Genomic DNA, 115,343 nt, shown 5'->3' with positions numbered 1-115,343 from the left:
GAAAGCGCGTGTTATCTGGGATGTTGTGTAAAAGGGAACGCTCAGTATCAATGAACTCTCGTTGTATCCGATAATGAACCGCATCATCAGTTTCAAAGGAAACGTATTCCCGTTTGGTATATGGTTTACTTTTTAATTTCACATACACAATGTATTGCACCGTACTGAATGTCAGTCCAGTTTTTGCAGCAATCTCTTTCAGATTTAGTGGTTCAGAAGACGTATAGAGTGTTTGTACCTGTTCAATACGTTTTTGATTGTAGGCGGATACCCGCAGGCTGAGTTTCAGTCGATACGCCATATTGCGCACAACCGTAATATTAGTGTGAAGCATCCCCGCAATCTGCTCCGTCGTGAGAACGCCTGCGTTTTCACGCAGGACGGCCAGACTCTCTTTATTCCACCTGAATGCCATATAGTGTTTCTCTTTGTATCGCGTTCATCGGGCGGCCAGTCGCGCAAACGTTGCATCTAACTCAGGCGGTTTCCGCATCCCCTGGTGTAATTCCAGTACACGACCATCCCTGTCAATTAACACAGAGGTTGGCGTGCCGATGACCTGATAGCGTTCCTGGGAAATCTTAAGCTGATCGCGGAGTACCGGGTAAGAAACCTGATGTTTCGCCAGTAAGTCATCTATGTTAACCGTTGCCGGATCGGTATTCACAGCCACGACCACAACGTTATCGCCCCACTTTTTACTTAGCGCTTCCAGCGCGTCCATTTCGGCAAGACAGCCACCGCATCCCGCCGACCAAAAGTTTAGATAAATAGCCTTTCCACGCCAGCGCTCAAGCCCAGCCTTCCCCCCCTGCAGGTCGAATGTTGCCAGCGCCGGGGCTTGCTGCCCAACCACCAACTTCTCTTCTTTACATCCACTAATCAGAACCAAAATGGCGAAAGTTAATACGTTAATCCAGCGCATGTTGATTAGCCTCCTCACCGTGATATTTGCCATGCTGCAAACGGATAATACGATCGGCAAATAACCCCAGCGCCGGATTATGCGTCACCATCACAATCGTGCGCCCCTGCCGATGCAGGTCAGTGAGTAGATCCAACACCCGCTGTTCATTCTCTTCATCGAGGTTACCCGTAGGTTCATCGGCAAAAATCACCGGCGGCTCATTGACCAGCGCCCGGGCAATGCACACCCGTTGCTGCTCTCCCCCAGAAAGTTGACTCGGCAGGTGCGTTACTCGATGCCCAAGACCGACTTGTTCCAGAACCTTCCTGGCCGCCGCTTCATCTACCACGCTATGGTAGTGTTGCGCCAGCATGATATTCTCCAGCGCGGTTAAAAACGGGATCAGATGAAACTGCTGGAATACCAACCCTATTTTCTCAGCGCGAAAACGGCGACGCCCCTCTTCATCCAGTGCGGCAGCATCAATCCCATCTAAAAACACCTGACCTTCTGTCGCGGTGTCCAGGCAGGTCAGAATATTCATCAGTGTCGTTTTACCCGAACCAGAAGCGCCCATAATCGCGACAAACTCCCCCTGCACTATTTGCAGGTTGATGTCATCTAAGGCGGTAACATCGCCGAACCGTTTATATAAATGGCGGGTTTCAATCGCCATTGATGGGGTCTGCACAACGGACATGGCGTTACTCTCCTTTCAACACTTTTGCGGGTTCGATGCTAACCGCGCGACGGACCGGAACAATCGCCGCCAGAATGGCGACCAGTAAAGATAATGTCAGGGTGATGGGCAGCACTGGCCAGCGTAGCGATATTGCGGCATTGAATACAGTCAGTCCCAGTAGTTGGGCCAACATGTACCCTAAGATCCACCCACAAACCACTGCAGCCAGCGCGATAATGCAGGTTTCAAGGAGAATTTGCCGGACAATATCACCGTTGCTGGCCCCCAACGCTTTTTGCAGCGCAAATTCCCTTGCCCGCTCACCCACAATGGCCATCAACGTGGTATTCACACACAAAGATGACAGCGCAAGGATCACAACCGATACCAGCCCCATTAACCCTTTTATTTTATCCAGTACCTGTCCTTCTGATGCGGAGACTTTCCGTATTGGACGGATCTCCAGTTCCGGGTATTGAGCCTGCAATCGGCTGGCATAGTTTTCCACCTGACCGACATCGTTACTGACACTCAGCAGCCCATGGCTGATTTTATCGGGCTGATGCAACCACGCCTGCGCCACTTCAAGACTCACAATTAGCATGTTATCTGTCGCATCACCGGCTTCAACAATGCCTTTTATCTGTAAGTTTTTGCGCTGATTGTGATCCACCAGGATGATGTTATCGCCCGGTTGGACGTTAAGACGCTCAGCCAATTTGATGCCAATCATCGCATTGCGATCGTCAAAGCTGACACCAATCCAATTCCCCTGAACCTGCCAGTACGGCACCAGCTTTTGCAAGGATTCAAACCACACGCCGACAATCACCACCTTCTCCAGCTCGGTACGCGCCATACCGTAAAGCCAAGGACTGGCTCCGTGAACCAGGCCTTGCGGTGCCTGATCTAAAATAGTCTGCAACGCTTGCTGCGGCATGCCGGAGCCATGGCCTGGCCCGATGTAGAAATTTGCGCCAAAGGTCCGCAATTCTTCACTCATTTTGGTATTGATGTCGAACCACACCGCAGATAGCGCGGTCACAATGGTCGCCCCGACCATCAATGCGGCAAATACTACGCTAACTCGCTGAAAACGCAGACGCAGTGCCCGCCATACCAGCAACCAGAGCATCGTACGTTTAGCGGCCATACAGCACCTCCACAGGATACAGGCGGGCAATACGGCGGGCCGGGAACCAGGTGCCAATCAGGGCAATCAGGACCGCAATAACCAATACACATGGCACCACAATCCAGGCAAAATTCAATGGCGCATCAAATAGCATCAGGCCAATCGCTTTCGCCATTCCCCATCCAGCAACACATCCCAATGCCCCTCCGGCCAGTCCACTGGACGCGGCTTCAAGATAGAACAACAGCATGATTTGCCACTGATGCGCGCCAAGCGCCTTCATCAGGCCGATCTCTTTAGCGCGTTCCATAATGGTGCTGGTCATAAGTGACGCAATTCCCATAGCCGAAGCTGCCAGTGCTGCGACGGTCACTACGGCCATCAGCAACTGAATTTTATCGATTACAACCCCCTCAGATGCAGCAACCTGCCACACAGGGCGAACTTCTGCACCGGAAATAGCCTCCTCCAGTTGATGAGCAATGGACGAGACATAGGCAGTGCAGTACCAAAGGTCGTACTCTTCAGCATTCAGTGCATCGAGATTTTCACGCGCCCGACGCGACAATTCATTTTCCGGCACCGTCAGCGCTGAGACACGAATGGCCTGTACTTTGCCGGGTAAATCCAGCAACGTTTGCGCCGTGCTCAACGGCATAACCAGTTGGTTATCCTCGTCCCCGCCGCTGGAGAGAATGCCGCTGACGGCCACATTCAACGTTGTATTGCTGGTACGGATCACCAGTTTATCGCCTGGCTTCCAGCCCGTTTGTCGTGCCAACGCATGCCCTACCAGTGTTTGAGGAGCATCACCAGCAGGCTCTTGCGGCCAGTGGCCTGTCACTTGCCAGAACGGGCTTACCGTTTTTTGCCCCGTCTCAAACCCTTCTTCATCTGGAATATCTACCGGTTGGCTGAAGAAGGTGCCGAGAATACGTACTTCTTTGCCGTTAACGTCGACATCACCGCCAAGCATAGGGGCAAAGCCGACAATGTTGTTGCGCCAGAAGATATCCTTAATGTTGGGGAGTTCCGCTTCATCAAGGAAATCCTGTCCTGATAGTGGATTACTGTTTTCACTGAAAAGTGCAGGAAGCGCCGCCTGTCCGGCAGGTTCAATCAAAATATTGGCACCATAGGACTTCAATTCTCTGGACATTTTATCGCCAATATCAATCGACACCGCCAGCAGGGCGGAGATAAGGCTGGACGCAAGAAAGACGGTCATAATAGCCAGCCCCTTGCGTCGGAGATTACGCCCCCAGGATTGTCGTAACATTCTCCACAGCATTGTTACTCCTCCCTCAATTCAGCAGGGACGAACTGTTCCGGGGTTTTACGGAAGCGATCGTAATTGGCCTCGGACGAGAAAAACCAGGTTTTGCCACCATAGCTGTATTTGTAGTCAGCAGAAGTATTGGTCAATGTGGAACCATCAACCGGGTCGGTCACCTTGATGGTCATGACCGTCGAGAAGTAATTCACGCCAGCAGCCAGCTCTTTACCTGGGATCACCAGCTCTTTCTCATCATTACGCCAGTTTTCAATTGGCACAGGATTGCAACCACCAGGTTTACCAATCGAAGGAATGAAAATGTGTACCCCGCATGCCACGCAGATAACCTGATTACCTTCCATCACGTAACCCTGATCGCCGCACAGTAGACAGGCATCAAAAACTACCCCCAAACGCAACTTGTCGGGATAACGGTTAATCACGAAAAAACGTACCGCTTTACCATCATCAGCCACCCAAACAAAGCGGTGCAGCTTGCCATCACGGAGTCGTTCTATTGGCAGATGAACCATGCCATCACTGGCAAGTTGTACCGGAATGGCTTCTGACAACTGCGGCGGTTGAGAGGCGACTTTTTCCCACCACAGTTGTCCGGCGATCACCACCACCGCACAACCTAGCGTGACCAGCCAAAGACGAAACGCATTTCGACGATGCGCCAGCGCCAGTCGATAAGCAATCGGCTCATCGGCTTTACGCGTCTGGCGGAACGCGCATAACAACGCCGGTACCCAGCACAGTGCCAGAGCAAGTAATAGGGCGGCCCCCAACCAGTTATACATCGCCGCGTTGTTTGTCACTTTGGCCACGAAACTCAATAGCGATTTCGCCAGCGGTAGCACCTGCAGTTTCATTAGCAGTAGCAACAAATTACCGCTTAATGGCAGCCAAATCATGACCATCAGAATCAGCGTCAACGGCCAGTAGAGTCCACGAATACGACGCAACAGCATGGCGCTCAGTACCCCAACCAGGCAGAGGATCGCAAATGCCAATAGCATTGCCGTCAGATTCAACAGCAGATCGGTATTTAGCACATGGGTGCTGGTTAATCCGCCGAGATTGGGATCCAAAGCCCAATGTCGGGCTGCGCCAAACACCAAAATCCCCTGCCACAGGTAGCGAATGCGCTTTGATACCCACCAGAAGCTCAACACAAACAGCAGCGTAATCATCACTTCTGTGCCAACCAGCAACAATTGCACTGGCTGCGAGCCACGGAGGGTAAGTCCCACCAGCACGCCAACGATTAAACCTGTGAGTAAGGTCCAGACGAGTGGGCGCAAAGAAGGGGGATCGATGCGACTCCAGAGAACCCCGGAGAGCAGCGCAATGCAGAAAAAAACCTGTAGCGTCGTGACAAAAAAATAACTCATAACATCGACTCTGTACGGCGGATTGAATGATGTAACTATCCAGGTACATCGATAATTTAGAGCCAGCCCATCAGGGGGATAAGTTCGCGGTCAGTTAAGACATGAGCAGCGCAAAACAAATCGTGGGTACACTTCGTACGTAAGATTGTGAGCACTGCCCGGTCCAAAATGGCAAATCAAGCAGCCTGATGGAAAAGCGCTTAGTTCAGGCCGACGTATTTAAATTCATAACTCACGTCAAATGGTTTCCACCAACGACCAACGCCGGTCTCACTGTCTGTATGACGGTGCATACCTGCTTTTGACGGCGGTTCGATGTGATAGGTCACTTTATAGTTACCCACCCCCATCATTTTGATGTTCGCACCGTAATGAGGGCCATCGCTGGCAACCATCGGCATGAACGTACCTTCTTGTTTTTCACCCGTATCACTGTTAATCAAGGTGTAACTGATAGTCAGATAAGGGATCCACTCGCCTGCGCCAAAACCATTTTTACTGCCTTCCACGGCATGAATATCCGCCTCAAGGTGAATATCGGCTTTTGCTGCCGGTAATCCCATGCCACGCGGTTCCATATCGATTGGCTGCAGGTAAACAGCGGCCAGTTCCATCTCATTCATGGTGACAGGCTCACCTGCCGGATACTCCTTAAAGGCAAACGCTGCCGGAGCAGTGAAAATACCGGCCATCACTGCACTGGCAATCAGGGTTTTCTTCATGGTCATCAGACATATCCTCTCGTCTCAAATAACAGCTATAGATTAGTTTTTATCGTTTCCCCAGGAACAGTGCTTTTCCTCCGCATCACCCACAGCGCCGCCAGCGCCGCAAGTAGCAATATGGCCTGCGGTAATAACGTTTCCACGTAGGGATAAATTCCCAACCAACTGATTTCGGGGAAGCCGTTAATCAACGTTGGCTGGAACAGCTTACCTTCCACCAGTTCCAGAACCCCTTTGCCCGCAAATACAAAGGCCATCAGGTACATAAAACTGCCGGTAAACATAAAGAACGGCTTCAAAGGCAGGCGTACAACCGAGTAGCGCATAATGAGCCAGGCGACCAGCAGAACAACACAGCCGATAACAAAACCTGCCGCAATCGCCATATGCCCAGAAATATCATTCGCATCCCCGATCAGGGCGTAGTAAAACAGCACGGTCTCCGCCCCTTCGCGGTAAACCGCCAGGAAACTGGTAAGCCACAGTCCAACCAGTGAACCACGGGAAAGTGAGTGGGACAGTTTCCCTTCCAGCCATGCTTTCCAGTGGCGAGCCTCGACTTTAGACAGTAACCAGTAGCTCATGAAGAACAGCATGACGACGGCAATCAGCATCGTTACGCCTTCCAGCAGTTCTCGGCTGGCGCCGGAATTCGTGAACAGGAGTTGGAATATCACAGCGGTAATGACGCTGGCGAATAATGCAACAATCACCGACTGGCGAATTAACGGAAGCTTATCCTGGTGATTGTTTTTCACCATATAAGCCACGATGGCCGCCACAATAAGCAGGGCCTCCAGTCCTTCGCGGACAATGATCATCAGGCTGTAGAGCAGCAGGCTCCACTGGGTTTCTACTCCTTCTCCCAACATCACCACCGCTTTTTGTAAATCCTGCTCCAGTGCGCTGGCTTCGGCGTTGAGTCTTTCCACTGGCTGACCCGCTTTCATCAGACTAACCAGACGCGTGAAGTAAGCCTCCAGCGAGGTTTTAAACGCCGAATCGCGAGAACCGATTTTGTTTTCCATACCGCTAGCTTCAAAGCGGTCAAAATAACTGTCTTGCACATCCAGAATGGCATTCTTCGCATCGCCCTCCTGGTAACGGGCAATCGCTTTCTGAATACTTTGATGGATACCCAACGAGACGGCAGCCCAGTCTGCGCGGGCTATATCATCCTGTGCCGTGGGCGTATTCCCCGTATTTTGCACCGCCGTGACCTGCTGTTCGTCACGGGTAGTAGGCAAACCAGGCAGAAGATCCTCAATATCCTGTAACAACGTAGTGACCTGATAAGAGACATCATTAAGGCGATCTGGCTCTGCGGTGAGCGCAATCAACGCAGAAAATTGCTGGTTAATCGCAGCAGCGTCTTTTGCCGATCGATTCTGTCTGACCGACATTTCCATCTCTGAGTTTTTAAAACCCTGATAGTGCGCTTGTTGAACGTTTTGGCTGGCTACGCTTAAATTCCCGGCCTGATAGTTATTTACTGCCTGGGCCAACAAATCGTCGATAACACGAAAACTCTCTTGCCAGTGTACGGCGATATCTGTCCTGGAAAACGCATTGTGCTGCTCTTCGGCAACCAGGCGATGTCCGCCATCTAACACAGGTTCAACTTCGCGCAGCGAGGCTTTGAGCCAGTCGATTTTAGACTGCACGTCAGAGAGCGATTTTTTTGCGCCAATCATGCGACGGATCTCACCAAAAGCGCTTTCCATCTCATAACTTTTGCTGGCGGAAATGTTGATTCGAATAGGACCTTCAAGGTTTTCAAATACCTCAAAGTAGGCCATTTGCACCGTTCGCCGCGCTTCATCAGTTTGTTGCTGAGAGTAAAGTTCTGCTGTTTTATCAAGACGTTGCTCAATATCCTCAATGAATGGAGCATAGTTTGTTGCGGCCCATACATGAAGGCTTACAAGCAAGCTACACAAAGTGGTCAGCAGGAAAACACAGAACTTACGCACGGTACGCATCCCGTAAAATACAAATGATAATTATTATCATTATCGATTTTAGCTTGCGTTGTACATGACCTGGATCATAAAAATGTCAACGGGTAACAAGTTATGTAAATTTATCTCATGAAAATGTGATGAATACGAAACTGAGACATTTGGGATTGATTAGTGATGCCGTCAATACAGGAGAATTTATCGGTGATATGGAATAGAGTTGCCCCATACTCACTGACGCAAATGAGGCCAACAGTGAGTATGAAGATAAACGTTATTTAAGACAAAAGTGATCAGGGAACTACTATATCAGGACCACGAGTAATCCGTTGCAAAAAACGGCCGTAACCCTGTTCGCCTGTCCAGTAGTTGATGCTTCTCTCAACCCCATTCGATGTCAGGGTCGCGCCAGAAATACCATCCACTGTATATTCATCGATATTCTCTGGTTTCTCCTGAGTTATTCTTAGCGCTGGCATCAAGTTATTATCAACCACTTTTTTACCCGGCCATTGCTTGCGCCAACTTTCATCTTCCACTCTGGCTCCCAAAAAAGGAGTTTCCCGCTGCTGATAGTAATACAGGTTTTTAACCGTACGTCCGTCTGGGTCAAGAGCCAGAAAGGCATACATCATTGACTTCGCACCCTCACCGAAAACAGGGAGTATAATTTGTTGAATTTTATTACTTTTATCTTTTACAAGATATACATCTGCAATAGTACAGCGCTGATGGATCTTCGCGGGATCATGTTCCGGAGCGAGTTTTTTACATCCCTGCGTCTGGACGTCATCAGCTACCCATTCACCGGAATCCAGATTAACCTTACGCGCTAAAATATAACGTTGATACAAATTTTTAATTGTTTTTTTATCGTGCTCATCTGATTTCAACAGGCCTGAAGCATGCAGAATGGCGGCATATTTCTCTTCACTGGTAGGTTCAGTGAGTTCCCCCTGATACATCATAAACCAGACAATAGCAGCAATAAAAATAAGGATACAAAAAAACATCATTGATATAACAATAACTTTACCCTTGCGCATTATTCTATAATCCCTGCGAGAAATAAGATATTTAAAACATCATCAGATATGCCATTATCCTTGTGAATTTGCAACTACAGAAAAAAATCAAAAATATATAACTATTAGTGTGTAGCTTTAGGATCAAATATCAGAACAACATGTTTTTCTTACCTTTTTATCGTAAAAAAATGCCGGGTTCCCCCGGCACAAATATCAGAATATTTTCGCCCACCACAGCCGAAGTTTCATGCCCCAGTAGCTGGTCCAGCCGCTGGTGGTTGATACCACCCGACCTTCTGACATCACCACCAACGTGGGCGTGACGCTAATCGCCCAACTGTGGGAAATAGCCCCATTCGCATCATTGATGACCGGAAATTCCACGCCTTTACGCAACAGCCAGCGAGATACCTCAGCTTCATTTCCGGAGCGTAACGCAATGGTCATCACATTTTCCCCTTCCGAGCGCAGCCTGGCGACTTCCGGCGTTGTGAAGCGGCATACGCCGCACCAGCTCGCCCAGAAATAAAGCAACACTGGCTCGTCTTTGCTGAGCGCCGCCAGCGTGACGGTTTCACCATCCAACGTTTGTAAAGGCGTACTGTCAAAAGAGGCAGGGAGCTGCGGCGCGCGCCAGGCATCCATCAGCAGCATCGCCCCCGCCAACAGAGCCAGTAAGATCAGCCCTTCGCGCAGCCAGCGGCGCAGTTTACTGAGCATTGGCCGCCGCCAGTTTTTCTTTTACCACTTCCTCAAGCGTTTCCCACGGCACCGCACCGGGAATAAGTTCATCGCCAATGATCGTTGCGGGGGTTCCCTGTACACCCACCAGTCGCGCCAGTTGCAGGTTAGTGCTCAGCGTTTCAGCACTTTGGGCGTCCAGCGTCACCGGACTGGCCCCCGCTTTTTCCTGCGCCTGTTTGATACTGACATCGGTATGGTAGCCCTTCTTCTGCATCAGTTTTTCATGTAGCGCCAGAAACTGCTGCGGATGCTGATGCCATGTCGTCAGCACGGTCCGCGCCGCCAGTTCCGAGCTTTCACCTTTAAACGGCAACGGTTTGATCACTACCGCCACGTCAGGATATTTCTGCACAATTTTTTCCAGCATTGGATCCAACTGCTTGCAGTATGGGCAGTTGTAATCGGTGAAGTTTATCAGGGTCAGTTTTGCCTGCTTTGCGCCAATCCGCGGGCTGTTGGGATCGTTAAACAGGGCTTCCTGAATTAATGCTTCAATTTGCTTTTCCTGTTCCGGGGTAAACGGCGCAGGTTCTTTCGCGATACTGACGGCAGAAAACAGGGTTAACAGCAGAACAATCATCATCTTCATGGGGTAACTCCTTTGGCATCGTTCAACGTTTGCAGTACCGCATCGCGGGTTAACAACGTGGGTAACACCTGGCCTTCCGGCAGACCGGGGCCATAAATTTGGTTATACGGCACAGCAACCTGGCCGCGTTTTTTTAGAAATTCGGTAATGACTTCAGAAGGGAGTGTCCAGTCGCCGCGCAGCGCCACCACATCCGGCTGTTGCAATGCGGCCTGTACGTCATCTTTATGCAAGACGTTGAACTTGTTTACCTTACAGGTGATGCACCAGTCTGCTGTGACGTCAATGAACACGCGCTTATGTTGCGCCAGCGCATCCTCAATAGCTTGCTCGCTTAGCGGTTGCCAGTTCACGCTCTCTTTGCCGGTGCTTTGCCCTACGAACCCGAAATGCGGGAGCAGCAACGTCGCAAGCCAGATAGCGGAACCCAGCATCATCACGCCGAGCAGACGCCGCAACATATTCATCCAGCGTCCTGGCCGCGGCAAACGCAGCGCCAGACCGGGACGCAGAGCCACCAGCAGCCACGGTAAGCTCATTCCCAGCCCAAGTGCGATAAACAATCCCCACAATGTCGGCAGCGAAGCGGTCAATGCCACCGCCACCGCCGTTCCAAGGAACGGGGCACTGCACGGCGTAGCAAGCAGCGTCGCAAATGCACCTTGCCAGAAATGTCCCGACAGACCGTTGCCGCCGTGAGTCGCCAGCGTGGTAGTCATCGCAGAAGGGAGTCGGAATTCAAACCACCCGAACAGGCTGGCGCTGAACGTCAGCATCACCAGTACCATCACGCCAATGAACCATGGATTCTGAAACTGGATCCCCCAGCCAAGCGCCTGATTGGTTAAACGCAGCACCGTCATCAATAGAGCCAGAGCCATAAATGAGACAAGTATTCCGGCTACCGATGCGAGGAACTGACGACGGACCTGGCGACGACTTTTTTCCTCGACCAGCAAAATCGAGCCCAGCTTCATGCCCAGAACCGGTAACACACAGGGCATCAGATTGAGGATCAAACCGCCCAGCAGCGCCATTAGCACCACTTGCCACAGTGGGAGTGAGGCGTTCTCAACAACCGGGGCTTCGCCAATCGCAAGACGACTTTCCTGGGCAACACCGTTATCTGCCAGCACCAGGGTGACTGACTTACCACGCAGATCCGGCGCGCCTTCTCCCCAACCGTCATGTACAGGTACCGTGGCGCGTAATGTCTCCCCCTCAACATGGATTTGCGGCATGCCAAAATCCGCATCATCAACAGCATCCAGATACAGCCCTGGTGCAGTCCAGCCTCCCGCACGGTGAGCCTCGACGACTAACTCTCCCGCCCGTGCGCCGGCGCTCAGAGCATCGGTCAGGCCGCTGGCAAGTGGGATCTGTCCCATCGCCTGAGCATAGTCATGTGCAAAAGTCGGGTCCTGGGCTGTGGGCGTTACGGAAAAAGGAAAATCCGTCAACAGGCAAACGTTGCTACAGGTGGATAGCGTCAAAACGCCGCTGAGCGTGGCGGGCGCTCTACCTCGCACCACCATCGGGAACGTCACCTTATCGTGATACCCCTGGGTAGTGATATTGGCGACCTCAAAACGAGCTGGGGTTGGCCAGAACCAGTCGACCGCAGGCATTTCCTCTTTCCAGGCGATAGCAGGCGCAACGCCCCCCTCGCCCGGAGAACGCCAGTAGGTTTTCCAGCCGTCCTCCAGTTTGACATCCAACAACAGACGGGTTTCACCGCCAGCGGACGTATCAGCGCGTAACCGCACGCTGGCGTGATCGTTATCGGGTGAACGCAGCCAGCCGGGTTCAGCCGCCCAGGATACGGGCAGCCATAGCAATAACAGACAGAGCAGTGTCTGCCTGAAAACAGTCATCATAGTTTTTCTCCGTGAATAATTATCTAACAGTCAGCAACGGCTGTTCTGTCATTCACGGAAGACGCAAAATCGGAGATGCACCCGGAGAGTGGGCGGCGAGATGGCTCGCGGTGGGAAAAAAGGTAGACGAAACGCCCGCACTGGCGCCAGCAACGACAGCAGCAGGCACAGCACCAGAATAGCACCTTCAAACAGTACGGGTGGCGCAGCCAGTAATGACTTCGCGCTCAGTTCACAAGGGGTAACGGGTGAGGCCTCATCGGCCTGCACTTGTGCGCTGGCGACAACGCTTGTAACGGCGGTATCCATCTGCAACGCGTGCAGACCCGCCATGCGTTGTGCGGTGCAAACCATCACCACAACACATGCCAGACAGAGGAACCACCATCCCATCCGTTGACGTTTCGCCATTATACCCTCACTCATTGATGCGAGTTATCTTAACCACTCGCCGGTTTTTGGCAACCTTTGCGCTGTAAAGTTATGTCCTGGCATCTGCTGGATATACCGCGATTTCAATCAGATTGAGATCGGGATCCCTGACATAAACCGAGCGAATTGGTCCTGTCGCACCGGTTCGTGCAACGGGCCCTTCAATAATCTCGACTCCATGGGTTTGAAACGTCTCTGTCACCTCTTCCAGTGTACGCGTGGTGATAAAACACAAATCCAGCGCCCCCGGCGTTGGCGCGTAGGCTTTAGGTTCAAACTCTTTTCCCCGAATATGGAGATTGATTTTCTGATTGCCAAAGACGAAGGCTTTCCGACCTTGTGCGAAAGTTTCCAACCTCATGCCTAAAAGCTCGACATAAAAACGAACGCAAGCCTCTTCATGATTGGTGGTTAGTACCAGGTGATCCAGGTGGTCGATCATAGTGATATCCATTTGGGTTGCTCGTCTCTGACACTTACCCTATTCATTCGCGCGCGACAAGAAAAAGACAATCTACAGGGGTATTTGCAGAACTTAGCGAAATACCTTGCCATTCACGCTTTAAAGGCGAAATGATAATTAATCATATTTTCGTCTTTGTTTATTACACTATAACATTGCTAAAAACACCCCTGAAAATATCACGGAAGTTATCATTCACTATTTACGAAGAATGCCAGAGAATATTTCAATGCCAGCACACAAATAATGCCCGCTACGTACTGATGCGTAAATGAAAGTAAGGGTCAGCGCATTTTCAGGGGATTTCCTTATTATATCCATACGCAATGAATAACGTATTCATTAGCAGATAATTTGTTTATCAAATGTTATTTAGAGTATATGGAAATGAAAAAATATTTATTACCCCTGATTGGGTTACTTTTTACAGTTAGCGCTCAGGCAGCATCATTTACCGACGGTAAAGAGTATATCACCCTGGAAAAACCCGTCGCTTCCGCCCCAGCTGCGCTGAAGTTTTTCTCATTTTACTGTCCTTCCTGTTATCAGTACGATGAAGTTTTTGAAATCACGGATAACGTGAAAAAAGTACTGCCTGCTGATGTCAAACTCACCGAATACCACGTCGACTTTTTAGGTCCGCTGGGGCAAGACATGACGCACGCCTGGTCCGTCGCCATGCTGTTAAACGTACAAGATAAAGTTAAACCGTTGCTTTTTGATGCCGTTCAGAAAAAACAAACCGTTAAAACAGCGGATGATATTCGTAACGTATTTATCAGCGCGGGCGTCAGCGCCAGTGATTATGATGCCGCCTGGAACAGTTTTGCCGTGAAATCCCTGACCGCAAAACAACAAGAAATGGCTAAAGCGGTAGATTTAACCGGTGTGCCCGCCATTTTTATCAACGGTAAATATATGATCAATCCAAAAGGACTGAAATCTGACGACCTAAACTCTTTTGTGAAGAGCTACGCGGATACGGTTCGCTATCTGATCACCAAATCCTGACGTTTCGCTAATCTCACTTTTCGCACCACACAACAGTCAAAAGCGCTGTTGGTGGTGCGCAATCACATCATTTAGACCAATATCCTTTCTTCCCGGTTGGCATTCGCCGTTATCAGGATTACCCTAAACTTAGCGGTGTTACCTGTTGTCGGGGTACACCTTCTTCAAGTGTTGATTTACACGAGAGAACGCTATGGAATTAAAGGATTATTACGCCATTATGGGCGTGAAACCGACAGACGATCTCAAGACAATCAAGACCGCCTATCGTCGACTCGCCCGTAAATACCATCCTGATGTCAGCAAAGAGACTGACGCTGAGGCCCGGTTTAAAGAGGTTGCTGAAGCCTGGGAAGTCCTGAGTGATGAACAGCGACGTGCCGAGTACGACCAACTGTGGCAGCATCGCAACGACCCTCAGTTCAGCCGTCAATTCCAGCAAGGAGAGGGGCAAAGCTACAGCGCCGAAGATTTCGACGATATCTTCTCCTCCATTTTTGGTCAGCGTGCGCACCAGTCGCGCCAGCGCCCTGCCAGCCGCGGGCACGACATCGAAATAGAAGTTGCCGTCTTCCTCGAAGAAACGCTTACTGAGCATAGCCGCACTATCAGTTACAACCTGCCGGTCTACAACGCATTCGGCATGGTAGAACGTGAAATTCCCAAAACACTGAACGTGAAAATTCCGGCTGGCGTCGGTAACGGTCAGCGTATCCGCCTGAAAGGTCAGGGCACGCCCGGCGAAAACGGTGGGCCGAACGGTGATTTGTGGCTGGTGATTCATATTGCGCCGCATCCGCTGTTCGATATCGTTAATCAGGATCTGGAAGTTGTCGTTCCTCTGGCACCGTGGGAAGCTGCGCTAGGTGCGAAAGTAACCGTTCCGACGCTGAAAGAGAGCATCCTGCTGACCATACCTGCAGGCAGCCAGGCCGGTCAGCGGCTACGCATTAAAGGCAAGGGTCTGGTAAGTAAAAAACATACCGGAGATTTGTATGCGGTGATCAAGATCGTCATGCCACCGAAACCTGACGACACCAGTGCCGCCCTGTGGCAACAACTGGCAGATGCACAAAAGACCTTTGATCCGCGCAAAGAGTGGGGGAAAGCATAATGGCTAACGTTACCGTCACTTTTACCATTACCGAATTTTGTCTGTACACCGGTGTGTCAGAAGAAGAACTGCATGAGGTTGTCGGCTTAGGGGTGATAGAACCCCATGAAGACGAGACGTTTGACGATCATGCGCTGACCGTAATGCGTCGCGCGATGCGCCTGCGTCAGGAGCTGGAACTTGACTGGCCAGGGATTGCCGTTGCATTGACGTTGCTGGAAGAGAACGCTCAGTTACGTCAGGAAAATCGCCTGCTGCGCCAGCGATTGTCTCGTTTTATCAGCCATCCTTAGTGTGTCAGGGCCAGCATGGTGCTGGCCCTTTTATTGTCCGCCCCGCGCTCTTAATGACATTAAGCAGTAGATAGCATACAGTCAGAGATAAGAATTATCTCAAACAATAAGACGTTGAGCCATGCAGCTTAAGCCCCTCACAAAAGGTCGTTTTCACAATATCTGGCAGCAAGATGATGCCTTAATTGAGAAGATATTCCAGGAACTGCTCTCTGAAACGCAGATGATCCACGAAGATGAGTATCTCTATCGCCAGGGACAGGTAGTCGATCGACTTATCATGGTGCAATCAGGCAGAATTTCCCTGCGTTACAGTGCGGAAAATGGTCGCCGTTTTCAGTTGGGCGCAATGGAATGTGATGAGCAACTATTTGGTGAAATGGAGTTTTTTACCGGGTATCGCTGCCAGCTTGATATCGTGGCCGAAGAGCCGTTGACCGTGGCGGTGTGCAGCTGTGATCGTCTGGAAGAAGCGCTAAACCAGCACCCGAGACTGGCGATATTTTTTGCCAGTGCGATGGCGATTGATTATCAGGATATGCTGGAAATCTTCCTGCACCGGATGCTCTACCCTATCGTTCATAACGTGGCGTATGATCTGTATCGCCAACATCAGAACAAACAGCCGATGGATGGTTTCCATAAAAAATACCAGGAAGCAGAACGGTTCGGCACCACCGATCGGGTCTATCGGCGGGCGGTTAAAGCCCTGACGGATGCCGGACTGGTAACCCGCACGAAGCAAGGACTGGAAATTAAGGATCTGGATGGGCTGCGTAAATTCCTCGGCAATGACATCATTGACTGACACACCATCTCCGTAGAGAAGGTTGGTGTGTCAGTTCAGCGCAATCAGAATTTATAGGTAAGGTTGAAGTAGTGACCGAGTCCGGTGGTGCGCCCTGCTCCGCCGTGATTTTCCATCAATGCCATATTGCGGAAATACTTCAGGCCATAACCCACCGCATAATGCTCTGAATGCCAGTAGATACCGTTATACCATTCAATCGCGTTATTGCTGTATAACGGTTGATTAGCAATCTTGTTAGCGGCGAACTGATAGTCAAAGTAACCCTGATAGTTCAGGTAGCTGCCGTTGGCAAAGGTATAGAACGGCGTCGACCAGTTGGTCGAGAACATGTAGCCATCCCACTTGCCTTCGTTATCCGCACCGTAGTTTTCACGCACATAATGCGCATAGATGTTCATTCCCACCAGACCAAACCACGGAACCTTAACATCTGTGCCCAGACCGACATAATGTTCAAATAATTCCCGGTCGCCAATGTTATTTACCGTTGCGATATAGAATTCGTTAAATGGCCCAACGGATAAATCTTTATTTAAAATAGCATCCAGGGAAAAACGTGGGGATATCTTGGCGAAAAAGTTATCGCCACCATGGCGGTCATCCTGCTTGCGGTCAAAAATATCAAAGAAATCGACATAACCATACAGATCGATAACTCCGGAACGCGCCCCAAACTCCAGTTCCAGATAAGTGTCATTACGAATACCATAAGGCACTTTCGCATCCACACTTTGCATTAAGTTCATCTGCATCCAGTTAAAATCATTTTTACGGACGTTGCCATCGGTATAATCAGCAGCAAGCGCTTGCGTACAGCTCATTGCAACGATTGCGCCCAGAACTGTTTTTTTAATCATTGATTTATTCTTCATCATTTTCAATTCCTTTGAGCAAGGTTGAGTGTCGCCCCACCAAATAAATGGTGTGGCGACTGACTATCTAATTAGAGAGGTAAGTGTTATTACTGTGCTTTGTTACGTTTAAGTTTTAATGTACCCATCAACATGATAAAGATTATTAAATATAATACTGGTATTGCGTACATAATTTTCTGCAAGCCCATTGTTTTTTCCATTAGCGCACTGATCGCTGGACTAAACATAGCCCCGGCGCTACCGCTAATTAAAATATATGAAACATTCTGACTACTTGCGCGCTTCACAAATGAAACTCCGTAGGCAATAAAGGAGTTATACAGCGCCGCACAGACGAATCCGTAACTATAAGCCAGATAATCAAGCCCCGAGATGTTTTCTTTCGTTACAATAATGGTCGTAATAACGCAAGCGAGCAAAATAATACTCAACAGGAAATAATGTATCCTCACTCGAGAAACAATGACAGTTGATACTAGCGCCCCAACCAACGCCGCTCCCCAGTATTGCGTAATAATATTACCGGCTTCTTCAAAAGGAATGCCAAATTTGTTCTTCACAAATAATGGTGCCCAGGTCAGGAAGGTATACAGCGCCAGCATACCTAAGAACAGACCAATACCTCCGCTAATAATCCCTGGGTTCCACTCAGACTTCACCGCGTCTGTCCGATCCTCCGCAGACGCAGTTTCACAGGCAGTAAAACGAGTGAGCGCCACCACACCTAACGTAAGTAAGGCCACCATGCCAACACTTAGATAGCTGTAACTCCATGACATATTGTGCGTCAGGGCGTAGGTGGTGATCAGCGGGAAAACCACGCCTGCGACGTTAAAGGTGGCGTCTTGTACCACCAACATTGTACTTTGAATGCGATCCTGCCATACCGAAACGACAATCGTTCCTGCCACACACAGGCCAATCCCACCGCAAAAGCCCACCAAAGTCATGGCAACCATCACTGGCCATAAGCCGGGGCTTAAGTGCATTGCCAGCGAACAAAGGAACACTATCGAATAGATAATAAACGTCATTCGCTTGACGCCAATTTTTTCTATCAGGAAAAAGGCGGCGATGGTCCCCGCTAATGCCCCACCGTTAAGCAGCGAAAATATCGAGGCAACGGTATTCACATCAGCACTGTAACGTACCGCAATCGGTTCAATCAGCATTCCAAACTGACTGGCAAACCCCGCCATAATAAAATTTGCCAGAAAACTAATCAGTGTAAGTGCTATTTTATTCTTCATATAATGACATCCCTGATTGGTTCAATTAAAAGCCAATGCTAAGCCGTAACAGCTGTATTTAGCGCCAGCTCAATCATATTTTTAAAAGTTAATTGTCGTTCCTCTGCCGTGGTTTCTTCGCCTGTCAGGCAATGATCGGACACCGTTAAAATAGCCAGTGCTTCAATATTAAATTGGTGTGCTAAGGCGTATAAGCCGGCCACCTCCATATCCACACCCAGTACACCAAACTTTTCCAGTGCAGGAATGAGGTTTTCGTCAGGATCGTAATAAAGATCGCCACTGAAAACATTACCGACCTTAATGTCGATTCCGGCCTTCTGTGCCAGCATCCACGCCTGTTGTAGTAATGGGAAGTGAGCGGACGTCGCCATCGTGTAGCCCGCGCTACGTTTTAAATTTGTGACAGAGTCAGTACCGGCAGCGAGAGCCAGAATAATGTCGCGCATTTTGACATGCGGTTGTGTTGCCCCCAGACTACCGACGCGAATAATTCTCTTCACATTAAAATCATGTACCAGCTCATGGGCGTATAGCGTCATAGACGGAATACCCATACCGTGTCCCATCACCGAAACAGGTTGACCAAAATAAAGACCGGTATAGCCCAGCATATTACGCACGTTGGTAACTTCACGGTAATCCATGAGATAATTGTCGGCAATAAATTTTGCGCGCAGCGGATCGCCCGGCATAATCACAGTTGGCGCAAAATCACCCGCTTTAGCATTAATATGTGCAGTCATAACAATTCCTGAATTATGGGTATTGGAGATATGCAGGGATTGTAACCAGACGTTTGCAGAGGATTGAGGACAAAAGTCCTGCTCAAAGGATCGGCCTCTCATTTCTGAGAGTTAGAGTTGCAGGCTTAGGATGCAGAGGAAAACTATGCCTCGGCAACAGTTAGGAAAAGCAAGACCCAGAACAATAAAAGAACAGATTAGCCCCCAAATCGCTGGTGACTACCGCGTTGGCGCGAGTAGCCATAGCAGCGTCAATATTGTTTTGAAAGTGGTCTTATTGTTATTATCGTATTCCACTCTAAGCTTGGATGCCTGCCATGACCCGATTAAGGTTTAGTGAGATGACTCACGCCGATATACCTGCTGTTCAGTCGTTCCTTATTAAGCATCTTAATTTGTTCTTCAATGCCGGGAGAGTCATGCCTGCTGCTGAAGAAGATATCTTCGATCTCAAGCAGCAGTATATTTTGCAAGAAAGAAATCTATTACTTTGCGCATGGAGTGAAAAACAAGAGCTCATCGCTACACTTGCGGTATGTCAATATGATGATCGTATCACTGAGCTACGTGGGCACTATAATTTGCCTGAAACGGCAGAAATTTGTCGTTGCTACGTGGATGCGCGCTACCGCAGACAGGGAATCGGAAGCCGGTTGTTTGCTTTAGCTCAAATGTTCTGCCAGCAGCAAAAATATAAAACCTTATATCTTCATACTCATCATTTCTTGCCTGGAGGGTATCATTTTTGGTTGCGTAAAGATTTTAGCGTCGTTATGGATATGCAGGATGAATGGCAATTGGTACATATGCAGAGATCACATTATTAAATTAACCCAACGCTAATTAACTGCGTTATTGATAACGATCAATATGATTAAATTGAAAAAATAAAACCGCGTTTATAGCTTGATCAATATCAATCAATTCTCATTTAGCTTTTTATTGTTATTTTCATGTATACATCCGAGATAAAGGATTTAAGCATAACCAACTGTAAAACATAACAATTTTACCAGAGGTATGAGGTTTTCCCTGTTTATTCATACGGTTGACCTCGTTAACAATTGCCGTTAGAGTCGCTTTTGACAGCATTTCATTACATTTTTGTATATGAATAGGAATATGGTGAGAATTATTCAATTCAATTCCATAACTGCCCCCGCAACTGTAGGCGGATGCAGAATATCCTTGTGTGGTTAATAAGCCACAGGTCACTGTAAAGCTCGTCTTTATGGGAAGGCCGATATTCTGATTACCGTGAGTCAGGAGACCTGCTGTCAACGATGTATACCATTAAGTGGACGGGATGGTCCATGGGATGAATTATTTGACGCAAGCAGTAGTGTATTTATGAATAAGATTTTGGCTAAGTAAGGCTTATTTGCATTTGTTGCATATCTTCATTCTTAAAATTCACGATTCAATGTCATCTATCTTCATGTCTCCTCCCGATATATGGAATGAAATGAGCCATGACCAGACTTTAAGATTCTGGCATCAACGGGACGATGATAATGCACGCTAATTCTACATTTTTCTCTTCTAAAAAAACGCTTCTGGCTATTGTTGGAACCACTGTACTGTTGACTTCCGGTTTTTCTAACGCGGCAAAAACCGAATATCCTCTGACGATTAAAAACTGTGGCCGCGATATTACCTTTAATCAGGCACCAACGCGTGTGGCAACGGTGGGTCAGAACAGTACCGAGATTCTCTATTCATTGGAACTGGCCGATCGTGTCGTGGGTACTTCGTTGTGGTTTGGCCCAGTACTGGATGCTTACAAAGCAGCAAATGAAAAAGTTGCCGTTATTGCGCAAAATATTCCCAGCTTTGAAGGAATTGTGGCTAAAAAACCAGATCTGGTTGCCAGCCAATTTGAGTGGCAAATCGGCCCTGCTGGCACAGTTGCCTCATACGAACAGTTTAGTGAACTGAAGGTGCCCGTTTACACTGCACCAGCTGACTGTGCTAAGGATAACGAAGATGGGGGTGATGGTGTTCGTAAGGGCATGTTTGATATTGCTATGGTGTATCAGGAAGTCGCCGATCTGGCAAAAATTTTTGATGTTCAGGATAAAGGCGAAGCGCTGATTGCCAGCCTTAAAGCGCGTGAATCAGCAGCAAAAAATAAAATTACCGGCATGGATAAGAATGTTTCTGCCGTGTTCTGGTTCTCAAGCGCCGATTTACAGCTCGATCCTTACGTTGCCGGGAAGTTTGGCCCAGCAGCATGGATAGCCCAAACGCTGGGTGTGAAAAATGTCATTGATTCTGCTGAAGAGTGGCCAACGGTGGGCTGGGAAACCATCGCTAAAGCAAATCCTTCCGTCATTGTGCTCGGTGAGATGAGCCGCCGACGCTTCCCGGCAGATGACTGGAAGATCAAGATGGAATACCTCCAGTCCGATCCTGTCACCAAACTGATTCCTGCCGTCAAAGAAAACCATCTGCCGGCCATTGACGTACAGACAATGAATGCCGGGATCAGAACTATTGATGGGGTGGAAAAACTGGCTGACGCTCTGGTTGAATATGGCTTAGCGCATCCGCAGGCTGCTCATTAATCTACATTTTGCGCTATATCACGGCACGGTATAGCGCATCTCCGTTACTCAGGAACGCAGATAATCATGAGTGATTCTCGCAGGATGCGTCGCGCTGTTGGTCAGCTTGCGGTGAGAGTCGGTGGTCATGCCGTTTGGGTCAGTGCGCTGATGTGTTGCGTACTGCTGGCGGGGATTTCCATCGGCGAAACGTTTATCCCCTGGCGGCACGTACTCAGCACGTTGGCAAATCATCTTTTCGATACCCACTATCCTGTCGATGCACTGGATGCCGGGATCGTCTGGAACTACCGCCTGACCCGAGCACTGGTCTCAGCCAGCTGCGGCGCCTGTCTGGCTGTTTCCGGCGTAGTGTTGCAGTCGTTGCTACGCAATGCGCTCGCCGAACCTTATCTACTGGGGATTTCTGCCGGAGCATCTACCGGTGCGGTGCTGATTGCGCTCACGGGACTGGGGGCTGGCATCATCAGTATGTCTTTAGGGGCGTTCATTGGTGCGCTGACGGCATTTCTGTTCGTTGCGCTATTGGCGATGGCCGCTGGCGGTAAACAAGGCGGCGGGATTACAACCCAAATCATTCTTGCCGGGATCGCCAGTTCGCAACTGTTCAATGCGATTACGTCGCTTATCATCACCCGCTCAGCAAACGCCGAGCAAGCACGCGGAATTATGTTCTGGTTGTTAGGCAATTTGAGCGGTGTACGCTGGCCCGATGTTGTCTTAGCTATTCCTACCGCTCTGGTCGGTATTGCGCTGTGCTTCTGTTATGTCCGCCACCTTGATGCGTTCTCCTTTGGCGCTGAATCCGCGGCATCGTTGGGCATTCCAGTCAAACGTACTCGCGCAGTACTAATTGCTGCTGTCACCGGTATGACAGCGATTATGGTCTCCATTGTTGGTGCGATCGGCTTTGTCGGTCTGGTGATCCCTCATGCCGCTCGTTTGCTGGTCGGCAACCAGCATCATCGACTGCTGCCGGTTAGTGCGCTTACCGGCGCCATTTTCCTCATTGTCGCCGATGTTATTTCCCGCACGTTACTACCCGGCCAGGTACTGCCCATTGGGGTAATCACGGCTTTGGTCGGCGCGCCTGCGTTTTCAATCATTCTGATAAGAGGAAACCAGAACAAATGACGGTAAACCTCGTACAGCCACTTGTTACCTCTGCGCAAGCCGTTATTGAAGCCTGCAATCTGCGTTGGAAGGTAAAGGGTAAGACGATTGTTGATGATATTTCTCTCCGCGTAACTCCCGGCGAGTTTGTCGGTATCATCGGTCCCAACGGCTCGGGCAAAACGTCACTGATTTCACTGCTGGCCGGTTTGCTGAAGCCGACTTCCGGGCACATCACTCTGCGGCAAAAAGGGCTCCAGCACTATTCGCGGCGTCATCTTGCGCAACATGTGGCGCTGGTCGAACAACAGGCTGAAACCAGCGAGCGGCTTACCGCTTTACAAGCCGTTTCTCTGGGACGGACCCCCTGGCTTAGCCTGCTCACCCCCTGGTCTGCCAAAGATGACGATATCGTACAAACGATGCTGGAGAAGGTCGATCTCAGTGAATTACAGCACCGCTGCTGGCATACCTTTTCCGGGGGAGAAAAACAGCGCCTGCATATTGCACGGGCGCTGGCGCAGCAGCCGCAATTGTTGCTGATGGACGAACCCACCAACCATCTCGACATTCAACATCAGATTGGCCTGCTGAGTCTGGTTAAACGTGAAAAGCTCACGGTGATTGCTGCTCTGCACGACCTTAATCATGCCGCAATGTTCTGCGATCGCATAATCGTAATGACCTCCGGACAAATGGCGATGCAGGGTAAACCTTGCACCGTTTTTACCCGCGAAAATCTCCATGCCTGGTTTGGTATCGACGCCGTTGTCGAACATGAAGCGGGTAGTGAAAACTGTTTTATTCGTTATCAAAGACCTGATGAATTTTAAGGAAGAATCGATGAAATACCTCAAACAGAGTCTGAAAGTTTTGTGTTTACTCGCCCTCGCCTCTTCAGCCTTCGCGCAAACTCACGAAGTGTTGATGAAGAATCGTGGGTCTGCGGGGCCGATGGTCTACGAGCCGGATTATCTGGAGATCCAACCCGGTGATACGGTGAAGTTTATCCGTAAGCATAAGAGCCACAACGCGGCTTCAATTGCTGAATTGTCTCCAGCTGACTATCCCGGTTTCATGGGAAAAATAGATGAAGAGATCGAGGTGACTTATGACAATCCCGGATTTTACGGCATCAAATGTTCACCGCATTACGCTCAGGGCATGGTGATGATGATTAAGGTTGGCGATACCACGTTACCGAACAGCTATCGGGCATTCAAAGCGCCAGGTATTGCTGATAAGCGCTTTCAGGAAATTTACGCGCGTATCGACAAACAATAATCCGCATTACTCTGGGAGAAATACAAGGTGGCAGATAAAAAACTTGCAGATGGCGAAATCCTGGAACAGCGTCGGGAATGCCTGTGTAAACTGACGAAATTCGTCGGCGCGGCGGGCGTCGCGGCTGCCGTGTGGCCGCTGGTTTCGGCCTTAAGCCCGGATGAGAAAACGCTAGGGGAAAATGAACCGATTGATGTTTCTCTTGCGGGTGTTGCTGCTGGACAAACCATCAGGCGCATATGGCAGGGAAAGCTGATTCTTATTCACCACCGCACGCAGGAAGAGATTGTCGCCGCCAGAAATACCAACTGGCATACGCTTATTGACCCACAGTCTGACAGCGAGAGGGTCTCTGCGGTTCATCCCCAATGGCTGGTGGTTCAAGGGTACTGTCCACATGCCGGATGTGTCCCCAACGCCCAGCCGGGAGGGCTGGGCTGGATTTGTCCGTGCCACGGCTCGGAATTTGATACCTCCGGGCGCGTGACGCGCGGCCCCGCAACGGCCAACCTGGCAATCCCGGATTACGCCTTTCATTCTGATGGTCAGATCGTGCGTATCGGCACTAAGGAAGCCTGACATGATGAGTGAGCGCGTCTATTCGCTTCGCTGGCGAATTCCTTTTCCTCGTTCGATTGCCGGACTCTGGCTGTTCGCTATCGGCGCAATCCTGCTGGTTATGCTCGGCGTGCAGATCCTGACAGGTATCGTACTGGCGATGTTTTACGTGCCGACAGCCGGGCTGGCATTTGACTCCATTATTCATATTATGCGTGCGGTTCGCCACGGAGAACTGATACGCAATATGCATGCTATTGGCGCATCGCTCTTTTTCTTTGCCTGTTATCTGCATATTTTTCGCGGTATGTACTACAACGTGTACCGCAAGCCCTGGACAACAATGTGGTTGATTAGCGTCACGCTGTATATCCTCCTGATGATAACCGCATTTCTTGGTTATAGTCTTATCTGGGGGCAAAAAAGCTACTGGGCGGCAACGGTCATTACTCGCTTTGCCCAGGCCATTCCGCTAGTGGGTGATACGTTATACGCATATTTAGTCGGTAGCCATACGCCGGGAACACCGATGCTTGGCCGCTTTTTTGTTATCCACTTTATTCTTCCTTTTATGATTGTCGTGGCAACGGTTTTTCATATACGAACCGTACAGTCAGCGTTTGCCCAAGCGATGAAAAAGAAGTTCAGCGAGAAAGAGTCCAGGAGCCTGTTGTTCGATTACAAAATTACCGATCTCGATGCCATAAAAATCACCCTTTTTTTGATGCTCTTCGCCTGGTTTTTATTCTTTGCTCCGCACTATCTGAGCAGCGCCGATAACTTTATTCCTGCAGACCCAACGATTACACCGGCAATTGTTGCGCCAGAATGGTATTTCCTTCCCTTCTTCTCCATCTTGCGCTGCTTCCCGAATGAATTCGTAGGACTAGCCGCGATGTGCGGTTCGATACTGATTTTCTATTTTCTTCCCTGGCTTGATACCTCCCGGGCTCGTTTTCGCCATTACAGCAAGCTGGTCAAATGCGGATTCTGGCTGTGGGTCATCAATGCCTGCTTTTTAGGCTGGTTAGGATCGAAAGCGCTGGTTGGCCCCGACCTTCTTGACGGTTTTCGTAACGAAGAAGGTTGGATACGTGCCGCGTCCCAGCTTTCGACGCTGATTTGGTTTGCCTGGTTTTTAATCGTATTACCTTGCCGTCGTTTTCTGGAAAAACAGGACTGATAATGAAACGACTATTGAAATTCAGTGTTCTGTGTTTTTCTCTATTGGGACTGGGCTCCACCTATGCGCAAGAAGCCACGCCTGAACGACAGGAATGGAGTTTCAGCGGCATCAATGGCCAGTATGATAAAGAGCAGCTTCGGCGTGGTCTGCAGGTTTATGAAGAGAAGTGTCGCGCTTGTCACGGCATGAAGCACCTTACCTTTCGAACCTTGACCAGATCCGGCGGCCCGGAACTCACAGAAGAAGAAGCAAGAAGTATCGCTAACGGCTATCAGTTTCCTGAGATTCAGGATGACGGCCAGATGGGTGAGCGGGACGGGACGCTAAATGATAGCTTTATATCGCCATATTTAAACGAGCGGGAAGCTCGATACCTTAATAATGGCGCAGAACCTGTTGACCTGAGCTATATCGTCCGCGCCCGCTCATACGATCGTGGATTTCCGCAATTCCTGTTAGATGCTTTTCTGCCCTACACGGACCAGGGAGCTGATTACGTCTACGCGTTACTCACCGGCTATCTGCCTGACGATCCCGAACTGAAGGCTAACCGCTATTTTCCGGGCGGCGTGATTAACATGCCGAAACCGCTGAATAGCGGAGAGATCCAATGGAGTCCGGCGTCACAGAAAGCTGAAACTGAGGAGCAATACGCCAGGGATGTTACCGCCTTTCTGGCATGGGCAGCCGATCCGGCGCTCTCTGAACGAAAACAGCAAGGGAATTACGTTATGGGCTATCTGGCTATTATGCTGGGGCTGCTATGGATATTACGACGAATGAAGAGACGTTCGCTCATGTAGCTTTTGCGAGGCGGGGTGATTACTCAGTTCACCAGCATTCAACCGGTCAGCAGCACTGTTGCTCTTGCGCGACTAAGACGAGTAAAGGAAGACAAAATATAAACCGAGCAAAACGAAAAAACCCCAAGCTATTTGATAGCTTGGGGTTTATGTTTGGCGGAAGCGTAGAGATTCGAACTCTAGAACCCTTTCGGGTCGCCGGTTTTCAAGACCGGTGCCTTCAACCGCTCGGCCACGCTTCCAATGAGGCGCACTATAAACATCCCGAACGGACCTGTAAAGCACCAATGTGTTCGTTTGCCTGAAAAACAGCCAAAATGTTGTTAATCGACTGAAATAACAACAGATTGACCATTTAATCAGCACAAATACCGGCTACAACGCTTAATGTTTTTTGATGTACATATCTTTGGTGAAGTAATTTCCCCGGTTATCCGGCGCAAATCCCCCCACCCACGGCTTCACCAGATGCGTGCGGACATAGTGGTAAACCGGAATCGCAGGGACATCATCACCTAAAAGATCTTCAGCCTGCTGATAGTATTTGCCTCGTTCTTCCAGTGAATTTGCTTTCGCCGCATTACGCATCGCTTCATCAAAGGCGGGGTTGCTGTACTTGGTAGTATTCTCGCTATCACCGGTACGGAAAATATTGAGGAAACTTGAAGCATCATCATAATCGGCTATCCACGCATAGCGCACGACGTCAAAATTACCGGTGTGCATAGTGTCAAGCATGGTTTTCCATTCCTGGTTTTGCAGCTTCGCCTCGACACCAAGGTTTTTCTTCCACATCGACGATGCGGCAATCGCAATACGCTGGTGCGTTTCGAAGGTGTTGTAGAGCAAATTCAAGCTAAGCGGATGCTCAGGACCAAAACCGGCTTCAGCAAGCAGTTTTTTGGCTTCAGCAATACGTTTTTCGAGCGGCCATGACGCATACTCCGGTGCATGCAGTTTCACCCCACCTATTTCCAGCTGGCTGATAACCCACGCTGCTCGCTGCCCCTGCCCCATCACCTTTTGCGCAATGATGTCTTTATCCAGCGCCATATTCAGCGCCCGGCGCACGCGCGGATCATTAAACGGCGCGCGGGTTGTATTGAACTGATAGTAATACGTTGAAAGCTGGGGAGAGACATGCAGTTCATCGCCCATCGTTTTTTTCAGTTGGGCGAACTGATTGACCGGTACGCTATAAACAATGTCGATTTCACCGGCCTTATAGCGGTTTACGTCAGCCGACTCTGAGCTGATGGGCAAATAAGTAACTTTATTAATAACCGTATGCCGATCGTCCCAGTAATGTGGGTTACGCTCGGCAACGATGCGCTCATTGACCACCCATTGCGATAGTTTGTACGGCCCACTGCTGACAAAATGTTCTGGTCGGGTCCACTTGTCGCCAAAACGCCCAATCAGAACTTTATCCAGCGGCACCAGCGATGGATGCGCCAGCATCGCCAGAAACGCCGCCGTCGGTTGCGTCAGGGTAATTTGCAGCGTGGTATCATCCAGGGCTTTTACCCCTAGTGTAGCGGGATCTTTATTCCCTTGGGCAATATCAACCGCGTTCGCAACATGCATATTGCCCAGATACGAAGCATAAGGTGAAGCCGTTTGCGGCGAGACCAGACGCTGCCAGCTCCAGACAACATCCGGTGCGGTAATCGCAGAGCCATCAGACCAGGTAATGCCCGGACGTAAATGAAAGGTCCAGATAGTATTGTCTTTATTCTCCCAGGATGCCGCAAGGCGGGGCTCGATAGACCCATCCTGATTAACAGCAACCAGACCGTCGAACATATCGCTGATTAAATTAAACTCAACGTTGCTTTCTACTTTATGCGGATCCAGCGATGCCGGCTCACTGCCGTTATTTCTCACCAGTTCCTGCTTTTCAGCCAATGCTGTTCCTGCGGGAACATGAGCTGCCCATGCCGCGCCGTTTATTGATATCATACAGGCGGCCAACAGCGTAAACGTAAATACCTTCGATTTGTGTTGAGTCATTCCCTGCACCTTATTGTTCTGTTTTATGTAGACACCGCTGTCACTGTCAGAGAGATTCAGGAATAACGCAATATTTTTCAGTAACCTATAAGATGTCGATCTGACATTTTCAAACAATAAGTGGTAACATCTAATTTAGGCACTTTTGCTGAAATAAAATGCTTAAGTCTGGCGGGTTAAAATGCGTAAAGATGGGTAAAACCGCTGTGTCATTACCCGTGATTTCATTATCCTCCGTCATTAATTACATCTGTCATAAGAGAGTGACTCATGGATCGTATTATTAGTTCTTCGCGCGACCGTACATCGCTACTCAGCACGCATAAAGTGCTGCGCAATACCTATTTTTTGCTCAGCCTGACGCTGGCGTTTTCTGCCATCACCGCAACGGCAAGCACCGTGCTGATGCTGCCATCCCCGGGTCTAATCCTGACGCTGGTGGGTATGTATGGTCTGATGTTCCTGACATATAAAACTGCGGATAAGCCGGTCGGAATTCTGTCTGCTTTCGCATTCACCGGCTTCCTGGGCTACATTCTGGGACCGATTCTGAACACCTACCTGTCTGCGGGCATGGGTGATGTTATCGGTATGGCGCTGGGCGGCACTGCTCTGGTCTTCTTCAGCTGTTCTGCCTATGTGCTGACCACCCGTAAAGACATGTCCTTCCTCGGCGGTATGCTGATGGCAGGTATCGTGGTGGTGCTGATTGGTATGGTTGCGAATATCTTCCTGCAACTGCCAGCTCTGCATCTGGCCATCAGCGCGGTGTTTATTCTGATTTCTTCAGGCGCTATCCTGTTTGAAACCAGCAATATCATCCGTGGCGGTGAAACCAACTACATCCGTGCAACGGTCAGCCTGTATGTTTCGCTGTACAACATCTTCGTCAGCCTGCTGAGCATTCTGGGCTTCGCCAGCCGCGACTAAGTTGTCAACTCGCACTATCCAGCCCCGCTTATGCGGGGCTTTCTTTTTTGGTAAACTGCCGCCAGTTTGACTAACGTAGTGACGAATTATGTTGATCTTTGAAGGTAAAGAAATCAGTACCGATAGCGAAGGCTATCTGAAAGATACCACGCTGTGGAGCGAGCCGCTGGCGGAGAAAATCGCCGAAAACGAAGGCATTACGCTCTCCGCAGAACATTGGGAAGTGGTGCGTTTTGTCCGCGATTTTTATCTGGAATTTAATACCTCCCCCGCTATCCGCATGCTGGTAAAAGCGATGGCCAACAAGTTTGGCGAAGAGAAAGGCAACAGCCGTTATCTCTACCGCCTGTTCCCGAAAGGTCCGGCCAAGCAGGCGACTAAAATTGCCGGCCTGCCGAAACCGGTGAAATGTATTTAATAACGGATACTAAATCCCTTTAGCTCGTCGCCAGGACGATGGGGTTCGCTGAGAACTCTGTCTACCCTGGCGCTTCGCGGCCCCCCGGCTTTCAACCACTTCATCAGTTGTTCCACCCGGTCACTTTCACCGCAGGCGACAACCTCTACGCTGCCGTCATCCATATTCTTCGCGTATCCGGTCAATCCCAGCCGTTGTGCTTCATGCTGGGTGGTGTAGCGAAATCCTACTCCCTGAACCCGGCCATAGACCCAGGCGATTATGCAGACTTTCGACATTGCGGTTCTCCTTATCATCACAGCGCGCGTTGCAAATATGCGTAAAACTCAGGACAATGGCGCCCATTTCTTTGAATTGACAGAATAGTAAATTATGAGTGTACGTTTAGTGTTAGCCAAAGGGCGCGAAAAATCATTACTGCGCCGCCATCCGTGGGTATTTTCCGGTGCTGTCGCACGTATGGAAGGTAAAGCCAACCTCGGTGAAACCATCGATATTGTTGACCATCAGGGTAAATGGCTGGCACGCGGTGCCTTCTCGCCCGCGTCGCAGATCCGTGCACGCGTCTGGACATTTGACAAGTCTGAGTCCATCGATATTGATTTCTTCACCCGTCGTCTGCAGCAGGCGCAGACATGGCGTGACTGGCTGGCGAAAAAAGACGGTCTGGACAGCTACCGTCTGATCGCCGGAGAATCCGATGGTCTGCCGGGTGTCACCATTGACCGCTTCGGCAACTTCCTGGTGTTGCAGTTGCTCAGTGCGGGGGCTGAATACCAACGCGCCGCGCTGATTAGCGCTCTGCAAATTGTTTTCCCGGACTGCGCCATTTATGACCGTAGCGACGTAGCGGTGCGAAAAAAAGAAGGTATGGAGCTGACTCAAGGGCCAGTAACGGGCGAGCTTCCGCCAGCACTGCTGCCAATTGAAGAGCACGGCATGAAGCTGCTGGTTGATATTCAGCATGGTCACAAAACCGGCTACTACCTCGATCAACGCGATAGCCGCCTGGCCACGCGTCGTTATGTGGAAAATCAGCGTGTGCTGAACTGTTTCTCTTATACCGGTGGATTTGCGGTTTCAGCATTAATGGGTGGATGCCGTCAGGTCGTCAGCGTTGACACCTCTCAGGAAGCGCTCGATATTGCCCGCCAGAACGTGGAACTGAACAAGCTGGATCTGAGCAAAGCTGAGTTCGTGCGTGATGATGTGTTCAAACTTCTGCGAGCTTATCGCGATCGTGGTGAGAAATTCGACGTCATCGTGATGGATCCGCCGAAATTTGTCGAAAACAAAAGCCAGTTGATGGGCGCCTGCCGCGGCTATAAGGACATCAATATGCTGGCTATTCAGTTGCTCAATCCGGGCGGCGTACTGCTGACTTTCTCCTGCTCTGGGCTTATGACCACCGATTTATTTCAGAAAATCATCGCTGATGCCGCAATAGATGCTGGTCGTGATGTACAATTTATAGAGCAGTTCCGTCAGGCCGCCGATCACCCGGTGATCGCTACCTACCCGGAAGGGCTGTATCTGAAAGGGTTTGCCTGTCGCATCATGTAACTTGAAAAGTGGAATATTACCCTTACATAGAGGGTATCTATTTCCCGGGAGGTGACTATGATTGCCAGCAAATTCGGTATCGGCCAGCAGGTCCGCCATTCCCTGTTAGGTTACCTCGGAGTGGTCGTGGATATCGACCCGGAATATTCGCTTGATCAACCGTCAGCCGATGAGTTGGCGGTTAACGACGAACTTCGCGCCGCTCCCTGGTATCACGTGGTGATGGAAGACGATAATGGTCTGCCAGTACATACGTATCTGGCCGAAGCACAACTGAGTAGTGAGCTACAGGAAGAACATCCGGAGCAACCGTCGATGGATGAACTGGCGCGAACAATTCGAAAACAGCTTCAGGCCCCGCGCCTGCGCAATTGATGCAAACACAGACCCGATTAGCTAATCGGGTCTGTGCGTTTTGTTCGGCTACAGATCAACCTTACTTCGCCAGTCCCAGCCGCGGGATCTCAATCGCCGGGCAACGATCCATCACCACCGTCAACCCTGCATCACGAGCCAGTACGGCTGCCTGCTCGTTAATCACGCCGAGCTGCATCCATAGGGTCTTCGCGCCGATGGCAATTGCCTCCTGAGCAACACCCCACGCCGCTTCGGAATTACGGAAGACATCTACCATATCCACTTTCTCTGGTACATCTGCCAGCGTCGCATAGCCCTGCTGCCCCAGCAGTGTTTTTCCGGCAACTTTCGGTGAAACAGGAATAACGTGATAGCCCTGATCGAGTAAATATTTCATAACCCGATAGCTTGGGCGATCGGGTTTATCGCTTGCTCCCACCAGTGCAATCGTGCGGGTCGTTGTCAAAATGCCAGCAATATCGGTCTCTTTCATCGTTTTCCTCCAGGCTGTTTAGCAAAGTGTACGACAAACCTGACTTTGCGACCATTCATCCCATACTGGCGCATGAGAGCTAAACTCAAAAATATGTCTATATGTTAGTAAACATGATTATCGAAAAATTTAGATACATCTTATACAGATTTTTTCTGGACAGGAGAAACCTATGAAAGCCGGCATTGTGACAGCCTTAATTGCCCTGTGTTTGCCGGTAACCGTTTTTGCTACCTCTCTACGTCTGTCTAATGATATTGACCTTCTGGTGCTGGACGGAAAAAAAGTCTCCAGCTCATTACTGCGTGGTGCCGACAGTATTGAGCTGGAAAATGGTCGGCACCAGCTCGTGTTTCGCGTAGAAAAAACTATTCGCCTGTCCAGCCACGAAGAACGTCTGTATATTTCGCCCCCGCTGGTCATCAGCTTTGATACCCAACTCGTCAGTCAGGTTAATTTTCACCTGCCACGTCTGAGCAACGAGCGGGATGCAACGCATTTTGATGATGCCCCACGCGTAGAACTGCTGGATGGGGATTCCATGCCTATACCGGTTAAGCTGGATATTCTGTCAATCACGTCCACCGCAAAAATCGTAGATTATGAAATGGAAACAGAGCGCTATAACAAAGCGGCTAAGCATGCGTCTTTACCGCAATTTGCCACGATGATGGCCGATGACAGTTCGCTGCTTTCCGGGGTATCTGAACTAGATCGCGTGCCGCCTCAGTCGCAAACGCTGACCGAGCAGCGCTTAAAATATTGGTTTCAACAGGCTGACGCACAAACGCGAAGTAACTTCTTACAATGGGCTGAGAAACAGCCCCCATCGTGACATTTATGTTCGTATACGCATTTTTTTTGTCTTTCTCTTGCAGCGTCAAGTGCTTCCAGTACTCTGTAACAAGGTTAACTTGGGAGCTGTACTATGGAATTAACGACTCGCACATTACCAGCGCAGAAACACATTGCGTTGGTCGCACACGATCACTGCAAAAAGATGTTGATGAGCTGGGTTGAACGCCACCAGCCATTACTGGAAAAACACGTTCTGTATGCTACAGGAACAACAGGAAATTTAATTCAACGCGCGACAGGAATGGACGTCAACGCCATGCTGAGCGGCCCGATGGGGGGGGACCAGCAGGTGGGTGCGCTAATTTCAGAAGGGAAAATTGATGTGCTGATTTTCTTCTGGGATCCGCTCAACGCCGTTCCCCACGATCCTGATGTCAAAGCCCTGCTACGCCTGGCCACAGTCTGGAACATTCCGGTCGCCACCAACGTGTCAACGGCTGATTTTATTATCCAGTCGCCAAACTTCAACGACGCAACGGATATCTTGATCCCGGATTACGCCCGTTATCTTGCAGAACGCCTCAAATAAACGCTAAGCAGGCGGCAACTGCCGCCTGCTTTTCAGGGTTTCCGGGTCACCGGAACGTCTAATTGCTTAAGCTCATCAACAAAACATGATGGCGCGTCTTTGCTAAACAGTAGCCATACCCGATGCCGTGCACGCGTTAGCGCCACATACAGCAACCGCCTCTCTTCAGCATCAGGAAAATCTTCAACAGCCGGGAGTAACGCCTCTTCCATAATCGACTCGCGAGCCGGAGCCGGAAAACCGTCATTCCCGTCATGAAGCCCCATAACAATGACGTAATCCGCCTGCTGCCCTTTGCTGGCATGAATAGTCATAAAATCCAACTGCAGCTTGGGCCAGCGGGTGGCCGCTTTGTCCAGGCTGGCTGGCTTCAGATGATGGTACCGCGCCAGCACCAGAATTCTCTCTTCAGCTTTCACAAAACCCGACAGCTTATCCAGCAACAGATCTAACTGACTTTCATCGAGCAACGTGACAGCTTTTTTATCACCGGTCGTCAGACTGTTCAGCGGTTTCGTGAGCTGATGTGGGTTTTGCTGGATAAACTGGTTTGCGACTTCGCCAATCCGGCTATTAAAACGGTAAGTCGTATCCAGATTACAGCTATCGCCCTCACCAAAATTTTGCTGGAATGCGGTCGTCAGAGAAAGCTGTGCTCCGCTGAACCGGTAAATGGCCTGCCAGTCATCTCCCACGGCAAACAGCGTGGTCTGCGAGTTTTGCTTTCGCAAGGCGGCTAACAGGGCGGCGCGCTGAGGGGAAATATCCTGAAATTCATCGACCAGAATATGTTTCCACGGACTGATAAACCGCCCCTTCTCCAGAATGACAATAGCCTGATGGATCAACCCGGAGAAATCGACGGCATTCTCATCCTTCAGGGCACTCTTCCAGGCCTTGAGCAGCGGCGCCATTAGCTTTATGCGTTTACTGAACAGATCGCGGATCTCCTCCGGAGCATTAGCAATCATCTCCGCCTGTGCTCCACCATGCATCCGCATCAAACTAACCCAGCGATCCAACCGGGAGGCCAGACGGCGCTGTAATTTTTCGTCATCCCAGAAGTTACCTTCGGGTACAGACCACTGCATTTCTTCTTCTAACCATTGTCGCCAGCCTTTAGCCTGAGCCTTTTTCTCACTGCACTGCTGACGCCAGGTCGTTATAAAGAGTTTACTGCGAGCGGCGGCATCATTTTCCAGCTTGCTCACTGTTGGAACTTTTTTGCTACCTTGCGAAATAATGTACAACGCCAGTGAATGGAACGTCCGTGCAGTGACCTCGTCCGTATGCAGACGCTCACGAATGCGGTCATCCATCTCCTGGGCTGCTTTGCGTCCAAACGCCAGCAACAGGATCTGTTCTGGCGCGGCTTCTCCTCGTGCAAGCAACCAACCAGCCCGGGCAACCAACACAGATGTTTTACCGCTTCCAGCCCCTGCAAGAACCAATAAAGATTGCTCACCGTTCACTACCGCACGCGCCTGAGCCGGATTCAACGGCGAAGATTCAATATGCTGGAAAAACTCAGCATACTCTTCCAGCATTGCCTCGGTGTACGCCTGATTGTGCTGTAAGCGGCAGGCTTCAATGTCCTTCAACCACGCCTGGCATTGACGTAACGCCTCCCGGCAATTTTCAAATTCTTCCAGCCGATTAACCGGGAGCGGTAACGCGGCAAAGGCACGGCGAATCTGCTGCTGCAGCCCTGACGTTTGTTCGCGCGTCAGCCATTTACTTTCACTAGTACGCGCCGCTATCGCATCCAACTGCTGCTGTAAAACCCCCGCAGCAACGTCACTCATTTCCTGGCTCCACTGCTGCCAGAGTGCATTCAAATGATGATGGAAGCGCTGGGTTTCCGCCCACTCTGTACCGTGAAGACGAACCACCTTCTCATCCGGGAGTACAAACTCCAGCTCGCCCCACACCAGACCACGTTTGCAATGAATAGCCAGTAACTGATTGAAGGGAATAAGATACTCGTGACGATCGCCGGAAACTTTAATCCCGGCATTGAGAATAACGGCCCGATCGTAAGGGTGTTGTGCCAGACGTTTTCCAAGAGAAGTAGCTTTCAGTTCCATAAGACTCAAGCGGATCCACACGAAGAGGTTTGCTTATCAGTGTAACCGCCAGAGAAAACGTGCTCCAGCCCAAAAAAACGTTACAATTGCCGAATTCACAGAAAACCAGAGTTAACCGAGGGTTTATGCGTACTGTTCTGAATATTTTAAATTTTGTGCTTGGGGGGTTCGCCACCACCCTGGCCTGGTTACTGGCAACGCTGGTCAGTATCGTGCTTATTTTTACTTTACCCTTGACCCGTTCATGCTGGGAGATAACCCGACTTTCGCTGTTTCCCTATGGCAACGAAGCGATACATGTCGATGAACTGAATCCGGCCGGTAAAAGCGTCCTGTTGAATACCGGCGGCACCGTGCTCAATATTTTCTGGCTGATTTTCTTCGGCTGGTGGTTGTGTCTGATGCACATTGTCTCTGGTATTGCTCAGTGCATAACGATTATTGGTATTCCGGTTGGCATTGCGAACTTTAAAATCGCTGCCATTGCGCTCTGGCCGGTGGGTCGCCGGGTAGTTTCAGTAGAAGTTGCCCGTGCAGCGCGTGAAGCCAATGCACGTCGTCGCTTTGAATAATCAGGACCAATGGCCTTTATGTTAAGTCCTCTGCTCAAACGCTATACCTGGAACAGCACCTGGTTGTACTACGTGCGGATTTTTATCGCGCTATGCGGTACAACGGCGCTGCCCTGGTGGCTGGGTGACGTCAAGCTGACCATCCCTCTCACGCTAGGTATGGTCGCTGCCGCACTTACCGATCTCGACGATCGTCTCGCGGGCCGACTGCGCAATTTAATCATCACGCTGGTGTGCTTTTTTATTGCCTCAGCCTCCGTTGAACTGCTCTTCCCATGGCCCTGGCTGTTTGCTATTGGGTTAACGCTTTCCACCAGCGGTTTTATTCTGCTGGGGGGATTAGGCCAGCGCTATGCAACCATCGCTTTTGGCGCGTTGCTCATCGCCATTTACACGATGCTGGGCACCTCGCTTTACGATCAGTGGTATCAACAACCAATCCTGCTGCTCGCTGGCGCTATCTGGTATAACCTGCTGACGCTCACCGGACATCTTCTGTTCCCCATCCGCCCCTTACAGGATAATCTTGCACGCAGCTACGAACAATTAGCGCACTACCTGGAACTGAAGTCGCGTCTTTTTGATCCCGACATAGAAGATGAAAGCCAGGCGCCGTTGTATGATTTAGCCCTCGCTAATGGGCAACTGATGGCAACGCTAAACCAGACCAAAGTGTCGCTGCTGACTCGCCTGCGCGGTGACCGTGGACAACGGGGAACACGTCGCACGCTACATTACTATTTTGTGGCGCAGGATATTCATGAACGCGCAAGCTCCTCACATATTCAGTATCAAACGCTACGCGATCATTTCCGTCACAGCGATGTGATGTTCCGCTTCCAGCGGTTGATGTCGATGCAAGGACAAGCCTGTTCACAATTGTCTCGTTGTATTTTATTACGTACGCCTTACCAGCACGATCCGCACTTTGAACGCGTCTTCACCCATATAGATGCCGCACTTGAGCGCATGCGTGCCAGTGGTGAGCCTGCAGATCTGCTCAATACGCTGGGATTCTTACTATCGAACCTGCGGGCTATCGATGCGCAACTGGCCACCATTGAGTCTGAACAGGCTCAGGTACTCTCGCGCAATGAGTCTGAAAATCAGCTTGCTGATGACAGTCCCCATGGATTCAGTGATATCTGGTTACGCCTGAGCCGTAATTTCACCCCAGAGTCCGCACTGTTTCGCCATGCCGTCCGCATGTCGTTAGTGCTCTGTGTTGGTTATGCCATTATCCAGGTAACCGGCATGAATCACGGATACTGGATCTTGCTGACCAGCCTGTTTGTCTGTCAACCAAACTACAATGCCACCCGACATCGCCTGGCGCTCAGGATTATCGGCACGTTGGTTGGGATTGCCATCGGTTTACCGATCCTGTGGTTTGTGCCCTCTTTAGAAGGGCAGCTAATACTTTTAGTGATCACTGGTGTACTGTTTTTTGCCTTTCGCAACGTCCAGTATGCGCATGCCACCATGTTTATCACGCTGCTGGTATTACTGTGCTTTAACCTGCTCGGCGAAGGCTTTGAGGTTGCGCTGCCGCGTGTCATCGATACGCTAATTGGCTGTGCTATCGCCTGGGCGGCTGTCAGTTTCATCTGGCCAGACTGGCGTTTTCGTAATCTACCACGGGTAATTGAGCGGGCGACTGACGCTAACTGCCGCTACCTTGATGCAATTCTCGAACAATATCATCAGGGTCGTGATAATCGTCTGGCCTACCGTATCGCTCGCCGTGACGCGCATAACCGTGATGCTGAACTCGCCTCCGTGGTGTCAAACATGTCGAGCGAGCCGGATGTGACGGCCCAAACCCGCGAAACGGCGTTCCGTTTACTGTGTCTCAACCATACGTTTACCAGCTATATTTCTGCGCTTGGCGCACATCGCGAACAGTTGACCAATCCAGACGTTCTGGCATTGCTGGATGACGCTGTTTGCTATGTTGATGATGCCCTTCACCATCAACCCGCTGACGAGCAACGCGTATACCAGGCGTTAGAAGGGCTGAAGCAGCGAATTCAGCTCCTGGAACCACGCCCGGACAGTAAAGAGCCTCTGGTCGTTCAGCAAGTTGGGTTATTGATCGCTCTGCTCCCAGAAATCCGGCGATTACAGCAGCAAATTGCCGTACTACCTTCTAATACCCCGGTTCCGGCGTAAGAGAACTTACCCACTCCACCAACTCCTGGCGACGCGTCGCCGGGAGCGCGGCTTCATGTATCCCCCCTACCGCGCCTTCAAGGGCATAGAGTACTTTTACCGTCAGAGCCGGGTTATTTTGCCGAAGTTTCAGCCAGCACATTTGTGCTCCCAACGACCGCATTGTCCCCTCATCTTTAATTCCAACTTCATTCAGCAGAGTCTCCAGATGAAACGTCATATTCGGCAATTCCCGCAGACGATGCTGGGTAAAGCGACTCTGTTTTTCCTTAACCGCTGCATCCAACGAATATCGCGATAACGACACCAGTTGCTGCTGGTTTTGCCACAGGGCATCGTTCACCTGGTAATAATTAAGTACAAGAGGACGTCCCCGCTTAATAAATGTCAGCCAGACAGGAGAATTTTGTACACAATACTGGGCGCTCTGTTCACAGGCGCGAAGATACAACTCACCATTGGCGACCATGGCAAAGACCGTATCGCCAACCGTCAGACTGTAGCCACCAAACAGTGAGCGATAGTGAATTGTCCCCAGAGAAGCCAGATATTCCTGCGATTTATAGATCCTTGCATAAGAAAGCTCTTTCATAAAAATCCTTTTTAAATCATAACGTAAGAAAATGATTTTCAGTAGCGGATCCGTTAATGACGAAAATAGGCAACTTATGCGTATGGGGCAAGATGAATTTTATTTTTCCCGTGACGATGACTAAAAATTGCGAACCTGTTTCCGAAAATAAGGTTGATCTTTGTTGATAGCAGGGTTACTGTATATTCATACAGTAACTCACAGGGCTGGATTGATTATGTACACTTCAGGCTATGCAAATCGTTCTTCGTCGTTCTCTTCCGCATCAAGCAACATTGCGCGCGTTTCATCAGAGAACGCAACCGCTGGGCTTATCAGTGAAGTAGTCTATCGCGAGGACCAGCCCATGATGACGCAACTACTGCTGCTTCCTCTGCTGCAACAGTTAGGGCAGCAATCACGCTGGCAGCTGTGGCTGACGCCTCAGCAAAAATTAAGCCGGGAGTGGGTGCAGTCAGCCGGACTTCCATTGACAAAAGTAATGCAGATTAGCCAACTCTCCCCCTGCAATACGCTGGAATCGATGATCCGTGCGCTGCGCACAGGTAATTACAGTGTCGTTATCGGCTGGCTGGCAGAAGAATTAACGGAAGATGAACATGCCGAGCTGGTAAAAGCGGCTGATGAAGGAAATGCGATGGGTTTTATCATGCGTCCTGTTTGCGCACAGTCACTTGCGGGGAGACAGCATTCCGGGCTAAAAATTCACTCGAATTTGTATCATTGAGTAAAATTAGGATTTATCCTGGAATTTTTTTTCATGCTTCAATTTGCCTTTGAGCTTTAACGCGTTTTTCGTCCGAACGCCTGTCTCAAGCGGTTTTCAGGAAATCCTCAGTGCATTTAGTCATCAATAAATGTTAAATATTATGTATACAAGCCTTTTTTTTTCATATGCCTGACGGACTTCACACTTGTAAGTTTTCAACTACGTTGTAGACTTTACATCGCCAGGGGTGCTCGGCGTAAGCCGCAGATATCGGTAGAGCAACTATTGAACTGGTCCCCGGGTGAAGGATTTAACCGTGTTATCTCTCTTCGGAGATATTCATGGCGAATTTTGGATGATAACGAGGCGCAAAAAATGAAAAAGACAGCTATCGCAATTGCAGTGGCACTGGCTGGTTTCGCTACCGTGGCGCAGGCCGCTCCGAAAGATAACACCTGGTATACTGGTGCTAAACTGGGCTGGTCTCAGTACCATGACATTGGCAACAACCAGATCGACAACAACGGACCGACCCACGAAAGCCAACTGGGTGCTGGTGCGTTCGGTGGTTATCAGGTTAACCCGTACGTTGGTTTTGAAATGGGTTACGACTGGTTAGGTCGTATGCCGTACAAAGGCAACACTGAAAATGGCGCATTCAAAGCTCAGGGCGTTCAGCTGACCGCTAAACTGGGTTACCCAATCACTGACGATCTGGACGTTTATACCCGTCTGGGTGGTATGGTTTGGCGTGCAGACGCTAAAAACAACCAAGGCTTCAAAGACCACGACACTGGTGTATCCCCAGTATTCGCTGGTGGCGTAGAGTATGCAATTACTCCTGAAATCGCTACCCGTCTGGAATACCAGTGGACCAACAACATCGGTGACGCGAACACCGTTGGTGGTCGTCCGGATAACGGCCTGTTGAGCGTTGGTGTTTCTTACCGTTTCGGCCAGCAGGAAGAGGCAGCTCCAGTAGTTGTTGCTCCGGCTCCGGCTCCAGAAGTACAGACCAAGCACTTCACTCTGAAGTCTGACGTTCTGTTCAACTTCAACAAAGCAACTCTGAAACCAGAAGGCCAGCAGGCTCTGGACCAGATGTACAGCCAGCTGAGCAACCTGGATCCGAAAGACGGTTCCGTAGTGGTTCTGGGCTTCACTGACCGCATCGGTTCTGACGCTTACAACCAGGGTCTGTCCGAGAAACGTGCTCAGTCCGTTGTTGATTACCTGATCTCTAAAGGTATTCCTTCTGACAAAATCTCTGCACGTGGCATGGGTGAATCCAACCCAGTTACTGGCAACACCTGTGACAACGTGAAAGCTCGCGCTGCACTGATCGACTGCCTGGCTCCGGATCGTCGTGTTGAGATCGAAGTTAAAGGCATCAAAGACGTTGTAACTCAGCCTCAGGCTTAAGTTATCGTCTTATAAAAAAACCCCGCTATGCGGGGTTTTTTTCATCTTTTTCCACTCAAAACAAGCCTCTTGTTACACCAGCCAACCGCTAGTCTTTTCCCAGCAACGCCTGTAAATCCTGCTTCAATGTCGACATTTTGTTCGCGTACTTCTCTTTATGCTCTGCATCTTCAATCAGCTGCACTATAGTTTCAGAAAGCGTTTTTCCACGCCGCTGCGCAAGACCAGCCAGACGCTGCCAGACCATAAACTCCAGATCGATCGATTTCTTACGCGTATGTTGATGTTCTGCATTAAAGTGCCGCTTACGCCTCGCCCGGATCGTTTGCTTCATACGATTGAGCAGTGCAGGGTTCATGTATTCTTCAATCCAGGCGTTGACCCGAACCGGTTCATTTTCGAGGGTTAGCAACAAATCAACGGCTTCTTTGGCAGCGCTGGCTTCCACATAGCGGGTAATCAACTCCCCCTCGCGATGCTTCTTCACCAGGTACTTCCATTTCCATCCGCTTTCAAGATTTTCAAGTTGTTGATATTTCATTGCGATCTCAATGTTACCGTGTAACTCTTATCAGAATATCAGCTTTTTCGGCATCTGAAGAAAAGAATATCCAGCCTGTGAACTGCCGCGCGTCATCACAACCGTTTCGCGGCGCTTTCCAGGTGTTTAGTGGTGAGGGTTACGGTATAATCTCGTTTTTTACAACAGACTAAAAAACATCAACTTTGACCATTACGAAACTTGCATGGCGTGATCTGGTTCCTGATACCGACAGTTATCAGGAAGTATTTGCACAGCCGCACGTCACTGACGACACCGACACCTTACTTAGTGATACTCAGCCACGTTTACAATTCGCGCTAGAGCAGCTTCTTCAGCACTGGACAACATCCTCGTTCATGTTGGTGAAAGCACCGGAGGAGCTTGAGTATCTCAACCTTATTGCAAAGGCTGCACGTCCCCTGCACACGGATGCAGGAAGCCTGACTGGCGGCCATTACGACATCTCCGGTCACACTATTCGTTATCGTACAGCTGAAAAAGCGGAAGACAATTTTGCGACGTTGACGCAGGTGGTCAGCGCTGACTGGGCCGAAGCTGAACAACTGTTTGGCTGTCTACGTCAGTTCAATGGCGAAATTACGCTGCAGCCAGGTCTGGTACATCAGGCCAATGGGGGTGTGCTGGTTATCTCATTGCGCACACTGTTGGCCCAACCGCTGTTGTGGATGCGTCTGAAAGCCATTGTCAGCCACGAGCGTTTTGATTGGGTGGCTTTTGATGAGTCTCGCCCGCTGCCTGTCTCTGTTCCGCCTATGCCGCTTAAACTGAAAGTGATTTTGGTGGGTGAGCGTGAATCGCTGGCGGATTTCCAGGACATGGAACCAGAGTTGGCTGAGCAGGCCATTTACAGCGAGTTTGAAGATAATCTGCAGATCGTGGATGCCGAAACCATGACGCAGTGGTGTCAGTGGGTCACGCATACTGCCATGCGCAATAATTTGCCTTACCCCGCTCCTGATGCCTGGCAGGTTTTGATCCGTGAAGCCGTTCGCTATACCGGTGAACAGGATACATTGCCTCTTAACCCGCTGTGGATCACCAGACAGTTCAAAGAGGTGGCCCCGTTATGCGAGAGCGAAACCTGCAACGCTGAGCAGTTCAGCCTGATGCTGGCTCAGCGTGAATGGCGTGAGGGATTCCTGGCCGAACGCATGCAGGACGAAATTCTGCAAGAGCAGATCCTTATCGAGACAGAAGGCGAGCGTATTGGCCAGATCAACGCCTTGTCGGTGATTGAGTTTCCAGGCCACCCACGCGCATTTGGCGAGCCTTCTCGTATCAGTTGCGTCGTGCATATTGGCGACGGCGAGTTTACGGACATTGAGCGCAAAGCCGAGCTCGGCGGAAATATTCATGCCAAGGGTATGATGATTATGCAGGCGTTCCTGATGTCGGAACTCCAGCTTGAGCAGCAAATCCCCTTCTCTGCCTCGCTGACCTTTGAGCAATCTTACAGCGAAGTGGACGGTGACAGCGCGTCTATGGCAGAACTGTGCGCATTGATCAGCGCCCTCGCCGACGTGCCTGTTAATCAAAGTATCGCCATTACCGGTTCTGTCGATCAGTTTGGTCGGGCGCAACCTGTCGGTGGTCTGAATGAGAAAATTGAAGGTTTCTTCGCCATCTGCCAGCAGCGTGAGCTGACGGGCACGCAGGGCGTTATCATTCCTTCGGCTAACGTCAGACACCTCAGCCTGCATCCCGCGCTGCTGCAGGCCATAGAAGAAGAAAAATTCACTATCTGGGCGGTGGACGACGTAACTGATGCGCTGCCACTGTTGTTAAATCTGGTGTGGGATGGCGAAGGCCAGACAACGCTGATGCAAACCATTCAGGAGCGTATTGCCACGGCTACGCAACAGGAAGGTCGTCACCGTTTTCCATGGCCGCTACGTTGGCTGAACTGGATTATTCCGAACTGATCGGACTTGTTCAGCGTACACGTGTTAGCTATCCTGCGTGCTTCAATAAAATAAGGCTTACAGAGAACATGGTAGATAAACGCGAATCCTATACGAAAGAAGACCTTCTTGCCTCTGGTCGCGGTGAACTGTTTGGCGCAAAAGGGCCACAACTGCCAGCACCAAGCATGCTGATGATGGACCGTGTCATCAAGATGACCGAAACCGGTGGCAACTTTGACAAAGGTTATGTTGAAGCTGAACTGGATATCAACCCAGACCTGTGGTTCTTCGGTTGTCACTTTATCGGCGATCCGGTGATGCCGGGCTGTCTGGGTCTCGACGCCATGTGGCAGCTGGTTGGATTCTATCTCGGCTGGCTGGGCGGCGAAGGTAAAGGCCGTGCGCTGGGCGTAGGTGAAGTTAAATTCACCGGCCAGGTTCTGCCGACTGCGAAGAAAGTCACTTACCGCATTCACTTCAAACGTATCGTTAACCGTCGCCTGATCATGGGCCTGGCTGATGGTGAAGTGCTGGTTGATGGTCGTTTGATCTACACCGCAAACGATCTGAAAGTGGGTCTGTTCCAGGACACTTCCGCGTTCTAATCCAGGACTGCGTAGCAGCCAGACATTAACGTTTCTCCGTTTTATCTGGTGTGCAAAAAGGCGAAACCTCCGCTCTGCGGAGGTTTCTTTTATCTAAAGAGACAGAATCAGGCCATTAAAACCCTATCCCCCATGGCTTCTCGCCAGCCTCCCAGCCAGTATGACCTCTGATTCAGCGTCTGATAGGGACACATTTCTTTTGAGCGTCCGGCAATGCCGGCCTGATATCCACGTTGATGTGCCCGTTCCAGGCGATCTCGTTTTTGTCTCTTCATGCCTCGTTTCCCTCATTTTTTGGTCTGGTGGAAAAGAAAACAGTGATTACTAAGTGTGCAATCACACTAAACGAATACCCCTAAACATTAGGCTCGTCAATGCGCAAAATTCACGCCAGTGTCATATTTGTGAGCTAGCCTCTAAATCATTTGTACAAAAATAGTCAGTCAGAACAGCTATCTCCACGGCTAAAAAAATAAAAAAACCGCCCCGGGCAGTGAGCCAGGGGCGGCATAATTTACAATTATTTAAGCTTATGGGATGCGTTTCAGCTCTTGAGCAATAGCCGTCGCTTCCTGACTCCAGGCGTTGGCAAGAACCTTCACCATCTCATCGTAGCCGTCTTTAGTCTGTACAGCTTCGATGTGGAATGGACGTTTGATCAGTTGTCCCTGATGATTCAGCAACCATTCTCCACTCACGATAACCTTACCATCGTAACGACCGTGGAAGCCGGTTACGGTGACGTTCAGCGTGTCCTGAGTGCTTCCCAGCGGCTGCGAAGCAACAACCCAGCCAGGCAACTGCATGCTGAGGTTAGCAACCAGCGTATTGCGCAATTGCTGATCTAATGGGCTGGCCCAGAGATTATTATTGGCTATAACATATTGCACATCGCTGGTCTGGTAAACCACCCCATTACCGGCCAGATAATCAGGTACCGCAATCTGTTCAACCCACAGCAGACGGTTTCCCTGATTGGCGGAGCTCTGCACACCGCCTTGTGCGATAGGGAGCTGGTAATAGCTTTTATTCTCTCCGCTGGAGCTGCATGACGTCAGCCAGACCGCCATCATCACCACTAGCCACTTTTTCATTGTTTCGCCCTCTTCGGCTCTGGATCTTTTTTGTCCTTCGCTTCAAATACCAGCGCATTACTCTTATCGTTCAGCGTTTTCAGTACCGGTTGCAGTTCACGTAGCACCTGATCAAGACGCTGCATATCTGCCACCATCTTGTTGTAGGCCGCAGAACCAGGCTGGAAGCCCTGCATGCTACGATTTAGTTCACGCAGCGTGTTCTGCATATCCGCCGGAAGATCCTGCATCGACTGGCTGGACGTGATCTTGTTCATGTTATCCAGCGTGGTTTGCAGATGCTTCATCGTGCGCTGGCTTTCCGACAGCGTATTGGTTGCCTGCTCAATCATCGGGTTCAGCGGCAGATTATTAATCTTATCCAACGCTTCCATCAGACGCTGTTGGATCTGCGCCAGACCACCGCTCACGGTCGGAATAATTTGATAACCATTAAATTCGCGTACACCAGTAATCGGCGGCTCTTTCGGATAGAAGTCGAGATCGACATAAAGCGCGCCGGTCACCAGGTTCCCGGTTTTGAGCGATGCCCGTAATCCGCGTTTAAGCAATTCCGCCAGATGAGCACCAACATCAGTATCTTCGCCCAGCTGCGCCTTCAGACGTTCTGGTTCGATGCGTACCAGCACCGGAATGCGATAATCATTGTTGAACACCTGGCGCATATTCGGTGAGAAGAAAGGCACTTTACTCACCGTACCCAAGCGGATGCCACGGAATTCCAGCGGCGCACCAGGCTGCAGGCCACGAATCGAATCTTTAAAGAACATCAGATAATCGATATGATCGGTATACAGTGAATCCTGAATACTTTTTTGATCGTCATAAAGATTAAACGCTGACTGTTGTGCGACCGGCTCGCCCTGCTCTAAACCTTCTGGCACATCAAAACTTACACCACCGCCAAACAGCGTGGAGAGCGAACCCATTTCTACGCGCATACCTGCTGAGGTAAGATCTACGGCGATCCCGCTGTCTTTCCAGAAACGCACATTACTGGTCACCAGACGATCGTTAGGCGCATTAATGAAAAGCTGATAGCTGATCGTACGCTTTTGCGCATCAAATGTGCTGGTTTCAACCGAACCTACACGATAGCCGCGAAAAAGCACCGGATCGCCCGGACTCAACTGACCGGCTTTTTTGCTGTCCAGAATCACACGGATCCCTTTTGCATCTGGCGGGGCCAGTGGCGGTGAATCCAGCAGTTGGTAATTTTCCAGCTTACTGCCTTTATTGCCAGGCTGCAGTTCAATATAAGCCCCCGACAATAGCGTGCCGAGCCCACTGATACCTTCACGTCCAACCTGCGGCTTCACCACCCAAAAGACAGAATCTTTATGCAGCAGCTTTTCCATTCCGGAGTTAAGGCGCGCTTTAATCTCCACATGGGTCAGATCATCCGTCAGGGTTGCGCTCTCAACGATGCCGACGTCCACACTGCGGCTCTTAATCGTCGTCTTGCCCCCTTCAATACCTTCGGCATTGGTGGTAATAAGCGTGACCTGTGGCCCCTGATGACTGTAGTGATAAAACAGAACCCACGCGCCAATGAGTGCAGTGACGATAGGAAATATCCACACGGGCGACCAGTTTTTTACCTTTTGCACTTTGGCTTCCCCACTTTTAGATTCCATGCTGTCAGGACTCCTCATGGCCTGGTTCTGGTTCACGATCCCACGACAGACGCGGATCAAATGTCATCGCAGAAAACATTGTCATAATGACGACTAAAGCAAACATCAAAGCACCCATTGCAGGATAAATGTTCATTAACCCTCCCATGCGCACCAGCGCAGAGAGTACCGCAATCACAAAGACGTCGATCATTGACCAGCGACCGACAAATTCCACGACCTCATAAATTAAATGCATCCGTTCACTGTCGCGCTTGCCGTGCCCCTTGGCGTCCCAGCATAGCCAGGCAATGGCGATCATTTTCAACGTCGGCACCATAATACTGGCGATAAAGATAACCGCAGCCACCGGATACGAGCCTTCGCTCCAGATTAAAACCACCCCCTCAAGTATGGTTGACGGCAGCTTTGACCCGAGCAAATCGGTAATCATAATCGGCAGAATATTGGCAGGAAGATAAAGCATGATTGACGTAAACAGTAATGCCAACGTCCATTGCAGACTGTTTTTACGCCGCACATAGCCTTTCGTCTGACAGCGTGGGCACACCCGTTCATCAGCGGGAAGTATTGCAGTGCAGCAAGAGCAGGAACGCAGTCCCTGTCGGATGCCAGGCACGCCAGGTTTTAAGGCCTGCTTTATGACAGGCATTGGCGCAATATCATCCCATAGCCAGCGACGGTCAACGCACTGAAATGCACGCAACTGTAAAACGCAAAAGAAGCACCACGGAATAAAGCTGCTGCCCACGCCGATATCGCCGTAGGCCATCAGCTTAACAAAGCTCACCAGCACGCCGGCGAGGAAGATTTCTGCCATTCCCCAGCTTTTTAACTGAAACAAAATGCGCGCCAGCCATGCTTTAAGCCGCTCGGGCATCTGAACCCGGTTTACCAGTAGCAGGATCGTCAGCAGGCAAAAAGCCGGAACCAGCTGAACGAATAAGATAAAGAAGGTGCCGAGACTGGCGTAATCTTCAGAAAAGAGCACGCTGGGAATTTGCAGCAACGTCACTTCACTACTCACCCCTGCGACGTTCATATTCACAAAGGGAAAGAGGTTTGACAGCAGCAGCATAAATAGTGCGGCTAAAACATAGGCAGTGGGACGCTGCCGGGGCGCGTCCCACTCAACGGTTAACGTAGTGCCACATCGTGGACATGCCGCTTTCTGACCATGCTCAAGGCGAGGTAACGCCACCAGCATGTCACACTGCGAGCACAAAATATGCTTCGCGGCATGGTGATGTTCGCACATAGGTGCTCCTTTAATTATGCGCCATTCTTCAAAGACTCAAGATACTCCCAGCGCTCAAAGGCTTGCTCAAGTTCTTGTTCCGCTTCGTTCAAATTAGCTAACACCTGTTGCGTTTGCTCGTGAGGCTGACTGAAAAACGCGGCGTCAGCAACCTGAGCCTGTAAGGCTTCCAGCTTAGCTTCCAGTTCTTCAAGCAACGCGGGGAGCTGCTCCAGTTCGCGCTGCAGTTTATAGCTTAGTTTGCTGGTGCCGCGTTTGACAATTTCTGCTTTAGGAGCGGCTGGCTCCTCTGTTTTTTTCGCAACTGGCTGCTTAAACGCCACATACTGCGATTGTTGACTGCGCGCATCATGATAACCGCCGACATAACGACCAATTTTACCGCCGCCTTCGAAGATCCAGCATTCGGTCACGGTATTATCGACAAACTGACGGTCGTGGCTCACCAGCAGCACGGTGCCCTGGTAGCTATCAATCAACTCTTCGAGCAGTTCCAGCGTTTCGACGTCAAGATCGTTCGTTGGTTCATCGAGAATCAACAGATTGCTGGGTTTCAGGAACAAACGCGCCAATAACAGGCGATTACGTTCCCCGCCAGAGAGCGCACGTACTGGCGTCATCGCACGTTTCGGATGAAACAGGAAGTCCTGCAAGTAACCCAGCACATGGCGAGGTTTACCGTTAACCATCACCTCTTGCTTACCTTCAGCTAGGTTGTCCATCACGGTTTTATCGGGATCCAGTTCGACGCGGTGCTGATCGAAATAGGCCACTTCCAGCTTGGTACCGACGTGAATGCGTCCGCTGTCAGCCTGAAGCTGACCTAACATCAATTTCAGCAGCGTTGTTTTGCCGCAGCCGTTAGGTCCGATTAGCGCGATCTTGTCGCTACGCTGCACCTGCGCGGAGAAATCTTTCACCAGCTGCTTTCCGTCAACCTGGTAATCCACATTCTCCATTTCGAAAACAATCTTGCCTGAACGGCTAGCCTCTTCGACCTGCATCTTCGCTGTGCCCATCACTTCGCGACGTTCGCCACGCTCGCGACGCATGGCTTTCAGTGCGCGCACGCGACCTTCGTTACGCGTACGACGCGCTTTGATACCCTGACGGATCCAGACTTCTTCCTGCGCCAATTTGCGGTCAAATTCCGCGTTTTGTAACTCTTCTACGCGCAACGCTTCTTCTTTATCCAGCAGATACTGATCGTAGCTCCCCGGATAGGTCACCAGCTTGCCGCGGTCAAGATCGACAATACGCGTCGCCATATTGCGGATAAATGAACGGTCATGGGAAATGAAAATAATTGTCCCATTGAAGGTTTTCAGGAACCCTTCCAGCCAGTCGATGGTTTCAATATCCAGGTGGTTCGTCGGTTCATCCAACAGCAGCACGCGCGGGTTGCTCACTAACGCGCGGCCCAGCGCCGCCTTACGTAGCCAGCCGCCGGAAAGCGATGCCAGTTCCATGTCTGCTTCCAGGCCAAGCTGTTCCAGTACTTCATTAATACGGTTTTCCAGCTGCCACAGATTGTGGTGATCCAGCTGTTCCTGAACCTTCGCCAGTTCCTGGAGGTTTTTATCACTCGGATCGGCGATCACCAGATGCGAGATATCGTGATAACGCTTGAGGTAAACCGCCTGTTCTGCAATCCCTTCGGCGACAAAATCGTAGACGCTACCCTGCACGTTGCGCGGCGGATCCTGCTGCAGACGCGCCACAACCAGATCCTGCTCATAAATAATACGCCCATCGTCAAGACCCTGTTCACGGTTCAGGATCTTCATCAGCGTCGATTTGCCCGCGCCATTACGGCCAACCAGACAGACCCGCTCGTTATCTTCGATATGCAGTTCAGCATTATCAAGAAGCGGCGCATCGCTGAACGACAGCCATGCACCATGCATACTGATTAATGACATTTAATTTTCCTTTCAGGCTGCGGTAATCAGCCAGCAATTGTGGATCTGACGGTTACGGGCAAAGTCCTGAGAAAGCGTTTTTTGGGTGATTTCTTGTGCTTTCAATCCCAGTGCAGCCAAACCGTCGAGATCCATACGGAACCCACGTTTGTTGTTGGAGAACATGATCGTGCCGTCTTTACGCAGCAGACGTTTCAGATCTTTCATCAGCGCCAGATGATCGCGCTGCACATCAAACGAGTCTTCCATACGTTTTGAGTTAGAGAACGTCGGTGGATCGATGAAAATCAGATCAAACTGTTCATTGGCATCACGCAACCAGCCCAGGCAATCGGCCTGAATTAAACGGTGAGCGCGACCGCTCAGGCCGTTCAGACGCAGGTTGCGTTCCGCCCATTCCAGATAGGTACGCGACATATCAACCGTCGTGGTGCTACGCGCACCGCCCAATCCTGCATGTACGCTGGCGCTGCCGGTGTAGGAGAACAGGTTAAGGAAGTCCTTACCTTTACTCATCTGCCCCAGCATACGGCGCGCAATACGGTGATCGAGGAATAAACCCGTATCAAGGTAGTCAGTCAGGTTCACCCACAGGCGCGCGTTGTACTCGCTTACCTCAATGAATTCACCCTTCTCATTCATCTTCTGATACTGATTCTTGCCTTTCTGGCGTTCACGGGTTTTCAGCACCAGTTTATTGGGCGCGATTTCCAGTACTGACAGCGTTGCGGCAATAATGTCAAACAGGCGTTGGCGCGCTTTTTGCGCATCAACTGTCTTCGGTGGGGCATATTCCTGAACCACGACCCACTCACCGTAACGATCCACAGCAACGTTGTATTCCGGCAGATCAGCGTCATACAGGCGATAACATTCAATGCCTTCCTGGCGCGCCCATTTTTCCAGTTTCTTGATGTTCTTGCGCAGGCGGTTAGCATAATCTTCCGCGACCGTGGCAGGCTTGCTGTCCGCGGTGGTCTCTGCAACGTGATAGTTTTTCTGCACACAATCCAGCGGGCCGTTTTTCGCCTTGAACTGCTTGTCGGCACGTAATTGCAGGCTGCTGAGCAGATCCGGAGAGGCGCTGAACAGCGACAAATTCCAGCCGCCAAACTGGTTTTTCATCGTACGGCCCAGCAGGCTGTGCAGGGCAATCAGCGCCGGTTCGCTATCCAGACGTTCGCCGTAAGGCGGGTTACTGATAACCGTCCCATACGGTCCTTTCGGCAACGGATTGCTCAGTTTGGCGACATCTTTAACGTCAAACGTCATCAGATCGGCAATACCGGCACGGCGAGCGTTACTGCGCGCTTTTTCAATCACGCGCGCATCGCTGTCGGATCCATAAAAATGCGAGGTATAGTCAGCCAGTCCCTTACGCGCACGCACCTGCGCTTCGGCTTTAACTTCTTGCCAGACGGCTTCGTCGTGCTGCGCCCAACCGCTGAAGCCCCAGTACCCGCGGTGCAGGCCCGGCGCGCGATCGGTTGCCCACATCGCCGCTTCAATCAGCAGTGTGCCGGAACCACACATCGGATCGAGTAACGGGGTTCCCGGCTGCCAGCCAGAACGCATAACAATAGCGGCGGCCAGCGTTTCTTTAATCGGTGCCTGACCCGCGCGATCGCGATAGCCACGCTGGTGCAAACCATCACCGCTCAGATCGAGCGCAATGCTGGCGGTATCTTTGTTCAACCAGACGTTGATGCGCAGATCCGGAGATTCACGATCCACATTCGGACGCGGCATATTTTTACGGGTAAATGCATCGACAATCGCATCCTTGACCTTTAGCGCGCCGTACTGGCTGTTACGAATGGTTTCGTTCAGGCCGCTAAAATGAACGGCAAACGTAGCACCAGGGTTAAATATCTCTGTCCAGTCGATTGCCTGAACGCCGAGGTACAGATCAAGATCGCTGTAGACCTTGCACTCTCCCATCGGCAGGATAATGCGCGAGGCCAGGCGACTCCACATCAGGCTCTGGTAAACAAGCCGCGTGTCGCCCTTAAAATGGACCCCACCCTGAACGACCTGACACTCCAACGCGCCGAGGTTTTCCAGTTCAGTTTTTAACAGCTCTTCCAGCCCGCGGGCCGTACTGGCAAACAGAGAATTCATAATGTCACTTTTACTCCGAGAAAATTGCTGCGCATTATAGCTAATATGGGCTGTATGTCATAAAGTTGAAGGCTTATTTTCATTCGAGGGGCTGTACAGTGGTCACGTTAACCCGACTTTTTATTCATCCGGTTAAATCAATGCGCGGCATTGGGCTCACGCATGCCCTGGCCGACGTCAGCGGTCTCGCCTTTGACCGTATATTTATGATCACTGAACCTGACGGAACGTTCATAACCGCCCGCCAGTTCCCACAAATGGTCCGTTTTACGCCTTCCCCATTCCACGATGGGCTGCATCTTACGGCTCCAGACGGCAGCAGTGCACTCGTACGATTTGCCGACTTCGCCACCCAGGATGCGCCAACTGAAGTATGGGGTAATCATTTTACCGCGCGCATTGCGCCAGTGGCTATTAACCAGTGGCTTAGCAGTTTTTTCTCCCGTGACGTGCAGTTACGCTGGGTCGGTCCGCAGCTGACGCGCCGTGTAAAACGACATGTTGATGTTCCTTTATCCTTCGCTGATGGTTATCCCTATCTGCTGGCCAACGAAGCATCCCTGCGCGATGTGCAACAGCGCTGTCCGGCAAGCGTCCAAATGGAACAGTTTCGCCCCAATCTGGTGGTTTCAGGAGCTGGCGCCTGGGAAGAAGATACCTGGAAAGTGATTCGTATTGGCGACGTCATTTTTGATGTTGCAAAACCCTGTAGCCGCTGTATTTTCACTACAGTTAGCCCGGAAAAAGGCCAGAAACATCCATCCGGCGAACCTCTCGCAACACTGCAAACCTTCCGTACTGCGGTAGATAACGGCGATGTCGATTTCGGCCAGAATCTTATCGCACGCAACAGTGGCGTTATTCGCGTCGGCGATGAGGTAGAGATTTTGGCAACCGGCCCCGCCAGAGCGTACGGCGCAGCGGAATCTGATGATACCGTCGCCGAGCAGCAGCCTGATGCTACGGTGCTTATTGACTGGCAGGGACAGACCTTTCGCGGAAATAATCAGCAGGTATTGCTTGAGCAGTTGGAAAGCCAGGGTATCCGGGTTCCCTATTCATGCCGGGCAGGCATTTGCGGATGCTGTCGAATTCGACTGGTAGATGGCGAAGTTAGCCCGTTGAAGAAATCAGCGATAGGGGACGACGGAACGATTCTGTGCTGCAGCTGTGTTCCAAAAACGGCAATCAGGCTGGAGAGCTAAACCGCCTGCTCAAGGCTGAAACTGTCAACAACGGCCTGCGGTTTCAGTCTGTCATTCATTATTTTAATCGCATCGCCAAGCTGCATCGTACGCCCGGCGATAACCACACCAGGTTGCGCAAGCAGACAAAGCGCGGCGTTTTCACCCGGCTCAACCACTAACAGGTTTACCTGTTCATCGGTATCGCTTAAATCAACACAGGCAGCGTCACCCACGACCGGCGACCAGTTAATACCGTGCGCAACAAAGTGCCAGCTTTTCGGCATTTGCGGTTTGAGATAACGAATCGCCACCAGCGCATTGAGCACCAGTTCCGCTTTTTGTTCTTTGGCTAAATCCAGGTAGCGACATTTTTCTTCAAAGGAAAAATAAAGCGCGGCGTCATCAACACAAAAACCTGACGGAGAAAATGCATCAGGAGTGAGCATTTTACGAGCAAAACGCGAACGGAATAACATGCCATTGGCTAAATCGAGCATCATACGATCGTGCTCTTCATCATAATACCAGCGCCAGTTATCGTCGGGTTTAATTCGCATCAGTTTCTCTCCTTTCCTTAATCATCACCGTTACGACAGTATCCTTTTGCCGCTTCGTTTATTGCCCTAATAATAAAAGCTCAGAATGTTTAAATAAGCAACAGTAAAGGAATATAAAACAACCAGGGCTAGAAATAAAGCCCTGGTTTGTGATTAAGGTAGCATTCAGATATTGCTGACGATTTCTTTTATCAACGGCGGACCTTTAAAAATAAAGCCCGAATAAATCTGTACGAGGGTTGCACCAGCAGCTATTTTCTCACGTGCAGCAATCACCGAATCGATACCACCAACACCAATAATCGGCAGCTGGCCTTTTAATTCCTGAGACAACTGGCGAATAATTTCTGTACTTTTTAATTGTAATGGTCGACCGCTCAGGCCACCCATTTGATCGCAATTTTTCATTCCTTGAACGAGAGAACGATCGAGCGTGGTGTTAGTCGCAATTACGCCATCAATATTATGACGAACTAAACTGTCAGCAACCTGGATCAGTTCTTCCACAGAAAGATCCGGCGCGATCTTTACCGCCACTGGAACATATTTATGGTGGATCGCTTGCAGATCATTTTGCTTATTTTTAATTGCCGTCAGGAGATCGTCTAGCGCCTCGCCGTATTGCAGCGTACGTAATCCCGGCGTATTCGGTGAAGAGATATTAATAGCGATATAACCCGCATAAGCATAGACTTTTTCCATACAAATCAGATAGTCATCTTTGCCGTTCTCTACTGGGGTATCTTTATTCTTACCAATATTAATCCCCAGAATACCGTCAAAATGCGATTTTTTAACGTTCTCAACCAGGTTATCAACCCCGTGGTTATTAAACCCCATACGGTTGATCAAACCTTCTGCATCGACCAGACGGAACAGACGCGGTTTATCGTTACCCGGCTGAGGGCGTGGCGTCACGGTACCAATCTCAATGGAACCAAATCCCATCGCGCCGAGCGCATCAATGCACTCCCCGTCTTTATCCAGTCCGGCAGCAAGCCCGAGCGGATTTTTAAACGTCAACCCCATACAGGTAACCGGTTTTGCCGGTACTTTCTGGCGCACAAGCGCTTCAAGCGGTGTGCCGGTAATGCGACGTAATTGCTGGAATGTCAATTCATGAGCGCGCTCTGGATCGAGCTGAAAAAGGGCTTTACGAACGAAGGGGTAGTACATGAACTCTCCTGGATTCCCGGTGTGCAAACCGGGGGCGTATTATGTGCGATCGCGAGTAAAAAGGGAATTGACCTGCGGCAATAAATAGCAATCGTTTTCCTCGCCCCTGCTTTTTACACCCTAAATAATTCGAGTTGCAGGAAGGCGGTGACGCAGCAAATCCCCAGGAACGTACACCAGTACGTGACTGGGGTGAGCGAGGAAAGCCAACGCACATGCAACTTGAAGTATGACAGGTATATTTATTTTTCGACTTTTCTATCCCGTATAAATCATTTCGATAAACAAAATCTCTCTGCCAGACTGCATAAATTGTTATCAATGTTAAGCAAAAGCAAACAATTAGTTATAAGGGGAGATTAAAATTATGCGCGTCATTACTCTGGCGGGAAGCCCACGCTTTCCCTCTCGCTCCAGCGCGTTACTGGAATATGCCCGAGAAAAACTAAACGGTCAGGATGTGGAAGTTTTTCACTGGAATCTGCACAACTTTGCCCCAGAAGACCTGATCTATGCCCGTTTCGACAGTCCGGCGCTGAAGACATTTAGCGAACAATTGCAGGATGCAGACGGGCTGATTGTCGCCACGCCGGTCTACAAAGCCGCTTACTCTGGCGCCCTGAAAACCCTGCTCGATCTGCTCCCCGAGCGAGCGCTGGAAGGGAAAGTAGTTTTGCCGTTGGCTACCGGCGGCAGCGTGGCGCATTTGCTTGCCGTCGATTACGCGCTGAAACCGGTACTGAGCGCATTAAAGGCCCAGGAGATCCTGCACGGTGTGTTTGCCGATGATTCGCAGGTAATTGATTATCAACATAAACCTCAGTTTACGCCTAACCTTCAGCAGCGTCTGGACAGTGCGCTTGATACCTTCTGGCTGGCGTTGCATCGTCGCGACGTCCAACTTCCTCAACTGAACACCCTGCGAGGTGCCGCCCATGCTTGATCTTCTCAAGCGTCACACGTCATGGCTGGCACTGAGTGGGTTGTTGTCGCTGTCAACTCTGGGGCATGCCGCAGAATCGGCCCCCGATGCCTTGCGTATTGGTTACCAGAAAGGAAGCGTCAGTATGGTGCTGGCCAAAAGCCATCAGCTACTGGAGAAACGCTACCCGCAGACCAAAATCTCGTGGATTGAATTCCCGGCTGGGCCGCAAATGCTGGAAGCGCTCAACATCGGCAGTATCGATCTCGGCAGCACCGGTGATATTCCGCCAATTTTTGCCCAGGCCGCCGGGGCCGATCTGGTTTACGTGGGCGTCGAGCCGCCCAAGCCGAAAGCCGAAGTGATTCTGGTGCCGAAAAATAGCCCGATCCAGAGCGTCGCGCAGCTTAAAGGACATAAAGTCGCTTTCCAGAAAGGGTCCAGCGCCCACAATTTACTGCTCCGGGCGCTGCAGCAGGCCGGACTGAAATTTACCGATATTCAACCGACCTATCTGACTCCCGCCGACGCGCGAGCAGCCTTTCAGCAAGGAAACGTTGACGCATGGGCTATCTGGGACCCCTATTATTCCGCCGCGTTACTGCAAGGTGATGTACGCGTGCTAAAAGACGGCTCAGACCTCAAGCAAACCGGTTCGTTTTATCTCGCCGCCCGTCCCTATGCCGAGAAAAATGGCGCATTTGTTCTTGGCGTACTGGATACCTTTAGCCAGGCCGATGCGTTAACCCTCAGCCAGCACCAGCAAAGTATTACCCTGCTGGCCAAAACCATGGGACTGCCAGAACCGGTGATTGCGTCTTATCTGGATCACCGTCCGCCAACCACCATTGTGCCAGTCAACGCCTCTGTTGCAGCCCTGCAACAACAAACCGCCGATCTGTTTTATGACAACCGTCTGGTGCCGAAAAAAATCGATATTCGCCAGCGTATCTGGCAACCCACTCAGCAGGCAGGAGAAAAATTATGAGTCTGAACATGTTTTGGTTTTTACCCACCCATGGTGACGGTCATTATCTTGGAACGGAAGAAGGTTCGCGCCCTGTCGATCACGGTTATCTGCAACAAATCGCGCAAACGGCCGATCGTCTTGGGTTTACCGGCGTTCTGATCCCAACTGGTCGCTCTTGCGAAGATGCCTGGCTGGTCGCCGCCTCGATGATCCCGGTCACCCAGCGATTAAAGTTTCTGGTCGCGCTGCGTCCAAGCGTTACCTCGCCAACGGTTGCCGCACGTCAGGCTGCAACGCTCGACAGACTCTCAAATGGCCGGGCGTTATTTAACCTGGTGACCGGCAGCGATCCACAGGAACTGGCAGGCGACGGCGTGTTCCTCGATCACACCGAGCGCTATGAAGCCTCTGCGGAATTTACTCAGGTCTGGCGGCGCTTGCTGCAAGGTGAAACGGTGGATTTCACCGGCAAACATATTCACGTTCGCGGCGCGAAGCTGTTTTTCCCTCCCGTACAACAACCCCGACCACCGCTTTATTTCGGCGGCTCGTCTGATGTCGCACAAGATCTTGCTGCAGAACAGGTTGATCTCTACCTGACCTGGGGCGAGCCGCCCGAACAGGTGAAAGCGAAGATTGAACAGGTGCGGGCCAAAGCAGCGGCGCTCGGGCGCAAGATCCGCTTCGGTATTCGTCTGCATGTGATCGTACGAGAGACAACGCACGAGGCATGGCAGGCAGCGGATCGTCTGATAGCCCATCTGGATGACGACACCATCGCCAAAGCCCAGGCCGCCTTCTCAAAAACGGATTCGGTTGGTCAGCATCGAATGGCTGCACTGCACAACGGTAAACGCGACAAACTGGAAATTAGCCCGAACCTGTGGGCAGGGGTAGGACTGGTACGCGGTGGCGCAGGGACCGCACTGGTTGGAGACGGTCCTACGGTCGCAGCACGTATTAACGAGTATGCCGCGCTGGGAATCGACAGCTTTGTGCTGTCCGGCTATCCGCATCTGGAAGAAGCGTACAGGGTTGGTGAGCTGCTGTTCCCGCATCTGGATGTCGCGATACCCGAAATTCCGCAACCGCAGCGCCTGCAACAGCAAGGAGAAGCAGTTGCAAACGAATTCATCCCGCGCAAAGTCGCACAAAGCTAAGGAGCGGCTAATGGCAACGACGAAAAACAGATGGTTATTGCGCCTCGCGCCCTGGTTTTTACCGGTAGGTCTGGTGGCGCTCTGGCAGCTCGCATCATCAATGGGCTGGCTGTCCAACCGCATACTGCCCTCTCCGGAGGGTGTTATCGAAGCCTTCTGGACGCTTTCCGCCAGCGGCGAGCTTTGGCAGCATCTGGCCATCAGTTCCTGGCGCGCGCTGATCGGATTCTCCATCGGAGGATCGATTGGCCTGACGCTGGGACTGATCAGCGGTCTTTCGCGTTGGGGAGAACGCCTGCTGGATACCTCGGTGCAGATGCTGCGTAACGTACCGCATCTGGCGCTGATCCCGCTGGTGATTTTGTGGTTCGGCATTGATGAATCCGCCAAGATCTTTCTCGTTGCGTTAGGCACGCTGTTCCCGATTTACATCAACACCTGGCATGGGATCCGTAATATCGATCGTGGGCTGGTAGAAATGGCGCGTAGCTATGGGTTGTCCGGCTTTTCACTGTTTGTTCATGTCATCCTCCCTGGCGCCCTGCCCTCAATTATGGTCGGCGTGCGTTTCGCTCTCGGGCTGATGTGGCTGACGCTTATCGTCGCAGAAACCATTTCAGCCAATGCCGGTATTGGCTACCTGGCGATGAACGCCCGCGAATTTCTGCAAACCGATGTGGTCGTGGTGGCCATTATTCTCTACGCCTTACTCGGCAAACTTGCCGACGTCAGCGCCCAATTGCTGGAGCGAGTCTGGCTGCGCTGGCACCCGGCTTACCATATAAAGGAGGCTACCGTATGAATACCGCTCGCTTGAACCAGGGTACGCCGCTGTTGCTGAGCGCCGTGACAAAACAATACGCCACCAATACGGTGCTCAATCAGTTAGATTTGCATATACAGGCCGGGCAGTTCGTTGCCGTGGTTGGCCGCAGCGGTGGTGGTAAAAGCACGTTGCTGCGTCTGCTGGCAGGGTTGGAGTCGCCCACCTCAGGCGCATTACTTGCCGGAACCACCCCGCTGACAGAGATTCAGGATGATACGCGAATGATGTTTCAGGATGCGCGTCTGCTACCATGGAAGACGGTTATCGATAACGTCGGTCTGGGTCTGAAAGGTCACTGGCACAATGCGGCCCGAGATGCGCTGGCCGCCGTTGGACTGGAGAATCGTGCTCAGGAGTGGCCCGCAGCGCTTTCTGGCGGACAAAAACAGCGCGTAGCCCTGGCCCGGGCATTAATTCATCGCCCTGGTCTGCTGCTGTTGGATGAACCCCTCGGCGCACTGGATGCCTTAACCCGCCTTGAAATGCAGGAGCTGATCGTCTCTTTATGGCAAGAGCACGGCTTTACCGTACTGTTGGTCACCCATGACGTCAGCGAAGCGGTAGCAATGGCCGATCGCGTTTTGCTGATTGAGGACGGAAAAATCGGGCTGGATTTAACGGTGGATATTGCACGACCTCGCCGGATTGGTTCCGTGCGTTTGACAGAACTGGAAGCCGAGGTGTTGAACCGGGTGATGCAGCGTGGCGACAATGAAGTTCAGCTACGCAAGCAAGGTTAAAAATGCCGGATGGCGCTACCGCTTATCCGGCCTACGCGTGAATGGTAGGCCGGACCCATCCGGCAATATTATCAGGCTAACGCTTTGTCAATCTTCTCGAACAGATCGCCGGAGAGATTCTCCAGACCTTTCAGCTGTTCCAGCGCCGCACGCATCTTCGCCTGACGTTTGGCATCATAACGTTTTAAGCGAATCAGCGGCTCAATCAGGCGTGACGCCACCTGCGGGTTACGGCTGTTGAGCTCAGTCAGCATGTCAACCAGGAACTGATAACCGCTACCATCTTCCGCATGGAATGCTGCCGGGTTGCTGCCCGCGAAGGCACCGATCAGAGAACGGATGCGGTTTGGGTTACTCATGCTAAAAGAGCGATGCTTCAACAGGCCGCGTACCGTTTCCAGTACGTTTCTAGCCGGGCTGGTGGATTGCAGGATAAACCATTTATCCATCACCAGACCGTCATGGTGCCACTTATTGTCATACTCCTGCATCAACGCGTCACGACAAGGAAGCTGCGCAGCGACTGCCGCGGATAGCGCCGCCAGCGCATCGGTCATATTGTTCGCTTCACGGTACTGCTTGCTTACCAGCGTGTCAGCCAGATGGGTTTCGCCAAAGGCCAGGAATCGCAGGCAGGCGTTACGCAGCGTACGCTTGCCAATATCGGCATGCTCAACGCGGTACTCATCAAGATGATTAGCGTTATAGATGGCGAGGAATTCATCCGCCAGCTCGGCCGCCAACGTGCGGGTTAACGCTTCGCGTACTTCGGTTATCGCCACCGGATCAATGATGTCGAACAGTTCGGCAATTTCATTTACTGAAGGCAGCGTCAGGATCTCTGCCGCCAGCGCCGGATCGATTTTCTCATCCAGCAAAACTGCGCGGAATGCATCGGCCACGTGTACCGGCAGCGACAGCGGCTGTCCCTGCTGATGGCGGGCAACGTTGAGCTTAATGTAGGTCGCCAGCAGGCTTTGCGCCGCGTCCCAACGAGAGAAATCATTACGCGCGTGACGCATCAGGAAGGTCAGTTGCTGATCGCTCCATTTATATTCCAGTTTTACCGGCGCGGAGAATTCGCACAGCAGCGCCGGAACCGGCTGGAAGTAGACGTTATCAAAGACAAACGTCTGCTCTGCCTGGGTGACGTTGAGTACGGAATTCACCGGGTGCCCGCCTTTTTGTAGCGGGATCACTTTCCCTTCGTTGTCATACAACTCGAGAGCGAATGGAATATGCAGCGGTTGTTTTTCAGCCTGATCCGGCGTGGCCGGCGTGCGCTGGCTAATGGTCAGCGTGTACTGTTCAGTTGATGGGTTATAGTCATCACGCACGGTCAGAATCGGCGTACCGGACTGACTGTACCAGCGGCGGAAATGGGAGAGATCAACGTTAGACGCATCTTCCATCGCCTGCACAAAATCATCACAGGTTGCAGCGCTACCGTCGTGACGCTCAAAGTACAGCTGCATCCCTTTCTGGAAGTTAGCCTCACCCAGCAGGGTGTGGATCATACGAATCACTTCCGCACCCTTCTCGTACACGGTCAGGGTATAGAAGTTGTTCATTTCGATGACCATATCCGGGCGGATAGGATGCGCCATCGGGCTGGCGTCCTCAGCAAACTGCAGACCGCGCATGGTACGCACATTGCTGATGCGGTTTACCGCACGTGAGCCGAGATCGGAACTGAACTCCTGATCGCGGAACACAGTTAAACCCTCTTTCAGGCTCAACTGGAACCAGTCGCGACAGGTCACGCGGTTGCCGGTCCAGTTATGGAAATATTCGTGACCGATGACGCGCTCAATATCGAGGTAATCTTTGTCGGTGGCGGTATCGGTACGCGCCAGCACGTATTTGGAGTTAAAGATGTTCAGACCTTTATTCTCCATCGCGCCCATGTTGAAGAAATCCACAGCGACAATCATATAGATGTCGAGGTCATACTCGAGGCCAAAGCGCTCTTCATCCCATTTCATGGAGTTTTTCAGCGAGGTCATCGCCCATGGCGCGCGGTCCAGGTTACCGCGATCGACGTACAGTTCCAGTGCCACTTCACGCCCTGAGCGGGTAGTAAAAGTATCGCGCAGGACGTCAAAATCACCGGCCACCAGCGCAAATAAATAGCACGGTTTCGGGAATGGATCCTGCCACTGAACCCAGTGGCGACCATTTTCCAGTTCACCCTGCGCCACGCGGTTACCGTTGGAGAGCAGGAACGGATATTGCGTTTTATCGGCGATTATTTTGGTAGTAAAACGCGCCAGCACGTCCGGGCGATCAAGATACCAGGTAATATGGCGGAAACCTTCTGCTTCGCACTGGGTACACAGCGCATCGCCTGACTTGTACAGCCCTTCCAGCGCGGTATTCGCCGCTGGGCTAATTTCATTCACGATACGCAGCGTAAAACGTTCCGGCAGTTGATTGATGACCAGAGCGCCCTCTTCTTCTCTATACTCTGTCCACAGCTCGTCGTTTACGTGGATCGACACCAGGGTCAGATCTTCGCCATTCAGGCGCAGGGGCGCGTCGGACGCGCCATGACGGACAACCTGGCTCACTGCGGTGACCACGGTTTTTTCAGCATCCAGGTCAAAGGTCAAATCAATATCAGTAATCTGGTAATCCGGCGCACGATAGTCGTGACGGTATTTGGCTTGTGGCTGTTGTGTCATAAAAAAACCTTTAGCATCTTTAATAGAGTCTCGGCTTCAGTCTATTCCTGTTGCGTAATTCGCGCTACGCAGAATGTTCATCTTTTCAGGCACAAACACCCTTTTTGCTACATTTTTATAACACGTGGCACGAATTGCCCTCGACCAGAAAGAGAGCTTATGGTGTGATCGGGGTTCAATAAATCGCTAAACAGGGTATACTCCAGCGGTTTTCTTAGTTGTTTATTGTACTAAACGCTCCCGTGAGAGGATGCTACTGCGCACCTATGACACAATTCGCTTCTCCTGTTCTGCACTCGCTGCTGGATACAGACGCTTATAAGTTGCATATGCAGCAAGCCGTTTTTCACCACTACTATGACGTACAAGTAGCGGCTGAATTTCGTTGCCGTGGCGATGACCTGCTCGGTATTTATGCCGATTCTATTCGTGAGCAGGTGAATGCTATGCAGCACCTGCGACTGCAGGAGGATGAGTACCAGTGGCTCTCCGGCCTGCCTTTCTTTAAAGCTGATTACCTCACCTGGTTACGTGATTTCCGCTATAACCCGGAACAGGTTTGCGTCACCAATGATAACGGTAAGCTAAACATCCGCTTAACCGGTCCGTGGCGTGAAGTGATCATGTGGGAAGTCCCGCTGTTAGCGGTGATTAGCGAACTGGTACACCGTTACCGCTCACCTGAATCAGGCGTCCCGCAGGCACTCGATGAGCTGGAAAGCAAACTAGTAGAATTCTCTGCTTTAACGAAAGATGTCGATATGTCCCGCTTCCATTTGATGGATTTCGGTACGCGTCGTCGTTTTTCGCGCGAAGTACAGCAGGCTATCGTTAAACGCCTGCAGCAAGAGCCCTGGTTTGTCGGCACCAGTAACTACGATCTGGCCCGCCGTCTGTCATTAACCCCAATGGGTACGCAGGCGCATGAGTGGTTCCAGGCTCATCAGCAAATCAGTCCTGAACTTGCCACCAGCCAACGTGTAGCCCTGGCCGCCTGGTTAAATGAGTATCCTGATCAACTCGGCATTGCATTGACCGATTGCATCACCATGGACGCATTTTTACGCGACTTTGGCGTTGAGTTTGCGACCCGCTACCAGGGATTACGCCATGACTCAGGCGATCCGGTGGAATGGGGTGAAAAAGCCATCGCCCATTATGAAAAACTGGGTATTGATCCGCTGAGCAAAACGCTGGTCTTTTCAGATAACCTCGATCTGAAAAAAGCGATTGAACTCTACCGCCACTTCTCTTCCCGCGTACAGTTGAGTTTTGGTATTGGGACACGGCTAACATGCGACATTCCACAGGTTAAGCCGCTTAATATCGTAATTAAGCTGGTGGAATGTAACGGCAAACCAGTGGCGAAGTTATCTGACAGCCCGGGTAAAACCATCTGCCACGATAAAGCATTTGTTCGTGCACTGCGCAAAGCCTTCGATCTCCCGCATATTAAAAAAGCCAGTTAATCCTTCCAGGGAGCCATTTTGGCTCCCTTATTCGCGTTTATTTCCGAAATCTTTCACTCCAGCTACGAATTCTGCTTGTCTGATTGCAGATGCCAGGTAACATAGGTATCCCCCCCATTATGGGTGGACATGTGTTTATATATCCGACTATTAACAGAGAGAATATTATGAGCGTTGTGCCTGTAGCCGACGTACTCCAGGGCCGCGTAGCCGTTGACAGCGAAGTCACCGTGCGCGGATGGGTGCGTACCCGCCGAGATTCAAAAGCTGGCATCTCCTTCCTCGCCGTTTATGACGGTTCCTGCTTTGATCCTGTACAGGCCGTCATCAATAATTCTCTGCCCAATTACAATCAGGACGTACTGCGCCTGACGACGGGTTGTTCAGTTATCGTAACGGGTAAAGTCGTTGCATCACCTGGACAAGGACAGAGCTTTGAAATTCAGGCCACTGAAGTTGAAGTCGCGGGCTGGGTTGAAGATCCTGATACCTACCCAATGGCGGCTAAGCGTCACAGCATCGAGTATCTGCGTGAAGTGGCGCATATGCGTCCGCGCACCAATATGATTGGTGCGGTAGCGCGCGTACGTCATACGCTGGCGCAAGCGCTGCATCGCTTCTTCCACGAGCAGGGTTTCTTTTGGGTATCGACTCCGCTGATCACCGCTTCCGATACGGAAGGTGCCGGTGAAATGTTCCGTGTTTCTACGCTGGATCTGGAAAACCTGCCGCGTAACGATCAGGGTAAAGTCGATTTCGACAAAGACTTCTTTGGTAAGGAAGCCTTCCTGACCGTTTCCGGTCAGTTGAACGGTGAAACCTACGCCTGCGCCCTGTCCAAAATTTATACCTTTGGTCCGACTTTCCGTGCAGAAAACTCTAACACCAGTCGTCACCTGGCAGAGTTCTGGATGCTGGAACCAGAAGTGGCGTTCGCTGACCTGAACGATGTTGCAGGCCTGGCTGAAGCGATGCTGAAATACGCGTTCAAAGCCGTACTGGCAGAGCGTGCGGATGATATGAAATTCTTCGCTGAACGTGTCGACAAGGACGCGATTTCACGCCTGGAACGTTTCATTGACGCTGACTTCGCGCAGGTGGATTACACCGACGCGGTAAGCATTCTGGAAAAATGCGGCAAACAGTTTGAAAACCCGGTTTACTGGGGTGTGGATCTGTCTTCCGAGCATGAACGTTATCTTGCTGAAGAGCACTTTAAAGCGCCGGTGGTGGTGAAAAACTACCCGAAAGATATCAAAGCGTTTTATATGCGCCTTAACGAAGACGGTAAAACCGTTGCTGCAATGGACGTTCTGGCTCCTGGAATCGGCGAAATCATCGGTGGTTCTCAGCGTGAAGAGCGTCTGGACGTGCTGGATGCCCGTATGCTGGAAATGGGTCTGAACAAAGAGGATTACTGGTGGTATCGCGACCTGCGTCGCTACGGTACCGTTCCGCATTCCGGCTTCGGATTGGGCTTCGAGCGTCTGATCGCTTACGTCACCGGCGTGCAAAACGTCCGTGATGTTATTCCGTTCCCGCGTACTCCGCGTAACGCCACCTTCTAAACGTGCGTTATTGTTTCAAAGGCCAGCATTGCTGGCCTTTTTTATACCCTTTTCATGTTATCTGGATACCCATCTCACGTTAAACACAACCTTTCAATCCCATCCACCTGTTACGTAATATTTCATCGCAATACATTTGCACAAAAAATAACCAGTAATTTTATTGTGGATTAGCATTTTCTGATTAAATAGTACATTTTTTAGCCTTTCGCACGGCACTCCAGACGTCCAAAAATCGTTACCTGTAAAATCCAAACTTTCCGGTATTACGGAGAAAAAATAACCTTAGCAAAATTAAATATAAGAAAATCATATAAATAGAAATAAAAACGAGAATTTTCAGCTCAGGGGTATCCGAAGTTTGACGCTGTTCACAAAGTTGCACAAAAATAACATTTTGTTACACATTTTTTCTTTTTGAAACCAAATCTTTATATTTGTAGCACTTTGACGGTAGCGAAACGGTAGTTTGAATGGAAAGATGCCTGTCAGACACATAAAGACACCAAACTCTCATCAATAGTTCCGTAAATTTTCATTGACGGAATTTATTGGCGGCAGTGGCAGGTGTCATATAAAAACCGATGAGGGTAATAAATAATGATGAAGCGCAATATTCTGGCAGTGGTTATCCCTGCTCTGCTGGTAGCCGGGGCAGCTAACGCTGCAGAAGTTTACAACAAAGATGGTAACAAGCTGGATATCTACGGTAAAACCGTTGGTCTGCATTATTTTTCTGACAGCGCTGCTGACGATGGCGATCAGACTTATGCTCGTCTTGGTTTCAAAGGGGAAACTCAGATTAACTCCGAGCTGTCCGGTTACGGTCAGTGGGAATACAACTTTGCCGGTAACAACTCTGAAGGCGGCAGTGACGCTCAGAACGGCAACAAAACCCGTCTGGCATTTGCTGGTCTGAAATATGCCGATCTGGGTTCTTTCGACTACGGTCGTAACTACGGTATCGTTTACGATGCTCTGGGTTACACCGATATGCTGCCAGAATTTGGTGGTGATACCGCATACAGCGACAACTTCTTCGTTGGTCGTGTTGGTGGTGTTGCAACCTACCGTAACTCCAACTTCTTCGGTCTGGTTGACGGTCTGAACTTCGGTATCCAGTATCTGGGTAAAAACGAACGTGATGGCAATACCGGTCGCTCTAACGGCGACGGCGTTGGCGGTTCTGTAAGCTACGAAATGGATGGTTTCGGTATCGTGGGTGCTTACGGCGCAGCTGACCGCACCAACGCGCAGGAAAACTCTTTCTACGGCAATGGCGGTAAAAAAGCTGAGCAGTGGGCGACCGGCGTGAAATACGATGCTAACAACATCTACCTGGCAGCGAACTACGGTGAAACCCGTAACGCGACCCGCATCTCAGGTGCTGGTAACAGCGGTTTTGCGAACAAAACTGAAGACGTATTCGTCGTTGCTCAGTACCAGTTCGATTTCGGCCTGCGTCCGTCCCTCTCCTACAACAAGTCTAAAGCGAAAGACGTAGAAGGTATCGGTGATGTGGATCTGGTCGATTACTTCGAAGTAGGTGCGACCTACTACTTCAACAAAAACATGTCCACCTATGTTGACTACAAGATTAACCAAATCGATTCTGACAACAAACTGGGCGTGAACTCTGACGACATCGTTGCAGTTGGTATCGTTTACCAGTTCTAATAGCAGACCTCTTTGTTAAATGCCTTAAAAACAGGACTTCGGTCCTGTTTTTTTATATCTGCCAGCGGATTCTTGCGTCTTAAAAAAACACCTCAGCTTTTCGTCAGTAACGGTTGGCATTTTGTAAATCTACCGTTAACCTGATAGCGGACTTCCCTTCTGTAATCACTATGGAACCTCGTCATGTTTGAGAACATTACCGCCGCTCCTGCCGACCCCATTTTGGGTCTGGCTGATTTGTTTCGTGCCGATGACCGCCCTGGAAAAATAAACCTCGGGATCGGTGTATATAAAGATGAGACAGGCAAAACGCCGGTGCTGACCAGCGTTAAAAAAGCCGAGCAATATATACTGGAAAATGAAACCACCAAAAACTATCTTGGCATTGACGGTATTCCAGAGTTTGGTCGTTGTACTCAGGAATTACTGTTTGGTAAAACGAGTTCGCTTATCAACGATAAACGCGCACGTACAGCACAGACCCCTGGTGGCACTGGCGCACTTCGCGTGGCAGCTGATTTTCTCGCAAGAAATACGTCGGCTAAACGCGTATGGGTGAGCAACCCAAGCTGGCCGAACCATAAGAGCGTCTTTAACTCTGCCGGTCTGGAAGTTCGTGAATACAACTATTACGATGCGGCGAACCACTCATTAGACTTTGATGCGCTGCTGGCAAGCCTCAGCGAAGCTCAGTCTGGCGATGTGGTACTGTTCCACGGCTGCTGTCATAACCCAACCGGTATCGATCCTACGCTTGAGCAGTGGCAAACGCTGGCTCAGCTTTCTGTCGAGAAAGGGTGGTTGCCGCTGTTTGACTTCGCATACCAGGGCTTTGCCCGCGGTCTGGAAGAAGATGCAGAAGGTCTGCGCGCATTCGCCGCGCTGCACAAAGAGCTGATCGTTGCCAGTTCCTACTCCAAGAACTTTGGTCTGTACAATGAGCGCGTAGGTGCCTGTACGCTGGTTGCTGCTGATGCTGAAACCGTCGACCGTGCGTTTAGTCAGATGAAATCAGCCATTCGCGCTAACTATTCCAACCCGCCAGCACACGGCGCATCCGTAGTTGCCACGATTCTGAGCAATGACGCGCTGCGTGCCATCTGGGAACAGGAACTGACCGATATGCGCCAACGCATTCAGCGCATGCGTTTACTGTTCGTGAATACGCTGCAGGAGAAAGGTGCGAACCGCGACTTCAGCTTTATCATCAAACAGAACGGCATGTTCTCATTCAGCGGCCTGACAAAAGAGCAGGTTCTGCGTCTGCGTGAAGAGTTTGGTGTCTACGCTGTCGCTTCCGGACGTGTAAACGTAGCTGGAATGACGCCAGATAACATGGCACCGCTGTGCGAAGCGATTGTCGCAGTACTGTAATCTATCGCGTACAAAAAAGGCCGCAATAGCGGCCTTTTTATTTATCTGCGGTATTACCAGACAGGCATTTCGTCCTGCAGGAACGGGTTATGAAGCCGTTCGTTACCCAGCGTAGAAAGTGGGCCGTGACCCGGAATAAACGTCACGTCATCGCCCAGCGGCAACAGTTTACGTTTAATCGAATCGATCAGTTGGCTGTGATCTCCGCGCGGAAAATCGCTGCGCCCTACGCCACCTTTGAAAATCACGTCACCCGAAATCAGTAACTTTGATTGCTCATCAAAGAAGACCACATGTCCCGGTGTATGACCCGGACAATGCAACACCTGCAACGTCACGTTGCCAACGCTGACCCGATCACCTTCGTTCAACCAGCGATCGGGCGTCAGCGGCTCACAATCGCCCAGGCCAAACATGCGGCTCTGCGCAGGGAGACCCTGTAGCCAGAACTCATCTTCTTTTTCCGGACCAATAACCGGTACACCATAATGCTGTGCCAGTTCAGCTGCCGCCCCAACATGATCAAGATGACCGTGAGTAAGCAGGATCTGCATTAGCGTCAGACCGCTGGCATCCACTTCCTGTTTGATTTTCTCGGCATCGCCGCCGGGATCGACCAACGCGGCCAGACGAGTCTGCTCACACCAGATTAGCGAGCAGTTCTGGGCGAATGCAGTGACCGGAATAATACGATAGTTCATACAGCTCCTGTTTCATTAAGCTTATGGATCACCAGTGCCGTGCAGGGCCGGTGTCAATATGCACAAAGTTACTGCTGGGGTAGTATCCTACACCACCTGCGCGCATAGATAACGCAGCTTTGCGAATATTACTTAATGCGATGCCTTCAATATGGAAATCCATGGCCTGCCCTTTGGTGTGGTAGCTTTTCTTGGCCACACCGCGACTGCGCGCACGTAGTTCATTATTGGTATCGACGGAACGATAACCGGAGATCAGCTGTACGGGTTTACGCGTACCCAGCAGGCCCTGCAGACGGAAGAGTTGATCAAACAGTCCGGGGTCAATGGATTTCACTTTATTGGCCCGAAAATCACGGAAAAAGTGGTTAAGTTTTGCTAATTCGTCCTGAATATAGCCCCTGCCATCAAAAAACTCTGCTTTTATTGACTCACCGGTATGCAGGTTATTCAGAGTCAATATACGCGGACGTGGGGTAGAGAGTGTTGCAAACGCAGGCGTAGGCAGGATGGCAGCGCCGAGGGCAATACCACCAAGCGCCAGCAGTTTGCGGCGATTAGCGTCAAATTTGTCCATGGTATTAAGGTCTACAAGGTCAATGTTATCGTATGTATGCTCTAGCGCACGCGGGAAACCTTATCTGGCTAAGTAGTCCACGTCAAGGCTCCCAACCCCAGGAAATACGGGGCTCACAGCCATTTTGCCCCGTTTCCAGCATAACTTACGACAATCATTTTCCTCGAACTGCTTCATTTATCTGATTAATTGCTCGGCTTTTGACACAATTTGTGCGCTGGATCGCGCTGTCAGATCGTAATTGTAAATATCTGTACGATACTGCGTGCGACCATCCGGGCCAACAAATGCGGTCAGATAGTAGAGGTTGACCGGAATATTCTGGCGAATATTCACGTACCGCGTATCCCCTTGCTTCAGGGCATCCGAGATGCGGGTATCATTCCAACCCGCGTCCTGTAGCAGCATATTCGCCAGCTCAGATGCCTTATTCACACGCACACAGCCGGAACTTAACGCCCGCGTATCTTTCTGGAACAGATTGTGGTTCGGCGTATCGTGCAGATAAATAGCGTCCGAACTCGGCATATTGAATTTATAGCGTCCGAGCGAGTTACGTGCGCCCGGAGCCTGCTGAAAGCGGAACGGCAGATTGGACGCAGTGATGGTGGCCCAGTCAACCTGCCACGGATCTATCGTCTCTTTACTGTTCCAGCCGCGCATTACGGTATAGCCGTGACGTTCAAGATATCCCGGATCATTCCATAACTTAGGCAGAATATCTTTTCGGGCCAGCGTCGGTGGAACGTTCCACGGTGGGTTAACGACCACGTTATTCAGCGCACTACTCATCATCGGCGTTTTGCGATCTGGACGCCCGACAATAACGCGCGAGGCCAGCACCTGATTGCCATTCTGATAATAAACCAGCGAATAGGCAGGAATGTTCACCATGATACCGGTAGACAGCCCACTCGGTAGCAGTCGCAAGCGCTGAATATTTAACGCCAGCACGCCCGCACGCTGAGCAGGCGTTACGTTCAGCCAGTCACGCGTGGCAGGGCCAATCGCGCCATCAGCCCCAAGCCCTTGCCACGTCTGAAAACGCTTTACCGCATCGACAAGTTCACGATCGTAAGCGCTACGTCCTTCTTTAGCAGATGTACTGACGGTGGACTCCAGCATTCCCGTACGGCGCAAAATTTCACGCAGCGCGGGAATGTCATTACTCCACTCTCCCGGACGCAGCGTCGCGGTACCGGTTAGCTGAGGCCAGGGCCGCGTATCGCTCACCAGCTTGAGTAGTGATTCATGCATTGCGGCGTACTGCGGATGCTGAGGTGCCAGGCTGGCGACGAACGATGTCAGTTGTCCGTTATCCAGCGCGACCTGCCACTGGTTGATGACAGAAATCGGCGGCGTCGTCAGCGCATAGGGCTTATCGCTATAAAGCCAGCGATTACCTTTGACAGGGATATTAGCGATAAAGTGCAGATACCCCATCATCGCATCCGAGAGCACAATGTCTCTCGCCTGACCGGTTACTGCCGGATCAGTCAGAAGTGCAACCCAGGTAGTAAACTGCGGCTGAAAGCCAGCAATCGCGACCTCGGCCAACTGTTGTTGAAAGGCCTTTACCGCATCACGATTTTCCCACATCGGCTTCATTTCACGTGCGGCATACAGCAATTCCAGTTGGCTCATATACACTGGCGTGAAGCCCGCTGGAAGTTGAGATTGTAATTCGGCGCGGGCTTGATCAACTGACACGCCCTGCGGTAACGGTTGAATCCCCGCCATAATAGCCGTCGCGGAAGATTGTACCTGCGGCTGCGATAATGCTGTTGGCTGTTCACTGACGCTCGCAGAGCTATCGCCAGGGATCATTTCAGGCTCATCGGCCTGCGCATTGAACAGTGGAGCGAATGTTACGGCCAGGCACAAACTGATTGCCGACAGCCGACGACCACACATTTTATTAAGCAACATCCCTTGCCCCCTGTTTTCTTTATCATACTCTATAGCCAGGCACCATAAATCGGGTGTGCAACGCCTGTAGACGCCAATACAACTGAAGTATGACGAGTAAGCCTGCATACCCGTCAGGCTTATCTTCAGTATATAAACTTCGCCAATGTTTTACCTGGTATAATGTAAAGAAGTTAAAAGAAATTGCACCTGCAATTGAGACTTTTCGGAAAAGAAGAAAGGCGGTCAAATGACCGCCTTTCTATTTAGCTTGCCTGCGAGGAGGCATCTTCAGTCCCCGGCAGTGGTTCCGGTAACTGAGGCGCAAATCCGCGCAGCCCCACCACATGAACGTGCTCGGTGTTCTGGAAGACTTTACGCACCAGTTTGTAGGTCGTGCCTTTCTCTGGGCTGATGTTTTCCGGCGCAGCGATAATCAGCTGCATCTGCAAACGCTCACACAGCTCAAACAGAGTCGCAATAGATCGCGCATCGAGTCGTGCTGCTTCATCAAGGAACAGCAGGCGGCAAGGAGAGATGTCTTTCCCGCGCAATCTGCGACCTTCATCTTCCCAGCTTTGCACCACCATCACCAGAATAGACATCCCGGTCCCGATCGCTTCACCCGTTGACAGCGCGCCAGATTCAGCACGCAGCCAGCCGTCAGAGCCACGGTTAACCTCAACTTCCATTTCCAGATAGTTACGATAGTCCAGCAGCTCTTCACCAATGGTTTGCGGCGTGCGTTGCCCCATGTCGATCTGCGGATTCAGACGCTGATACAGCTTCGCCAGCGCTTCTGAGAAGGTCAGGCGATTGCTGTTAAACAGATCCTGATGCTGTTCATGCTGCTCTGAAAGTACGTCCAGCAAGGTAGCATGCGTTTCACGCACATTGACATTCAGGCGAACGCTGTTAACCTGGCCAAACGACACACTTTGCAGCCCCTGGTTCAGCATGCGAATACGGTTCTGTTCACGCTGAATGGTCTTACGAATAATGTTCGCCACGCTGCGAGAGCTGATCGCCAGTTTCTGTTCACGAGAGGTTAGCTCTTCCGTCAGACGGCTCAGCTCAATCTCCATCTGTTCGATGGCTTCAACCGGATCGTCGGTACGGATAATATCCTGGCGAATACGTTCACGCAGATGCTGGTAAACCGCGACGAAGAACTGGATTTTGCGCTCTGGGCGTTTTGGATCTTCAGACATACGCAACACATCGCGCAGGTGTTCGTTATCCGCAACCGCCAGACGTAGCGCACCGAGCGCCTTATCCGACATCGAACGCAGTTCGTCACCAGAAAGATAGGCCAACTCGCGACGGTGCAGACGACGTTCCACACCGTTATCTTTCACCATCCGCATGACTGCACACCAGCCGGCTTTGGCGGTGACTACCTGCTCACGCATTTCATGATAATCACGTTCCAGCTTGCGCAGTCTGCGGGTCAGGTTTTCCATCTCCGCTTCGCAGAAGGTCAGTGCTTTCTCAAGTTGGTTGCGGCGTGCACGGTTGTTGCTGAGCTGCGCATGCAGTTCGTCACGACGGATACGCGCGCGCTCTTCGGCACCGCTGTCCGCACGAACGCCAATATCCTGCAGTTCACGTTGTAAATCATTAAGCAGCTCTTTTTTGGTGTCATAAGAGCTTTTTAGCGATGCCATGACCTGGTTGTACTGGCTTAACTGTGCAGCATGACTGCGCAGCGCTTCACGAGCGCGGGTACGTTCGGCTTCCGCCTGTTCCAGGCGTTCACGCAATTTTTCGTTCAGATCGCTATTACCGCTCAGCATTTCGGCTGAGTCGGAATAACTAAAGTGCGCCCGACGCTGTACGACTTCAGTCAGCGCAAAAGCCTGCTGACGTGCGTCGCGCTGCATCTGCTGGGAATATGTATAGTCTTCCTTCAGCTGTTCAAACTGCTCAGGGTCATTTTGCAGAACTGAAACAATAGGTTCCAGTTTCGCCAACTGATTGCCATGTTGCTGTACAAAACGCGCGGCTTCCTGAGCTTCATCCAGACGCTCGCGAATTTCGTCCACGCGATCGGCCAGCGTGTCATCTGCCAGCAGATTCAAGCGCGGCAGCAGTCGGTTCAGCGCGGAGACGCCCTCTTTCGCCTGTTCAAACTGCATACGGCTTTGCTGATTATCATTTTCATGATTGGTCAGCGCACGTTCCAGTTCAACGCGACGGCTATTCAGTTGGCGAATTTCCGCTTCTGGATCGGCTTCAAACGCCACCGACAGATGGCTGCCGATAAAGCGGCTGAACGCCTGATGCAGACGCTGGGTTTTCTGTACATCAAAGGAGAGCGTGGCGAAACGTTCAGACAGCCCTTCACGCTCGGCATGCAGGGTTTCGATACGGCTTTCGCGCGCGGCACGACCAAAAATAGGCACCTTCGGGAAGCGGGAATAACGCCATTGACGCTCGGCGGTTTTCACCACCACCGCATTTTCCAGTTCATCAACGCTGAAGACGCTATCATCAAACGACTGCGGATCCCCTTCGATGAAATAGAGATCTTCCGGGCAATCCGTCAGCCCTTCAAGCTGTTCGGTAATTAGTGATAGATCTGGTACCACGATGGCATGGCGCGAAGGACCGTACAGCGCAGAGAAGTACGGGGCATCTTCAAGGCTAACGTCATCATAAATTTCTGACAGCAGCACGCCGCCAAAGCGTTCAGCCAGCGCGTTCAGACGCTGATCTTCCGCACCGCCCGGCTGACTTAAACGTTCAATCTCTTCATCAACCGCATTTTTACGTGCACCGACTTCATCACGCTCAACAATGGCCTCACGCTCGCGCTCCAGCAATTGTTGCAGATACTCGGTCACATCCTGGCTGGAGGTAAACTCTTCGCCACACTGCTCGCTAAGCTGATTCAGGCTATTTTGCGCAGCCAGCCAGACAGGTGCCCGCTTCATCAAATGCTGAATACGGGATTGTAGCTGTTCCTGTTCCTGACGCAGCGTCATACGCTGTTCGCTGGCAGACGAGACGCTGTCCGACAAGGCGGCGATGCGCGCTTCCAGTTCCTGGTGCAGCGCTTCCAGCTCATCGATATCAAACTGTTTACCCTGACGCTTGCAGAATTCGGCCAGCAGACGCTCGGCATCCTGCTGTTCGCGCAGACGCTGCTCCAGTTCGCTCAGTCGCATACGCAATGGCTGAACCTGTTCCGCCAGGTGGCGCTGTTCAACGCCTTCGCGCAGCAGTTCACGCGCCACGCTCCAGGCTTCACTACGTGCCAGCGGGCCGTTGATAGCCGCCACCAGCTGATAAGCCTGTTCGAACTGGCTATGCGCGGTTTGCGCCACGCTCATTTTTTGTTCAAGCGTTAGCAGCTTTTCAGTGGCTTCCTGCTCTTTGGCCTGGAAAGTCTCCAGCCATTCTGCGGCGCTGTCGGCTGTCAGATCCGGTAGGTGGCAGAGCTCTTTCGCCCGATTTAGGGCCTGAATCGCCTGGGTATACTGGATGGCTCGCGTCTGCTGGACGTCCAGCGCCTGCTGGTAATCGGCAAGCTGGCTTTTCAGCTCATCCACTTCCAGTTCGGCGGCTTCCGCGCGGGCTTCGTTTTCATCCTGGCGGTCAACGGCTTCCGCAACCACCTCATTTTGTTCTTCAAGACGGATCTGCAGTTCTTCGAGATCCGCTTCGTAGCGTTCAATTTTTTCCTGCTGACGCAGCGCGGTTTGCACCAGATTCAGGTGATCGCTCGCGGCCTGATAATCGGCTTCCAGATCGCCTTCGGCGCCGTTATGCTCGCCCAGTTCACGCGCCATATCCACGTGCTTGTACTGCTCTGCCGCCAGCTGCTTACGTGAGGTATACAGTTCACGACGATATTCCAGTGCTTTATCCAGATGGATACGACGTTCGTTGGCGTGGCGCATATAATCCGCAGCCACATAGTTGGTCGCTTCGCTGATCAAATGCTTAAACAGGTCGCGGTCAGACTGGGTTACGCGAATCGCTTCCAGCGTCATGCGGTTTTCACGCAGCGCGGCTTCCATATCCTGGAACGCTTTACGTACGCCGCCGTTTTCCGGCAGCAGGTAGTCACGCAGTGAACGGGTAATGGCGCTGGAGATCCCGCCGTACAGCGAGGCTTCAATCAGACGGTAGAATTTACTACGATCAGACGCGGAGCGCAGACGACGGGCAATGATGCCCAGATCGAACATCAGCGAATGATAATCGGTTATTGAGTTGAACTGCTTAAACTGCACACCTTCCATCTCATCAAGCTTCTCTTTCAGCTCAGGTAGAGACAGTACGCGCGCCTGGCGTTCGTTCAGCGTTTCCGTCACCAGTTGGGTTGGCTGTACCGACATCGGCAGCCCCTGAATGGCAAACGGTTTGATATCCACTTTGCGATCACGACCCGCAACCTGTTGCAGACGCACACCCACGACCACGCGCTGATGACGCGAGTTGAGGACGTCGAGCATTGAGTAACAGACCCCTGCTTTCAGCTTACCGTGCAGACCTTTATCACGTGAACCGCTGGTTGCACCAGCTTCGGTGGTGTTACGGAAATGCAGCAGAGTTAAGTCCGGAATGAGCGCCGTAACAAATGCCGCCATGGTGGTGGATTTACCCGCACCGTTACCACCGGACAGCGTGGTGACCAGCTCATCGAGATCAAACGTACGGGCAAAAAAACCATTCCAGTTAATCAGCGTAAGTGAGCGAAATTTACCGCGTTCAATCATTATTCTTCTTCTCCACTGTCCGGCTGATTCTCTTCGGGCTCATCGTTGAGCTGCAGACGGTTCTCGACCGCCATCGCTTCACCATCACGAATTAAGCGACGCTGTGCTTCACGCGGATCGTCACCGCTACGCACATCCGCGCCAAAGCGGAAGACAGATTCTGTAATACGGAATTTGCTGCTGTCGTGGCCCAGAAACCACACCATGCCTAAGCGGCGCAAGCGGTTGAGCGAAGAACGCACTTTTTCCTGTAGCTTCTGGCGGTCAACGTCAGAACCGGTTGAACGGTTGTTTACCAGCTTCAGCAGTTTGGCTTCATCCGCCAGCGTTAACAGCTCGTCATACAGCTCTTGCTGGGTAAAAATCCCTTCGTTCGCCAGGCGTTCCGGGCTGAGATAGAGATAGCACAGAATTTTACCCACCATCATGTCCAGTTCAGACAGGACCGAACGCGGAATGAGCGTCGTTGAACGCGGACGAAGGTAAAAGAACCCTTCCGGCGCACGGATCAATTCCACGTTGTAGCGGCTGTAAAACTCTTCAAAATATTCCTGAAAATCCATCAGGAAGGCATGATTATCCAGTTCATCCAGACCGATATGGCGGCCCGAACGTAAGGCGCTATCCAGCGCCGGAAATAACGGATTCGCCAGCGCCTGCGCCAGCTTTACCGGCATCACTTGTTCAATATTTGTCAATGACATGCGCCTGTACCTTGGCTCCGTAATCATTAATCGGCTGCCATTTGGCTGGCAGTCCGGTGAAGTCTGCTTGCGCTACGCCAAGGCGTACCGCCTGATCGATAACAATACGCGCGACGTCGAAATGACGCGCACGTGGGTATTGCGCCAGATACTCGCGCACTACCAAACCGAGATCCAGTGGTGTTTGTCTGGATTTGTAGATAGCCAGCTGTTCTTCGATGATCGCCGCCAGTTGTTCACGGATCTCGTTAAATTCTTCATATTCCAGATCTTCCGGAAGTTCACCGGTGACCTCTTCGTCACGCAGCACCATCTCCTCGTCACGCATATCCAGCAGACGATCGGCGTTGGCATAGGTCAGCGCCCATGGGTCGTCAAAGTAGGTCTGCACGGACTGACGCAGACGCTGGGCGAAGACGCGGTTTTTATCCATATCGATCGCGGTACGGATAAATTTATGCACATGACGATCGTAGCCGATCCACAAGTCAATGGACTGCTGACCCCAGCTAATAATGCGGTCGAGCTTGCTTTGTAAATCAAACACCAGCCGATCAACAAAATGCAAATCATCATGCGTCATTGTGGCGTCCTGGATGCGTAACAGGTTAGCCTGCAGCTTATCCCCCGCCGCTTCCAGCGTATCCTGCAGTTCACGCAGCGTACCAGACGTTTCAGAAAGCAACAGTTCACAGCTGGAAATCGCCGCCCGCCAGTCTTTGTTTAGCAACTGTGCGATGTCGTCTTTTACCTGCTGCTGCTGTTCATCCATGATGCGCTGGGTCAGATCGATACTGTCGAAAATCTCCGCCACCGAGTATTTCAATGGCGCATAGACGTTGCGGTGCCAGTGGAACTCATCGCCACCTTCCGCTGCCGCATCCGCCGCGCGCTTCAGTTCGCCTGCAACAATCGACAGTTGCATGGAAAGACGCAGCGTAGAGAACTCGCGCTGACGAATATAGTAATCTGTGATGCCAATCCCGAGCGGCGTTAAACGGTAAATGGCGTTGCCTTCAGCCTGCTCGCTGGTAAAGCGGTTCAGCAGACGTTGACGCACCATATCGTTGATCGCGTTGTTGGCGCGGACGCCGATGGTTTCGCTGGTTTGCTCAAACGCATCACTCACATGGCGGAACGCATCCACCAGTTCACCTTCACTCATCTCACCGTCAAGTCGCTCACCGTTCAATGTGGCGACCGCCAGCAGGAACGAAAGTCTGTCTACCGGCAGAGAGATGGAGAAGTCATTTTTTCTGGCCCAGGCAACCAGTTCGGGGACTGTCTGGGAAAATTCACTCATAGGTTATCCTTGCATCTGCGGCTCGGGCCGGACGTTTAATCGCGGTGACATGAATATAGCGCCCAAGGCTGATATACGGTTCCTGGCGGCAATAGCGCGTTTCTATTTCTGTTAAAGCATCAAAACAGTCATGCTGTTTTTGTTTATCACGCAGATAATCATGAAACACCCTCACGCCCGTTTTACCGGTTATCTCCCAGCCAATCTCCTCCAGCCAGCCATAGACCTGCTGAGGGTCGCGCGGGAAATCGGGAGACAACGTGCGCCGTTTCTTTTTATACATTCCCTGCTGTACATAGCCGAAATTACCGACCAACACATTACGCATCAACAGGCCATTTGCATTGTAGAACATCAGCGATAAAGCACCGCCCGGGCGTAACATCGACCACAATGTTTTTAAGACGGCTTGTGGATCGGCCACCCATTCCAGCACAGCATGAAACAATATCAGATCAACCTGAGAATCCAAATGCTGTGGGATGTCCTGAGCGGCACAATGTATAAAATGCATGTTGTCGCTCACACCTTGCTCTTCTGCCGCCCGTTGCGCTCGCGCCACCATCTCAGCAGAAAGATCGCACAAGGTAACGTGATGGCCCCGCTGCGCCATCAGAATGGCTGTCTGCCCTTCTCCGCCACCCGCATCAAGCACACGCAATGTCTGGCCCGCGTAGTCGGCAAGAAGTTTGTCCAGATCCTGCCAGAGGATCGTCTGGCGAAGCTGACCTTTAGTGGTGCCGTAAATGTTACGGGAAAACTTCTCTGCAATGTCATCAAAATTGCGATCCCGCATCGGGCTCTCCACACGCTGGCTTTAGGGTGACTAAGTAAAACCGCTATTTTGTCACACCCACGCCGAGAATGAACCTTCCTGGTGTAATATCCCTGCAGATCCCCTGCTGTATGGTTAAAAAAGGAACCAAAAAGGATGCTTTTTACGCTGAAGAAAGTGATTGGCGGTATGATGCTGCCACTTCCGCTAATGCTCATTATCATGGGTACAGGCCTGGTGCTGCTCTGGTTTAGTCGCTTTCAAAAAACAGGGAAAGTGTGCATTAGCCTGAGTTGGCTGGCGCTGTTACTTCTTAGCTTGCAACCCGTCGCTGATAGCCTACTGAAACCGATTGAGGACAGCTATCCAACCTGGCAGGATACACAAAAAGTGGAATACATTGTGGTGCTGGGCGGAGGGTATACCTGGAATCCTCAGTGGGCACCAAGTTCAAACCTAATCAGCAACAGTCTTCCGCGTCTGAATGAAGGTATTCGCCTCTGGCGTGCTAATCCGGGATCGAAGCTTATCTTTACCGGTGCTGCGGCAAAGAGCAATAACGTCAGTACTGCAGAAGCGGGAGCCCGCGTAGCGCAGTCACTGGGTGTGCCACCCGGTGATATCATCACGCTGGATAAACCTAAAGATACTGAAGAAGAAGCCGCTGCAGTTAAGCAGGCCATCGGCAGCGCGCCGTTCCTGCTGGTGACCTCCGCATCGCACTTACCACGAGCAATGATTTTCTTCCAACAGGCTGGACTACACCCGTTGCCCGCGCCGGCTAATCAGTTAGCAATTGATTCACCGCTAAATCCGTGGGAGCGCGCGATCCCCTCTCCCGTCTGGTTGATGCATAGCGATCGTGTTGGTTACGAAACATTGGGTCGCATCTGGCAGTGGTTAAAGGGATCGGAGCACTGACAGAAATATTGCCTGACGGCGACGCTAACGCGGCTTATCAGCCCCAGGCGTTCAGCGCAGAATTGTAGGCCGGATAAGGCGCTCACGCCGCCATCCGGCAATGCCGTAACGGGATAGTCAGGCGAGCCACGGCAGCAGTGATTTCGTTGCCAGGTCAAAGTTGGTGCGATTAAAACGTCCGGTGTTGACCAGTTGCGCCACCTCATCCCATAACACATACAGCCAGCGCCGCCAGATGAAGGACTCCGCCACGGGCGCGCGTTGCAGGTATTGCCAAAGCAGGCTTTCCGCCAGCGCGTTATCCATTAAACGGAACAATTCATACTCTCTGGGCGCCCACAGCATCAACCCCGGTCCCACCATGGCCAGTAGCTGATCGCTACGGGCGTCTTTGAGCATGCTACGTAAACTGAAATTACCGTGGATCAGTACGCAGTTATCATTGAATCCTTCAAATAAAGCGGGTAAACACTCACGGGTACGAAACAGGATCCGCTTATCCTGCATCGTCAAGCCAGTATTGTTGAACTGATTTAACGTGGTCCACAGCACCTCAACACGCTGGCGATACCAGGATGGCCAGATATTCTCTTGCGTGTTATCCACCATTCCCACGCAGCCACGGCTATCCTGCCGATGCCATGACAGCAGACCTTCTACGATCTGATCTTTTAAATGTTCCCAGCGTTCGGGCGTTCGGGCTGGCGCTTCCACCGGCACACCCCGTAAACGCTCAAGCAGTAACACATCGGGGCCGGGATGCTCTTCGTGGGTCAAGACCCCGTAAATGACGGGCATACGCACCGTACCGCTGCGCGCTAACATGGAGGTTTTCCATGCCAGTTGCTGCGCCATACCTGGCGTGGTGAAACTTCTCGCCATCAGCGGCATCGGATTTCCCTGGCTGTCGTACAGTGACCACAGGGCCGTATCCACTTTTTCATTCACGCATTCTATACGACTGAGTTTTTCGCCCAGCAGGTGGCTGAGTTCGGCACGCAACTGTTCCATTTCAGATTGCCCTCATAAATGCTACTGCTTTCATAATGAGCGTCGGGCAGACAGATGTCACCCGGATGAGATCAATTGATGAAAAGAAAAGTGGAGGGAAAGCGCAACGATACGACACTCCTCCCAAAAATACGCATCAATATGGGGGAGTGCCGTGAGAAAAACTAAGGCATTTCGGCGCGAACGCGCTCGAGATCTTCGGTAGTGTCTACGCCGGTACCCGGGACTTCTTTTGCGACGGCAACGTGAATTTTTTCGCCGTACCACAGCACTCGCAGTTGCTCCAGCATTTCGATATGCTCAAGCGGGCTAGGCTGCCAGTTAACATAGCGGCGAATAAAACCGGCGCGATAGCCGTAAATGCCCAGATGGCGCAGGAAGGTGTCCCCCACCGTTTCCAGGCTTTTGGCGAAACGATCGCGATCCCATGGGATGGTCGCGCGTGAAAAATAGAGCGCATATCCTTCAGCGTCCAAAACGACTTTTACCGCATTCGGATTAAATGCCTCTTCCGCACTGTGAATCGGAGCCGCAAGAGTCGCCATGCCGACCTGACGTTGCGCCAGATTCTCAGCCACCTGGCGAATAATGACCGCCGGAATCATCGGCTCATCACCCTGTACGTTCACAATAACGGTATCATCGCTAAAACCACATTTCTCGACGACTTCCGCCAGGCGCTCCGTACCAGACTGGTGATCGGCGCGGGTCATGCACACTTCCCCCCCCACCGCTTCTACCGCGCGAGCGACATCCTCGTGATCGGTGGCCACGATGATACGTTCAGCGCCAGATTCACGCGCACGCTCCAGGACATGCACGATCATAGGCTTGCCGTTGATATCCAGTAGCGGCTTGCCCGGCAGACGAGTGGACGCATAACGCGCAGGAATAATGACCACAAAACTCATGATTTACTCTCATCAGCAGTCAGAACGCGGGCTTCGGTTTCCAGTAACACAGGAATGCCATCACGCAGTGGGAAAGCAAGGTTATCCAGTTTACAAATCAGTTCCTGTTTTTCCTGGTTAAACCAGAGTTTGCCATTGCATACCGGGCAGGCAATGATTTCAAGCAGACGATGATCCATAGTTCCTCCAGATGGACCGGATTGTGAATCCGTAAATATTAACATAATCGCTTAAAGGGCTGGGTCTATTTCCCAACCATGGCGTGCATCAGCAAATAAACCTTCAGGATAACGTCCCAGCGTCACGCGTGTTGCCAGTTGCCAGCGGGCAAAATCGTCAATCGCCTGAAACAATCCTTTTTGCAAAGTCACCCCAGGCTTAACCCCATCCTGTAACCACAGCGAAATCACGTCCAGCACGCCCGTTTTACGGTGCATTTTGGCATCCATTCGCCCAACCAACTGCCCGCGGTGCAGCAACGGCAAGACGAAATAACCGTACTGACGTTTTGGTGCTGGCGTGTAACACTCCAGCCGGTAGCTAAAATCGAATAGCTGCTCTGCCCGTTTACGATCCCAAACCACCGGATCAAAAGGCGATAACACTGCGCTGTGGGTCGCCGTTAATTTGCCCGCCAGCGCCTGTTCGAGCTGCGGCTGAAGGTGGCTATGCAGCCACAGCGTTCCCAGCCCTTCAACGTCGACAGGAATAATCTGTTGCTGTTCCGCCCGTTCGTTGCACCAGTTTTTTAGCGCCGGGCGCTTCAGGCGATAGTAGTCTGCCAGCCATTGTTCGCGGAAAATCCCCAGACTGCGGGCGCTGTTATCCAGCATGACGCTTTCAGCATCTTCCTGTGAAAGTGGGTCGCGTTCATCGTCCCAGTGTGGCATGACGCGATGGGTTAAATCATACACGCGCTGGAAATTACGCCGTTCCACCACCATCACTTTCCCGGCAGTGAACAGCCCTTCAAGATGACGCTTTTGCGGTTTCCATTCCCACCAGCCGCTGCTCCCCTTGCGTGGATGCTCAAAATCAGCAGATCGTACCGGTCCGTTATGCTGGATGTGGTGGAGCAGTTGCTCAATTTCATGAGCATGTTCTTTCATCCACGCCGCTTTATACTTCCAGCCCATATTCTCCGGGGCCAGCATGCGGTGACGTATCAGCATAAAATCGCTGCGCGGCAAAAAGCAGGCCTCGTGCGCCCAGTATTCCATCAGTTCGCCCTGCTGTAACGAGTCGTCCAGCCATTGGGGTGAATAATCGCCTAAACGACTAAACAGCACCAGGTAAGGACTTCGCGCCACAATATTGATGGTATCGATTTGCAGTAACGACATGCGCGAAATAGTCGCGAGAATATCTGCCGGGGTTGCCCGACGGCGTGTTTTTTTCAGCAGACCTTGAGCGGCAAGGTGAAGATGACGGGCATCCGTCAGAGAAAGGTGCGGCAACGACATTTATGGCCTCATAAATGATTCGCTGCCGCAGCGTGAATCAGTTAGCGAGTCAGCGAGATTAATCTATCCAGCAACACGTCAGGCCGATCGCCTGACAAATGTGCGTCAACAGGTAAATACCACCAGTTTTCATCGGCAAATGCCCGGCACTTAACCGCATCTTTTTCCGTCATCACCAGCGTTTGCCCGGCGTTTACAAACGCACTGACGTCACTGTAGGTCAGAGACTGATGGTCTGCCAGCGCAATGCTTTTTTGCACGCTGGCACCGCATGCTTTCAGCGTGGCAAAAAAACGCGGAGGGTGACCAATGCCCGCCATGGCGACAATATTGGGCAATTGCGCTACATCACGGCGTTCGCCTGTACGTAAATTAACGGCCAGCCCCGGTTCAAGTCGCATAGGGATTTCCCCTGGTTGCGCAACGCCACCGTTAACAATAGTCGCATCCACCGATTTTAGACGACCTGCGCGTTCCCGCATTGGACCAGCGGGAAGCCACCAGCCATTGCCAAACCGACGTTCGCCGTCAATAACCACGATTTCAACATCTCGCGCCAGACGATAGTGCTGTAGCCCATCGTCGGTCACAATAATCTGCACGTCATGTTGGGCCAAAATGGCTTTTACCGCATCCGATCTTACCGGGGATACCGCTACCGGCACGCCGGTACGTTGGGCGATCAGCACAGGTTCATCACCCGCTTCTGCGGTAGTGGTCTCTGCGGTCAATAACAACGGATAAGCAGCCGCTTTCCCGCCGTACCCACGCGACACCACGCCCACGCGGATCCCACGTTGCTGCAGTTGTTCAACCAGCCAAATCACCACCGGTGTTTTGCCATTGCCGCCGGCTGTAAGGTTTCCGACCACCACAACCGGTACTGGCGCGCGCCAAGCGCGTTTCAGCCCAAGCTTGTAGCATAGGCGGATCCCGCCACTCACCAGGCCATAAAGCCAGGAGAGTGGAAGTAACAATCGCCACAGCGGCGATTCACCAGACCAGATACGTGCGATCATTGACCGAATTGCATTTTGTGTAATTGCGCATAGACCCCGCGCTGCTCAATCAGGTCGCTATGGGTTCCGCGCTCGACAATCAGACCATCCTCCACCACGATGATTTCGTCGGCTTGTTCAATGGTTGAAAGACGGTGAGCAATGACCAGAGAAGTACGGTTTTTCTGTAGCTCATCCAGCGCAGACTGAATCGCACGTTCAGATTCGGTATCAAGAGCTGATGTTGCTTCATCAAGGATCAGAATTGGGCTGTCACGCAACAAGGCACGGGCGATAGCGATACGCTGACGTTGTCCGCCGGAAAGCAGGACGCCGTTTTCACCAATCACCGTATCCAGACCATTATCCATCTTGTTGATGAAATCCATGGCGTAGGCCATCTGTGCCGCTTTTTCGATCTGCTCACGGCTGTACATATCGGTACGCGCGTAGGCGATGTTGTTGGCAACCGTATCGTTAAACAAGTGCACATTCTGCGAAACCAACGCAACCTGATCGCGCAGGGATGCCAGGGTATATTCGCGCAGATCGTGTCCGTCCATCAGAATCTGCCCTTCATCAATATCGTAGAAGCGCGTAATCAGGCTAGCGATGGTGGATTTCCCTGAGCCCGAACGGCCAACCAGAGCAACGGTTTTACCCGCGGGAATATTCAGGTTGATGTTACGCAGAGCCGGTACTTCACGTCCCGGATAGGTGAAAGTCACGTTGCGGAACTCGAGATCGCCGGTAGCACGCTCGATAACACGTTTACCTTCATCTTTCTCCTGTTCGCTATCCAGAATCGTAAATAAGGTCTGGCATGCCGCCATACCGCGCTGGAACTGCGCGTTGACGTTGGTCAGCGATTTCAACGGACGCATCAGCGCGATCATTGAGGAGAAGACAACCGTAATTGTCCCTGCCGTCAGGTTTTCCATTACGCTTGGGAAGCTGGCCGCATATAACACGAAGGCCAGAGCCAGAGACGCAATCAACTGGATGATAGGATCGGAGATAGAAGAAGCGGAAACCATCTTCATACCCTGCAAACGCATCTTGTTGCTGACCTTATCAAAGCGCTTGGTTTCGACTTCCTGACCACCAAAAATCAGAACTTCTTTGTGGCCTTTCAGCATCTGCTCCGCACTGGTCGTAACCTGCCCCATAGTGTTTTGCATGTTTTTACTGATGCTACGAAAGCGCTTGGAAACCACACGGATCGCCACTGACACAATTGGCGCCAGTACAATCAGGATCAGTGACAGCTGCCAGCTGTAATAGAACATCATGATAAACAGGCCAATGATTGAGGCCCCTTCACGTACCACGGTGATCAGCGCGCCGGAAGACGATGACGCGACCTGCTCTGAATCATAGGTAATACGTGACAACAGCGTACCTGTAGACTGTTTATCAAAAAAGGAGACTGGCATGCCCATCATATGACCAAACAGGCGGCGACGCATGGTCATGACCACTTTGCCTGACACCCATGAGATACAGTAGCTGGAGACATAACTGGTTAAGCCACGAACTATCATCAGCCCAATGACCACCAGCGGCATCCACAGCAGCACCGAACGATCCGTTTTACCAAAACCATCATCCAGTAATGGTTTAAGGAGCGATAACATGAAGGTATCGCTGGCCGCGTTAAGGACTAACGCTATACCCGCCACGATCAGACCCGATTTAAAAGGCGCTATGGTTGGCCATAGTCGGCGAAACGTCTGCCACGTAGAGAGATCTTTATCGTTATGCATTCAAAAAACCAGCATTTGTTAGAATAGCCGCATATTCTACCCGTTATCCTCCGACACGCCAAACCACTGATGATACCAACGAGGTAAAATCTGATCCCGCAAGCTGTGTATTCGCCAGTTTTTTTGGTAAAAATCCAGCGTAATCTGCCCCTGATGTGGTGTATCCAGCCATTGATAATTTTGTTTCCGATAACGTTGCTTCACTTTCCAGGATGGCAGACGCCAGGCGTTGTAACGGGATGCAGAGGCTAATGCGGCCTGCCCGTCAACTCTCTGAATGAGTGCCAGTGATGATGAAGTATTGCTGCCATGATGCGGAACCTGCATCACCGTAGACTGCAGATGCTGCCAGTAGTGACTTAGCATTTTTTGTTCAGCGGGAGACTCAATATCGCCGGTCAGCAGAACACTCTGATACCCATCATCAACTTTAACCACGCAGGAGTGGTTATTCCCCTGCCCTGTACTTCCACGCACAGGCCAGTGCGCACTGAAGGTTAACCCTTGCCATTGCCAACGTTCTCCGCGAAAACACGGGAGGTGTCCTTTCCAGCCTAGCGGACTTCTTATCCATAGTGATGGCCAGGCTTGTTGTAAGGAGTGCAACCCTCCCCGGTGATCCATATGTTCATGACTTAAAATGACCCCTTCCGGCTCCAGGTTATGCCAACGCAACCAGGGAATAATCAGCTGTTGCGCGCTATCGCCTTCAGGCCATGCCAGACCGGTATCGTAAAGCAGCGCTTTTCCATTACGCACAATCACCATCGCCAGCCCCTGCCCGACATCCAGCATATGCACTTGCCACACATCTGTACGCGGTGCACGCCAAAGCGGCCCACTCAGCAAAAGTAGCGCAGAGAAACAGACCACCGGTAGCGTACGCAAGATATTTAGTCGCCATGCGATAATCATCATTCCCGGTAAAAATGCGAGCCATTGCCAGCGTGCATCAATATTGATCCACCCTTCAGGCAGGCTCCTGAGCCCCCAAAATAGTAGCGCCAGAGAACGATCCGCTAAATACCACAGATTCGATTCAATCATCACCAGTCCGGCTAAATGCACGATCATGCCTGCTAATATCAAGGGTACGGAAACAAACGTGACCAAAGGGACGGCAAACAAATTAGCCGGAAACGAGGTCAGACTAAAACCGTGAAACATTGCGATTTGTACGGGAAGAAGCAGAAGCGTAATACCCAATTGCAGATGAGCCAGCGCCAGAAATTGACGACCAGCACGCGACAGCGGCCAGTCCGGGAGCGGTACCCATTGGTACCAGAACAGCAGTGCCGCAACGGCGGATGCAGACAACCATAGACTTTGCGAAAGAACGGCAACAGGATCCACCATCAGAATGGCTGCCAGACAGCAGATCCATACCGACCATCCGCTCCACTGCCTGCTGCTAAGTCTTAGCGCCCCCCAGACTAGCAGCGCAACAACCGTTCGTAATGCCGGGGGTTGCAGCCCCGTCAGCCAGGCATATAATGTGGCGCAGATAATCCCACCCACTAATGGAACCTGCCAGCAAATCCATCTGGCGGGCATAAAAAATTGTCCCGCGCGAATTATTCCGCCAGCCAGAAGTGCAGCAAACGCAATATGCAGCCCGGAGATTGCCATCAAATGAGCCGTGCCGGTATCACGCATAATCGTTTTCACCTCTTGTGACACGGACAAGCGCTCACCCATTCCCAGACCCAGTATGACCTGCTGCCAGGGATAGTCGGCGAGTACCGTTTTCAATGAGTCGAGAAATCGCGAACGCAAACTGCATTGTGGTGTGATAACCGAAGCCTGTAAGAATCGCCCCGTCAACGGTTGATGCTGCGTCAATGCGTAACGCTGGCTATCAAATCCGCCTTCGTTTAATTGACCGTGTACGGCGCGGACTTTCAATGTCATCGCCCATGTCTGACCCGCACAAACATCACCGGGTAAATACTGTCCGTACAAAACGATTCCTTGTGCAGGAAAGATTCGTCTCCCCTGAAGGTGAGTGATTTGGCCGTAGTGCGTTGTCATATTGTCAGTTCCGGTTATCCGCACAATGGCTTGCTGGTTTTTCTCAGGCAGCGTATTACCGGCCCACAGAGCCTCTTTCGCAGCCAGGATTCCCCAAAGAAAAAACAGCAGGGTTAGTCCGGCGGAACGTATATATTTGTGGGGGAGAAAACAGAGCAGACATGCCAGACAAAATACAATGCTGATACACAACATGCCTGGCAGCGTAGGTAATAGCATGAGTGGGAGAATGCCGAATAATGCACACGTACTCACCGTTGTTATTTTCATCAATAACCTCCCTGTTTCAGGGAGTGTGCAGTACTCTTCGACGATTGTCTGGCATCAATTTATCGTTATACGACCTGAGTTCCGCAGACATTTAGTGGGGGTTGTAACGTACAAATTAACTGGGATGAGGATTCCAGGATAGGCGCACAGAAATGAAAAAAGCACCCATGTGGGTGCTTTTCTCGGCGTTAAGTCTCGCTAAAAACTTAACCGTAAATATTGGCGCGGTCGCGCAGTTCTTTACCTGGTTTAAAGTGCGGAACGTATTTCCCTTCCAGATCCACTTTATCGCCGGTCTTCGGATTACGTCCGGTGCGTGGTGCGCGGTAATGCAAAGAGAAGCTGCCGAAACCGCGGATTTCAATACGCTCGCCCTGCGCAAGAGTCGAGGCCATATGTTCCAGCATCTCTTTAACTGCATCTTCAACCGCTTTCGCGGGAATATGAGGTTGCTGGGTTGCAAGTCTTTCAATCAATTCTGACTTGGTCATGATTCCTCCGGTTCCTTAAAGGCATAATTAGCTGCTGCATTGATTAAGGGCGGCCGTAGCCGCCCTTTGTCATTGATTACAGGACGAATCCTGTAATCTGTCAAGCTACTCGTCATCCTTTGTGCCGTTAACAGCACAAAGGATTTAGAGCACTCGATATTACTCGCCTTTAGCTGCTTTGAAAGCTTCAGCCATTGCGTTGTTAGAGAAGTTAGCATCTTCCTGTTTGTTAACAGTTGCGATTGCATCTTTCTCATCAGCTTCGTCTTTAGCACGAACAGACAGGCTGATTGCACGGTTCTTACGATCAACGCCGGTGAATTTAGCTTCAACGTCGTCGCCTACGCTCAGAACCAGAGTTGCATCTTCAACGCGGTCACGTGAAGCTTCAGAAGCGCGCAGGTAACCTTCAACGCCGTCAGCCAGTTCTACGGTTGCGCCTTTAGCGTCAACTGCAGTGACTTTACCGTTTACGATTGCGCCTTTCTTGTTCAGTGCAACCCAGTTGTTGAACGGATCTTCTGCGAGCTGTTTAACGCCCAGAGAGATACGCTCACGCTCTGCGTCAACCTGCAGAACAACTGCTGCGATTTCGTCGCCTTTTTTGTATTCACGAACTGCTTCTTCGCCTGCAACGTTCCAGGAGATGTCAGACAGGTGAACCAGGCCGTCGATGCCGCCGTCCAGGCCGATGAAGATACCGAAGTCAGTGATAGACTTGATTTTACCTTCAACACGGTCGCCCTTGTTGTGGGTTTCCGCGAACTGCTGCCATGGGTTGTTTTTGCACTGCTTCAGACCCAGGGAGATACGACGACGTTCTTCGTCGATATCCAGAACCATAACTTCCACTACGTCGCCAACGTTAACAACTTTGGACGGGTGGATGTTTTTGTTGGTCCAATCCATTTCGGAAACGTGAACCAGGCCTTCAACGCCTTCTTCGATTTCAACGAAGCAGCCGTAGTCGGTCAGGTTGGTCACGCGACCAGTCAGTTTGGTACCTTCTGGATAACGCTTAGCGATAGCTACCCATGGATCTTCGCCCAGCTGTTTCAGGCCCAGAGATACACGAGTACGCTCGCGGTCGAACTTCAGCACTTTAACAGTGATTTCGTCGCCAACGTTTACGATTTCGCTCGGATGCTTAACGCGTTTCCATGCCATGTCGGTGATGTGCAGCAGGCCGTCAACGCCACCCAGATCAACGAATGCACCGTAGTCAGTGAGGTTCTTAACGATACCTTTAACTTCCATGCCTTCCTGCAGGTTTTCCAGCAGCTGATCGCGTTCTGCGCTGTTTTCGGATTCGATAACGGCACGACGGGAAACAACAACGTTGTTACGCTTCTGATCCAGCTTGATTACTTTGAATTCAAGCTCTTTGCCTTCCAGGTGCAGCGTGTCGCGGACCGGACGAACGTCTACCAGGGAACCCGGCAGGAACGCGCGAATACCATTCAGCTCAACAGTGAAGCCACCCTTGACTTTGCCATTGATAACACCAGTAACGGTTGCAGCTTCTTCGTAAGCTTTTTCCAGCGTGATCCAAGCTTCGTGACGTTTAGCTTTTTCACGGGACAGCAGGGTTTCACCGAAGCCGTCTTCTACTGCATCCAGAGCAACGTCAACTTCGTCACCAACCTGGATTTCCAGCTCGCCCTGGGCGTTTTTGAACTGCTCTGCCGGAATGGCGGACTCAGATTTCAGACCAGCGTCAACCAGTACTACGTCTTTGTCGATAGCAACAACAACACCACGAACGATGGAACCCGGACGGGTTTCGATTTCTTTTAAGGATTCTTCAAACAGTTGAGCAAAAGATTCAGTCATGTTTAATCTTCAGGTTTCATATTTAACGTCCACCTGGCTCCATGCCGGATGGGGTTGTTTAACATACCCGCTGTCAATCCATTGCAACGGGGGTACTGCAAATTCGGTCGCACTTAAGCGAGAGCCAGTTTTTGGCGCGCGTATTGTAACGCTTTTTCAATCACTTGCTCAATGCTTAATCGGGTTGAATCCAAAACTAAAGCATCAGCAGCAGGAACCAGCGGCGCTACAGCACGGTTACGATCGCGATAATCGCGTTCTTCGATCTCGGCCAAAAGGCGTTCAAAGTTAACACTAAAGCCCTTCTCCTGCAACTGTAGCATACGTCTATGCGCACGTTCTTGCGAGGAGGCGTCCAGAAAAATTTTCACCGGCGCATCCGGGAACACCACGGTCCCCATATCACGTCCATCAGCAATCAGACCTGGGGTTTCGCGAAATGCGCGTTGACGACGTAAAAGCGCTTCACGCACGCGAGGAAACGCCGCGACCTGAGAGGCGGCGTTAGCCACTTCCTGGGTACGGATTTCACCGCTGACATCCTCACCTTCAAGAATGACTTCAAGGTTGCCGTCTGTTGAGATAAAACGCACATCCAGGTGTGAGGCAAGTGGTACCAGAGCATCTTCAGAAGTGACATCAACATGGTGATGTAACGCTGCGAGCGCCAGTACGCGGTAGATCGCGCCTGAATCTAACAGATGCCACTGCAATGCTTCCGCCATTGCCTTGCACAAGGTGCCTTTTCCTGCACCGCTTGGGCCATCAATGGTAATAACCGGGGCAATTGCCGTCATCTTTTTCTCCTTAAACGGGCGTACATTAACGTGAACGCCGCGCATTATACGCGCCAACGCTAATGATCGTTATCTTTGTGTGAAAAATGCAGAATCATTGAAGCTGAGTGTAGAATAAATAGGCAATCGGAGATGTCAGAATGTGCCGCACCCGAAAGTGCGGCAATGAAATCAGGCAGGAGTACTAATACGCGCCAGCTGTTCGAAATAATCCGGGAAAGTTTTGGCGGTACATTTTGGATCAAGAATGGTCACAGGCGTGTCAGACAGCGCCACCAGCGAGAAACACATCGCCATGCGGTGATCGTTGTAGGTCGCGATGTCCGCAAATTGCAATGTTGCAGGCGGGGTGATGCGGATAAAGTCATGCCCCTCTTCCACTTCCGCGCCCACTTTGCGTAACTCCGTCGCCATCGCGAACAGACGATCGGTCTCTTTGACGCGCCAGTTGTAGATATTACGTAATGTTGTGGTGCCTTTCGCAAACAGCGCCGCCGTTGCAATGGTCATCGCCGCATCAGGAATATGGTTCATATCCATATCCACTGCGTTCAACTCGCCGCGAGTACAGGCAATAAAATCGTCGCCCCATGTAATGGTAGCACCCATTTTTTCCAGTACATCGGCAAAACGAATATCACCCTGCATGCTGTTACGGCCAATCCCGGTAACTTTTACCGTACCGCCTTTAATGGCACCCGCCGCGAGGAAATAGGAAGCGGAAGAAGCATCGCCTTCAACCAGGTATGCACCCGGTGACTGGTACTGCTGCTGCCCCTTCACGACAAAGCGCTGGTAGTTTTGATTTTCAATTTCAACACCAAACGTTTTCATCAGGTTCAGTGTGATATCAATGTAAGGTTTGGATACCAGGTCACCTTTAATTGCAATCGTCGTATCCTGCGGCGCAAGCGGCGCAGTCATCAGCAGCGCAGTGAGGAACTGGCTGGAAACGCTACCGTCTACCTCAACCTGGCCACCGGTAAAGCCACCGCGCAGACGTAAAGGTGGATAGTTTTCCTGCTCCAGATAGTCAATTTTGGCTCCGCCCTGGCGCAGCGCATCAACCAGATGACCAATCGGGCGCTCTTTCATGCGCGGTTCGCCCGTCAGCACGATGTCATTGCTGCCCAGACATAGCGCTGCGGCCAGCGGGCGCATTGCGGTTCCGGCATTACCAAGGAACAGTTCCACTGAGCCTTGCGCATGTAATGCACCACCATTGCCAATAATCTCGCAGCGGGTACGATCAGCAGAAAGGGTATAGCTAATCCCTAACACATTCAGAGCATTAAGCATATGGCGAACATCATCGCTGTCCAGCAGGTTGGTCAGGACAGTGGTGCCATTGGCTAATGCGGCCAGCAGCAAAGCGCGGTTAGAAACACTTTTGGATCCAGGCAGATTGATTGTGCCATCCACCCGCGCAATGGGTTGTAACGTCAGGGATTCCATGAAACTCGACTCTCAAAAACAGACATAAAAACCCCACAGACGGGCTGTGGGGATGAAAAGTACAGCAGATTAGCCGCGACGGCGTTCAAAATCGACCATGAAATCGGTCAGTGCTTTTACACCTTCAAGCGGCATTGCATTGTAGATGGACGCACGCATACCGCCGACCACACGATGCCCTTTCAGCGCGTGCAGGCCCGCAGCAAAAGACTCTTCCAGGAACAGTTTATCCAGTGCGCTGTCAGCCAGCTGGAACGGTACGTTCATGCGTGAACGGTTGGATTTCGCCACATCGTTACGGTAGAAATCGCTGTTATCAATTACGCCGTACAGCAGTTCCGCTTTTTGCTGGTTAATTTTATCCATTGCATTAACACCGCCCTGCTTTTTCAGCCATTTAAAGACCAGGCCAGACAGATACCAGGCAAAGGTTGGCGGCGTATTGAACATGGAGTCGTTGTCATTCAGCACGGTATAGTCGAGGATTGACGGGCATGATACATGAGCTTTACCCAGCAAATCTTCACGGACGATGACAATCGTCAGGCCCGCCGGGCCGATGTTTTTCTGTGCACCGGCATAAATTACGCCATAACGGCTAACGTCAAGCGGTGCGGAAAGAATGGTAGAGGACAGATCCGCCGTGACCACAACGTTGCTGGCAAAATTCGGTGTTTCATCGATCGCAATGCCATCGATAGTTTCGTTCGGACAATAGTGCAGGTACGCCGCGTTATCAGAAAGCTGCCATTCACTCATCGGCTTAACAGCACGCAGGCCGTCAACGCTGACTTTGGCATCAATAACGTTTGGCGTGCAGTATTTTTTCGCTTCTTTAATTGCACTGGCGGCCCAATAACCGGCATCGACGTAATCCGCGGTGGTTTTATCACCCAGAATATTTAACGGGATACCCGCGAACTGCCCACGACCACCGCCATGGCAGAACAACACTTTATAGTTGGAGGGGATGCTAAGAAGATCGCGAAAATCCTGCTCTGCTTCCTCGGCGACCTGGATGAATTCTTTGCCACGGTGGCTAATTTCCATCACCGACGTGCCAAGACCGTTCCAGTCGCGAAGATCCTGTTGAGCCAGTTTAAGTACTTCTGCCGGTAGCATTGCCGGACCTGAACTAAAATTAAAGACCTGAGCCATTTCCCCTCACCACGTTGTGTTGTTGTCCAATCAACATCCTGTCATTGACGATAATCCGGTGACAGACATTGGTATAAGTTATTCCTGTGGATATCGGTTTTATCATTCAGTGACACGCGCCGCAATGGGTAAAACTGACCAGGGTAAAAATGTGTCATTGGTCACACAACAGAATCTATCGGATTGACGGGTAAAAACCGAGATTTTTGCTGTCAGGTAACCCTTTTTGCCCGACTGGCCTTCGACCATTCTGGATTTGCACAGCGTGGACATAATTGATGATCTCCGGCGTTCATTTGCACCACTTCGCTACAACGTATACAGGCATAGTCTCCTGCTTCAGGCATTACTTTAAATCGTTGCGTACAGTGCTTAGGTAAAATACTGAGCCCCGGCTTTACGTCTTCATCGGCAAAGAAGTAGACGCTGATTTGTCCATTCGTCTCCAGAATAGCCAGTTTCACCTGTCCCAATTGCTCCACGCCGTTCAAACGCAGTTCCATAAAGAATTCAAATTCCGTCATATTGGCGCTATTGAGCTTTGACCATGCCAGCTCGCCGTCTTCAATGATCACGACGGGCTTGCCCTCCAGCAGGTCCTCCATTTTTTCACTATGCGCCATCAGCCACATCACCAACCGATACAGCACAGCAAGAGTAATAAAAACCACCAACACTGGCAGCATCGGGACATCGTCATAGAATGCCACGTCTCCCGCTGCAGAACCCAGCGTAAGGATGATCAGCACTTCAAAAAGCGACATCTGGCGTACGCCGCGACGTCCGGTGATTTTTAAAAACAGAAAAACCAATATAAAGGTGTAGAGGCTGCGTAACGCAACTTCCCCCAGAAAATCCATGGGCACCTTATCAAGCGCCATACGGTGCAAATCGAAAGTTTTCATTAATATGCTCTAAACGTGGTTGGTTGTAAGAAAGCATAGCCAATGCTTTTATTTACGCCTGAGCTCCGGCGGCGATAGCGCCGTTCATTGAAAACCCGTATCATTGCGCGCTTTCCGTACGACAAAAGTGATTTTCATGACGCAAACATTTATCCCCGGCAAAGATGCCGCTCTGGAAGACTCCATCGCTCGCTTCCAGCAAAAATTGCTCGACCTCGGTTTTCAAATTGAAGAAGCCTCGTGGTTGAATCCCGTCCCTAACGTCTGGTCTGTACATATTCGCGACAAAGAATGCGCGCTGTGCTTCACCAACGGTAAAGGCGCGACGAAAAAAGCGGCGTTGGCTTCCGCGCTGGGCGAATACTTTGAGCGTCTGTCGACTAACTATTTCTTTGCGGATTTCTGGTTGGGCGAAACTATCGCCAATGGCCCGTTCGTGCATTATCCGAACGAAAAATGGTTCCCGCTGACAGAAGAAGACGATGTACCAGAAGGTTTACTGGATGCACGTCTGCGAGCGTTTTACGATCCAGATAACGAACTGACTGGCAGCATGCTTATCGATCTGCAGTCTGGTAATGAAGAACGTGGCGTCTGCGGCCTGCCGTTTACCCGTCAGTCGGATAACCAGACTGTCTATATTCCGATGAATATTATCGGCAACCTGTATGTTTCTAACGGCATGTCCGCGGGTAACACGCCTAACGAAGCGCGCGTTCAGGGCCTGTCTGAAGTCTTTGAGCGTCATGTGAAGAACCGCATTATTGCGGAAAGCATCAGCCTGCCGGAAATCCCGGCCGAAGTCATGGCGCGCTATCCGGCTGTGGTGGAGTCCATCGCCACACTGGAAGCTGAAGGTTTCCCAATTTTCGCCTACGATGGCTCGCTGGGCGGCAAGTATCCGGTGATTTGCGTTGTCCTGTTCAACCCGACCAACGGTACCTGCTTCGCTTCCTTCGGCGCACACCCGGATTTCGGCGTGGCGCTGGAGCGTACCGTCACTGAACTGCTGCAGGGCCGTGGTCTGAAGGATCTTGATGTCTTCACCCCACCGACCTTCGACGATGAGGAAGTGGCAGAACATACCAACCTTGAAACTCACTTCATCGATTCCAGCGGTTTGATCTCATGGGATCTGTTCAAGCAGGATGCCGACTATCCGTTCGTTGACTGGAATTTCTCTGGCACCACGGAAGAAGAGTTCGCCACTCTGATGGCCATCTTCAATGCTGAAGATAAAGAAGTGTATATCGCTGACTATGAGCACCTGAGCGTTTACGCGTGCCGCATTATTGTGCCGGGAATGTCTGACATCTATCCGGCAGAAGATCTGTGGTTAGCTAACAACGCTATGGGCGCCCATCTGCGTGACACCATTCTCTCTCTGCCGGGCAGCGAATGGGATAAAGAAGACTATCTCAATCTGATCGAACAACTGGATGAAGAAGGCTTTGACGACTTCACCCGCGTACGCGAGCTACTCGGTCTGGCGACCGGTGCAGATAACGGTTGGTACACCCTGCGTATTGGCGAGCTTAAAGTGATGCTGGCGCTGGCCGGTGGCGATCTGGAGCAGGCGCTGGTGTGGACAGAATGGACGATGGAATTTAACGCCTCCGTCTTTAGCGCGGAACGTGCAAACTACTATCGCTGCCTGCAAACATTGTTGCTGCTGTCTCAGGAAGAGGACCGTCAGCCGCTGCAATATCTGAACGCATTTGTCCGCATGTACGGCGCAGAGGCGGTTGAAGCGGCAAGTGCGGCATTGAGTGGCGAAGCGCCATTCTACGGGTTGCAAACCGTTGATAACGATCTGCAAGCTTTCCCGGCGCATCAGTCTCTGCTGAAAGCCTATGAAAAACTGCAGCGCGCGAAAGCGGCACATTGGTCAAAATAATGACAGTCAGCCTGCGCTAAGTAGGCTAAAAGTATTGTCTGGGATATATTACGGGGCGCTTTAAGCGCCCTGTTTTTTTATTTTGGTCAAATCGGAAAATAAATGTAAAAACAAGGTTAAATATTAGTAGTTGATATTAAAAAAATTAGCATATTAATGTGGTTTTTTATCTCAATTACTCCATTTTAATTAACCGTCTGACAGGAGACAAAAAGAAAAAATTCAACTCACTTTATAATTTTTAAAATTTATTTTTATATGGATAATCAACAAGTTACTCCGTAATCGCATAAAAACCATGCGTCTTGCGGGCCTATAAGCCAGGCGAGATATGATCTATATCAAATTCTCATCTATAATGCTTTGTTAGTATCTCGTCGCCGACTTAATAAAGAGAGAGTTAGTGTGAAAGCTGACAACCCTTTTGATCTTATTCTACCTGCTGCAATGGCCAAAGTTGCCGAAGAAGCAGGCGTCTATAAAGCAACGAAACATCCGCTTAAGACGTTCTATCTGGCAATTACTGCCGGTGTATTCATTTCAATTGCCTTTGTTTTCTATATCACCGCCACAACCGGTACCGGAACTATGCCTTTCGGCATGGCAAAATTAGTAGGTGGTATCTGCTTTTCCCTGGGGCTGATTCTTTGTGTTGTCTGCGGCGCAGACCTCTTCACCTCAACCGTATTGATTGTCGTAGCAAAAGCCAGTGGTCGTATTACCTGGGGCCAATTGGCTAAAAACTGGCTTAACGTTTATGTCGGTAACCTGGTGGGTTGCTTGCTCTTCGTGCTATTGATGTGGCTTTCCGGCGAATACATGACCGCCAACGGCGCGTGGGGGCTCAACGTCCTACAAACAGCCGACCACAAAGTGCACCATACTTTTGTTGAGGCGGTAAGCCTTGGCATCCTGGCTAACCTGATGGTGTGTCTGGCCGTATGGATGAGCTACTCGGGCCGCAGCCTGATGGACAAAGCGTTTATCATGGTATTACCGGTCGCAATGTTTGTTGCCAGCGGTTTTGAGCACAGTATCGCAAACATGTTTATGATCCCTATGGGTATTGTAATACGCGATTTCGCCACCCCGGAATTCTGGACCGCAGTTGGGTCTTCTCCGGAGAATTTTTCTCACCTGACCGTGATGAATTTCATCACCGATAACCTGATTCCGGTTACGATCGGTAACATTATCGGCGGCGGTTTGTTGGTCGGGTTGACATACTGGGTCATTTATCTGCGTGGTAACGATCATCATTAATCTGATGATGCCCATTACACGCAGTAAATAAAAAATCCACTTAAGAAGGTAGGTGTTACATGTCCGAGCTTAATGAAAAGTTAGCCACAGCCTGGGAAGGTTTTACCAAAGGTGACTGGCAGAATGAAGTAAACGTACGTGACTTCATTCAGAAAAACTACACTCCATATGAGGGTGACGAGTCCTTCCTGGCTGGCGCAACTGATGCGACCACTGCACTGTGGGACAGCGTGATGGAAGGCGTTAAACAGGAAAACCGCACTCACGCGCCTGTTGACTTTGACACCTCCGTTGCTTCTACCATCACTTCTCACGACGCAGGCTACATCAACAAAGCGCTCGAGAAGATTGTTGGTCTGCAGACTGAAGCTCCGCTGAAACGTGCGATCATTCCGTTTGGCGGCATCAAAATGGTTGAAGGTTCCTGCAAAGCGTACAATCGCGAACTGGACCCGATGCTGAAAAAAATCTTCACCGAATACCGCAAAACCCACAACCAGGGCGTATTCGATGTTTACACCAAAGACATTCTGAACTGCCGTAAATCCGGTGTTCTGACTGGTCTGCCAGATGCGTATGGCCGTGGCCGTATCATCGGTGACTACCGTCGCGTTGCGCTGTACGGTATCGACTACCTGATGAAAGACAAATACGCTCAGTTCGTCTCTCTGCAGTCCGATCTGGAAAACGGCGTAAACCTGGAAGCAACTATCCGTCTGCGTGAAGAAATTGCTGAACAGCACCGCGCTCTGGGTCAGATCAAAGAAATGGCTGCTAAATATGGCTGCGATATCTCTGGCCCGGCTACCAACGCTCAGGAAGCTATCCAGTGGACTTACTTCGGCTACCTGGCCGCTGTTAAATCTCAGAACGGTGCAGCAATGTCCTTCGGTCGCGTATCCACCTTCCTGGATGCTTACATCGAACGTGACCTGAAAGCAGGCAAAATCACCGAGCAAGACGCACAGGAAATGATCGACCACCTGGTCATGAAACTGCGTATGGTTCGCTTCCTGCGTACTCCTGAATATGATGAACTGTTCTCCGGTGACCCGATTTGGGCAACTGAATCTATCGGTGGTATGGGCGTTGATGGCCGTACTCTGGTTACCAAAAACAGCTTCCGCTTCCTGAACACCCTGTACACCATGGGGCCTTCTCCGGAGCCGAACATCACTGTTCTGTGGTCTGAAAAACTGCCTCTGAACTTCAAGAAATTCGCCGCTAAAGTGTCCATCGACACCTCTTCTCTGCAGTACGAGAACGATGACCTGATGCGTCCGGACTTCAACAACGACGACTACGCTATCGCTTGCTGCGTAAGCCCGATGGTTGTTGGTAAACAAATGCAGTTCTTCGGTGCGCGTGCAAACCTGGCGAAAACCATGCTGTACGCAATCAACGGTGGCGTTGATGAAAAACTGAAAATGCAGGTTGGTCCTAAATCTGAACCGATCAAAGGCGACGTTCTGAACTTCGACGAAGTTATGGACCGCATGGATCACTTCATGGATTGGCTGGCTAAACAGTACGTCACTGCACTGAACGTTATTCACTACATGCACGACAAGTACAGCTACGAAGCCTCTCTGATGGCGCTGCACGACCGTGACGTTATCCGCACCATGGCGTGTGGTATCGCTGGTCTGTCCGTTGCTGCTGACTCCCTGTCTGCAATCAAATATGCGAAAGTTAAACCGATTCGTGACGAAGACGGTCTGGCTATCGACTTCGAAATCGAAGGCGAATACCCGCAGTTTGGTAACAACGACTCTCGCGTTGATGACATGGCGGTTGACCTGGTAGAACGTTTCATGAAGAAAATTCAGAAACTGACTACTTATCGTAACGCTATCCCGACTCAGTCTGTTCTGACCATCACCTCTAACGTGGTTTATGGTAAGAAAACTGGTAACACCCCAGATGGTCGTCGTGCTGGCGCGCCGTTCGGACCGGGTGCTAACCCGATGCACGGCCGTGACCAGAAAGGTGCTGTTGCCTCTCTGACCTCCGTTGCTAAACTGCCGTTTGCTTACGCTAAAGATGGTATCTCTTACACCTTCTCTATCGTTCCGAACGCTCTGGGTAAAGACGACGAAGTTCGTAAGACCAACCTGGCAGGTCTGATGGATGGTTACTTCCACCACGAAGCGTCCATCGAAGGTGGTCAGCACCTGAACGTGAACGTCATGAACCGTGAAATGCTGTTGGATGCGATGGAACATCCGGAAAAATATCCGCAGCTGACCATCCGCGTTTCTGGCTACGCAGTACGTTTTAACTCCCTGACTAAAGAACAGCAGCAGGACGTTATTACTCGTACCTTCACTCAGACTATGTAATTGGTTTTGACTGAAATCGTACTTTAAAAAGCGTACAATAAAGGCTCCACGTAAGTGGGGCCTTTTTAATAGCCTGCTTTGTCAGCCATCTATACTTATGGATAGCAGCCAAAACAGACTCGACACAGTTAATAACTGTGCACTAACACTGGCCCCGGATGGGCCACACCTGGAGAAACACCGCAATGTCAGTTATTGGTCGCATTCACTCCTTTGAATCCTGTGGCACTGTTGATGGCCCGGGCATCCGTTTTATTACCTTCTTTCAGGGCTGCCTGATGCGCTGCCTGTATTGCCATAACCGCGACACGTGGGATACGCACGGCGGTAAAGAAGTTACCGTTGACGAATTAATGAAAGAGGTGGTGACCTACCGCCACTTTATGAACGCCTCCGGAGGCGGCGTGACAGCGTCTGGCGGCGAAGCTATCTTGCAAGCTGAATTCGTACGTGACTGGTTCCGGGCCTGTAAAAAAGAAGGTATTCATACTTGTCTGGATACTAACGGTTTTGTTCGCCGCTACGATCCGGTGATCGATGAGCTGCTGGAAGTCACCGACCTGGTCATGCTCGATCTCAAACAGATGAACGATGAAATCCATCAGAATCTGGTGGGTGTGTCTAACCATCGTACACTCGAGTTCGCGCGTTACCTGTCCAACAAAGACATCAAAGTGTGGATCCGCTATGTTGTCGTACCTGGCTGGTCTGACGATGACGACTCCGCACACCGCCTTGGCGAATTTACCCGCGATATGGGCAACGTTGAAAAAATCGAGCTGCTGCCTTACCACGAACTGGGCAAACACAAATGGGTGGCAATGGGCGAAGAGTACAAACTGGATGGCGTCAAACCGCCGAAGAAAGAGACCATGGAGCGCGTGAAGGGTATTCTCGAGCAATATGGACATAAAGTGATGTATTGATTTTTATGGTGGGTAACAGATACGTTACCCACCTGACTCTGCCTTAACGCCCTCTTCTCGCCAGTAACGGGAAAATTAATCCCAGTCCAACCAGCACAAATGGCGTCACAATATTCAGCGTGAGCTGGAATGTCCACTCTGGGGTGAAGGCTTCCATTTTCGGGAAAATCCCAGTCAGACAGGCAAATGCGGTAAAGGCAAAGCACCAGATCCCCACGGTCATTGCAAGCGATCGGTTGCGAATAAAGACATATTCCGATTTATATTTTTGCGCCAGACGAATAACGGCAATGAACGCCACAAACACCCATAAATAACGCAATGGCATCACGACAGAGTTAAGATTCAATAGCCATTTATACAGATTATTCATGTCGCCAATTCCCAGTGTTGGCAACATAATCAGAATCGCCACCAGCACCAGCGTCAGAATATAACCATTTACCGGCGTACCGGAAGCGTTGGTTTTACACAGGCTCTCGGGAATATATTTACGATCAGCATCACCCAGCAGAACTTTAAGCGGTGCATCAATAGAAAATACCAATGCCGCAATCTGTCCCAGCGTATTGGCAATCGCGTAAATAACCATCAGCGAATTACCCATACCATAATACTCGCCCAGTTTCTGGAAGGCGTAATATTGACCATTCGTCATCAGGTCATCTGGAATATGCCGGGAGTCAAACATCATTCCCATAGCCAGCGACCCGAGAATCGCACATACCGCCACCATAACAGCCAGAACGAGCATCCCTTTCGGAAATTCTTTGCCTGGATTACGTGTCTGATTAACGTATGGCGAAATTTTCTCCGCGCCGCCCACGGCAAAGACCAGCATGGAGATCGTGGTAATGTAGGTAAAATCAATGTGCGGGATAAACGATTCCCAGGTGATATTAGTTGTCGCTATCTGCACATCCGTAATTGCAGGCGCAGTTACCGCCATCACGACATACAAAATGGACATCACAAACATCGCGATGCCTGCAACTGACCCAACAATTTTCAGCGACTTCATGCCACGGGACGCAACCCACATGAAAAAGACAAACAGCGCCAGCGTCAGCCCCTGCAACGCCACGACGGTGTACTCTTTAATCAACGAACCATCGCCCTTCAGCGCCCATCCCAGCGCAATCAGAATAGCCTGCGGTTTTTGCGCCAGATAAGGAATATGCACAACCCAATAGGTCCATGCAGCAAGATAAGCCAGCCCTGGCCCCATGGTATGTTTAATCCAGGTACTGACGCCGCCTTTACCCTCTTTAAAAGTTGAGCCAAGCTGCCCGACGATCAACGCATAAGGTATAAAATAGAGCGCGAAAATAAAGATCCAAGAGGAGACAACAACTAATCCCTGATTGGCATAGTTGTTAACGACGTTGCCAAAACCCCAAACGGTAATAAAAGACATCAATGCAATGTTGTACCATCGCAATTGTTTTTCCTGCACACCAGCCATACGCAATCCTTCGTGGAAGCTTTATGATTATAAATAAATGAGGCGTGGGATTATGCGCGGTAAAATGAGCGAGCGGAAACGGCAGGATGTAAAACTATAACCTTCTGCACACTTTATTTTCAGGAAAGAAGTGTGTGATTAAATAATGCAGGTTCCCATAAAGCATACATAAACAGTATGTATGGGAACCTGTTCATATTCTGTTAAATCAAGTCAAATGTGCGCAATAGAATTGGGTGTATGGCCCGTTTTACGCAACAGCATCAGTAAATAAATAAACGATACGCTGGCGATCATGATAAACAGCAAGCTATCTGAATAATTCTGCATCAGCATCGCTGTAAATGAAGGACCCAGCAGACTGCCCACGGTATAGCTCAATAACAATGCCTGATTCATGGCGACCAGCTGATGATGCTCCACCTTTTCACAGGCCCAGGCCATCGCGACCGGGTAGAGGGTAAAGCCTGCCGCACCCAACATAAACAACGCGGGCGCCATCGCCGCCTGATTCAGCATGGCGATACTCCCGACGATCACCACGAAGACCTGGACGCGTAAAACCAACAGACGTCCCAGCTTGTCCGCCAGACGGCCAATCGGCCATTGCCCCAGAATACCTGCACTTACCAGGACCGCCATCCAGAAACCAATGCTGGCGTTACTCACCCCCTGATGATTGAGATACAGCGGCATCAGGCCATACAAAGACCCCAGCACAATCCCGGAAATAATACAGCCATTCACGCCCAGACGCGCCTGGCGGAGTTTCAGCATGGAAACAATAGGCGTAGACTGCTGCTCATCACCCTGCTGATTGGCAATGCGCGTAAACAGCAGTGGCAAAACACCCGCCAGGATAGTACCCGTCACCCACGGCAGGACGTTCATCAATTCCGTGGATACTTTACTCACCAGCAGTTGGCCTAAAAACGTCCCCACGTAATAGATCATCATATAGGCGGCAAGCAAACGTCCGCGATTACGCGAAGTCCCGCTGCACATCAGCGCGCTTTCCACCACCACCCAAATCATGGCGCAGCCAACACCGGCGATAAAACGCCAGGTCATCCAGCTCCAGAATCCCACCATAATCCCCAGCCCGACACAGCCCGCGGCAAAAATAAGCGAGGCGATATAATAGCTGCGGTTAAAACCAAGGTGTTTTATTAAATACCCTGTCAACAACGTCCCTACCAGATTACCGGTAAAGTAGGACGAGCTCACCACACCTACCTGCCAGGTGGGCAGATTTTCATGGGCGAGCCAAAGCGGGACGAGCGTGTTTAACACGGCGATCGCCAGGGTCAACAGAAGTAGCCCGCACAGCAATAGCATGACGGGACGGGTATAGGTGGACATGAATAAAAACCGTGAGGAAGTTCAAATTTCATGCGCATCATGCCACTGCTAAAAACATTGTCAATCGGCGTAATCAAAGGGCTGAGGCGCTTTCTGGTCGATCGATTTGCATTACTGATTCTTAATGTGAATAGATAAAAAACACAAAATCACATCTGCTTGTTTTTATTGATCTAAAACAAAAATCTCGCGTTACGTTCAGTCGAAAAATTTCATGGATTACCCTTACTTTTATTTCTTACTAAACTCAATGCGGGATGCTGAGCTGCATTGTCTTCAAAATAGAACAGTGAGTTCTTATTTAGGCATCTACTCCAGACATCGTTCATTTCGTAGACTTAAACTCATCAAATTTCCCCCACTGATGCTGAACAGGAGAAATATCATGACTAAACCTTACGTAAGACTTGATAAAGATAATGCGGCAGTACTGCTGGTCGACCATCAGGCTGGCCTGCTCTCTCTGGTTCGGGATATCGATCCCGATAAATTTAAAAACAACGTGCTAGCCCTGGGTGACTAAGCAAAATACTTCAACCTCCCAACCATTCTGACAACCAGTTTTGAGACAGGACCAAACGGGCCACTGGTACCGGAACTGAAAGCGCAATTTCCCGATGCGCCCTATATTGCTCGCCCAGGAAACATTAACGCATGGGATAACGAAGATTTCGTGAAGGCAGTGAAAGCGACCGGCAAAAAGCAGCTGATTATCGCCGGTGTCGTGACGGAAGTTTGCGTCGCCTTCCCTGCGCTCTCAGCTATTGAAGAAGGCTTTGACGTCTTTGTGGTAACCGATGCTTCAGGCACATTTAATGAAATTACCCGTCATTCAGCTTGGGATCGGATGTCTCAAGCAGGCGCTCAGTTGATGACATGGTTCGGAGTAGCGTGCGAGCTACACCGCGACTGGCGCAACGATATCGAAGGTCTGGCAACGCTGTTCTCGAATCACATTCCGGACTACCGCAATCTGATGACCAGCTACGACACGTTAACTAAGCAGAAGTAAAACCAGGGCGAAAGCCCTGGCCTGACATATTGCCTGATGACGCGCAGCTTTAAGGCCTACAGATCTGTAGGCCTGATAAGACGCAAACCGCCATCCGGCATAGTTTGGATTAACTCGCCACCGCCATACCGACTGTCATATGCAGCCCGTAGAACACGCCACGACCAATCAGCTCGCCGACTAACAGCAAAATAAACGCCACGGAAAGCAGCGGAACAGCAGGCTGGTAGCCCTTCACTTGCGGTACAATCCAGCAGCACAACGCTAATGCCAGCGCCACAATCCGCCACGCCATCAGCGAGCCGTAATCCGGAACCAGCGCAGACGCCTGCTGAATCGAACTGTGGATCGTCGCCAGTTCAGCCCCCTGCATGACAGACATAATGGCGCTTACGACCAGAGCAAGCACTGAAATTGCCGGCAGCAGGCGCATCGCCCAACCATCCACGCCAGCAATTCTCAGTAACAGATACCCCAGCAGCGGACCGCCCATAAACATCGTCAGAAAGAAGCCCAGCGGAGTCCAGACGCTGTACCAGGTCGGCACAGTATCAATGGTGTTATAAACGCGTACCATCATCCAGACAAAAACCACACCCAGCACCATGGTGACAACTAACCACAGATTACGTAATGCGGGCGACATTTTTTTCAACGTGGCCAGCAGCCAGCCGATACCACCAACGGCAAAGAAGATTGAACCGCTGGCAATTTCGTTACTCAACGCCGAAGACCCTACGCGATTGAGCGAGTTAAAGGCGCGCATCGGCGAGCCCAGGTGGAGCATAGAAGCAATGAAGCCAATGCCCATTAATACCCACAGCCCAAACATGCAGGCAATCACGCGCTGCTGCGATTCTGGACGTAAGTCACCTTTCATCAACGCCAGCGCCAGAACGATAAAGCCACCAACCACACACTGTCCGAAGACCGTGAAGATCATCAGCGGCCATTCATGCCATCCACTTCCCATCTTACACCTCCTTCGGATTGGCCAGATAACCTGTGGTATCCCCGGTCGGGCGGCTATTGGCGTTAGGTTTGATGACAATACTCGGTTTGGTAAAGTGCGCGCCCGGTAGTGGTGCAACCGCAGCCAAAGCACCGTGTTTTTTGCGCAGTTCATCAATTGGGCCAAAATCCAGCGCACGCAGTGGACAGGACTCGACGCAGATAGGTTTCTTACCTTCAGCGACGCGCTCATGGCAGCCATCGCATTTAGTCATATGCCCTTTTTCAGCATTGTACTGCGGCGCGCCGTAAGGACAGGCCATGTGGCAATACCGACAGCCAATGCACACGTCCTCATCGACAACGACAAAGCCATCTTCACGTTTGTGCATGGCGCCACTCGGACACACCTTGGTACAGGCTGGGTCTTCGCAGTGGTTACACGCAATGGAGAGGTAATAGGCAAAGACATTCTGATGCCAGACGCCGTTATCCTCCTGCCAGTCACCGCCCGCGTATTCATAAATGCGGCGGAAGCTGACTTCCGGGGTTAAATTTTTGAAGTCTTTGCAGGCCAGTTCGCAGGTTTTGCAACCGGTGCAACGGCTGGAATCAATAAAAAATCCATACTGGGTTGTCATCGGTTACTCCTTACACCTTTTCAACCTGAACAAGGTTCGTGTGTGATGGGTTCCCCTTCGCGAGAGGAGACGGACGCTGGGTCGTCAGGACGTTAATACAACCGCCCTGGTCCACGCGTTTTGCGTCCGGGTCATACCACGCCCCTTCGCCTAGTGCCACCACGCCAGGCATCATACGCGGCGTTACTTTCGCCTCGATGTGCACTTCACCACGATCGTTAAAGATGCGCACCTTGTCGCCGTTGTTAATGCCGCGTCTCTGCGCATCCATCGGGTTGATCCACATTTCCTGACGGCAAGATGCTTTCAGAACATCCACGTTGCCATAGGTAGAGTGGACGCGAGATTTGTAGTGGAAGCCGGTCAATTGCAGAGGGAATTTCTCCACCAGAGGATCGTTTATGCTTTCAAATCCTGGGGTATAAATCGGCAGTGGATCAATCACATCACCTTCCGGCAGTTCCCAGGTCGCCGCGATCTCGGCAAGTTGCTGCGAATAAATTTCGATCTTACCTGACGGAGTAGTCAGCGGATTGGCGTCAGGATCCTCACGGAACGCCTTGTACGCCACGTGATGCCCCTGTGGGTCACGCTGTTTAAAGATCCCCTGCTTGCGGAATTCTTCAAACGTTGGCAGTTCAGGAATCGCTTTGCGCGACTGCTCGTACAGATGACGCATCCACTCTTCCTGAGTGCGACCTTCTGTGAACTGCTGCTCAACGCCAAGGCGTTTCGCAAGCTCGCTGGTCATCTGGTAGATAGTCTTGCATTCGAAGCGTGGTTTGATCGCCTGATCGGTGAAAATCACATACGACATATTCCCGCAGGAGGCATCCAGTGCGAAGTCCATCTGCTCCGAAGCGGTACAGTCCGGCAGCAAAATATCCGCGTATTTCGCCGAGGAGGTCATATGGCAGTCGATGACAACGATCATCTCGCACTTCTTATCATCCTGTAGGATTTCGTGTGTGCGGTTGATGTCGGAGTGCTGGTTAATCAGGCAGTTACCCGCATAGTTCCAGATCATCTTAATCGGAACATCGAGCTTATCTTTACCACGAACACCGTCACGCAGCGCCGTCATCTCCGGACCTCGCTCAATGGCGTCCGTCCACATAAACATCGAGATACTGGTTTCTACAGGGTTTTCCAGCGTAGGCATACGTTCAAACGGCAAACTGTATGAGCCCTCACGCGCCCCGCTGTTGCCGCCGTTAATCCCAACGTTACCGGTCAGAATAGCCAGCATAGAAATGGCGCGGGTCGCTATTTCACCATTAGCATGACGCTGCGGTCCCCACCCCTGGCTGATGTATGCCGGTTTAGCGCTACCGATTTCACGTGCCAGTTTGACGATTCGTTCAGCAGGAATCCCGGTAATTTGCGCAGCCCATTCCGGGGTCTTGGCAATACCGTCTTTGCCCTGCCCAAGAATATACGCCTTATAGTGACCGTTTTTCGGTGCATCGGCCGGTAAGGTTTTCTCGTCGTAACCTACGCAATATTTGTCAAGGAACGGTTGATCAACCATGTTTTCGGTGATCAGAACATACGCCAGCCCATTTACCAGCGCGGCATCCGTACCCGGACGGATGGGGATCCACTCATCTTCACGACCCGCGCCAGTATCCGTGTAGCGAGGATCGATAATGATCATGCGGGCATTGGATTTCTGTCGCGCCTGTTCAAGGTAATAGGTTACCCCACCCCCGCTCATACGGGTTTCACCTGGGTTATTCCCGAACAGAACCACCAGCTTGCTGTTTTCAATGTCTGACGGGCTGTTACCGTCTGCCCAGCCGCCGTAGGTGTAGTTCAACCCGGCTGCGATTTGCGCTGAAGAGTAGTCACCGTAGTGATTCAGGTAGCCACCACAGCAGTTCATCAATCGTGCTACCAGCGTTTTGCCCGGTGGCCAGGAGCGTGTCAGGGTGCCGCCCAGCGTACCTGTGCCGTAGTTCAGGTAGATAGACTCGTTGCCGTAGTCTTTGATAAGACGCTGCATATTGCTGGCAATGATGTCGTAGGCTTCATCCCAGCTGATACGCTCAAATTTACCTTCGCCACGCTTGCCGACGCGTTTCATCGGGTATTTCAGACGATCGGGATTATAGACGCGACGACGCATGGAGCGACCTCGCAGACAGGCGCGTACCTGATGCAAACCGTCGTAGTTGTCATCACCGGTGTTGTCGGTTTCAACATACTTTATTTCACCATCTACCACGTGCATACGCAGAGGACAGCGGCTACCACAGTTCACCGTACACGCGCTCCAGATGACTTTCTCACTGGCCTGTGTTGGATTAAGGGCTTCTGCAGCATTTGCAATACGGGTAAATGGCAGGGTAAACGCGCTACTGGCCACCGCCAGTCCGCCTATCGCCGTCGTTTTCACCAAACCTCGGCGACTAACCTCAGCTGCCAGCATGGCATCGGGGATCTTAGTTTTCATAGTGGCTCACTCTGCTGCTCACAATAAACAAAAGGCAAATATTCGTTGTATAGATTTTTATATAACGTTACTATCGATATACAGACTGGTAGATACTGAATTTGCGAAAAGACAGAGATAAATACTGACTTTCATTTGAAGGCAGTATTACTCCTATGGAGGTAGATGTTATTGTCCAGCGTCAAACGGGCATAAAAAAAGCGCCCGGAGGCGCTTTTTTAGCAGGGAAAGGTAGCTTAGCCGATGAATTCCAGGCCATTCATGTACGGACGCAACACTTCCGGAACCTGAATGCGACCATCAGCCTGCTGATAGTTTTCCATTACCGCAACCAGCGTACGTCCTACCGCCAGACCAGAACCGTTCAGCGTATGTACTAAACGGGTCTTTTTATCGGATTTACTTCGGCAACGCGCCTGCATACGACGAGCCTGGAAATCCCACACGTTGGAGCAAGAGGAGATTTCGCGATAGGTGTTCTGCGCCGGGATCCACACTTCCAGATCGTAGGTTTTGCATGCACCGAAGCCCATGTCGCCTGTGCACAGGATGATCTTACGGTACGGCAGACCCAACAGTTGCAGGACCTTCTCAGCATGACCGGTCATCTCTTCCAGCGCATCCATCGAATCTTCCGGGCGAACGATCTGCACCATCTCAACTTTATCGAACTGGTGCATACGGATCAGACCACGGGTATCACGACCGTAAGAACCTGCTTCAGAACGGAAGCACGGCGTATGCGCAGTCATTTTGATCGGCAGCGCATCTTCGTCGATGATTTCGTCACGTACCAGGTTGGTCAGCGGCACTTCTGCCGTTGGGATCAGCGCATAGTTGCTGCTGTCAGCTTCTTCATCCAGCGGACGGGTGTGGAACAGATCGCCAGCAAATTTCGGCAGTTGGCCTGTTCCGTACAGCGTGTCATGGTTAACCAGATACGGAACGTAGTTTTCGCTGTAACCATGCTGTTCGGTATGCAGATCCAGCATAAACTGAGACAGCGCACGGTGCATGCGTGCGATCTGGCCTTTCATAACAACGAAACGAGAGCCAGTCAGCTTAACCGCCGCGGCGAAATCAAGACCCGTGTGCATTTCACCCAGAGTAACGTGATCGCGCACTTCGAAATCAAACTCACGTGGTGTACCCCAGCGGCTGACTTCGACGTTGTCATTTTCATCTTTACCCACCGGAACTTCGTCCGCTGGCAGGTTAGGAATGGTCAGCGCAATATCGCGGATCTCGGCCTGTAAGGTATCAAGTTCAGCTTTCGCGGCATCCAGCTCTTCGCCCAGTTTGTTCACTTCCAGACGTAAAGACTCGATATCTTCCCCGCGCGCTTTTGCCTGGCCGATGGATTTCGATCGAGAGTTACGCTCTGCCTGCAGGTTTTCAGTTTGTACCTGCAGAACTTTACGACGCTCTTCAAGAGCGCGCAGCTTATCTACATCCAGCTTAAAGCCCCGGCTTGCCAGTTTTTCTGCGACTGCGTCTGGCTCATTACGCAGCAGATTGGGATCGAGCATGCTTATCCTGTGCTTATCGAATTAAAATAGGAGAAAGTGACCACAGCCTGCGGTCACAGGGATACAGAGACAACATTACCGCAACGATAACACTAACGGTAGCGTTTTATAGGGCTATTTTGATCCTGTCCGGCGAGCCAGGCGAGCTTTTCGCCAATCTTGCCTTCAAGACCTCTGTTTGTGGGGTGATAATAGCGCGTTTGTGCCATTTCCTGCGGGAAGTACTCTTCTCCGGCGGCATAGGCATTTGGCTCATCATGGGCGTAACGATATTCCTGACCGTAGCCCATCTCTTTCATCAGCTTCGTCGGCGCATTGCGCAGGTGAACCGGCACGTCGTAATCCGGACGTTCACGTGCATCAGCCAGCGCGGCTTTGAAGGCGGTGTAAACTGCATTACTTTTCGGCGCGCAGGCCAGATAAACAATCGCCTGAGCAATCGCACGTTCGCCTTCCGCTGGTCCCACGCGGGTAAAGCAGTCCCATGCGGAAATTGCTACCTGCATGGCGCGTGGATCGGCATTGCCCACATCTTCAGAGGCAATTGCCAGACAGCGACGAGCAACATACAGCGGGTCACCGCCTGCACTAATGATGCGCGCATACCAATAAAGCGCTGCATCCGGTGCACTGCCGCGAACCGATTTATGTAATGCGGAGATGAGATCGTAAAAGCGATCGCCTTTATTATCGAAGCGTGCGCTGCGCTCACCGGCAATTTCAGTGAGCAATTCTGGTTTCAATACGCGCTTGCCAGAATCATCAACTTCGGCCATATCGGCCATCATTTCCAGCGTATTCAGCGCCCGGCGCGCATCACCATTAACCAGTTCGGCAATAGCCCGACGCGTCTCTGGCGGCAGTACGATATCCTGGCCGCCGTAACCCCGCGCTTTGTCTGACATCGCCTGGTCCAGCACCTGTTCAATGTCGTCGGTGGTTAACGATTTCAGTAAATAAACACGCGCCCGCGACAGCAGCGCTGAGTTCAGTTCAAACGAGGGATTTTCAGTGGTGGCGCCAATAAATGTGATGGTACCGTCTTCAATATGCGGTAAAAACGCATCCTGCTGGCTTTTATTAAAACGGTGAACTTCGTCGACAAACAGGATCGTACGCCGACCAGCGTTACGGTTCTGACGCGCACGCTCAATCGCTTCACGAATCTCTTTTACACCAGACGTAACCGCCGAAATGCGTTCGACATCGGCGTTAGCGTAACGGGCAATGACTTCGGCAAGGGTGGTTTTCCCCGTCCCCGGTGGCCCCCATAAAATCATGGAGTGCAGGTGCCCGGCCTCGATAGCGCGCGGCAAGGGTTTACCCGCAGCCAACAAATGCTGCTGGCCGATATACTGCGCTAAATTTTCTGGCCGCATACGCGCGGCCAGTGGCTGAAAGGTATTATCAGAAAAGTCGAGCGACAGATTGCTCACTCACACGCCTCTACTTACGTTGATCGTCAACCGTTACACCTTGCGGCGGGGTAAAGGTGAATTTGGATGGTTCAATCGCACCATTCTGCTGAGATTTCAGCTGATAGCTGCTGCGCTGATCGTCTTGCTCAACGGCGCTAAACTGATGGATCGTCCCGTCACGCCCAACATTGATCGTAAACTGCTTCAGGTTACCGCTGCTGGTTTTTGGCGTCAGCACGAAATCATCGCCGTTTTGCTTAATGTTGTACTGCTGCCAGTCACTGGCCTGGTTACGCGCGATCAGCATGAACGGCGTATTGCCCGTGGCGTCTTTCAGCCAGGTCGCGGTCGCCTGTTCAACAAACGGGTTAAAGAACCACAGCGTTTTCCCATCGGAAACCAGGATGCTCTCATCAGGCTGGGTCATATGCCAGTTAAACAGATTAGGACGTTTAACCCATAAATCACCCTGACCTTCCTGCACCGCTGCGCCGCTGCCGTCCGTGACCTTCTGAGTAAAGCTGGCATGGAAGCTACTGACTTTATCCAGACGGCTTTTCAGGTCGCTGGCAGCGTCAGCCCAGACACTGCTCACCACAAAGCTCGACAGTAATGCACAGGTGATTGCGATTCTTTTCATCGTTATTCCTCAAAATACGTCACTCCCAACGGGGAGATCCCTCTGCTATCCATTTCAGGCCAAAAATCAGCATGAGGAAAGTAGAAAATACTGAATTACTTAACTTTGCAATCATTCGAAGGGCGGCGGAGCCAGCACTTCACGATTACCATTATGCCCTTGTTCGCTGACAATACCCTGCGCTTCCATCTGCTCGATGATGCGTGCCGCTCGGTTGTAACCGATACGGAACTGACGCTGGACGCCGGAGATTGAGGCTTTGCGTTTCTGGGTCACAAAGTTTACCGCCTGATCGAACAGCGGATCCAACTCTTCGCCACCATCAAAGCCGCCACCGCCGCCTTCGCTTTCACTGTCAGAAGTAATGCCGTCGACGTATTGCGGACGACCGCGCGCTTTCCAGTCCTGAACCACTGCGTGAACTTCTTCATCGCGGACAAAGGCGCCGTGAACACGCACAGGGATCGTCGAGTTCGGTGCGGAATAGAGCATGTCACCCATACCTAACAGCGATTCCGCTCCGCCCTGGTCAAGGATGGTACGCGAGTCAATTTTACTGGACACGGTAAAGGCGATACGCGTTGGAATGTTCGCTTTAATCAGTCCGGTGATAACGTCAACCGACGGTCGCTGGGTTGCCAGCACCAGGTGGATCCCCGCCGCACGCGCTTTTTGCGCCAGACGAGCAATCAGTTCTTCCACCTTTTTGCCAACCGTCATCATCAGGTCGGCGAATTCATCCACCAACACAACAATATACGGCAGTTTTTCCAGCACCGGATGCTGAACATCCATACTGTCACCCGGCTTCCAGTACGGGTCCGGAATCGGACGCCCCATGCGGGCGGCTTCAGCGATTTTCTCGTTATAACCGGCAAGGTTACGCACGCCAAGCGCCGACATCAGCTTGTAGCGACGTTCCATTTCATTGACGCTCCAGCGCAAGGCGTTAGCAGCATCTTTCATATCGGTCACGACTTCGGTCAGCAGATGCGGAATGCCTTCATAAACCGACAGTTCCAGCATTTTCGGGTCAATCATGATAAAGCGAACGTCTTCCGGCTGCGCCTTATACAGCATGCTGAGGATCATGGCGTTCACCCCAACAGACTTACCGGATCCGGTTGTCCCTGCTACCAGCAGGTGCGGCATTTTTGCCAGATCGGCCACCACCGGTTCGCCCGCAATATCTTTACCCAGCACCACAGTCAGCGGAGATGAGTTATCACGGAATTTAGCGTTATCCAGTACTTCACGCAGATAAACGGTTTGACGTTTTTTATTCGGTAACTCCAGTCCGACATACGGTTTGCCTGGAATAACCTCGACCACACGTACCGCTGCGGTCGACAATGAACGCGCCAGATCTCGCGACAGATTGGAAATACGCGCCGCTTTAACCCCAGGAGCCAGATTAAGCTCAAAGCGGGTAATCACCGGGCCTGGAGAGTAGTTCACCACATCGGCTTTAATGCGGAAATCCGCCAGACGCGCTTCCACCAGACGTGCCATTTGCTCCAGCGCGAACGTATCTATCGGCTCAACCTCGCTCGGCGGCGGTGTAAGCAGATCTAACGATGGCAGCGGCGTGCTTGGACGGTGCGCCGGACGGCTGTCGCCATTACGCATCAGCAGCGGATGGATCAGACTATCCTGCGGCGGCGGTGTAACAGGCTGCGCTGGCTGCTGATAATGCTGCTGCGGTGCGACAGGCTGCGCCGGTTGCTGATAATGCTGCTGCGGTGCAACAGGCTGCGCCGGCTGCTGATAATGCTGTTG

Annotated in this window: 99 protein-coding genes, 1 tRNA gene, 2 pseudogenes and 1 riboswitch (1 of these 103 only partly in view); of the genes and pseudogenes, 40 read left to right on the top strand and 62 right to left on the bottom strand. The window is 51.2% G+C overall.

Annotated features, from left to right (window positions below):
- From WC1_RS15755 to WC1_RS15820, 14 genes are all read right to left on the bottom strand, one after another.
- On the bottom strand, positions 1–415 hold the 5' portion of the coding sequence (locus WC1_RS15755) for a hypothetical protein (protein ID WP_003036005.1). It extends 74 nt beyond the left edge of the window; 415 of the gene's 489 nt are visible here — the first part of the coding sequence; the start codon lies at positions 413–415; its stop codon lies beyond the left edge, outside the window.
- A 24-nt stretch (positions 416–439) separates the two neighbouring features.
- Positions 440–925: a TlpA family protein disulfide reductase gene (locus WC1_RS15760; protein ID WP_003036003.1), complete on the bottom strand. Its 486-nt coding sequence runs from the start codon at positions 923–925 to the stop codon at positions 440–442.
- Positions 912–1,607, bottom strand: a complete 696-nt coding sequence (locus WC1_RS15765) for an ABC transporter ATP-binding protein (RefSeq protein WP_003836817.1) — start codon at positions 1,605–1,607, stop codon at positions 912–914. The genes WC1_RS15760 and WC1_RS15765 overlap by 14 nt, the downstream gene beginning before the upstream one ends.
- A 4-nt stretch (positions 1,608–1,611) precedes the next feature.
- Complete coding sequence (locus tag WC1_RS15770) at positions 1,612–2,742, bottom strand: ABC transporter permease (RefSeq protein ID WP_016149898.1); 1,131 nt, start codon at positions 2,740–2,742, stop codon at positions 1,612–1,614.
- Entirely contained in the window at positions 2,732–4,015 is a 1,284-nt protein-coding gene (locus WC1_RS15775) for an ABC transporter permease (RefSeq protein ID WP_003836819.1), read from the bottom strand. Before WC1_RS15775 ends, WC1_RS15770 begins: the two co-directional genes overlap by 11 nt.
- Positions 4,016–4,017: 2 nt before the next feature.
- A complete protein-coding gene (locus WC1_RS15780; RefSeq protein ID WP_016149897.1) occupies positions 4,018–5,397 on the bottom strand; it encodes a Fe-S-containing protein in 1,380 nt (459 codons plus the stop codon).
- Between the two features lie 200 nt (positions 5,398–5,597).
- A complete protein-coding gene (locus tag WC1_RS15785; RefSeq protein WP_003035987.1) occupies positions 5,598–6,125 on the bottom strand; it encodes an iron transporter in 528 nt (175 codons plus the stop codon).
- A 29-nt stretch (positions 6,126–6,154) separates the two neighbouring features.
- Positions 6,155–8,104, bottom strand: coding sequence for an FTR1 family iron permease (locus tag WC1_RS15790; protein ID WP_032933625.1), 1,950 nt, complete (start codon positions 8,102–8,104; stop codon positions 6,155–6,157).
- 272 nt (positions 8,105–8,376) lie between these two features.
- Positions 8,377–9,129 (bottom strand): NADH:ubiquinone reductase (Na(+)-transporting) subunit C, encoded by a 753-nt coding sequence (gene nqrC, locus WC1_RS15795; RefSeq protein ID WP_016149896.1) that lies wholly within the window; start codon positions 9,127–9,129, stop codon positions 8,377–8,379.
- Between the two features lie 195 nt (positions 9,130–9,324).
- Positions 9,325–9,831, bottom strand: a complete 507-nt coding sequence (locus tag WC1_RS15800) for a protein disulfide oxidoreductase (protein WP_003035978.1) — start codon at positions 9,829–9,831, stop codon at positions 9,325–9,327.
- Positions 9,821–10,444, bottom strand: coding sequence for a DsbA family protein (locus WC1_RS15805; RefSeq protein WP_003035975.1), 624 nt, complete (start codon positions 10,442–10,444; stop codon positions 9,821–9,823). Before WC1_RS15805 ends, WC1_RS15800 begins: the two co-directional genes overlap by 11 nt.
- Positions 10,441–12,321, bottom strand: coding sequence for a protein-disulfide reductase DsbD family protein (locus WC1_RS15810; RefSeq protein ID WP_016149895.1), 1,881 nt, complete (start codon positions 12,319–12,321; stop codon positions 10,441–10,443). The genes WC1_RS15805 and WC1_RS15810 overlap by 4 nt, the downstream gene beginning before the upstream one ends.
- A gap of 48 nt (positions 12,322–12,369) precedes the next feature.
- Entirely contained in the window at positions 12,370–12,732 is a 363-nt protein-coding gene (locus WC1_RS15815) for a hypothetical protein (protein WP_003836824.1), read from the bottom strand.
- 70 nt (positions 12,733–12,802) lie between these two features.
- The gene (locus WC1_RS15820) at positions 12,803–13,207 is read right to left on the bottom strand and encodes a VOC family protein (protein ID WP_003035964.1); all 405 of its coding nucleotides are present in this window, start codon (positions 13,205–13,207) and stop codon (positions 12,803–12,805) included.
- Between the two features lie 396 nt (positions 13,208–13,603).
- Here WC1_RS15820 and dsbA point away from each other — a divergent pair, with 396 nt between their 5' ends.
- The 4 genes from dsbA to WC1_RS15840 all read left to right on the top strand — a co-directional run bounded on the left by dsbA (position 13,604) and on the right by WC1_RS15840 (position 16,442).
- The gene (dsbA, locus tag WC1_RS15825) at positions 13,604–14,227 is read left to right on the top strand and encodes a thiol:disulfide interchange protein DsbA (protein WP_003035960.1); all 624 of its coding nucleotides are present in this window, start codon (positions 13,604–13,606) and stop codon (positions 14,225–14,227) included.
- Between the two features lie 193 nt (positions 14,228–14,420).
- Positions 14,421–15,341: a curved DNA-binding protein gene (gene cbpA, locus WC1_RS15830; RefSeq protein WP_003035957.1), complete on the top strand. Its 921-nt coding sequence runs from the start codon at positions 14,421–14,423 to the stop codon at positions 15,339–15,341.
- Positions 15,341–15,634 carry a chaperone modulator CbpM gene (cbpM, locus tag WC1_RS15835; protein WP_003836827.1) on the top strand — a complete coding sequence of 98 codons (294 nt, stop codon included), beginning with the start codon at positions 15,341–15,343 and terminating at the stop codon, positions 15,632–15,634. The genes cbpA and cbpM overlap by 1 nt, the downstream gene beginning before the upstream one ends.
- Positions 15,635–15,755: 121 nt before the next feature.
- Positions 15,756–16,442, top strand: a complete 687-nt coding sequence (locus tag WC1_RS15840) for a Crp/Fnr family transcriptional regulator (RefSeq protein ID WP_003846869.1) — start codon at positions 15,756–15,758, stop codon at positions 16,440–16,442.
- Positions 16,443–16,486: 44 nt separating this feature from the next.
- Here the strand turns inward: WC1_RS15840 and WC1_RS15845 are convergent, their stop codons facing one another.
- The 3 genes from WC1_RS15845 to deoD all read right to left on the bottom strand — a co-directional run bounded on the left by WC1_RS15845 (position 16,487) and on the right by deoD (position 19,316).
- Positions 16,487–17,320 (bottom strand): nucleoside-specific channel-forming Tsx family protein, encoded by an 834-nt coding sequence (locus WC1_RS15845; protein ID WP_003846871.1) that lies wholly within the window; start codon positions 17,318–17,320, stop codon positions 16,487–16,489.
- An 86-nt stretch (positions 17,321–17,406) separates the two neighbouring features.
- Positions 17,407–18,570 carry an MFS transporter TsgA gene (gene tsgA / locus WC1_RS15850; RefSeq protein ID WP_016149894.1) on the bottom strand — a complete coding sequence of 388 codons (1,164 nt, stop codon included), beginning with the start codon at positions 18,568–18,570 and terminating at the stop codon, positions 17,407–17,409.
- 38 nt (positions 18,571–18,608) lie between these two features.
- Positions 18,609–19,316, bottom strand: coding sequence for a purine-nucleoside phosphorylase (gene deoD / locus WC1_RS15855; protein ID WP_016149893.1), 708 nt, complete (start codon positions 19,314–19,316; stop codon positions 18,609–18,611).
- 317 nt (positions 19,317–19,633) lie between these two features.
- Between deoD and WC1_RS15860 the strand changes: the two genes are divergently transcribed.
- The 8 genes from WC1_RS15860 to WC1_RS15895 all read left to right on the top strand — a co-directional run bounded on the left by WC1_RS15860 (position 19,634) and on the right by WC1_RS15895 (position 26,827).
- Positions 19,634–20,143 carry a GNAT family N-acetyltransferase gene (locus WC1_RS15860; RefSeq protein WP_016149892.1) on the top strand — a complete coding sequence of 170 codons (510 nt, stop codon included), beginning with the start codon at positions 19,634–19,636 and terminating at the stop codon, positions 20,141–20,143.
- A gap of 242 nt (positions 20,144–20,385) precedes the next feature.
- Positions 20,386–20,610: riboswitch (cobalamin riboswitch) on the top strand.
- 220 nt (positions 20,611–20,830) lie between these two features.
- A complete protein-coding gene (locus WC1_RS15865; RefSeq protein ID WP_016149891.1) occupies positions 20,831–21,883 on the top strand; it encodes an ABC transporter substrate-binding protein in 1,053 nt (350 codons plus the stop codon).
- A gap of 66 nt (positions 21,884–21,949) precedes the next feature.
- Complete coding sequence (locus WC1_RS15870; protein WP_016149890.1) at positions 21,950–23,017, top strand: FecCD family ABC transporter permease; 1,068 nt, start codon at positions 21,950–21,952, stop codon at positions 23,015–23,017.
- The gene (locus WC1_RS15875) at positions 23,014–23,829 is read left to right on the top strand and encodes an ABC transporter ATP-binding protein (RefSeq protein ID WP_016149889.1); all 816 of its coding nucleotides are present in this window, start codon (positions 23,014–23,016) and stop codon (positions 23,827–23,829) included. The genes WC1_RS15870 and WC1_RS15875 overlap by 4 nt, the downstream gene beginning before the upstream one ends.
- 10 nt (positions 23,830–23,839) lie before the next feature.
- Entirely contained in the window at positions 23,840–24,280 is a 441-nt protein-coding gene (locus WC1_RS15880; RefSeq protein ID WP_016149888.1) for a pseudoazurin, read from the top strand.
- Positions 24,281–24,307: 27 nt separating this feature from the next.
- Complete coding sequence (gene petA, locus WC1_RS15885; RefSeq protein WP_016149887.1) at positions 24,308–24,859, top strand: ubiquinol-cytochrome c reductase iron-sulfur subunit; 552 nt, start codon at positions 24,308–24,310, stop codon at positions 24,857–24,859.
- Between the two features lies 1 nt (position 24,860).
- The gene (locus WC1_RS15890) at positions 24,861–26,021 is read left to right on the top strand and encodes a cytochrome b (RefSeq protein ID WP_016149886.1); all 1,161 of its coding nucleotides are present in this window, start codon (positions 24,861–24,863) and stop codon (positions 26,019–26,021) included.
- 2 nt (positions 26,022–26,023) lie between these two features.
- Positions 26,024–26,827: a cytochrome c1 gene (locus tag WC1_RS15895; RefSeq protein ID WP_016149885.1), complete on the top strand. Its 804-nt coding sequence runs from the start codon at positions 26,024–26,026 to the stop codon at positions 26,825–26,827.
- A gap of 154 nt (positions 26,828–26,981) precedes the next feature.
- On the opposite strand, the gene WC1_RS15900 is transcribed toward WC1_RS15895, so the two are convergent.
- Together WC1_RS15900 and WC1_RS15905 are read right to left on the bottom strand one after the other, a co-directional pair.
- Positions 26,982–27,069: transfer RNA gene (locus WC1_RS15900), tRNA-Ser, on the bottom strand.
- 142 nt (positions 27,070–27,211) lie between these two features.
- A complete protein-coding gene (locus tag WC1_RS15905) occupies positions 27,212–28,840 on the bottom strand; it encodes an ABC transporter substrate-binding protein (protein ID WP_016149884.1) in 1,629 nt (542 codons plus the stop codon).
- A 270-nt stretch (positions 28,841–29,110) separates the two neighbouring features.
- Between WC1_RS15905 and yccA the strand changes: the two genes are divergently transcribed.
- Positions 29,111–29,770, top strand: coding sequence for an FtsH protease modulator YccA (yccA, locus tag WC1_RS15910; RefSeq protein ID WP_003035917.1), 660 nt, complete (start codon positions 29,111–29,113; stop codon positions 29,768–29,770).
- An 88-nt stretch (positions 29,771–29,858) separates the two neighbouring features.
- Entirely contained in the window at positions 29,859–30,188 is a 330-nt protein-coding gene (tusE, locus tag WC1_RS15915) for a sulfurtransferase TusE (protein WP_003035914.1), read from the top strand.
- Here the strand turns inward: tusE and yccX are convergent.
- Complete coding sequence (gene yccX / locus WC1_RS15920) at positions 30,185–30,466, bottom strand: acylphosphatase (protein WP_003035911.1); 282 nt, start codon at positions 30,464–30,466, stop codon at positions 30,185–30,187. The genes tusE and yccX overlap by 4 nt on opposite strands.
- 94 nt (positions 30,467–30,560) lie before the next feature.
- Here yccX and rlmI point away from each other — a divergent pair, with 94 nt between their 5' ends.
- Positions 30,561–31,751, top strand: a complete 1,191-nt coding sequence (rlmI, locus tag WC1_RS15925; protein ID WP_032947932.1) for a 23S rRNA (cytosine(1962)-C(5))-methyltransferase RlmI — start codon at positions 30,561–30,563, stop codon at positions 31,749–31,751.
- Positions 31,752–31,808: 57 nt separating this feature from the next.
- Positions 31,809–32,126, top strand: a complete 318-nt coding sequence (gene hspQ, locus WC1_RS15930) for a heat shock protein HspQ (RefSeq protein ID WP_003035905.1) — start codon at positions 31,809–31,811, stop codon at positions 32,124–32,126.
- 61 nt (positions 32,127–32,187) lie between these two features.
- Here the strand turns inward: hspQ and WC1_RS15935 are convergent, their stop codons facing one another.
- Positions 32,188–32,601 carry a CoA-binding protein gene (locus tag WC1_RS15935; RefSeq protein WP_003035903.1) on the bottom strand — a complete coding sequence of 138 codons (414 nt, stop codon included), beginning with the start codon at positions 32,599–32,601 and terminating at the stop codon, positions 32,188–32,190.
- A 172-nt stretch (positions 32,602–32,773) separates the two neighbouring features.
- Here WC1_RS15935 and WC1_RS15940 point away from each other — a divergent pair, with 172 nt between their 5' ends.
- On the top strand, positions 32,774–33,436 hold the full coding sequence (locus WC1_RS15940) for a curli synthesis inhibitor (RefSeq protein ID WP_016149882.1): 663 nt from the start codon (positions 32,774–32,776) through the stop codon (positions 33,434–33,436).
- A gap of 93 nt (positions 33,437–33,529) precedes the next feature.
- Positions 33,530–33,988: a methylglyoxal synthase gene (gene mgsA / locus WC1_RS15945; protein WP_003035897.1), complete on the top strand. Its 459-nt coding sequence runs from the start codon at positions 33,530–33,532 to the stop codon at positions 33,986–33,988.
- Positions 33,989–34,020: 32 nt separating this feature from the next.
- Here the strand turns inward: mgsA and helD are convergent, their stop codons facing one another.
- On the bottom strand, positions 34,021–36,075 hold the full coding sequence (gene helD / locus WC1_RS15950) for a DNA helicase IV (RefSeq protein ID WP_016149881.1): 2,055 nt from the start codon (positions 36,073–36,075) through the stop codon (positions 34,021–34,023).
- Positions 36,076–36,200: 125 nt separating this feature from the next.
- Here helD and WC1_RS15955 point away from each other — a divergent pair, with 125 nt between their 5' ends.
- Both WC1_RS15955 and yccS read left to right on the top strand, forming a co-directional pair.
- Positions 36,201–36,647 (top strand): YccF domain-containing protein, encoded by a 447-nt coding sequence (locus WC1_RS15955; RefSeq protein WP_003035892.1) that lies wholly within the window; start codon positions 36,201–36,203, stop codon positions 36,645–36,647.
- Positions 36,648–36,665: 18 nt separating this feature from the next.
- Positions 36,666–38,819: a YccS family putative transporter gene (yccS, locus tag WC1_RS15960; protein WP_016149880.1), complete on the top strand. Its 2,154-nt coding sequence runs from the start codon at positions 36,666–36,668 to the stop codon at positions 38,817–38,819.
- Here the strand turns inward: yccS and WC1_RS15965 are convergent.
- A complete protein-coding gene (locus WC1_RS15965; protein ID WP_003035889.1) occupies positions 38,797–39,411 on the bottom strand; it encodes a TfoX/Sxy family DNA transformation protein in 615 nt (204 codons plus the stop codon). The two genes, yccS and WC1_RS15965, sit on opposite strands and share 23 nt — an antisense overlap.
- Before the next feature lie 217 nt (positions 39,412–39,628).
- Between WC1_RS15965 and sulA the strand changes: the two genes are divergently transcribed.
- On the top strand, positions 39,629–40,138 hold the full coding sequence (gene sulA / locus WC1_RS0122655; RefSeq protein WP_003035886.1) for an SOS-induced cell division inhibitor SulA: 510 nt from the start codon (positions 39,629–39,631) through the stop codon (positions 40,136–40,138).
- A gap of 357 nt (positions 40,139–40,495) precedes the next feature.
- Positions 40,496–41,542: a porin OmpA gene (gene ompA / locus WC1_RS15970; RefSeq protein ID WP_003035883.1), complete on the top strand. Its 1,047-nt coding sequence runs from the start codon at positions 40,496–40,498 to the stop codon at positions 41,540–41,542.
- 88 nt (positions 41,543–41,630) lie between these two features.
- On the opposite strand, the gene matP is transcribed toward ompA, so the two are convergent.
- Entirely contained in the window at positions 41,631–42,083 is a 453-nt protein-coding gene (gene matP / locus WC1_RS15975; protein WP_003035881.1) for a macrodomain Ter protein MatP, read from the bottom strand.
- Positions 42,084–42,268: 185 nt separating this feature from the next.
- Here matP and WC1_RS15980 point away from each other — a divergent pair, with 185 nt between their 5' ends.
- Positions 42,269–44,029, top strand: a complete 1,761-nt coding sequence (locus WC1_RS15980; RefSeq protein ID WP_003035878.1) for an AAA family ATPase — start codon at positions 42,269–42,271, stop codon at positions 44,027–44,029.
- A 68-nt stretch (positions 44,030–44,097) separates the two neighbouring features.
- Positions 44,098–44,616: a bifunctional 3-hydroxydecanoyl-ACP dehydratase/trans-2-decenoyl-ACP isomerase gene (fabA, locus tag WC1_RS15985; RefSeq protein ID WP_003035875.1), complete on the top strand. Its 519-nt coding sequence runs from the start codon at positions 44,098–44,100 to the stop codon at positions 44,614–44,616.
- Between the two features lie 107 nt (positions 44,617–44,723).
- Here the strand turns inward: fabA and rmf are convergent, their stop codons facing one another.
- From rmf to rlmKL, 6 genes are all read right to left on the bottom strand, one after another.
- Complete coding sequence (gene rmf / locus WC1_RS23430) at positions 44,724–44,891, bottom strand: ribosome modulation factor (RefSeq protein ID WP_003035871.1); 168 nt, start codon at positions 44,889–44,891, stop codon at positions 44,724–44,726.
- 255 nt (positions 44,892–45,146) lie between these two features.
- The gene (gene pqiC, locus WC1_RS15990) at positions 45,147–45,710 is read right to left on the bottom strand and encodes a membrane integrity-associated transporter subunit PqiC (RefSeq protein WP_003035868.1); all 564 of its coding nucleotides are present in this window, start codon (positions 45,708–45,710) and stop codon (positions 45,147–45,149) included.
- The gene (gene pqiB / locus WC1_RS15995; protein WP_003836843.1) at positions 45,707–47,347 is read right to left on the bottom strand and encodes an intermembrane transport protein PqiB; all 1,641 of its coding nucleotides are present in this window, start codon (positions 47,345–47,347) and stop codon (positions 45,707–45,709) included. The genes pqiC and pqiB overlap by 4 nt, the downstream gene beginning before the upstream one ends.
- 4 nt (positions 47,348–47,351) lie before the next feature.
- Positions 47,352–48,605 (bottom strand): membrane integrity-associated transporter subunit PqiA, encoded by a 1,254-nt coding sequence (gene pqiA, locus WC1_RS16000; protein WP_003035862.1) that lies wholly within the window; start codon positions 48,603–48,605, stop codon positions 47,352–47,354.
- Between the two features lie 14 nt (positions 48,606–48,619).
- Positions 48,620–50,527: an ABC transporter ATP-binding protein gene (locus WC1_RS16005; RefSeq protein WP_016149879.1), complete on the bottom strand. Its 1,908-nt coding sequence runs from the start codon at positions 50,525–50,527 to the stop codon at positions 48,620–48,622.
- A gap of 12 nt (positions 50,528–50,539) precedes the next feature.
- Positions 50,540–52,648, bottom strand: a complete 2,109-nt coding sequence (rlmKL, locus tag WC1_RS16010; RefSeq protein WP_016149878.1) for a bifunctional 23S rRNA (guanine(2069)-N(7))-methyltransferase RlmK/23S rRNA (guanine(2445)-N(2))-methyltransferase RlmL — start codon at positions 52,646–52,648, stop codon at positions 50,540–50,542.
- Between the two features lie 98 nt (positions 52,649–52,746).
- Between rlmKL and WC1_RS16015 the strand changes: the two genes are divergently transcribed.
- Positions 52,747–53,853: a YcbX family protein gene (locus WC1_RS16015; protein WP_016149877.1), complete on the top strand. Its 1,107-nt coding sequence runs from the start codon at positions 52,747–52,749 to the stop codon at positions 53,851–53,853.
- On the opposite strand, the gene zapC is transcribed toward WC1_RS16015, so the two are convergent.
- Positions 53,850–54,392, bottom strand: coding sequence for a cell division protein ZapC (zapC, locus tag WC1_RS16020; RefSeq protein ID WP_003035852.1), 543 nt, complete (start codon positions 54,390–54,392; stop codon positions 53,850–53,852). The two genes, WC1_RS16015 and zapC, sit on opposite strands and share 4 nt — an antisense overlap.
- 165 nt (positions 54,393–54,557) lie before the next feature.
- Positions 54,558–55,568: a quinone-dependent dihydroorotate dehydrogenase gene (gene pyrD, locus WC1_RS16025; RefSeq protein ID WP_003831973.1), complete on the bottom strand. Its 1,011-nt coding sequence runs from the start codon at positions 55,566–55,568 to the stop codon at positions 54,558–54,560.
- Positions 55,569–55,935: 367 nt separating this feature from the next.
- Here pyrD and ssuE point away from each other — a divergent pair, with 367 nt between their 5' ends.
- From ssuE to ssuB, 5 genes are read left to right on the top strand one after another with little or no spacing between them, the layout of a single operon-like run.
- On the top strand, positions 55,936–56,511 hold the full coding sequence (gene ssuE, locus WC1_RS16030) for an NADPH-dependent FMN reductase (RefSeq protein WP_016149876.1): 576 nt from the start codon (positions 55,936–55,938) through the stop codon (positions 56,509–56,511).
- The gene (locus WC1_RS16035; RefSeq protein WP_016149875.1) at positions 56,504–57,478 is read left to right on the top strand and encodes a sulfonate ABC transporter substrate-binding protein; all 975 of its coding nucleotides are present in this window, start codon (positions 56,504–56,506) and stop codon (positions 57,476–57,478) included. The genes ssuE and WC1_RS16035 overlap by 8 nt, the downstream gene beginning before the upstream one ends.
- A complete protein-coding gene (gene ssuD / locus WC1_RS16040; protein WP_016149874.1) occupies positions 57,475–58,620 on the top strand; it encodes an FMNH2-dependent alkanesulfonate monooxygenase in 1,146 nt (381 codons plus the stop codon). Before WC1_RS16035 ends, ssuD begins: the two co-directional genes overlap by 4 nt.
- 10 nt (positions 58,621–58,630) lie before the next feature.
- Positions 58,631–59,422, top strand: coding sequence for an aliphatic sulfonate ABC transporter permease SsuC (gene ssuC / locus WC1_RS16045; RefSeq protein ID WP_003035843.1), 792 nt, complete (start codon positions 58,631–58,633; stop codon positions 59,420–59,422).
- A complete protein-coding gene (gene ssuB / locus WC1_RS16050) occupies positions 59,419–60,186 on the top strand; it encodes an aliphatic sulfonates ABC transporter ATP-binding protein (RefSeq protein ID WP_016149873.1) in 768 nt (255 codons plus the stop codon). Before ssuC ends, ssuB begins: the two co-directional genes overlap by 4 nt.
- 71 nt (positions 60,187–60,257) lie before the next feature.
- Here ssuB and pepN read toward each other — a convergent pair whose 3' ends face one another.
- Positions 60,258–62,870: an aminopeptidase N gene (gene pepN, locus WC1_RS16055; RefSeq protein ID WP_016149872.1), complete on the bottom strand. Its 2,613-nt coding sequence runs from the start codon at positions 62,868–62,870 to the stop codon at positions 60,258–60,260.
- A 266-nt stretch (positions 62,871–63,136) separates the two neighbouring features.
- Between pepN and pncB the strand changes: the two genes are divergently transcribed.
- From pncB to aspC, 4 genes are all read left to right on the top strand, one after another.
- A complete protein-coding gene (pncB, locus tag WC1_RS16060; RefSeq protein WP_003836860.1) occupies positions 63,137–64,339 on the top strand; it encodes a nicotinate phosphoribosyltransferase in 1,203 nt (400 codons plus the stop codon).
- Between the two features lie 167 nt (positions 64,340–64,506).
- Positions 64,507–65,907, top strand: coding sequence for an asparagine--tRNA ligase (asnS, locus tag WC1_RS16065; protein WP_003035832.1), 1,401 nt, complete (start codon positions 64,507–64,509; stop codon positions 65,905–65,907).
- A gap of 600 nt (positions 65,908–66,507) precedes the next feature.
- Entirely contained in the window at positions 66,508–67,584 is a 1,077-nt protein-coding gene (ompF, locus tag WC1_RS16070; protein WP_016149871.1) for a porin OmpF, read from the top strand.
- A 183-nt stretch (positions 67,585–67,767) separates the two neighbouring features.
- Positions 67,768–68,958 carry an aspartate transaminase gene (gene aspC, locus WC1_RS16075; protein WP_016149870.1) on the top strand — a complete coding sequence of 397 codons (1,191 nt, stop codon included), beginning with the start codon at positions 67,768–67,770 and terminating at the stop codon, positions 68,956–68,958.
- Positions 68,959–69,011: 53 nt separating this feature from the next.
- Here aspC and WC1_RS16080 read toward each other — a convergent pair whose 3' ends face one another.
- The 7 genes from WC1_RS16080 to cmoM form a co-directional block, all read right to left on the bottom strand.
- Positions 69,012–69,659: an MBL fold metallo-hydrolase gene (locus WC1_RS16080; protein ID WP_003035823.1), complete on the bottom strand. Its 648-nt coding sequence runs from the start codon at positions 69,657–69,659 to the stop codon at positions 69,012–69,014.
- Between the two features lie 28 nt (positions 69,660–69,687).
- The gene (locus WC1_RS16085) at positions 69,688–70,236 is read right to left on the bottom strand and encodes a peptidoglycan L,D-endopeptidase MepK (RefSeq protein ID WP_003035820.1); all 549 of its coding nucleotides are present in this window, start codon (positions 70,234–70,236) and stop codon (positions 69,688–69,690) included.
- Between the two features lie 177 nt (positions 70,237–70,413).
- A complete protein-coding gene (gene ldtD, locus WC1_RS16090; RefSeq protein ID WP_016149869.1) occupies positions 70,414–72,165 on the bottom strand; it encodes a L,D-transpeptidase in 1,752 nt (583 codons plus the stop codon).
- 245 nt (positions 72,166–72,410) lie between these two features.
- Positions 72,411–76,871, bottom strand: a complete 4,461-nt coding sequence (mukB, locus tag WC1_RS16095) for a chromosome partition protein MukB (protein WP_003846984.1) — start codon at positions 76,869–76,871, stop codon at positions 72,411–72,413.
- Positions 76,871–77,575: a chromosome partition protein MukE gene (mukE, locus tag WC1_RS16100; RefSeq protein ID WP_003035809.1), complete on the bottom strand. Its 705-nt coding sequence runs from the start codon at positions 77,573–77,575 to the stop codon at positions 76,871–76,873. Before mukE ends, mukB begins: the two co-directional genes overlap by 1 nt.
- Complete coding sequence (mukF, locus tag WC1_RS16105) at positions 77,556–78,878, bottom strand: chromosome partition protein MukF (protein ID WP_003836877.1); 1,323 nt, start codon at positions 78,876–78,878, stop codon at positions 77,556–77,558. Before mukF ends, mukE begins: the two co-directional genes overlap by 20 nt.
- Positions 78,871–79,674 (bottom strand): tRNA uridine 5-oxyacetic acid(34) methyltransferase CmoM, encoded by an 804-nt coding sequence (cmoM, locus tag WC1_RS16110; protein ID WP_003035803.1) that lies wholly within the window; start codon positions 79,672–79,674, stop codon positions 78,871–78,873. The genes mukF and cmoM overlap by 8 nt, the downstream gene beginning before the upstream one ends.
- 135 nt (positions 79,675–79,809) lie before the next feature.
- Between cmoM and elyC the strand changes: the two genes are divergently transcribed.
- Complete coding sequence (elyC, locus tag WC1_RS16115) at positions 79,810–80,574, top strand: envelope biogenesis factor ElyC (protein WP_016149868.1); 765 nt, start codon at positions 79,810–79,812, stop codon at positions 80,572–80,574.
- Between the two features lie 117 nt (positions 80,575–80,691).
- On the opposite strand, the gene WC1_RS16120 is transcribed toward elyC, so the two are convergent.
- The 13 genes from WC1_RS16120 to WC1_RS16180 all read right to left on the bottom strand — a co-directional run bounded on the left by WC1_RS16120 (position 80,692) and on the right by WC1_RS16180 (position 95,663).
- Positions 80,692–81,585 (bottom strand): YcbJ family phosphotransferase, encoded by an 894-nt coding sequence (locus WC1_RS16120; protein WP_003035798.1) that lies wholly within the window; start codon positions 81,583–81,585, stop codon positions 80,692–80,694.
- 164 nt (positions 81,586–81,749) lie between these two features.
- A complete protein-coding gene (kdsB, locus tag WC1_RS16125; protein WP_003035796.1) occupies positions 81,750–82,496 on the bottom strand; it encodes a 3-deoxy-manno-octulosonate cytidylyltransferase in 747 nt (248 codons plus the stop codon).
- Positions 82,493–82,675 carry a protein YcaR gene (ycaR, locus tag WC1_RS16130; RefSeq protein WP_003035793.1) on the bottom strand — a complete coding sequence of 61 codons (183 nt, stop codon included), beginning with the start codon at positions 82,673–82,675 and terminating at the stop codon, positions 82,493–82,495. Before ycaR ends, kdsB begins: the two co-directional genes overlap by 4 nt.
- Positions 82,676–82,726: 51 nt before the next feature.
- Complete coding sequence (locus tag WC1_RS16135; RefSeq protein WP_016149867.1) at positions 82,727–83,959, bottom strand: winged helix-turn-helix domain-containing protein; 1,233 nt, start codon at positions 83,957–83,959, stop codon at positions 82,727–82,729.
- A 41-nt stretch (positions 83,960–84,000) separates the two neighbouring features.
- Positions 84,001–84,978, bottom strand: coding sequence for a tetraacyldisaccharide 4'-kinase (lpxK, locus tag WC1_RS16140; protein WP_016149866.1), 978 nt, complete (start codon positions 84,976–84,978; stop codon positions 84,001–84,003).
- A complete protein-coding gene (msbA, locus tag WC1_RS16145; RefSeq protein WP_003035784.1) occupies positions 84,975–86,723 on the bottom strand; it encodes a lipid A ABC transporter ATP-binding protein/permease MsbA in 1,749 nt (582 codons plus the stop codon). Before msbA ends, lpxK begins: the two co-directional genes overlap by 4 nt.
- A 36-nt stretch (positions 86,724–86,759) precedes the next feature.
- Positions 86,760–89,024: a ComEC family protein gene (locus tag WC1_RS16150; RefSeq protein ID WP_016149865.1), complete on the bottom strand. Its 2,265-nt coding sequence runs from the start codon at positions 89,022–89,024 to the stop codon at positions 86,760–86,762.
- A gap of 206 nt (positions 89,025–89,230) precedes the next feature.
- Positions 89,231–89,515: an integration host factor subunit beta gene (gene ihfB, locus WC1_RS16155; RefSeq protein WP_003035780.1), complete on the bottom strand. Its 285-nt coding sequence runs from the start codon at positions 89,513–89,515 to the stop codon at positions 89,231–89,233.
- Positions 89,516–89,674: 159 nt separating this feature from the next.
- Complete coding sequence (gene rpsA / locus WC1_RS16160) at positions 89,675–91,348, bottom strand: 30S ribosomal protein S1 (protein ID WP_003035776.1); 1,674 nt, start codon at positions 91,346–91,348, stop codon at positions 89,675–89,677.
- A 113-nt stretch (positions 91,349–91,461) separates the two neighbouring features.
- Positions 91,462–92,145, bottom strand: coding sequence for a (d)CMP kinase (gene cmk / locus WC1_RS16165; protein ID WP_003035772.1), 684 nt, complete (start codon positions 92,143–92,145; stop codon positions 91,462–91,464).
- Positions 92,146–92,316: 171 nt separating this feature from the next.
- Positions 92,317–93,600: a 3-phosphoshikimate 1-carboxyvinyltransferase gene (gene aroA / locus WC1_RS16170; protein ID WP_016149864.1), complete on the bottom strand. Its 1,284-nt coding sequence runs from the start codon at positions 93,598–93,600 to the stop codon at positions 92,317–92,319.
- A gap of 69 nt (positions 93,601–93,669) precedes the next feature.
- Positions 93,670–94,758, bottom strand: coding sequence for a 3-phosphoserine/phosphohydroxythreonine transaminase (serC, locus tag WC1_RS16175; RefSeq protein ID WP_016149863.1), 1,089 nt, complete (start codon positions 94,756–94,758; stop codon positions 93,670–93,672).
- Positions 94,759–94,970: 212 nt separating this feature from the next.
- Entirely contained in the window at positions 94,971–95,663 is a 693-nt protein-coding gene (locus WC1_RS16180; RefSeq protein WP_016149861.1) for a DUF421 domain-containing protein, read from the bottom strand.
- A 136-nt stretch (positions 95,664–95,799) separates the two neighbouring features.
- Here WC1_RS16180 and ycaO point away from each other — a divergent pair, with 136 nt between their 5' ends.
- The 4 genes from ycaO to pflA all read left to right on the top strand — a co-directional run bounded on the left by ycaO (position 95,800) and on the right by pflA (position 102,091).
- Entirely contained in the window at positions 95,800–97,560 is a 1,761-nt protein-coding gene (gene ycaO, locus WC1_RS16185; protein WP_016149860.1) for a 30S ribosomal protein S12 methylthiotransferase accessory factor YcaO, read from the top strand.
- A 405-nt stretch (positions 97,561–97,965) separates the two neighbouring features.
- Positions 97,966–98,823 (top strand): formate transporter FocA, encoded by an 858-nt coding sequence (gene focA / locus WC1_RS16190; RefSeq protein ID WP_003035756.1) that lies wholly within the window; start codon positions 97,966–97,968, stop codon positions 98,821–98,823.
- 59 nt (positions 98,824–98,882) lie between these two features.
- Complete coding sequence (gene pflB / locus WC1_RS16195) at positions 98,883–101,165, top strand: formate C-acetyltransferase (protein ID WP_003035753.1); 2,283 nt, start codon at positions 98,883–98,885, stop codon at positions 101,163–101,165.
- 185 nt (positions 101,166–101,350) lie between these two features.
- Positions 101,351–102,091, top strand: coding sequence for a pyruvate formate lyase 1-activating protein (gene pflA / locus WC1_RS16200; RefSeq protein ID WP_003035751.1), 741 nt, complete (start codon positions 101,351–101,353; stop codon positions 102,089–102,091).
- 43 nt (positions 102,092–102,134) lie between these two features.
- Here pflA and WC1_RS16205 read toward each other — a convergent pair whose 3' ends face one another.
- Both WC1_RS16205 and WC1_RS16210 read right to left on the bottom strand, forming a co-directional pair.
- Positions 102,135–103,556 carry an amino acid permease gene (locus WC1_RS16205; RefSeq protein WP_003035749.1) on the bottom strand — a complete coding sequence of 474 codons (1,422 nt, stop codon included), beginning with the start codon at positions 103,554–103,556 and terminating at the stop codon, positions 102,135–102,137.
- Positions 103,557–103,769: 213 nt separating this feature from the next.
- On the bottom strand, positions 103,770–104,918 hold the full coding sequence (locus WC1_RS16210; protein WP_003836902.1) for an MFS transporter: 1,149 nt from the start codon (positions 104,916–104,918) through the stop codon (positions 103,770–103,772).
- Positions 104,919–105,303: 385 nt separating this feature from the next.
- Here WC1_RS16210 and ycaC point away from each other — a divergent pair.
- Positions 105,304–105,930: pseudogene (gene ycaC / locus WC1_RS0122650) on the top strand (isochorismate family cysteine hydrolase YcaC).
- 109 nt (positions 105,931–106,039) lie between these two features.
- On the opposite strand, the gene WC1_RS16215 reads toward ycaC, so the two are convergent.
- The 7 genes and pseudogenes from WC1_RS16215 to ftsK all read right to left on the bottom strand — a co-directional run.
- Positions 106,040–106,903 (bottom strand): dimethyl sulfoxide reductase anchor subunit family protein, encoded by an 864-nt coding sequence (locus WC1_RS16215; RefSeq protein WP_003035744.1) that lies wholly within the window; start codon positions 106,901–106,903, stop codon positions 106,040–106,042.
- Position 106,904: 1 nt separating this feature from the next.
- Complete coding sequence (dmsB, locus tag WC1_RS16220; RefSeq protein ID WP_003836904.1) at positions 106,905–107,522, bottom strand: dimethylsulfoxide reductase iron-sulfur subunit DmsB; 618 nt, start codon at positions 107,520–107,522, stop codon at positions 106,905–106,907.
- 10 nt (positions 107,523–107,532) lie between these two features.
- A complete protein-coding gene (dmsA, locus tag WC1_RS16225) occupies positions 107,533–109,977 on the bottom strand; it encodes a dimethylsulfoxide reductase subunit A (RefSeq protein WP_003836906.1) in 2,445 nt (814 codons plus the stop codon).
- Between the two features lie 236 nt (positions 109,978–110,213).
- Entirely contained in the window at positions 110,214–111,506 is a 1,293-nt protein-coding gene (gene serS / locus WC1_RS16230) for a serine--tRNA ligase (RefSeq protein ID WP_003836908.1), read from the bottom strand.
- A 92-nt stretch (positions 111,507–111,598) separates the two neighbouring features.
- A complete protein-coding gene (rarA, locus tag WC1_RS16235; protein ID WP_003836910.1) occupies positions 111,599–112,942 on the bottom strand; it encodes a replication-associated recombination protein RarA in 1,344 nt (447 codons plus the stop codon).
- A gap of 10 nt (positions 112,943–112,952) precedes the next feature.
- A complete protein-coding gene (lolA, locus tag WC1_RS16240; protein WP_003831898.1) occupies positions 112,953–113,564 on the bottom strand; it encodes an outer membrane lipoprotein periplasmic chaperone LolA in 612 nt (203 codons plus the stop codon).
- 111 nt (positions 113,565–113,675) lie between these two features.
- Positions 113,676–115,343 (bottom strand): annotated as a pseudogene (gene ftsK, locus WC1_RS24915) (DNA translocase FtsK); the annotation flags it as partial.

The sequence above is a fragment of the Citrobacter sp. KTE30 genome (genome assembly GCF_000398825.1).
GTDB lineage: Bacteria > Pseudomonadota > Gammaproteobacteria > Enterobacterales > Enterobacteriaceae > Citrobacter > Citrobacter freundii.
Note: the sequence above shows the minus strand (reverse complement) of the source record. Positions and strands in the feature narration are given on the sequence as shown.

What these genes read in the sequence shown, in the direction of transcription:
- WC1_RS15760 (WP_003036003.1), bottom strand. Translation starts at nt 925, where the DNA reads ATGCGCTGGATTAACGTATTAACTTTCGCCATTTTGGTTCTGATTAGT.
- WC1_RS15765 (WP_003836817.1), bottom strand. Translation starts at nt 1,607, where the DNA reads ATGTCCGTTGTGCAGACCCCATCAATGGCGATTGAAACCCGCCATTTA.
- WC1_RS15770 (WP_016149898.1), bottom strand. Translation starts at nt 2,742, where the DNA reads ATGGCCGCTAAACGTACGATGCTCTGGTTGCTGGTATGGCGGGCACTG.
- WC1_RS15775 (WP_003836819.1), bottom strand. Translation starts at nt 4,015, where the DNA reads ATGCTGTGGAGAATGTTACGACAATCCTGGGGGCGTAATCTCCGACGC.
- WC1_RS15780 (WP_016149897.1), bottom strand. Translation starts at nt 5,397, where the DNA reads ATGAGTTATTTTTTTGTCACGACGCTACAGGTTTTTTTCTGCATTGCG.
- WC1_RS15785 (WP_003035987.1), bottom strand. Translation starts at nt 6,125, where the DNA reads ATGACCATGAAGAAAACCCTGATTGCCAGTGCAGTGATGGCCGGTATT.
- WC1_RS15790 (WP_032933625.1), bottom strand. Translation starts at nt 8,104, where the DNA reads ATGCGTACCGTGCGTAAGTTCTGTGTTTTCCTGCTGACCACTTTGTGT.
- nqrC (WP_016149896.1), bottom strand. Translation starts at nt 9,129, where the DNA reads ATGCGCAAGGGTAAAGTTATTGTTATATCAATGATGTTTTTTTGTATC.
- WC1_RS15800 (WP_003035978.1), bottom strand. Translation starts at nt 9,831, where the DNA reads ATGCTCAGTAAACTGCGCCGCTGGCTGCGCGAAGGGCTGATCTTACTG.
- WC1_RS15805 (WP_003035975.1), bottom strand. Translation starts at nt 10,444, where the DNA reads ATGAAGATGATGATTGTTCTGCTGTTAACCCTGTTTTCTGCCGTCAGT.
- WC1_RS15810 (WP_016149895.1), bottom strand. Translation starts at nt 12,321, where the DNA reads ATGATGACTGTTTTCAGGCAGACACTGCTCTGTCTGTTATTGCTATGG.
- WC1_RS15815 (WP_003836824.1), bottom strand. Translation starts at nt 12,732, where the DNA reads ATGGCGAAACGTCAACGGATGGGATGGTGGTTCCTCTGTCTGGCATGT.
- WC1_RS15820 (WP_003035964.1), bottom strand. Translation starts at nt 13,207, where the DNA reads ATGGATATCACTATGATCGACCACCTGGATCACCTGGTACTAACCACC.
- dsbA (WP_003035960.1), top strand. Translation starts at nt 13,604, where the DNA reads ATGAAAAAATATTTATTACCCCTGATTGGGTTACTTTTTACAGTTAGC.
- cbpA (WP_003035957.1), top strand. Translation starts at nt 14,421, where the DNA reads ATGGAATTAAAGGATTATTACGCCATTATGGGCGTGAAACCGACAGAC.
- cbpM (WP_003836827.1), top strand. Translation starts at nt 15,341, where the DNA reads ATGGCTAACGTTACCGTCACTTTTACCATTACCGAATTTTGTCTGTAC.
- WC1_RS15840 (WP_003846869.1), top strand. Translation starts at nt 15,756, where the DNA reads ATGCAGCTTAAGCCCCTCACAAAAGGTCGTTTTCACAATATCTGGCAG.
- WC1_RS15845 (WP_003846871.1), bottom strand. Translation starts at nt 17,320, where the DNA reads ATGATGAAGAATAAATCAATGATTAAAAAAACAGTTCTGGGCGCAATC.
- tsgA (WP_016149894.1), bottom strand. Translation starts at nt 18,570, where the DNA reads ATGAAGAATAAAATAGCACTTACACTGATTAGTTTTCTGGCAAATTTT.
- deoD (WP_016149893.1), bottom strand. Translation starts at nt 19,316, where the DNA reads ATGACTGCACATATTAATGCTAAAGCGGGTGATTTTGCGCCAACTGTG.
- WC1_RS15860 (WP_016149892.1), top strand. Translation starts at nt 19,634, where the DNA reads ATGACCCGATTAAGGTTTAGTGAGATGACTCACGCCGATATACCTGCT.
- WC1_RS15865 (WP_016149891.1), top strand. Translation starts at nt 20,831, where the DNA reads ATGCACGCTAATTCTACATTTTTCTCTTCTAAAAAAACGCTTCTGGCT.
- WC1_RS15870 (WP_016149890.1), top strand. Translation starts at nt 21,950, where the DNA reads ATGAGTGATTCTCGCAGGATGCGTCGCGCTGTTGGTCAGCTTGCGGTG.
- WC1_RS15875 (WP_016149889.1), top strand. Translation starts at nt 23,014, where the DNA reads ATGACGGTAAACCTCGTACAGCCACTTGTTACCTCTGCGCAAGCCGTT.
- WC1_RS15880 (WP_016149888.1), top strand. Translation starts at nt 23,840, where the DNA reads ATGAAATACCTCAAACAGAGTCTGAAAGTTTTGTGTTTACTCGCCCTC.
- WC1_RS15890 (WP_016149886.1), top strand. Translation starts at nt 24,861, where the DNA reads ATGATGAGTGAGCGCGTCTATTCGCTTCGCTGGCGAATTCCTTTTCCT.
- WC1_RS15895 (WP_016149885.1), top strand. Translation starts at nt 26,024, where the DNA reads ATGAAACGACTATTGAAATTCAGTGTTCTGTGTTTTTCTCTATTGGGA.
- WC1_RS15905 (WP_016149884.1), bottom strand. Translation starts at nt 28,840, where the DNA reads ATGACTCAACACAAATCGAAGGTATTTACGTTTACGCTGTTGGCCGCC.
- yccA (WP_003035917.1), top strand. Translation starts at nt 29,111, where the DNA reads ATGGATCGTATTATTAGTTCTTCGCGCGACCGTACATCGCTACTCAGC.
- tusE (WP_003035914.1), top strand. Translation starts at nt 29,859, where the DNA reads ATGTTGATCTTTGAAGGTAAAGAAATCAGTACCGATAGCGAAGGCTAT.
- yccX (WP_003035911.1), bottom strand. Translation starts at nt 30,466, where the DNA reads ATGTCGAAAGTCTGCATAATCGCCTGGGTCTATGGCCGGGTTCAGGGA.
- rlmI (WP_032947932.1), top strand. Translation starts at nt 30,561, where the DNA reads ATGAGTGTACGTTTAGTGTTAGCCAAAGGGCGCGAAAAATCATTACTG.
- hspQ (WP_003035905.1), top strand. Translation starts at nt 31,809, where the DNA reads ATGATTGCCAGCAAATTCGGTATCGGCCAGCAGGTCCGCCATTCCCTG.
- WC1_RS15935 (WP_003035903.1), bottom strand. Translation starts at nt 32,601, where the DNA reads ATGAAAGAGACCGATATTGCTGGCATTTTGACAACGACCCGCACGATT.
- WC1_RS15940 (WP_016149882.1), top strand. Translation starts at nt 32,774, where the DNA reads ATGAAAGCCGGCATTGTGACAGCCTTAATTGCCCTGTGTTTGCCGGTA.
- mgsA (WP_003035897.1), top strand. Translation starts at nt 33,530, where the DNA reads ATGGAATTAACGACTCGCACATTACCAGCGCAGAAACACATTGCGTTG.
- helD (WP_016149881.1), bottom strand. Translation starts at nt 36,075, where the DNA reads ATGGAACTGAAAGCTACTTCTCTTGGAAAACGTCTGGCACAACACCCT.
- WC1_RS15955 (WP_003035892.1), top strand. Translation starts at nt 36,201, where the DNA reads ATGCGTACTGTTCTGAATATTTTAAATTTTGTGCTTGGGGGGTTCGCC.
- yccS (WP_016149880.1), top strand. Translation starts at nt 36,666, where the DNA reads ATGTTAAGTCCTCTGCTCAAACGCTATACCTGGAACAGCACCTGGTTG.
- WC1_RS15965 (WP_003035889.1), bottom strand. Translation starts at nt 39,411, where the DNA reads ATGAAAGAGCTTTCTTATGCAAGGATCTATAAATCGCAGGAATATCTG.
- sulA (WP_003035886.1), top strand. Translation starts at nt 39,629, where the DNA reads ATGTACACTTCAGGCTATGCAAATCGTTCTTCGTCGTTCTCTTCCGCA.
- ompA (WP_003035883.1), top strand. Translation starts at nt 40,496, where the DNA reads ATGAAAAAGACAGCTATCGCAATTGCAGTGGCACTGGCTGGTTTCGCT.
- matP (WP_003035881.1), bottom strand. Translation starts at nt 42,083, where the DNA reads ATGAAATATCAACAACTTGAAAATCTTGAAAGCGGATGGAAATGGAAG.
- fabA (WP_003035875.1), top strand. Translation starts at nt 44,098, where the DNA reads ATGGTAGATAAACGCGAATCCTATACGAAAGAAGACCTTCTTGCCTCT.
- rmf (WP_003035871.1), bottom strand. Translation starts at nt 44,891, where the DNA reads ATGAAGAGACAAAAACGAGATCGCCTGGAACGGGCACATCAACGTGGA.
- pqiC (WP_003035868.1), bottom strand. Translation starts at nt 45,710, where the DNA reads ATGAAAAAGTGGCTAGTGGTGATGATGGCGGTCTGGCTGACGTCATGC.
- pqiB (WP_003836843.1), bottom strand. Translation starts at nt 47,347, where the DNA reads ATGGAATCTAAAAGTGGGGAAGCCAAAGTGCAAAAGGTAAAAAACTGG.
- pqiA (WP_003035862.1), bottom strand. Translation starts at nt 48,605, where the DNA reads ATGTGCGAACATCACCATGCCGCGAAGCATATTTTGTGCTCGCAGTGT.
- WC1_RS16005 (WP_016149879.1), bottom strand. Translation starts at nt 50,527, where the DNA reads ATGTCATTAATCAGTATGCATGGTGCATGGCTGTCGTTCAGCGATGCG.
- rlmKL (WP_016149878.1), bottom strand. Translation starts at nt 52,648, where the DNA reads ATGAATTCTCTGTTTGCCAGTACGGCCCGCGGGCTGGAAGAGCTGTTA.
- zapC (WP_003035852.1), bottom strand. Translation starts at nt 54,392, where the DNA reads ATGCGAATTAAACCCGACGATAACTGGCGCTGGTATTATGATGAAGAG.
- pyrD (WP_003831973.1), bottom strand. Translation starts at nt 55,568, where the DNA reads ATGTACTACCCCTTCGTTCGTAAAGCCCTTTTTCAGCTCGATCCAGAG.
- ssuE (WP_016149876.1), top strand. Translation starts at nt 55,936, where the DNA reads ATGCGCGTCATTACTCTGGCGGGAAGCCCACGCTTTCCCTCTCGCTCC.
- WC1_RS16035 (WP_016149875.1), top strand. Translation starts at nt 56,504, where the DNA reads ATGCTTGATCTTCTCAAGCGTCACACGTCATGGCTGGCACTGAGTGGG.
- ssuD (WP_016149874.1), top strand. Translation starts at nt 57,475, where the DNA reads ATGAGTCTGAACATGTTTTGGTTTTTACCCACCCATGGTGACGGTCAT.
- ssuC (WP_003035843.1), top strand. Translation starts at nt 58,631, where the DNA reads ATGGCAACGACGAAAAACAGATGGTTATTGCGCCTCGCGCCCTGGTTT.
- ssuB (WP_016149873.1), top strand. Translation starts at nt 59,419, where the DNA reads ATGAATACCGCTCGCTTGAACCAGGGTACGCCGCTGTTGCTGAGCGCC.
- pepN (WP_016149872.1), bottom strand. Translation starts at nt 62,870, where the DNA reads ATGACACAACAGCCACAAGCCAAATACCGTCACGACTATCGTGCGCCG.
- pncB (WP_003836860.1), top strand. Translation starts at nt 63,137, where the DNA reads ATGACACAATTCGCTTCTCCTGTTCTGCACTCGCTGCTGGATACAGAC.
- asnS (WP_003035832.1), top strand. Translation starts at nt 64,507, where the DNA reads ATGAGCGTTGTGCCTGTAGCCGACGTACTCCAGGGCCGCGTAGCCGTT.
- ompF (WP_016149871.1), top strand. Translation starts at nt 66,508, where the DNA reads ATGATGAAGCGCAATATTCTGGCAGTGGTTATCCCTGCTCTGCTGGTA.
- aspC (WP_016149870.1), top strand. Translation starts at nt 67,768, where the DNA reads ATGTTTGAGAACATTACCGCCGCTCCTGCCGACCCCATTTTGGGTCTG.
- WC1_RS16080 (WP_003035823.1), bottom strand. Translation starts at nt 69,659, where the DNA reads ATGAACTATCGTATTATTCCGGTCACTGCATTCGCCCAGAACTGCTCG.
- WC1_RS16085 (WP_003035820.1), bottom strand. Translation starts at nt 70,236, where the DNA reads ATGGACAAATTTGACGCTAATCGCCGCAAACTGCTGGCGCTTGGTGGT.
- ldtD (WP_016149869.1), bottom strand. Translation starts at nt 72,165, where the DNA reads ATGTTGCTTAATAAAATGTGTGGTCGTCGGCTGTCGGCAATCAGTTTG.
- mukB (WP_003846984.1), bottom strand. Translation starts at nt 76,871, where the DNA reads ATGATTGAACGCGGTAAATTTCGCTCACTTACGCTGATTAACTGGAAT.
- mukE (WP_003035809.1), bottom strand. Translation starts at nt 77,575, where the DNA reads ATGTCATTGACAAATATTGAACAAGTGATGCCGGTAAAGCTGGCGCAG.
- mukF (WP_003836877.1), bottom strand. Translation starts at nt 78,878, where the DNA reads ATGAGTGAATTTTCCCAGACAGTCCCCGAACTGGTTGCCTGGGCCAGA.
- cmoM (WP_003035803.1), bottom strand. Translation starts at nt 79,674, where the DNA reads ATGCGGGATCGCAATTTTGATGACATTGCAGAGAAGTTTTCCCGTAAC.
- elyC (WP_016149868.1), top strand. Translation starts at nt 79,810, where the DNA reads ATGCTTTTTACGCTGAAGAAAGTGATTGGCGGTATGATGCTGCCACTT.
- WC1_RS16120 (WP_003035798.1), bottom strand. Translation starts at nt 81,585, where the DNA reads ATGGAACAGTTGCGTGCCGAACTCAGCCACCTGCTGGGCGAAAAACTC.
- kdsB (WP_003035796.1), bottom strand. Translation starts at nt 82,496, where the DNA reads ATGAGTTTTGTGGTCATTATTCCTGCGCGTTATGCGTCCACTCGTCTG.
- ycaR (WP_003035793.1), bottom strand. Translation starts at nt 82,675, where the DNA reads ATGGATCATCGTCTGCTTGAAATCATTGCCTGCCCGGTATGCAATGGC.
- WC1_RS16135 (WP_016149867.1), bottom strand. Translation starts at nt 83,959, where the DNA reads ATGTCGTTGCCGCACCTTTCTCTGACGGATGCCCGTCATCTTCACCTT.
- lpxK (WP_016149866.1), bottom strand. Translation starts at nt 84,978, where the DNA reads ATGATCGCACGTATCTGGTCTGGTGAATCGCCGCTGTGGCGATTGTTA.
- msbA (WP_003035784.1), bottom strand. Translation starts at nt 86,723, where the DNA reads ATGCATAACGATAAAGATCTCTCTACGTGGCAGACGTTTCGCCGACTA.
- WC1_RS16150 (WP_016149865.1), bottom strand. Translation starts at nt 89,024, where the DNA reads ATGAAAATAACAACGGTGAGTACGTGTGCATTATTCGGCATTCTCCCA.
- ihfB (WP_003035780.1), bottom strand. Translation starts at nt 89,515, where the DNA reads ATGACCAAGTCAGAATTGATTGAAAGACTTGCAACCCAGCAACCTCAT.
- rpsA (WP_003035776.1), bottom strand. Translation starts at nt 91,348, where the DNA reads ATGACTGAATCTTTTGCTCAACTGTTTGAAGAATCCTTAAAAGAAATC.
- cmk (WP_003035772.1), bottom strand. Translation starts at nt 92,145, where the DNA reads ATGACGGCAATTGCCCCGGTTATTACCATTGATGGCCCAAGCGGTGCA.
- aroA (WP_016149864.1), bottom strand. Translation starts at nt 93,600, where the DNA reads ATGGAATCCCTGACGTTACAACCCATTGCGCGGGTGGATGGCACAATC.
- serC (WP_016149863.1), bottom strand. Translation starts at nt 94,758, where the DNA reads ATGGCTCAGGTCTTTAATTTTAGTTCAGGTCCGGCAATGCTACCGGCA.
- WC1_RS16180 (WP_016149861.1), bottom strand. Translation starts at nt 95,663, where the DNA reads ATGAAAACTTTCGATTTGCACCGTATGGCGCTTGATAAGGTGCCCATG.
- ycaO (WP_016149860.1), top strand. Translation starts at nt 95,800, where the DNA reads ATGACGCAAACATTTATCCCCGGCAAAGATGCCGCTCTGGAAGACTCC.
- pflB (WP_003035753.1), top strand. Translation starts at nt 98,883, where the DNA reads ATGTCCGAGCTTAATGAAAAGTTAGCCACAGCCTGGGAAGGTTTTACC.
- pflA (WP_003035751.1), top strand. Translation starts at nt 101,351, where the DNA reads ATGTCAGTTATTGGTCGCATTCACTCCTTTGAATCCTGTGGCACTGTT.
- WC1_RS16205 (WP_003035749.1), bottom strand. Translation starts at nt 103,556, where the DNA reads ATGGCTGGTGTGCAGGAAAAACAATTGCGATGGTACAACATTGCATTG.
- WC1_RS16210 (WP_003836902.1), bottom strand. Translation starts at nt 104,918, where the DNA reads ATGTCCACCTATACCCGTCCCGTCATGCTATTGCTGTGCGGGCTACTT.
- WC1_RS16215 (WP_003035744.1), bottom strand. Translation starts at nt 106,903, where the DNA reads ATGGGAAGTGGATGGCATGAATGGCCGCTGATGATCTTCACGGTCTTC.
- dmsB (WP_003836904.1), bottom strand. Translation starts at nt 107,522, where the DNA reads ATGACAACCCAGTATGGATTTTTTATTGATTCCAGCCGTTGCACCGGT.
- dmsA (WP_003836906.1), bottom strand. Translation starts at nt 109,977, where the DNA reads ATGAAAACTAAGATCCCCGATGCCATGCTGGCAGCTGAGGTTAGTCGC.
- serS (WP_003836908.1), bottom strand. Translation starts at nt 111,506, where the DNA reads ATGCTCGATCCCAATCTGCTGCGTAATGAGCCAGACGCAGTCGCAGAA.
- lolA (WP_003831898.1), bottom strand. Translation starts at nt 113,564, where the DNA reads ATGAAAAGAATCGCAATCACCTGTGCATTACTGTCGAGCTTTGTGGTG.